This is a genomic window from Aeromonas sp. Y311-2 (assembly GCF_027706025.1).
GTDB lineage: Bacteria > Pseudomonadota > Gammaproteobacteria > Enterobacterales > Aeromonadaceae > Aeromonas > Aeromonas veronii.
Genome location: NZ_JAPDCL010000003.1, coordinates 55196 through 146757, shown reverse-complemented (window position 1 = coordinate 146757; position 91562 = coordinate 55196). Strand labels below are relative to the sequence as shown.

General features: G+C 60.1%; 82 protein-coding genes and 2 tRNA genes (1 of these 84 cut by a window edge). 36 read left to right on the top strand and 48 right to left on the bottom strand.

Translation table 11 applies throughout. From position 1 onward, the window contains the following. Positions 1-16 precede the first annotated feature (16 nt). A tRNA-Lys gene (locus OKC42_RS04400) sits at positions 17-92 on the top strand. Positions 93-108: 16 nt separating this feature from the next. Beyond that, a tRNA-Val gene (locus tag OKC42_RS04395) sits at positions 109-184 on the top strand. Between the two features lie 328 nt (positions 185-512). Here the strand turns inward: OKC42_RS04395 and OKC42_RS04390 are convergent. Then, positions 513-1826 carry a sodium-dependent transporter gene (locus OKC42_RS04390; RefSeq protein ID WP_058056587.1) on the bottom strand — a complete coding sequence of 438 codons (1314 nt, stop codon included), beginning with the start codon at positions 1824-1826 and terminating at the stop codon, positions 513-515. Positions 1827-2258: 432 nt separating this feature from the next. Here OKC42_RS04390 and OKC42_RS04385 point away from each other — a divergent pair, with 432 nt between their 5' ends. Then, positions 2259-2978: a substrate-binding periplasmic protein gene (locus OKC42_RS04385; protein WP_270819125.1), complete on the top strand. Its 720-nt coding sequence runs from the start codon at positions 2259-2261 to the stop codon at positions 2976-2978. Between the two features lie 3 nt (positions 2979-2981). Here the strand turns inward: OKC42_RS04385 and OKC42_RS04380 are convergent, their stop codons facing one another. Together OKC42_RS04380 and OKC42_RS04375 are read right to left on the bottom strand one after the other, a co-directional pair. Then, the gene (locus OKC42_RS04380) at positions 2982-4295 is read right to left on the bottom strand and encodes a sodium-dependent transporter (RefSeq protein ID WP_005335722.1); all 1314 of its coding nucleotides are present in this window, start codon (positions 4293-4295) and stop codon (positions 2982-2984) included. Between the two features lie 211 nt (positions 4296-4506). Beyond that, positions 4507-5346, bottom strand: a complete 840-nt coding sequence (locus OKC42_RS04375; protein ID WP_108612566.1) for an isopenicillin N synthase family dioxygenase — start codon at positions 5344-5346, stop codon at positions 4507-4509. A gap of 206 nt (positions 5347-5552) precedes the next feature. Here OKC42_RS04375 and OKC42_RS04370 point away from each other — a divergent pair, with 206 nt between their 5' ends. Beyond that, positions 5553-6116 carry a DUF2799 domain-containing protein gene (locus OKC42_RS04370; RefSeq protein ID WP_270819124.1) on the top strand — a complete coding sequence of 188 codons (564 nt, stop codon included), beginning with the start codon at positions 5553-5555 and terminating at the stop codon, positions 6114-6116. A gap of 51 nt (positions 6117-6167) precedes the next feature. On the opposite strand, the gene OKC42_RS04365 is transcribed toward OKC42_RS04370, so the two are convergent. Both OKC42_RS04365 and OKC42_RS04360 read right to left on the bottom strand, forming a co-directional pair. Next, positions 6168-6986 (bottom strand): Cof-type HAD-IIB family hydrolase, encoded by an 819-nt coding sequence (locus OKC42_RS04365; RefSeq protein WP_270819123.1) that lies wholly within the window; start codon positions 6984-6986, stop codon positions 6168-6170. A 110-nt stretch (positions 6987-7096) separates the two neighbouring features. After that, the gene (locus OKC42_RS04360; protein WP_129503287.1) at positions 7097-8326 is read right to left on the bottom strand and encodes an MFS transporter; all 1230 of its coding nucleotides are present in this window, start codon (positions 8324-8326) and stop codon (positions 7097-7099) included. A 106-nt stretch (positions 8327-8432) separates the two neighbouring features. On the opposite strand from OKC42_RS04360, the gene OKC42_RS04355 reads away from it, so the two are divergent. Both OKC42_RS04355 and OKC42_RS04350 read left to right on the top strand, forming a co-directional pair. Next, complete coding sequence (locus tag OKC42_RS04355) at positions 8433-9056, top strand: helix-turn-helix transcriptional regulator (protein ID WP_042052419.1); 624 nt, start codon at positions 8433-8435, stop codon at positions 9054-9056. Between the two features lie 311 nt (positions 9057-9367). After that, the gene (locus OKC42_RS04350) at positions 9368-9844 is read left to right on the top strand and encodes an Lrp/AsnC family transcriptional regulator (RefSeq protein WP_005304871.1); all 477 of its coding nucleotides are present in this window, start codon (positions 9368-9370) and stop codon (positions 9842-9844) included. A gap of 131 nt (positions 9845-9975) precedes the next feature. Here the strand turns inward: OKC42_RS04350 and OKC42_RS04345 are convergent, their stop codons facing one another. After that, the gene (locus tag OKC42_RS04345) at positions 9976-10293 is read right to left on the bottom strand and encodes a hypothetical protein (RefSeq protein ID WP_005343224.1); all 318 of its coding nucleotides are present in this window, start codon (positions 10291-10293) and stop codon (positions 9976-9978) included. A 145-nt stretch (positions 10294-10438) separates the two neighbouring features. Beyond that, positions 10439-10666: a hypothetical protein gene (locus OKC42_RS04340; protein ID WP_005335715.1), complete on the bottom strand. Its 228-nt coding sequence runs from the start codon at positions 10664-10666 to the stop codon at positions 10439-10441. 206 nt (positions 10667-10872) lie between these two features. Between OKC42_RS04340 and OKC42_RS04335 the strand changes: the two genes are divergently transcribed. Together OKC42_RS04335 and chrA are read left to right on the top strand one after the other, a co-directional pair. Beyond that, a complete protein-coding gene (locus OKC42_RS04335) occupies positions 10873-11328 on the top strand; it encodes a nucleotide triphosphate diphosphatase NUDT15 (protein WP_270819122.1) in 456 nt (151 codons plus the stop codon). Positions 11329-11401: 73 nt separating this feature from the next. Beyond that, entirely contained in the window at positions 11402-12553 is a 1152-nt protein-coding gene (gene chrA / locus OKC42_RS04330) for a chromate efflux transporter (protein ID WP_429090039.1), read from the top strand. Positions 12554-12627: 74 nt separating this feature from the next. On the opposite strand, the gene msrB is transcribed toward chrA, so the two are convergent. From msrB to malQ, 4 genes are all read right to left on the bottom strand, one after another. Further along, positions 12628-13014 (bottom strand): peptide-methionine (R)-S-oxide reductase MsrB, encoded by a 387-nt coding sequence (msrB, locus tag OKC42_RS04325; RefSeq protein ID WP_040068248.1) that lies wholly within the window; start codon positions 13012-13014, stop codon positions 12628-12630. A gap of 68 nt (positions 13015-13082) precedes the next feature. After that, positions 13083-15239 (bottom strand): glycogen debranching protein GlgX, encoded by a 2157-nt coding sequence (gene glgX, locus OKC42_RS04320; RefSeq protein WP_270819120.1) that lies wholly within the window; start codon positions 15237-15239, stop codon positions 13083-13085. Continuing rightward, positions 15239-17416 carry a 1,4-alpha-glucan branching protein GlgB gene (gene glgB / locus OKC42_RS04315; protein WP_136501690.1) on the bottom strand — a complete coding sequence of 726 codons (2178 nt, stop codon included), beginning with the start codon at positions 17414-17416 and terminating at the stop codon, positions 15239-15241. The genes glgX and glgB overlap by 1 nt, the downstream gene beginning before the upstream one ends. A gap of 82 nt (positions 17417-17498) precedes the next feature. Then, positions 17499-19688, bottom strand: a complete 2190-nt coding sequence (gene malQ / locus OKC42_RS04310) for a 4-alpha-glucanotransferase (protein WP_270819119.1) — start codon at positions 19686-19688, stop codon at positions 17499-17501. A gap of 348 nt (positions 19689-20036) precedes the next feature. Between malQ and gap the strand changes: the two genes are divergently transcribed. Both gap and OKC42_RS04300 read left to right on the top strand, forming a co-directional pair. Further along, the gene (gene gap, locus OKC42_RS04305; RefSeq protein ID WP_005335708.1) at positions 20037-21032 is read left to right on the top strand and encodes a type I glyceraldehyde-3-phosphate dehydrogenase; all 996 of its coding nucleotides are present in this window, start codon (positions 20037-20039) and stop codon (positions 21030-21032) included. Between the two features lie 86 nt (positions 21033-21118). Further along, complete coding sequence (locus OKC42_RS04300) at positions 21119-21985, top strand: D-hexose-6-phosphate mutarotase (RefSeq protein WP_270819118.1); 867 nt, start codon at positions 21119-21121, stop codon at positions 21983-21985. A gap of 70 nt (positions 21986-22055) precedes the next feature. Here OKC42_RS04300 and nadA read toward each other — a convergent pair whose 3' ends face one another. After that, positions 22056-23129: a quinolinate synthase NadA gene (gene nadA, locus OKC42_RS04295; RefSeq protein ID WP_005335706.1), complete on the bottom strand. Its 1074-nt coding sequence runs from the start codon at positions 23127-23129 to the stop codon at positions 22056-22058. 140 nt (positions 23130-23269) lie between these two features. On the opposite strand from nadA, the gene OKC42_RS04290 reads away from it, so the two are divergent. Next, entirely contained in the window at positions 23270-25375 is a 2106-nt protein-coding gene (locus OKC42_RS04290) for a methyl-accepting chemotaxis protein (protein ID WP_270819117.1), read from the top strand. Between the two features lie 69 nt (positions 25376-25444). On the opposite strand, the gene OKC42_RS04285 is transcribed toward OKC42_RS04290, so the two are convergent. Beyond that, positions 25445-25900, bottom strand: a complete 456-nt coding sequence (locus OKC42_RS04285; protein ID WP_270819116.1) for an NfeD family protein — start codon at positions 25898-25900, stop codon at positions 25445-25447. Then, positions 25897-26820, bottom strand: coding sequence for an SPFH domain-containing protein (locus tag OKC42_RS04280; protein ID WP_005335703.1), 924 nt, complete (start codon positions 26818-26820; stop codon positions 25897-25899). Before OKC42_RS04280 ends, OKC42_RS04285 begins: the two co-directional genes overlap by 4 nt. A 197-nt stretch (positions 26821-27017) precedes the next feature. Between OKC42_RS04280 and cysG the strand changes: the two genes are divergently transcribed. The 5 genes from cysG to cysC all read left to right on the top strand — a co-directional run bounded on the left by cysG (position 27018) and on the right by cysC (position 33357). After that, positions 27018-28454 (top strand): siroheme synthase CysG, encoded by a 1437-nt coding sequence (cysG, locus tag OKC42_RS04275; protein WP_270819115.1) that lies wholly within the window; start codon positions 27018-27020, stop codon positions 28452-28454. Positions 28455-28526: 72 nt separating this feature from the next. Beyond that, a complete protein-coding gene (gene cysD / locus OKC42_RS04270; RefSeq protein ID WP_332306667.1) occupies positions 28527-29459 on the top strand; it encodes a sulfate adenylyltransferase subunit CysD in 933 nt (310 codons plus the stop codon). Positions 29460-29471: 12 nt separating this feature from the next. Next, positions 29472-30899, top strand: coding sequence for a sulfate adenylyltransferase subunit CysN (cysN, locus tag OKC42_RS04265; RefSeq protein ID WP_139739797.1), 1428 nt, complete (start codon positions 29472-29474; stop codon positions 30897-30899). A gap of 4 nt (positions 30900-30903) precedes the next feature. Next, on the top strand, positions 30904-32628 hold the full coding sequence (locus OKC42_RS04260) for an SLC13 family permease (RefSeq protein WP_270819113.1): 1725 nt from the start codon (positions 30904-30906) through the stop codon (positions 32626-32628). Positions 32629-32766: 138 nt separating this feature from the next. Continuing rightward, a complete protein-coding gene (gene cysC / locus OKC42_RS04255; RefSeq protein ID WP_115544326.1) occupies positions 32767-33357 on the top strand; it encodes an adenylyl-sulfate kinase in 591 nt (196 codons plus the stop codon). 543 nt (positions 33358-33900) lie between these two features. On the opposite strand, the gene OKC42_RS04250 is transcribed toward cysC, so the two are convergent. The 11 genes from OKC42_RS04250 to OKC42_RS04200 all read right to left on the bottom strand — a co-directional run bounded on the left by OKC42_RS04250 (position 33901) and on the right by OKC42_RS04200 (position 45858). Next, positions 33901-35577, bottom strand: a complete 1677-nt coding sequence (locus tag OKC42_RS04250) for a UvrD-helicase domain-containing protein (RefSeq protein ID WP_270819112.1) — start codon at positions 35575-35577, stop codon at positions 33901-33903. Continuing rightward, positions 35574-37499 (bottom strand): ATP-dependent nuclease, encoded by a 1926-nt coding sequence (locus OKC42_RS04245; protein WP_270819111.1) that lies wholly within the window; start codon positions 37497-37499, stop codon positions 35574-35576. The genes OKC42_RS04250 and OKC42_RS04245 overlap by 4 nt, the downstream gene beginning before the upstream one ends. A 419-nt stretch (positions 37500-37918) precedes the next feature. Next, positions 37919-39556: a methyl-accepting chemotaxis protein gene (locus OKC42_RS04240; protein WP_270819110.1), complete on the bottom strand. Its 1638-nt coding sequence runs from the start codon at positions 39554-39556 to the stop codon at positions 37919-37921. 276 nt (positions 39557-39832) lie between these two features. Continuing rightward, positions 39833-40693 carry a TIGR03899 family protein gene (locus tag OKC42_RS04235; protein ID WP_005354697.1) on the bottom strand — a complete coding sequence of 287 codons (861 nt, stop codon included), beginning with the start codon at positions 40691-40693 and terminating at the stop codon, positions 39833-39835. A gap of 104 nt (positions 40694-40797) precedes the next feature. Next, positions 40798-41271, bottom strand: a complete 474-nt coding sequence (locus tag OKC42_RS04230) for a DUF3299 domain-containing protein (protein WP_026034852.1) — start codon at positions 41269-41271, stop codon at positions 40798-40800. 31 nt (positions 41272-41302) lie between these two features. Beyond that, a complete protein-coding gene (locus OKC42_RS04225) occupies positions 41303-42550 on the bottom strand; it encodes an ABC transporter permease (RefSeq protein ID WP_043821722.1) in 1248 nt (415 codons plus the stop codon). Continuing rightward, positions 42544-43233, bottom strand: a complete 690-nt coding sequence (locus tag OKC42_RS04220; protein WP_005335686.1) for an ABC transporter ATP-binding protein — start codon at positions 43231-43233, stop codon at positions 42544-42546. The genes OKC42_RS04225 and OKC42_RS04220 overlap by 7 nt, the downstream gene beginning before the upstream one ends. Positions 43234-43237: 4 nt before the next feature. After that, entirely contained in the window at positions 43238-43828 is a 591-nt protein-coding gene (locus OKC42_RS04215; protein ID WP_100652831.1) for a DUF2796 domain-containing protein, read from the bottom strand. A 32-nt stretch (positions 43829-43860) separates the two neighbouring features. Continuing rightward, positions 43861-44160 (bottom strand): hypothetical protein, encoded by a 300-nt coding sequence (locus OKC42_RS04210; RefSeq protein ID WP_270819109.1) that lies wholly within the window; start codon positions 44158-44160, stop codon positions 43861-43863. Between the two features lie 44 nt (positions 44161-44204). Then, positions 44205-44747 (bottom strand): YtfJ family protein, encoded by a 543-nt coding sequence (locus tag OKC42_RS04205; RefSeq protein ID WP_005335681.1) that lies wholly within the window; start codon positions 44745-44747, stop codon positions 44205-44207. Positions 44748-44967: 220 nt separating this feature from the next. Continuing rightward, entirely contained in the window at positions 44968-45858 is an 891-nt protein-coding gene (locus OKC42_RS04200) for a hypothetical protein (protein ID WP_005335678.1), read from the bottom strand. Between the two features lie 139 nt (positions 45859-45997). Between OKC42_RS04200 and OKC42_RS04195 the strand changes: the two genes are divergently transcribed. Further along, positions 45998-46345 (top strand): hypothetical protein, encoded by a 348-nt coding sequence (locus tag OKC42_RS04195; protein WP_270819108.1) that lies wholly within the window; start codon positions 45998-46000, stop codon positions 46343-46345. A gap of 28 nt (positions 46346-46373) precedes the next feature. On the opposite strand, the gene ppa is transcribed toward OKC42_RS04195, so the two are convergent. The 3 genes from ppa to OKC42_RS04180 all read right to left on the bottom strand — a co-directional run bounded on the left by ppa (position 46374) and on the right by OKC42_RS04180 (position 49692). Beyond that, a complete protein-coding gene (gene ppa, locus OKC42_RS04190) occupies positions 46374-46904 on the bottom strand; it encodes an inorganic diphosphatase (protein WP_005335667.1) in 531 nt (176 codons plus the stop codon). Between the two features lie 216 nt (positions 46905-47120). Then, on the bottom strand, positions 47121-48701 hold the full coding sequence (locus OKC42_RS04185) for a DUF3369 domain-containing protein (RefSeq protein WP_270819107.1): 1581 nt from the start codon (positions 48699-48701) through the stop codon (positions 47121-47123). 109 nt (positions 48702-48810) lie between these two features. Continuing rightward, positions 48811-49692 carry a LysR family transcriptional regulator gene (locus OKC42_RS04180; protein WP_021229560.1) on the bottom strand — a complete coding sequence of 294 codons (882 nt, stop codon included), beginning with the start codon at positions 49690-49692 and terminating at the stop codon, positions 48811-48813. A gap of 158 nt (positions 49693-49850) precedes the next feature. Here OKC42_RS04180 and OKC42_RS04175 point away from each other — a divergent pair, with 158 nt between their 5' ends. Together OKC42_RS04175 and OKC42_RS04170 are read left to right on the top strand one after the other, a co-directional pair. After that, positions 49851-50237 (top strand): DMT family transporter, encoded by a 387-nt coding sequence (locus tag OKC42_RS04175; protein ID WP_005335660.1) that lies wholly within the window; start codon positions 49851-49853, stop codon positions 50235-50237. Next, the gene (locus OKC42_RS04170) at positions 50234-50554 is read left to right on the top strand and encodes an SMR family transporter (RefSeq protein WP_005335659.1); all 321 of its coding nucleotides are present in this window, start codon (positions 50234-50236) and stop codon (positions 50552-50554) included. Before OKC42_RS04175 ends, OKC42_RS04170 begins: the two co-directional genes overlap by 4 nt. 77 nt (positions 50555-50631) lie before the next feature. Here the strand turns inward: OKC42_RS04170 and gloA2 are convergent, their stop codons facing one another. From gloA2 to hrpB, 3 genes are all read right to left on the bottom strand, one after another. Next, positions 50632-51033 carry an SMU1112c/YaeR family gloxylase I-like metalloprotein gene (gene gloA2 / locus OKC42_RS04165; RefSeq protein WP_005335657.1) on the bottom strand — a complete coding sequence of 134 codons (402 nt, stop codon included), beginning with the start codon at positions 51031-51033 and terminating at the stop codon, positions 50632-50634. Positions 51034-51091: 58 nt separating this feature from the next. Continuing rightward, on the bottom strand, positions 51092-53410 hold the full coding sequence (gene mrcB, locus OKC42_RS04160) for a penicillin-binding protein 1B (protein ID WP_100652841.1): 2319 nt from the start codon (positions 53408-53410) through the stop codon (positions 51092-51094). Between the two features lie 73 nt (positions 53411-53483). Continuing rightward, positions 53484-55931, bottom strand: coding sequence for an ATP-dependent helicase HrpB (hrpB, locus tag OKC42_RS04155; RefSeq protein ID WP_270819106.1), 2448 nt, complete (start codon positions 55929-55931; stop codon positions 53484-53486). A 178-nt stretch (positions 55932-56109) separates the two neighbouring features. Between hrpB and thpR the strand changes: the two genes are divergently transcribed. The 10 genes from thpR (at position 56110) to OKC42_RS04105 (ending at position 64879) form a co-directional block, all read left to right on the top strand. After that, positions 56110-56652 (top strand): RNA 2',3'-cyclic phosphodiesterase, encoded by a 543-nt coding sequence (gene thpR, locus OKC42_RS04150; protein ID WP_270819105.1) that lies wholly within the window; start codon positions 56110-56112, stop codon positions 56650-56652. Beyond that, a complete protein-coding gene (gene sfsA, locus OKC42_RS04145; RefSeq protein WP_270819104.1) occupies positions 56649-57392 on the top strand; it encodes a DNA/RNA nuclease SfsA in 744 nt (247 codons plus the stop codon). Before thpR ends, sfsA begins: the two co-directional genes overlap by 4 nt. 119 nt (positions 57393-57511) lie before the next feature. Then, positions 57512-57961, top strand: a complete 450-nt coding sequence (gene dksA, locus OKC42_RS04140; protein ID WP_005335644.1) for an RNA polymerase-binding protein DksA — start codon at positions 57512-57514, stop codon at positions 57959-57961. A 111-nt stretch (positions 57962-58072) separates the two neighbouring features. Next, the gene (gene gluQRS / locus OKC42_RS04135; RefSeq protein ID WP_270819103.1) at positions 58073-58981 is read left to right on the top strand and encodes a tRNA glutamyl-Q(34) synthetase GluQRS; all 909 of its coding nucleotides are present in this window, start codon (positions 58073-58075) and stop codon (positions 58979-58981) included. Between the two features lie 168 nt (positions 58982-59149). After that, positions 59150-60616 (top strand): polynucleotide adenylyltransferase PcnB, encoded by a 1467-nt coding sequence (gene pcnB / locus OKC42_RS04130; protein ID WP_005335642.1) that lies wholly within the window; start codon positions 59150-59152, stop codon positions 60614-60616. 11 nt (positions 60617-60627) lie between these two features. Beyond that, positions 60628-61137 (top strand): 2-amino-4-hydroxy-6-hydroxymethyldihydropteridine diphosphokinase, encoded by a 510-nt coding sequence (gene folK, locus OKC42_RS04125; protein ID WP_005354659.1) that lies wholly within the window; start codon positions 60628-60630, stop codon positions 61135-61137. Continuing rightward, complete coding sequence (gene panB / locus OKC42_RS04120) at positions 61134-61928, top strand: 3-methyl-2-oxobutanoate hydroxymethyltransferase (RefSeq protein WP_270819102.1); 795 nt, start codon at positions 61134-61136, stop codon at positions 61926-61928. The genes folK and panB overlap by 4 nt, the downstream gene beginning before the upstream one ends. A gap of 201 nt (positions 61929-62129) precedes the next feature. Continuing rightward, positions 62130-62987: a pantoate--beta-alanine ligase gene (gene panC / locus OKC42_RS04115; RefSeq protein WP_270819101.1), complete on the top strand. Its 858-nt coding sequence runs from the start codon at positions 62130-62132 to the stop codon at positions 62985-62987. A 24-nt stretch (positions 62988-63011) separates the two neighbouring features. Then, positions 63012-63362 carry a putative quinol monooxygenase gene (locus OKC42_RS04110; RefSeq protein ID WP_005354654.1) on the top strand — a complete coding sequence of 117 codons (351 nt, stop codon included), beginning with the start codon at positions 63012-63014 and terminating at the stop codon, positions 63360-63362. A 152-nt stretch (positions 63363-63514) separates the two neighbouring features. Beyond that, positions 63515-64879, top strand: a complete 1365-nt coding sequence (locus OKC42_RS04105) for a cation:dicarboxylate symporter family transporter (RefSeq protein ID WP_333563367.1) — start codon at positions 63515-63517, stop codon at positions 64877-64879. A gap of 83 nt (positions 64880-64962) precedes the next feature. Here OKC42_RS04105 and OKC42_RS04100 read toward each other — a convergent pair whose 3' ends face one another. From OKC42_RS04100 to hpt, 8 genes are all read right to left on the bottom strand, one after another. Beyond that, complete coding sequence (locus OKC42_RS04100; protein WP_058056622.1) at positions 64963-65490, bottom strand: rhodanese-like domain-containing protein; 528 nt, start codon at positions 65488-65490, stop codon at positions 64963-64965. 4 nt (positions 65491-65494) lie between these two features. Continuing rightward, entirely contained in the window at positions 65495-65932 is a 438-nt protein-coding gene (locus OKC42_RS04095) for a MauE/DoxX family redox-associated membrane protein (RefSeq protein WP_270819099.1), read from the bottom strand. Continuing rightward, positions 65929-66237, bottom strand: a complete 309-nt coding sequence (locus OKC42_RS04090) for a DUF3343 domain-containing protein (RefSeq protein ID WP_270819098.1) — start codon at positions 66235-66237, stop codon at positions 65929-65931. The genes OKC42_RS04095 and OKC42_RS04090 overlap by 4 nt, the downstream gene beginning before the upstream one ends. Continuing rightward, positions 66234-67016, bottom strand: a complete 783-nt coding sequence (locus tag OKC42_RS04085) for an acyl-CoA dehydratase activase (protein WP_159164277.1) — start codon at positions 67014-67016, stop codon at positions 66234-66236. Before OKC42_RS04085 ends, OKC42_RS04090 begins: the two co-directional genes overlap by 4 nt. A gap of 9 nt (positions 67017-67025) precedes the next feature. Beyond that, entirely contained in the window at positions 67026-68177 is a 1152-nt protein-coding gene (locus OKC42_RS04080) for a double-cubane-cluster-containing anaerobic reductase (protein WP_270819097.1), read from the bottom strand. A 226-nt stretch (positions 68178-68403) separates the two neighbouring features. Further along, entirely contained in the window at positions 68404-69177 is a 774-nt protein-coding gene (locus OKC42_RS04075) for an ABC transporter permease (protein ID WP_167574161.1), read from the bottom strand. Further along, positions 69174-70091, bottom strand: a complete 918-nt coding sequence (locus OKC42_RS04070) for an ABC transporter ATP-binding protein (RefSeq protein WP_043821689.1) — start codon at positions 70089-70091, stop codon at positions 69174-69176. Before OKC42_RS04070 ends, OKC42_RS04075 begins: the two co-directional genes overlap by 4 nt. Before the next feature lie 111 nt (positions 70092-70202). Continuing rightward, entirely contained in the window at positions 70203-70733 is a 531-nt protein-coding gene (hpt, locus tag OKC42_RS04065; RefSeq protein WP_005335618.1) for a hypoxanthine phosphoribosyltransferase, read from the bottom strand. 201 nt (positions 70734-70934) lie between these two features. Between hpt and OKC42_RS04060 the strand changes: the two genes are divergently transcribed. Beyond that, positions 70935-71549 (top strand): TetR/AcrR family transcriptional regulator, encoded by a 615-nt coding sequence (locus tag OKC42_RS04060; RefSeq protein WP_042052376.1) that lies wholly within the window; start codon positions 70935-70937, stop codon positions 71547-71549. Positions 71550-71621: 72 nt separating this feature from the next. Here the strand turns inward: OKC42_RS04060 and OKC42_RS04055 are convergent, their stop codons facing one another. Continuing rightward, positions 71622-72233 (bottom strand): flavin prenyltransferase UbiX, encoded by a 612-nt coding sequence (locus tag OKC42_RS04055; RefSeq protein ID WP_270819096.1) that lies wholly within the window; start codon positions 72231-72233, stop codon positions 71622-71624. Further along, the gene (mpl, locus tag OKC42_RS04050) at positions 72230-73600 is read right to left on the bottom strand and encodes a UDP-N-acetylmuramate:L-alanyl-gamma-D-glutamyl-meso-diaminopimelate ligase (protein ID WP_236297419.1); all 1371 of its coding nucleotides are present in this window, start codon (positions 73598-73600) and stop codon (positions 72230-72232) included. Before mpl ends, OKC42_RS04055 begins: the two co-directional genes overlap by 4 nt. Before the next feature lie 258 nt (positions 73601-73858). Between mpl and OKC42_RS04045 the strand changes: the two genes are divergently transcribed. Next, positions 73859-74560, top strand: coding sequence for a phosphatase PAP2 family protein (locus tag OKC42_RS04045; protein ID WP_270819095.1), 702 nt, complete (start codon positions 73859-73861; stop codon positions 74558-74560). Between the two features lie 69 nt (positions 74561-74629). Here OKC42_RS04045 and galE read toward each other — a convergent pair whose 3' ends face one another. The 7 genes from galE to barA form a co-directional block, all read right to left on the bottom strand. Then, the gene (galE, locus tag OKC42_RS04040) at positions 74630-75643 is read right to left on the bottom strand and encodes a UDP-glucose 4-epimerase GalE (protein WP_005335608.1); all 1014 of its coding nucleotides are present in this window, start codon (positions 75641-75643) and stop codon (positions 74630-74632) included. Positions 75644-75737: 94 nt separating this feature from the next. After that, a complete protein-coding gene (locus OKC42_RS04035) occupies positions 75738-76727 on the bottom strand; it encodes a hybrid-cluster NAD(P)-dependent oxidoreductase (RefSeq protein ID WP_270819094.1) in 990 nt (329 codons plus the stop codon). Positions 76728-76838: 111 nt separating this feature from the next. Further along, complete coding sequence (hcp, locus tag OKC42_RS04030; RefSeq protein ID WP_270819189.1) at positions 76839-78488, bottom strand: hydroxylamine reductase; 1650 nt, start codon at positions 78486-78488, stop codon at positions 76839-76841. A 288-nt stretch (positions 78489-78776) separates the two neighbouring features. After that, a complete protein-coding gene (locus OKC42_RS04025; RefSeq protein ID WP_005362843.1) occupies positions 78777-79244 on the bottom strand; it encodes a Dps family protein in 468 nt (155 codons plus the stop codon). Between the two features lie 155 nt (positions 79245-79399). Beyond that, entirely contained in the window at positions 79400-80287 is an 888-nt protein-coding gene (locus OKC42_RS04020) for an N-acetylmuramoyl-L-alanine amidase (RefSeq protein WP_270819093.1), read from the bottom strand. 34 nt (positions 80288-80321) lie between these two features. Next, positions 80322-80801 (bottom strand): DUF1456 family protein, encoded by a 480-nt coding sequence (locus tag OKC42_RS04015; RefSeq protein WP_005343323.1) that lies wholly within the window; start codon positions 80799-80801, stop codon positions 80322-80324. Positions 80802-80890: 89 nt separating this feature from the next. Further along, complete coding sequence (gene barA / locus OKC42_RS04010; RefSeq protein ID WP_270819092.1) at positions 80891-83608, bottom strand: two-component sensor histidine kinase BarA; 2718 nt, start codon at positions 83606-83608, stop codon at positions 80891-80893. Between the two features lie 153 nt (positions 83609-83761). Between barA and rlmD the strand changes: the two genes are divergently transcribed. From rlmD to eno, 5 genes are all read left to right on the top strand, one after another. Further along, positions 83762-85084, top strand: a complete 1323-nt coding sequence (rlmD, locus tag OKC42_RS04005) for a 23S rRNA (uracil(1939)-C(5))-methyltransferase RlmD (RefSeq protein ID WP_270819091.1) — start codon at positions 83762-83764, stop codon at positions 85082-85084. A gap of 311 nt (positions 85085-85395) precedes the next feature. After that, positions 85396-87609 (top strand): GTP diphosphokinase, encoded by a 2214-nt coding sequence (gene relA / locus OKC42_RS04000; RefSeq protein ID WP_005335588.1) that lies wholly within the window; start codon positions 85396-85398, stop codon positions 87607-87609. An 84-nt stretch (positions 87610-87693) separates the two neighbouring features. After that, complete coding sequence (gene mazG / locus OKC42_RS03995; RefSeq protein ID WP_270819090.1) at positions 87694-88491, top strand: nucleoside triphosphate pyrophosphohydrolase; 798 nt, start codon at positions 87694-87696, stop codon at positions 88489-88491. Between the two features lie 141 nt (positions 88492-88632). After that, complete coding sequence (pyrG, locus tag OKC42_RS03990; protein ID WP_005335584.1) at positions 88633-90270, top strand: glutamine hydrolyzing CTP synthase; 1638 nt, start codon at positions 88633-88635, stop codon at positions 90268-90270. 89 nt (positions 90271-90359) lie between these two features. Continuing rightward, positions 90360-91562: the 5' portion of a phosphopyruvate hydratase gene (gene eno / locus OKC42_RS03985; protein ID WP_005335583.1), read on the top strand. 99 nt of this gene lie beyond the right edge of the window; the window shows 1203 of its 1302 coding nt (coding positions 1-1203); its start codon is at positions 90360-90362; the stop codon falls past the right edge of the window.

The window sequence follows — 91562 nt, the reverse complement described above, 5'->3', positions numbered from 1 at the left end:
AAAAAATGATTTAGATGGGTCGTTAGCTCAGTCGGTAGAGCAGTTGACTTTTAATCAATTGGTCGCTGGTTCGAATCCAGCACGACCCACCATCATTTCAGAATCCCAGGTCGTTTAGCTCAGCTGGGAGAGCACCTCCCTTACAAGGAGGGGGTCACTGGTTCGATCCCAGTAACGACCACCATATTCGCAAGCGAGGCTGAGATATAAGCTTCAGTTGCAGATAAAGTCCCCACTCAGATGGGGATTTTTTTGCCCGCAATTCAGTACTTCAACTTCTTCTGTTGCCGGTGTGGCGAGCCGAACGCCACCTCTTATTGTGCCACTCTGCCACTCTGCCACTCTGCCACTCTGCCACTCTGTCATTTCGCACATCCTCTACTCTGCTTTGCCGAGATTGCCCGACTGCACTCCTGTCCATCGTGATGCTGCTTATATGAACGCTTGTAATAAAGTGAACGCCAGCAATAAAAAGGGCAGGCCAAGGCCTGCCCGCAAAGATGCGCAAGATGCTACATGATCCCGCGGATCAGGATCCCGCTGATCAGCAGCGGCGCTACCACGCGCCAGCACCAGAGCAGCGCCAGACGCAGGGCGGGTGACAGGCCCGCAGGCAATATGGCATCACCCAGGCGCCAGCCCAGCAGCAGGGTCAGTACCAGACCAAACAGCGGCATCATCAGGTTGGAGGTCAGATAGTCGAGCAGCTCGAAGATGGTCTTGCCAAACAGGGTCAGATCGCTCCATGGGCCGAACGACAGGCTCACCGGAATGCCGGAGGCCATGATAAGCAGGGTCAGTACCCGGCATGCGCCACGACGCGACCAACCCCACTCCTCGGTGGTGAAGCGCACCAGATGCTCCAGCATGGAAATGGAGGAGGAGAGCGCCGCCACCAGCAGCAGCAGGAAGAAGACCACCCCCAGCCCCTGACCGAACGGCAGATGACTAAACACGGCAGGCATGGTCATAAAGGTGAGCCCTGGGCCTGCGGTGGGATCGATGCCGGTGGAGGCCAGCGCCGGGAAGATCATCAAGCCCGCCAGCACCGAGATAAGGCTTGCCAGAGTGACCACCCAGACCCCGGAGCGCAGCACCCCTTCGCTATTGGGCAGGTAGGCGCCATAGGTAGTGTGTACCCCGAGCCCGATGGAGAGGGAGAAGAAGGCCAGCCCCAGCGCATCCAGCACGCTCTGGCCGGTCAGCATGGAGAAGTCTGGCAGCAGCAGCTGGCGCACACCCGCCATGGAGCCGGGCATGGAGAGGCCAACCCCCACCAGCAGCAACATCATGATGAAGAGCGCGGGCATCATCCAGCGCAGTGCCCGCTCCACCCCTTTCTGAATACCCCCCTGCACGAACCACCAGGTCAGGCCTGCGAAGATCAGATGGGTCAGCACCGGCCACCAGGGGTTGCTGACATAGCCGTTGAACAGGGCGGTGAGGGCGCTTCCTTCGCTCAGATTGAGCTTGCCAGCCATCGCCAGCGCGGCGTAACCCACGGTCCAGCCGCCCACCACGCTGTAGAAGCTGTAGATAAAGAAGCCGCAGGCGATCCCCATATACCCCATCCAGCGCCAGTTCGGCCCCACCAGTTTGCGGAAAGCGCCGAGCACCCCGCGCTGACTATGGCTGCCGAGCAGAGTTTCGCCGACCTGTACCGCTACCCCCAGGGTGAAGCTGAACAGCAGAAACACCAGCAGAAAGGCGCCACCGCCATTGGTGGCGGTCACATAGGGAAACTTCCAGATGGCACCAAGGCCAATCGCGGTGCCTGCTGCGGCCAGCACATGACCGAGACGGGAAGACCACTGAACCTGGCTCATACAACCTCCGGGTAACACGACATCGAAGCAATACTCCTCTGTAGCAATAAACGACAGACCATAAAAAAGGCCGCCTGAGGCGACCTTTGCAATGAACATTCAGAAAAACTGTGCGTGCAAGGTCACCTCTCTTGCGAGCTAAAAAATCGACCAAACAGCACGAGGATGGCAGACATGAGGTGGCAACCTGACCAATGAATGAGGGAACAGCCTAAACCATGGAAAGAATAATTGACACATAAAATCAAAAATTTTTTATGTGTGCCGCTGTCACCACTCTGGCTATACGTACAGCTCAATGGGGGAGAACCTCGCAGGGCCGTATCTTTTCTACCTTGCGGCTATTTACTGGGCGATAATCGACGTAGCTTCTTCTGGAACTAGTGACTGCTACATGGTGCTGACGGGAACAACGATGAGACAGGATGTCGTATGAGATGGATGATGTTGCCCTGGTTACTGATCAGCCTGAGTGTGTCGGCGCAGCCCGGATTAACCCTGCTGAGTCACGACTTACCCCCCTTTACCGAATACCGCGACGGCAAGCTCGACGGATTCGCCATTCGTTTGATTGATGAGGTGCAGGAGGAGCTTGGCACCCGCTATCCGGTGCGGATTTACCCGCTCAAGCGGGCGCTGGCGCTGGCACGGGTCGAGCCCGGTTATGGACTGTTCGTGGTACAGCGGCTCCCGGAGCGGGAGTCCCATTTCAAATGGGTTGGCCCGCTCTTTATCAATCGGGTCTTTATCTATCAGGCGCCGGATAGTCGCCACCCGCTGACCTCGCTGGCACAGCTGCGGGATCTGCCCAGAGTGGGGGTCGTGCTGGGTAATGCCGATGACGTGCGGCTGACCCATGAGGGCTACACCAATCTGGTGCGCTACAAGACAGTCGGGGAGGCGATAGAGCGGCTGATGCTGGGCAAGATCGATGCCTTGCCGATGGCGGAGCTGGTGATGGAAGCCACCCTCGACAAGATGGGGTTATCCCGGCGCAGCATCGTCAGCAGTGGAGTGCTGCTTCATCAGGCCGGTCTCTATATCGTCTTTTCCAAGGGAACGGATGATGCCGAGATCACCCGCTGGCAGCATGCCCTGGATGCCGTCAGAGCCGCCCAGGGGCGGGCCGATGAGCCCGCCCGCGACGAGTAACCGTCACACCAGACCGCGAATCAAGATCCCGCCGATCAGCAAGGGGGCAATCCAGCGCCAGCAGTTCATCAGCAGGTGATGCCAGTGGCTGGCAATCCCCTGCGGCAGTGCCTTGCGCCCCAGCTTCCAGCCCAGCAGCAGCGTCAGCATCAGGCCGAACAGCGGCATCATCAGGTTGGAGGTGACAAAGTCCAGCAGCTCGAAGATGGTTTTGCCAAACAGGGTGGCGTGTTGCAGCGGGCCAAACGACAGGCTGACCGGAACACCGCTAACCATGACGAATCCAGTGATGGCGCTGCAGGCCGTGCGGCGTGACCAACCCCAGGTCTCGCACAGGAAGCACTGCAAATGCTCCAGCAGGGAGATGGCCGAGGAGAGCGCGGCAAAGACCAGCAGGGCGAAGAAGATCACCTCAAGCACCTGACCGAAGGGCAGCAGCTGAAACACAGCCGGCATGGTCATAAAGGTGAGACCGGGGCCGGAGGCCGGGTCGATACCGGTCGATGCCAGCACCGGGAAGATCATCAGCCCCGCCAGCACTGCCACCATGCTGGCCAGCAGCACCACCCAGAGGCTTGAGCGACCAACCCCTTCGCTGGTCGGCAGATAGGCGCCGTAGGTGGTGTGGATGCCAAGACCGATGGAGAGGGAGAAGAAGGCCAGTCCCATGGCATCGAGCACGCCGGACATCCCCAGCTTGCTGAAGTCGGGCATCAGGAAGTGACGTACTCCCGCCATCGCATTGGGCAGGGTGAGGCCAAAGGCGACCAGCATCAGGATCATCAGGAACAGGGCCGGCATCATCCAGCGCAAGGTGCGCTCCACCCCTTTCTGAATGCCTCCTTGTACCACCATCCAGGTGAGGGCGGCAAACAGCAGGTGAGTGAGGATTGGCCAGACGTCGCCGCTGACATAGTCATTGAAGCGGGCGGTGAGGGCCGCCGCATCCCCATGGTTGAGCTGACCGGAGATGGCCATGCCGGTATAACCCAGGGTCCAGCCGCCCACCACGCTGTAGAAGCAGTAGATGAGCAGGGTAGAGATCACCCCCATTACCCCAACCCATCGCCACTGTTTGCCGAGCAGATCGGAGAAGGCTCCGACTACCCCGCGGCGACTCATGCTGCCGAGCAGGGTCTCCCCCATCAATACCGCCACCCCCAGGGTGAAGCTGAACAGCAGAAAGACCAGCAGGAAGGCGCCGCCGCCGTTGACGGCGGTGACATAGGGGAATTTCCAGATTGCGCCGATACCGACCGCGGAACCCGCTGCGGCGAGGATGTAGCCGAGTCGGGATGACCATTGGGACTGCTTCATAAGAACTCCAATCGAGCGCCCCTTGGCAGGGGCAGAATGGCGCTCATGTTACGGAGGTCACGGCGCAATCACTACGACGGTTATCAGGCATAAATGCGATTTATTGGCACGATTGGCTAATTTAATTCTGTTTTTTGCCCAATCCTGCCACCAAATAAAAACCGGAGCGAGATTGCTCCGGTTTGGTCTCTGACAACTGCTCGTCGGTGGACTAGATCACCCCCAGCTCCCGCAGCCGCTCCATCAGGTAGCTGTGGGCAGTATGGCGCTCGGAGAGCACCACATCCGGGCGCGGGTGGAGGAACAGCGGCAGGGAGATACGCGACTTGCTGGCACTGCCACCGGTCGGGTTGATGACGCGGTGAGTGGTGGAGGGGTAGTAGCCGCGGGAGGCCTCCTGCAGCATGTCGCCGATATTGATGATGAGGGTGCCAAAGTCACACGGTACGTCCATCCACTCGCCGTCGGAGCCCTTCACCTGCAGCCCCGGCTCGTTGGCGGCGGGCAGAATGGTGAGCAGGTTGATATCCTCGTGGGCGGCGGCGCGGATGGCACCCGGCTCCTCGGTGCCATCGAACGGCGGGTAGTGCAGCACCCGCAGCAGGGTCTTCTGGCTCTCTTCGATCATCGAGGAGAGAGGGCAGCTGTAGTGAGCGGCGATATCGGCCGGGGTGTACTGCTCGACCCAGCCCAGCAACTCGGCGGCCAGACCGTTGGCGAGGCGGTAGTACTCCATCGCCTGCTCCTTCAGCTCTTCCGGCATCTGGCCCCAGGGGTAGATGTGGAAGTACTCCTTGATGTCTTTCTGGCTATGGCCCTTGGCCACCTCGGAGACCGAGGGCGGGAAGTAGCCATCCTGGGTCTCGCGGTTGAACAGAAAATCCTGCTTCTGCTCGCTCATGAAGAAGCGATACCAGTTGTCGTAGATGGACTGCACCAGCTCTTTCGGGATGGGGTGGTTGGTCAGCACGCCAAAGCCGGTGGTTCGCAGGGATTCGGTGAAGCGTTGGGCCGCATCGGGTGAGCGGTAATCGACGGTCAGGACTTTCATTGTTTTTGTTGCGCGCCAGTTAAAAGATGGCGCAGTTTACCTTGCGCCTGATAACAAGGAAAGCGGGTTGGCCGCCCGTCTGGCACGGCGTTGAATAGTGACAAAAACATCAAATAAACCGCGCCAGACCGCACGGGAGCGCATCCCTTGTTATGGCCTTTTATCCTCTCTAGAATGCCGGTCACTATCTTTTCCGGAGTCTGTTCATGTCCCCCAAAATCCTGTTGCTGACCCTGCCGGTATTGCTGGCGGGATGCAGTGCCCTGTCAGAAGATGAGTGCCGCACCATGAGTTGGTACAACCTGGGTTATCAGGATGGAGCGGAGGGCAAAACCCGTCAGGCGACCCGCGATTACGTTTCGTCTTGCAGCGAATATGGCCTCAAAGTGGATGAAGCCGAGTGGAAACGGGGCTACGACAAGGGGCTGGAGCTCTACTGCATTCCCGAGCTGGCTTACAGCAAGGGCAAGGAGGGGCATGCCTATCTGGGGGTATGCCCCAATGATGCCAGCTTCCTCAAGCAGTATCAGCGTGGCTACGAAGAGTACAAACTGGCTGCCCGCCTGCGGGAGATCAGCGACGAGCTGGAGCGTACCGAACGGGATATCGATACGCTGGAGCGCAGCATCCGCAACGAAACCAACACGGAACAGCGTGACTATTACCGCGCCAAGCGCGATCGGGCCATTCGCCACTACGAATCTCTGCGCCGGGAGTATAACCGTCTGCGCTATCCGGATCGGGTGATCCAGTTCTCCTTCGGCGGTTAATCCCTCTCTGCATGGCCAGCCCGCGTGCTGGCCATGTTGCATCTTGTCAGGTCAGGGCATTACCCAGCGTTGCAACGCCAGTGCGATACCATCTTCGTTGTGGTCGGCCGTGACCCGATGGGCATGGCTCTGGATCTGCGGGGCCGCATTGCCCATGGCCACCGCCAGCCCCACCTGCTCGAACATGCTGATGTCGTTGTTGTTGTCCCCAAACGCCACCACCTGCTCCATCGCAATCCCTTCGCTGGCAGCCCACTGGGCCAGCCGGTTGCCCTTGCTGCAACCGGGCTGTACCAGCTCTACCGCATAGGGGGCCGCCCAGTCGCGGGTAAAGGGCATCTGCTCGACCACCTTGCCCATAAAGGTGTGCAGGCGTGCCGGATCCTGATTGAACAGCTCCAGCTTCCAGACCGGGTTGTCGAGCCAGCCTGCCAGCTCCTCGACCGGGTGGAGGGCGATCTTGAGGTGGTCCGGCTGATTGGCCGACCAGTGGCGGATGCGGGTGACATGCTCTTCACAGCCGAGGTAGCCAATGCCCTCGCTCAGGTGGAACAGGGCCCCCATTTGCTGCGCCTCGACCGCGGCCAGCAGCTCGGTAAGCGGGGCGGCCGCCAGCGGGTCGCCGCTGAGGATCCGGTTCTGCACCGGATCATAGAGATAGGCGCCATTGCTGCAGATGAGGGGGGTATCGAGGGCCAGCTCGTGGTGGAAGGGACGCGCCGTCATATAGTGGCGCCCCGTGACCAGCAGCACCTTGATGCCGTGGGCGCGGGCCTGCGCCAGGGCTGCCCGGGTGGCCGACGAGATCTTGTGATCCCGGGTCAGCAGGGTGCCATCCATATCGAGCGCGATGGCCTTGTACTCACTCATAGCTCCTCCAGCATCGAACAAATCTGCAAAGAGCTTTACCGTCCCAGACCCGGCGCCCCGATGCAAGTCTTGCCCGCGGCCGAAGCGCCGAACTGTGATCTCTTCGTGACTCAGGTGCAGCTGGCCAGCTGTTGACGACGGTCGGCACGGCGACGCAGCAGATAGAAACCGGCGGCACTGGCAAGGGAGCAGAGGGTGGCGAGATAGAAGGGCCACTCGGTACCGGCCAGCAGCACCAGACTGCCGAGCAGCACCGCCAGGATCTCGCTGCCCACGGCGAGGGCGCGGTAGATCCCCATCGCCTGCCCCTGTTGCTCCGGGTGACTGCGGTTGGAGATCGCCACCGAGGTGGCCAGCTCCCCCAGACTCATGCCGATGCCAGCGGGAACGAAGGTAAGCGCCAGTCCCCACCAGTGCACGGGCAGGATAAAGAGCAGCATGCCGCTCGCCATCACCAGATGGCCGACAATGCCGAGGGAGCTGCCGCGCCAGTGGCGGGAGATGCGAGAGCCGAGCCAGGAGCCCGCCATCATGGGCAGGCTCACCAGCACCGCTGCCTGCGCCAGCTGGGCCGGATCCCAGGCCAGCCTCTCCACCAGCCAGATATTGAAGTAGGTGAAATAGAGCTGCACGGCGCCATAGCTGATCAGGGTGAGCGCGAAGTAGGGCAGCAGGGCCGGTTGCAACAACAGCTGGCGGCTGGAGAGGGTCGCTGTCTGACGGGTGGCCGCCACCGGCGGACGATAGGGGATCAACCAGTACACCAGCAGCAGGTTGAGCAGGGTCATTCCTACCGCCAGCCAGGCGGCCAGACTGTAATCCCCCGAGATCACCGCGGCGTAGCCCCCGATCATCGGCCCCACGACCCAGCCCAGATTCATGCCGATGTTGATCCAGGCGAAGCTGCGCGCCTTGTGCTCCTTGCCGGCGAGATCCGCCGCCATCGCCTGCACGATGGCGATGTTGCCGTTGCACAGCCCCTCCACCACCCGGCTGAGCAGCAGCAGGGGGAGGGAGCGCCAGGCGATACCGAGTGCCATCAGGGCATAGCCTGCCAGCACCCCCGCCAGCGAGAGCAACAGCAGTGGCTTGCGGCTATAGCGGTCGGAGAGGCGACCGAGCCAGGGGCTGCCCACCAGCTGGAACAGGGGATAGAGCCCCATGATGACCCCCAACCACACCTTGCGGCTCCAGTCGGAGGCTTCCGGTGTCAGCATGCCGTGGGCCGGATCCAGCAGCAAAGGTGCCAACACCGGGGAGGGGAGACTGAAGCCTGCAACTGCCAGCGTGACCGTCATGACCAGCACCCAGAGGGGATTTTTGTGCTCGTGTTTCTCCATGCTGCACCCATTAAGTAAAGTTATTGGTTTATTTATGCTGGTTCATAGACGGGATTAAGTAAAGTGAATTGTTGATTTAATAAAGGGCGCTCCCCATAATGAGATCATGAACGCAAGCACCGACAAGATCCTGTTTCTGCTCAAGAGCCATGGCCCGCAGAGCGCCGCCGCGCTGGGGGAGCAGTTGCAGATGACCTCCATGGGCGCCCGCCAGCACCTGCTCACGCTGGAGCAGGAGGGGTGGGTCACATTCAGCGACGAGGCGCGCGGGCGCGGTCGTCCCGTGCGGCTGTGGCAGCTCACCGAGCAGGCCTGGCAGCGCTTCCCCGATAGCCATAGCGACCTGACCGTGCAACTGATCGACAACGTGCGCGAGCTGTTTGGCGAGGAGGGGATGGAGCGGCTGATCCAGCAGCGGGAGCAGCAGATGCTTGCTCGCTATCAGGAGGCGCTGGGGTCCCATGGCCTCTCTGGCCGGCTAGCGGCGCTCAAGGAGCTGCGTACTCGCGAGGGCTATATGGCGGAGATCCGCCGCGAAGAGGATGGCAGCTGGCTGCTGTGGGAGAGCCACTGTCCCATCTGTGCGGCGGCGCGCACCTGCCGCGGTTTCTGTCGCAGCGAGCTGGCGCTGTTTCGCCAGCTGCTGGCGCCGGCGACGGTGGAGCGGGAGCAATATCTGCTGGAGGGGGCGCATCGCTGCCTCTATCGCATCACGCCGCCCGCGCTCTGATTTCGTCAAACGCCCAAAAACAACAAAGCAGGCGCCGGGATGCCTGCTTTGTTGCCTTCGGGGAGGGGGTTCTCTCGTTCCAGCCCGTCGTTTCCCGATAAGGTAAGACGGCTGATGGGGCTCTTGACCCGGTAAGGTCCTTCACCGCAGAGACCCGGTCAGGTATCTGCTTTGCCACCGGAAGATGTAACCATAGTATCCCTCCCATGCCGGTGAGTGGTTGCAAAGTAACCACTTATTTCGGTTGTTTTTGCAATAGTTCACCCTTAATCTAGGAAAAGTGGATTAGTCATTGCAACGAGGAAGGGTAAATGCTGAAACTTGATCGCATAGACAGACATATTCTCGAGCTGATGCAGGAGAATGGCCGCATCAGCAATCTGGAACTGGCCGAGCTGGTCGGGCTCTCGCCGTCCCCCTGCTCCCGCCGGGTCAAGGCGCTGGAGGATGCCGGTCTCATCGACACCCACGTTACTCTGCTCAACGCCCGCCAGCTTGGCCTCACCCTCACCGCCTACATTCATATCTCCATGGACAGACACACGCCCGAGCGGTTCGAAAACTTCGATCGCGCCATCAGCGAACTGCCCGAAGTGCTGGAGTGTGACCTCATCACCGGCAATGATGCCGACTACCAACTCAAGGTGGTGGTGCGCGACATGGAGCACTACCAGCACTTCCTGTTGGACAAGCTGACCCATATTCCGGGGGTGACCGGGGTGCGCTCCAGCTTCGTGTTGCGCCGCATCAAGCACAAGACGGCGCTGCCGCTCAACCATCTGGGGTGAGCCCGCGCAAGCCGCTTATGTAAACAGAAAGAGGAGGCCAGTGGCCTCCTCTTTTGCTATTCGCTCTTGGTTATTCGGTCGTGGTTATCGGGTCTGGATTCGCTGTCGCGGTGACGGGGCGACTGCCGTGCTCAGACGCTGACCTGGCTGATATCTTCCACCTGCAGCAGCCAGCCGCTCTGCTCCTGCTGCGGTTCGCCGCTGACCCGCAGCCGCTCGCCGGTCGGCACCCACTGCCCCTCGGGCAGGGAGACCAGCAGGCTCTCGCTGCCGTTGTCGAACAGCCAGCGATCTTCGCCAAGCGATTCAATCAGATAACCTTCCATCTCCACTCTGGACTCGGCTTGCCAGGATGGCGCAACGGAATCACGGCTCTCGATGAAATCCCCCTGAACACCAAAACTGGCTAGCCCCCACAGAATGGAGAGCCCGACGATGGATGTTTGCATCTTGTCTCTCCTCTTTTGGAACTGTAGGGCCAGTATGGGAACAGAAAACTGAGCGCACCATGAACAAGGTGGCAAAGTGCTGGCGAGATCGCGAAAAAATCCGGCCAATTGGCCGGTAGTGTCATTTTATGGTGCCTGGATCACACTATTTGGCGGCTTCTTCTGCCATCCGTTCGGCTCTTGGCTTATTCGTCCACATGGCTACCCCGCGATGATCCCCACAGATCCCCTCTGCCACCACGGCGCGAACCCGGGTGCCATCTTTGCAAATGGCCTGCCAGGCGTCGGCATCATCGATGGCGAGCGAGTTGGGGGGCGGCGTGGTTTGGCAAGCCGTGAGCAGCAGGGCGCACAGGGGGAGCAATTTTTTCATGGCGGACTCCTCGGGGTAATGGGGGACCGAGAGGATTGGAATGGCCTCTCCATCCGAGCTTCACTCCCCAGCATCAGTGATAACCGGTTAAGGGGCAAGGGGAGGAGTCACCGACAGGCGCAGGTGCAGTGCAGCCGGGGCTTGCCCTGTGCCCTCCTTGGGCCTATGGTGAGGCCGTTTTACTGCCTTATTGAAGGAGCGTTTTCATGTCCACTCTCTATCCCCACGTCGGGGTTGGCGTCATCCTGACCAACGCCCATGGCCAGGTGCTGCTTGGCAAGCGCAAAGGGAGCCATGCTCCCTACTGGTCGATCCCGGGTGGTCATCTGGAGTTGGGGGAGAGCTTCGAGTCGGCGGCGATCCGCGAGGTGGCCGAGGAGACCGGACTTGAGATCCAGGGGCCCGAGGTGGTGGCGGTGACCAACAATCTGGAGACCTGGCGCGAGAGCGGGCTGCACTATATCTCGGTGACGCTGCATGCCCGGGCCGATGGCGAACCGCAACTGCTGGAGCCGGAGAAGTGCGAAGGCTGGGTCTGGTGCGATCCGCGCGAGTTGCCCGAGCCCCATTTCGACGCCAGCCGTCAGTCCATCGCTTGCTGGCTGGCGGGACGCTGCTATCTGCCGGGTGATGTGCCCATGGTGTCGGCCGAATCAGCCTGATTGTCATAAAACGATCATCGCGCTGTCATAATATCCACTCTCCATCGGGAGAAGAGGGATGAGGGAGAAGAGCGTGGGACAGGTATTTATTCAGTTTTTATGGCTGGGATGCGTCAGCTTTGGTGGTCCGGCCGCTCATATCGGCTATTTCCAGCGCACCTTCGTCCAGCGGCTCGGCTGGCTGACACAGGCCGAATTTGCCCGCTTGCTGGCGCTGTGCCAACTGCTGCCGGGGCCCGCCTCCAGCCAGCTGGGTTTCGCCATCGGTCGTCATCGCGCCGGTCTGGGCGGGGCGCTCTCAGCTTTTCTTGGCTTCACGCTGCCCTCATTTCTTCTGCTACTGGCGGCCGCGATCGGCATCGGCCAGCTGGGCAGCAATCTGTGGCTCGATGCGGCGTTGCACGGCCTCAAGCTGCTGGCGCTTATCGTGGTGGCCGATGCGGTGCTCACCATGAGTCGTCAGTTCTGTGCCACGGGAATGACCCAAGGGATTATGGTGGTGACCGCTGCTGCACTCTGGTGGCAGCCCGGTTTGCTGACTCAACTGTTGATGCTGGCGGGAGCTGCGTTGATCTGCGCCCGCAGCCAGCGCGGGGCGGGGAGTCACCCTGCCACCGCCGAGCTGCCTGCTGCCGCCAGCAGTCAGCCTCATTGGCCGACCCTGCTGCTGTTTGGCGTCCTTTTTATTGGTCTGCCGTTGCTCGGTAGCCCGCTTGGCCAGCTGGTTGCCGACTTCTATCGCGCCGGTAGTCTGGTGTTTGGCGGTGGCCATGTGGTGCTGCCGCTGCTGCAAGAGAGCGTGGGCCACACTCTCAACGAGCAGCAGTTTCTGACCGGTTACAGCCTGGCCCAGTTGGTGCCGGGCCCCATGTTTACCCTTGCCACCTATCTTGGCGCCCAGTTGCAGCCCGAGATGCCGCTGCTCGGAGCCTTGTCGGCGACCCTGGCGCTCTTTGCACCCGGTTTTCTGCTGCTCTGGGCGGTGGGCCCCTGCTGGCAACAGTGGCTGGCCCGTCCCCGTCTGGCGGGGGCCGTCACCGGCATCAATGCTGCCGTAGTGGGATTGCTGCTGGCGGCCCTCTATCAGCCGGTGTGGCAGAGTGCGGTGTTGGCGCCGACCGATCTGGCGCTGGCGGCCATCGGCTTTTATCTGCTGCGGGTGTTGAAGTTGCCGGTGCCGGCCATCGCGGCCCTGTTGGTTATGGCTGCTATCCTGCTGGCGTGAACGCGGTGAAATCCCGATAAAAAACGGCGCCTCCGTGATGGAGGCGCCGTTTTTTATTGCAATGGGTCAGCCGCTTAAGCGTCGGGATCGAAATCCAGACTCAGGCTGTTGACGCAGTAGCGCTGGCCGGTCTCGGTCGGTCCATCGGGGAAGACGTGACCGAGGTGAGAGCCGCACTGGCGGCAGGTGATCTCCACTCGCTTCATGCCGTGGCTGTTGTCTTCGGTGTACTCCACCGTCCCCTCGATGGCCTTGTCGAACGAGGGCCAGCCGCAGCCGGAATCAAACTTGGCTCCTGAGTGAAACAGCACGCTCTTGCAGCAGACACAGAGGTAGTCGCCGCTCTTGCGATTGTGGAGCAGGGCGCCGCTGTAGGGGCGCTCGGTGCCCTTCTCCCAGCAGACGTGAAACTGCTCGGCGGTCAGTTTGCTGCGCCACTGTTCCGGATTGTTACTGCTCATACCGACTCCTTGCCATCCATACCGGAGCCCAGCATAGCGGCTCCGTAAAGCTGACTCCAGCATGCTTCTTATGCTTTGCCTGTATCTGTGATCGAGGTGGCAACCATCTCCTCACCGGATGCAGGGAGAATTTCCTGCTGCGGTGGTTGGGCATCCTCCGCCGTGCTGGCCAGCGCCACCCGCTCCAGCAATTTGAGGGAGTGGGCCCGGCCGACTGCCACCTGCCGTTTGATGTCATCCGGCAGGAAGGGCAGCCCATCGTTGGTGGCGGTGTCGATGGTCTGGATCCACTCCAGCCCTTCCCCCGGCGGCGGCAGGCGGTACTGGATGTCGTAATCGCTGGCGTTGAACAGCACGTACCAGCGCTCACCGACACAGTTGATCATGCCGATATCCATGGCGAACGCCTGCCCCATGGGGGCGTGCCAATCCTGATCGGTGAGCTGGTGGCCGTCCGGGTGATACCAGTTGACCTGATGGCAGCTGGACGGTGCGCCATTCCAGCTGTCGTCGCTCAGCTGCAGGTTGGAGAAGACGCAGGACTCTGCCCGCAGTGCCATCATCTGCTGGGTGAAGGCGAACAGCCGCTCATCCTCCGGCCGCCACTGCCAGTTGACCCAGCTGATCTGGTTGTCCTGACAGTAGGCGTTGTTGTTGCCAAGCTGGCTGCGGCCCATCTCGTCCCCGGCAAGAAAGTGCGGTGTCCCTTGCGACAGCAGCAGGGTGGCAATCAGATTGCGCTTCTGCTGCTGGCGCAGGCTGTTGACCCGCGGATCCAGGGTCGGCCCCTCTACCCCGTGGTTATAGGAGAGGTTGTTGCCGTGACCGTCCCGATTGTCTTCACCATTGGCCTGATTGTGGCGCTGGTTGTAGGAGACCAGATCCTCCAGGGTGAAACCGTCGTGATAGCAGAGGTAGTTGACGCTGGTGTGGGGGGAGCGCCAGTTCTTCGGGAAGATATCCCGCGAGCCTACCAAGCGGGTGGCAAAGTCCCCCATCTTGCCCGCATCGCCACGCCAGAAGGCGCGCACAGTATCGCGGTAGCGGTCGTTGATCTCCTGCCACTGGCTCGGGAACTGACCCAGCCGGTAGCCAAAGGGGCCTATGTCCCAGGGTTCGGCGATGAGCTTGACCTGTGACAGCACTGGGTCGGCCATCACTGCCTTGAAGAAGGCGCCCATGGGCTCGAACTCCCCCGCTTCCCGCGCCAGCGTCACCGCCAGATCGAAACGGAAGCCATCCACCTGCATCTCGGTGACCCAGTAGCGCAAGGCATCGAGCACCAGCCGCAGGGTGTTGGGGTGATCCAGATTGACGCTGTTGCCACAGCCGGTCACGTTGGCGTGACGGGTGTAGTCGGGGCCGTGGGGGCCCGCTTCGAAGGCGTAGTAACCAGCGTTGTCAAAGCCCTTGAACGAGAGGGTGGGGCCGTCGAAGCCAGAGGCGGCAGTGTGGTTGTAGACCACATCCAGGATCACCTCGAGCCCGGCCCGGTGCAGCTCGCGCACCATGGTCTTGAACTCGGTCACCGCCTCGTCGGCTCGGGTGCTGTAACGCGGCTCCGGGGCGAAGAAGGCGATGGGGTTGTAGCCCCAGTAGTTGGTCAGTCCCAGCTGCTCCAGTCGCGGTTCCGACATGAAGGCGGCCACCGGCATCAGCTGCACCGAGGTGATGCCGAGACTCTTCATATGCTCGATAACCAGCGGGTGACAGATGCCAAGGTAGGTGCCCTGCAGCGCTTTGGGGATCCCCGGATGCTGCTTGGTAAAGCCCTTGACGTGGGTCTCGTAGATAATGGTGCGGGCCGGACTGATCCCGGGTTTGCCAACCCCTTGCCAGTCAAAACTGTCATCCACTACCACCGACTTGGCAATCATTTCTGCGCTGTCGCCCTGATAGAGGGCTTCATCCCAGTAGGTGGGACGACTGAGCGCCCTGGCGTAGGGGTCAATCAGCAGTTTTTGCGGATCGAACAGCATCCCCTCCTGCGGGGTGCCATAGACCCGATAGCCGTAGCGCTGACCGGCCTTTACGCCGCGCACGTAGCCAAAGCGATACTGGCCACGGCGGCCGGGCAACTCCAGTCGCATCAGCTCCTGCTCCTGCTCGTCGTACAGGCAGATCTCCACCTTGTCCGACTGGGGGGCCCAGACGCAGAAGTGGCAACCGTTCTCGTCAAGGCGGGCCCCCAGCGGGTGGCCCACCCCTTTTTCCATTACAAGCATCAAGACTCCTGTTTGATAAACAAGGTCGCCAGCGGCGGCAGATCCAGCACTATGCTGTGCGCCATCCCCTGCCAGGGGGTCGGCTCGGCAGCGAACACCAGACCTACATCATAGTTACTGCCCCAGTAATACTCGCTGTCGGTGTTGAGCACCACCCGATAGTGGCCCGCAGCTGGGACGCCGATCCGATATTCGAGACGGGGCACCGGGGTGAAGTTGCAAGCCACCACAATAGCCTGCTTGCCCTCTTTGTCCGCTCGCAGCCAGGCAAAGATGCTGTTGTCGGCATCGTTGTGATCCAGCCAGCGGAAGCCGGTCTGCTCATAATCGGCCTGATACAAGGCAGGCTCATGACGGTAGAGGTGATTGAGATCGTGGATCAGCCGTTGCTGACCGGCATGCTTGGGATATTGCAGCAGGTGCCACGGCAGCTGGGCGTCGTGGTTCCACTCGTTGCTCTGAGCGATTTCGGTGCCCATGAAATTGAGCTTCTTGCCCGGGTGGGCGTACATAAAGCCCATGTAGGCCCGCAGGTTGGCGGCTTGCTGCCACTCGTCGCCCGGCATCTTGTAGAGCATGGAGTGCTTGCCGTGCACCACCTCGTCGTGGGAGAGCGACAGGATGAAGTTCTCGTCATAGTGGTAAACCATGGAGAAGGTCATGTCGTTGTGGTGGTAGCGGCGATGGATCGGCTCTTTCTGCATATAGGTGAGGGTGTCGTGCATCCAACCCATGTTCCACTTGAAGCCAAAGCCGAGGCCGCCGAGGAAGGTGGGGCGGGAGACACCGGCAAAGGCGGTGGACTCTTCGGCTATGGTCATGGCGTGGGGATACTTGCCGTAGACCTCCTCGTTGGTCCACTTGAGCAGGCTGATCGCCTCGTAGTTGTGGTTGCCGCCATCGACGTTCGGTACCCACTCACCGGCGTTGCGGGAGTAGTCCAGATAGAGCATGGAGGCGACCGCATCCACCCGCAGGCCGTCGATGTGGAACTTGTCGAGCCAGAACAGGGCGCTCGCCACCAGGAACTGGCGCACGGTATCGCGGCCGAAGTCGTAGATGTAGGAGTTCCAGTCCGGGTGCCAGCCACGGCGCGGATCCTCGTACTCGTAGAGCGGGGTGCCATCGAAGCGGGCCAGGCCGTGGGCATCGGACGGGAAGTGGGCGGGTACCCAGTCCAGAATGATGCCGATGCCGGCCTGGTGGCACTGGTCGACGAAGTATTTGAAATCATCTGCGGTGCCGTAGCGGCTGGTGGGGGAGAACATGCCCACCGGCTGGTAGCCCCAGGAGCCGCTGAAGGGGTGCTCGGAGACCGGCAGCAGCTCGATGTGGGTGTACTCCATCTCCTTGACGTAGGCGACCAGCTCCACTGCCAGCTCGCGCCAGCTCAGGCTGTCGCCGTTGGGGTGGCGCTTCCAGGAGCCGACGTGCAGCTCATAGATGGATAGGGGTTGCTCACGCTTGTCGTTGTGCTGGCTGGCAATCCACTCGGCATCCTGCCACTGGTACTGGGCGTGGTCATAGACCACGGAGGCGAACGACGGATACTGCTCACTGTAGAAACCGACAGGGTCGCTCTTGTGGGGCAGCCGGTTGCCCATGGGGTCCTTGAGCTCGAACTTGTAGCGATCCCCGGCCTTGAGGCCCGGCACAAACAGCACCCAGTGACCGCACAGGCTGCGCTGCATCGGATGGCGGCGGCCATCCCAGAAGTTGAAATCACCGATGAGGCTCACGGCGGTGGCGCTCGGTGCATAGACCGCAAAACGCACCCCTTCCACCTGCTGGCCAAGATGCTCTACGGTGCGCAGCTGGGCGCCAAGGGTGTGGTAGAGGTTTTCCGGCTGGGCAGTCAGTTCGGCCAGGCCTGCCCAGGCGGCATCCTGAAACTGATAGGGGTCGATAACCTCGGTAGTGGCATCTTGGTAGCTGGCGATCAGCTGATAGGGGAAGGAGTTTTTGCGGCGGGTGAAAACAGTTTCAAAAAGACCCGATTCATCGGTGGGCGCCAGGGTGGCAACGACTTTGCCCGACTTGAGATCCTTGACGCGGACTTCGAGGGCATCAGGCAACCAGGCGGTCAGTTTGAGGCCGGGCCCATCCGGATTGGCCTGCAGGCCTAAGTGAGAGAAGGGATCGGAACAGCGGGCAGCAACCAAACGTTCAACGAGCATCGAGATTTCCTTTCATGACAGAGCATCCACTCCGGCCGAAGCCGGAGTGGATTTAGGTGAGAGCGCTGTGGGAGACAGCGTCTCAACGACTGGCCTCATCACGGGCTTGGCTCATCTTGCCAGCCAGTGCCTTGAGTGCCTCATTGGCAAAAATATCTTCCAGATCAGCGGAAAGCTTGCGGCGCCAGTTGGGGTATTCGTAACTGGTGCCCGGTACGTTGACCGGCTTGTCCATCTCCAGCCAATCTTCCAGCTGGGTACTGAACAGGGCGCAGCTGCCGCGGGACATGTGGATCTGCAGACCGTGGTTGAGTTCGGTGTTCATACCGACCCAGTTGACGTCATGACTGATGCTGTCAGAGATGACCTTGTGGGCATGCAGGCTGTCGAGGATCCGCTGTTTGGCCTGGTGACGATCAGCATACAGAGTCTTCAATACATCTTCATCCGGATACAGACCCAGTTGACGGCCGAGCGCCAGATCGTCGCAATGCCAGAAGCCCTTGAGGGTCGGCATGTCGTGGGTGGTCAGGGCCGACATCGCCTGCTCGGTGTAGTGCGCCGGGGAGATAAAGCCGCCATCTTCCTTGGAGCGCTCGAAGAAGAACACCTTGTAGGAGTGAACGCCGTTCTCTTTCAGGGTCACGTCGATCCCCTCCGGCACGGTGCCCAGATCCTCGCCGATCAGCAGGCACTGGTTGCGGTGGGATTCGAGGGCCAGAATGCCCAGCAGATCGTTGACCGGATAGTAGATGTAGGCGCCCTTGGCGGCGGATGCTCCGGGCGGTACCCACCACAGGCGCAGCAAGGCCATCACGTGGTCGATACGCAGTGCGCCACAGGAGCGCATGTTGGCACGGAACAAGTCCACCATCGGCTGATAGGCCGCTTCAAACAGCTTGTTCGGGTTCATCGGGGGCAGGCCCCAGTTCTGACCGAGCGGGCCGAGAATATCGGGCGGCGCACCGACCGAGGCTTTCGGGCAGTAGAGATCCTGGTTGGCCCAGATCTCGGTGGAGCCTTCGGATACGCCCACCGCCAGATCCCGGTAGATCCCCATCACCATGCCGGCAGCCTTGGCGCGGGCATCGGCTTGCGCCAGCTGCTCGTCGGCCAGGAACTGCAGATAGAGGTAGAAGTTGACATCTTGCGGGTGCTCAGCCATCCAGGCGGCAACGGCAGGGTTGTGGTAATCGCGCAGCTCCTGCGGCCATACCGGCCAGCCCCAGGCATTTTCGCCTTTGGCATAGAAGTGGGCCTGCAGGGCATCAAATGCTGCCTGCTGTTGCAGGCTGTCACCACCGGCGGCCACGAAGGCATCAAAGGCGGCCTGACGCTCGGCGCCAAGGCTGGCTTCGTCGAACACCTGACGCAGCATGCCGAGTTTGGTCTGGATCACGCCGGTGTAATCGACATTCTCTTTGGCGCGCAGATCGGCCAGATGTTGCTGGAAAGCAGGGCTTGCCACTTCCGCTTTCAGGCGATCGCTCTGCTGGAATTCGGGCACCGCTTCCACATTGATATAGGCCACGTTGAGCCAGCGACGGGAAGAGGGGCTGTAGGGACTGGCGCTCTCCGGATTGGCCGGATAGAGGGCGTGGATAGGATTGAGGCCGACGAAGTGGGCACCCCAGGCGGCCGCTTTCTCGACCAGCTGGCCCAGATCGCTGAAATCACCGATACCCCAGTTGTGGCGGCTGCGCAGGCAGTAGAGCTGCACGCTCGGACCCCATACCTTGCGGCCATCGGCAATTGGCGCCTGCTTGTAGCAGGCCTTGGGGGCAACGATGAAGCGCATGGTAGCCAGCGGCTCGTCATTGCCCTCTTCCAGCAACACCAGCTGGTGATAACCCAGCTCCGGGGCCATCTCCAGGGTGACGCGATAGGCCTGGCACTCCATCTCTTCAAACTCGGCCACGCCGACCAGCTCACCCTCGATGGGAGTAAATTGACCGGACAGCACAGCACCCTGCTCCTGCTGGAGCTGCCAGGTGAGGGCGTCGTTGACGAATTCGATGGGGAGGCGAACCTCAAGGGTAATGGCGTCGCCGGTGCGAACCACCATCACAGGATCCAGCGCCCGCAGCCAGTGCTGGCGATGCTCCTCTTCCAGCTGCTGCACCAGTGCGGCCTCGTCATCGACGCGGTAGCCCATGGCGCCCAGCATGGCGGCCTTGCTCTCTTCTGATACCTGGGCCGGGTGGCCCCAGGCATCGACATACTCGCTGGCGATACCTTTTGCGGCAGCCAGCTGTTCAATCAGGGTGGTCATAGTTTGAGAATTCCCGCTGTGGATTCTATCTATACTATTTTGTTTGATTTTTATGGGGTGGTACTTGAACAGTGGCTCTATGGGCCATGCTAAACCGCGCACATTTTTACATATCTCTGTGAATGGTTGTGTGACCGAGTAGGCACTATTGTTGATATCTGCGCGATGCCACGATCTGGCACTTTTTTCGTCAAAACGTGGTAATCAGTTACATAAACAGAAAATTAATTTCACAGTTTTTCATGATATAGCGCAATTTCAGACAGAATGTTGGTTGACTCACCGGAGAGTTCTAGTAAATTTACAAGCGGAATTTTCTTTGACTACTGAACAGTTAGGTAACTAAATATGACTATCAAAGTAGGTATTAACGGTTTTGGCCGTATCGGTCGTTTCGTATTCCGTCTGGCTTGCGAGCGTGCAGACATCGAAGTTGTTGGTATCAACGACCTGATCGATGTTGACTACATGGCTTACATGCTGAAGTACGATTCAACTCACGGTCGTTTCAACGGTACCGTTGAAGTTAAAGACGGCAACCTGGTTGTAAACGGCAAAACCGTACGTGTTACCGCTGAGCGTGACCCGGCCAACCTGAAGTGGGGCGAAATCGGTGTTGACGTTGTTGCTGAAGCTACCGGTCTGTTCCTGACCGACGAGACTGCTCGTAAGCACATCGCTGCTGGTGCCAAGAAAGTTGTTCTGACTGGCCCGTCCAAAGACGCTACCCCGATGTTCGTAATGGGTGTTAACGACTCTACCTACGCTGGCCAGGACATCGTTTCCAACGCTTCCTGCACCACCAACTGCCTGGCCCCGATCGCCAAGGTTCTGAACGATACCTTCGGTATCGAGTCTGGCCTGATGACCACCGTTCACGCTACCACTGCTACCCAGAAGACCGTTGATGGTCCGTCTGCCAAAGACTGGCGCGGTGGCCGCGGTGCGGCTCAGAACATCATCCCGTCCTCTACCGGTGCTGCCAAAGCTGTTGGCGTAGTTATTCCGGAACTGAAAGGCCTGCTGACCGGTATGGCTTTCCGTGTTCCGACTCCGGATGTGTCTGTTGTTGACCTGACCGTTAACCTGAAGAAAGCTGCCACCTACGCAGAAATCTGCGAAGCGATGAAAGCTGCTTCCGAAGGCGCTATGAAAGGCGTTCTGGGCTACACCGAAGACGAAGTTGTATCTACCGACTTCCTGGGTGAGCGTCAGACCTCCGTATTCGACGCCAAGGCTGGTATCCAGCTGAACGACAAATTCGTTAAAGTTGTATCCTGGTACGACAACGAAATGGGCTACTCCAGCAAAGTTCTGGACCTGATCGCTCACATCTCCAAGTAATTTGGGATGCGCAATCGCGTAGCTTGAAAAAGGCGGCCATTGGCCGCCTTTTTGTTTTTCGGTTTCCCCTGATGACAGGAGTCCACATGCAATCCATTCGTCCCCTGACAGCCAATTGCAAGCTTGCCAACAATGCGGCCGGTCTGCCGGTTCTCACCATCAACAACGACTATGCCAAGGCAGAAATCAGCCTGTTTGGCGCCCATGTGCTGAGCTATCAGCGTCATGGCGAGCCGGCCTCCATCTGGCTGAGCGACAAGGCGGTGCTGGATGGCAGCAAGCCTGTTCGCGGTGGTATCCCGATCTGCTGGCCCTGGTTTGGCCCGGCGCCCGCCCGCGTTGGTAGCGGCAAGCCCTCCCACGGTTTTGCCCGTACCACCCTCTGGATGCTGGACGGAGTCTCCGATCACGCTGATGGCACGCTTGTTCATCTTTCCCTGCGCGATAGCGACGCGACCCGTGCCCTGTGGGATCACCCCTTCGAACTGGAGCTGGATGTGCTGGTGGGCAAAGAGCTTTCGCTGGTGCTGACCACTCGCAACACCGGTAGCCAGCCGCTGACTTATAGCGGTGCGCTGCACACCTATTTGCAAATCAGTGCGCCGGAAGCGGTGAGCGTCACCGGCCTGGGCGAGCCCTATGCTGACAAGCTGACCGGACAGGATGCCAAGCAGCAGGGTGCATTGACCCTGAACGGGCCGCTGGATCGGGTCTACTGGCAGCCAGAGGCGCTGGTGAGCGTGCAGGATGGTGAGCGCGAGACCCGGGTTGTCAGTGGCAACCACGACAGCGTGGTGGTCTGGACCCCCTGGCTGGAAGGTGCTACCGCCATGGCCGACATGAGTGACGATGGCTATCGCACCATGCTCTGCGTCGAAGCGGCCATCGCCGGTGAGGCGGGTGTGACAGTTGCGCCGGATGAAGAGCACAGCCTCTCCACCGTAATCATCTGAGTTGGATTAGGTTCAGATAAATAAAGAGGGCTCCCGCGGGAGCCCTCTTTGCATCTCGTGACGGCGGCAATCAGGCGTTGCCCTGAGTCTTGAGCTTGAGTTCGGCGGCGAAATTGAGCATCCGGTCGAGGGGGATCAAGGCTTTGACCCGCAGATCTTCATCGACATGGATCTCGTGGCGCTCGGCACCGTCGGTGAGCGCTTCCTTGATCGCCACCAGACCGTTCATCGCCATCCAGGGGCAGTGGGCGCAGCTGCGGCAGGTAGCGCCATCGCCACCGGTCGGTGCTTCCACCATCTCTTTCTCCGGACAGGCCTGCTGCATCTTGTAGAAGATGCCCCGATCGGTCGCCACGATCAGCTTCTGCTGGGGCAGCTCCTTGGCTGCCTTGATCAGCTGGCTGGTGGATCCCACCGCATCGGCCAGCTCGATCACCGAGGCGGGGGATTCCGGATGAACCAGCACGGCGGCGTCCGGATTCTGCTCTTTCAGCTCGCGCAGGGCACGGGCCTTGAACTCGTCATGGACGATGCAGTGGCCCTGCCAGCGCAGCATCTGCGCCCCGGTCTTCTTCTCGATATAGGCGCCCAGATGGCGATCCGGGCCCCAGATGATCTTGTGACCCAGACTGTCGAGGTGTTCGACGATCTCGAGCGCGATGCTGGAGGTCACCACCCAGTCAGCCCGCGCTTTGACGGCGGCCGAGGTATTGGCATAGACCACTACGGTATGGTCGGGATTGGCATCGCAGAAGGCGGAGAACTGTTCGATGGGACAGCCCAGATCGAGGGAGCATTCGGCCTCCAGCGTCGGCATCAGCACCCGCTTGTGGGGGCTCAGGATCTTGGAGGTTTCCCCCATGAAACGTACCCCGGCGACGATCAGGGTTTGCGCCTCGTGATCGCGGCCAAAGCGGGCCATCTCCAGCGAGTCACCGACGAAACCGCCCGTGGCTTCGGCCAGCGCCTGGATCTCGGGATCCGTGTAGTAGTGGGCAACCAGTACCGCCTTGCGCTCCTTGAGCAGCGCCTTGATTTCTGTGGTCAAGGTCGTTCTCTGCTCGGCACTCAGGGGAAGAGGTTTGGCCGGAAAGGGGTAGTCCATCGCGACTACCGGCGGGACACTGCTCAGTGCATTGCTCATTGCGACTGTTCCATCAACGCTCGGGAAGGCAAAAATTATAACCAGAAGCCTGCCACAAACCCATCAACAAATCGGGTGAAGCGCAAGTGGGCGAATATACTCAAGTAATTCGTTGTTATTCTGCCATAAGGAGTTGTCGCATGAAGCAACGTTCCCTCAAGTTCAAGTTGTTGTGCCTTACCATGGGACTGTTTCTGCTGACCGGGCTGGCCATGACCCTGTTGCAATCGGCCTCGTTCAGTTCCCTTCGCAACATGGTGATGACCCAGACCAGCGATGCACTGGAAGAGGAGGTCTCCCGCAGCCTGCAGTATCAGGCAGAGCGCTATGCCATCCAGATTGCCTCGCTGATGCAGAACTCCTATCAGATCCCCCTGACCGTGACCGCCCAGATTGAAGCCGGGATGGCCAAACCGGAACTGCGCTTGTCGCGGCCCCAAGTGGAGTCTCTGCTCGGCAGCAGCCTGCAGCAGGCGAGCGGGATCAGCTCCATCTACGCCCAGTTTGAACCGGATGGCTACGATGGCGAGGATGGCAACTGGCTGGGCGGGGCCAGCCACTCGGTGGCAGGCAAGGGGAGTCTGGAGGTCTATTTCACCAAGGAGCAGGGAGGCGCCGTCGCCCAGCAAGCGGTGGACGCTGCTGCCAGCGAGGCCAAGTTTGATACCTCCCTCAACGAGTTTGGCATTCGCAACAGCGAGTGGTATCTCTGTGGTCGCGATACCCGCCAGCCCTGCCTGATGGAGCCCTACCTCTACGAAATCAGCCCGGGCAACAAGATGCTGATGACCAGTCTGACGGTGCCAGTGCTGCGTGACGGCAAGTTTGTCGGGCTGGCCGGAGTGGATATGAACCTGCCCATCTTCCAGCAACTGGCTGAAAACCTTGGCAAGAGCCTCTATGACAACAAGGCGGATGTGACCCTGGTCAGCAAGATGGGGCTGATTGTGGGCAGCAACCGCTATGCCGACAAGCTGGGCCGTCCACTCAAGGAGGTAGGCCAGACCCTGCCTGACGGTCAGCCGGTCAGCAGCGACAGTGACTTTATTCTTCATCAGCCCATCCGGGTTGAGGCAGCCAATACCCAGTGGTGGTTGATGATCAAGGTGCCCAAGGCGCTGGCGCTCGGCAAGGCGCACGCCATCAGCAATGAACTGGGCACCCTGCTGGTGGATGCGCAGCGGCAGCAGATCATCGCCATGGGCGGGATTACCCTGTTGGTGCTGGGCTTGCTGGTCTGGTTTATCCAGACCATCACAGCGCCACTTTCTCTTATCAGCCGCCATGTGGGCCATCTCTCCAGCAACGAGGGGGACCTGACCCAGCAGATGGAGATCGACACCCATCGGGAGCTGATCGATCTGGGGGCCCAGCTCAATGCCTTCCTCGGCAAGCTGCGGGGCATGGTGCAAATGAGCAAGGGGATCGGCCAGCAGGTCTACCAGCAGGCGCGGGAGATGAAACATACCGCCGACACCATGCGCAACAGTCTGGACGAGCAGAATCTGGAGCTGGAGAGCGTAGTGAGCGCTATGCATCAGATGAGCACCACGGCAGTCAGTGTGGCAGGTTATGCCGAACAAGCGGCGCAGGAGTCGGAAGCGGCGACCCACCATATCAATACCGCCCAGCAGACCCTCAGCAATGCCCGCAACGAGATCCATACTCTGGTCGGAGATATGCATGAGGCGGATAAAGCGGTGGCGCTGGTGGCCCAGCGCAGCACCAATATCAGCCGGATCCTCGATGTGATCCGCGCCATTGCCGAGCAGACCAACCTGCTGGCCCTCAACGCCGCCATCGAAGCGGCGCGGGCAGGGGACATGGGCCGTGGCTTTGCGGTGGTGGCGGACGAGGTGCGGGCGCTGGCGACCAAGACCCGTGAATCGACCGACGAGATCGGCCAGCTTATTGGTAGCCTGCAGACCGAAGTAAGCAGCAGTCAGCGTCTGATGAATACCGGTATCGAGCGCTCCACTACCACGGTGCAGGGCACCGAGCAGGCGTTCGAGGCGCTCAATCGGGTGGTGGCCCAGATCCAGCAGATCCACGACCACATCAGTCAGGTGGCCACCGCCGCCGAGCAGCAGAGTGCGGTGAGCGATACCATCAACCAGAACCTGATGCGGATTGGTGATACCGCCAACGTGATCGGGCAGGAGGCCAGCTCCAGCCATCAACTGAGCGAGGCGCTGGAGCAAGCGGCCACGGCGCTCGCCAGTCAGCTCGATCGGTTGCGTACCTGAGTGGCAGCCAGAGAGACAAAAGCCCGCGAGCGATCGCGGGCTGTTTTATGGCTCGATGGCAGAGCGGCGTCAGTTGCGGGGTTCAACCAGCAGGATGTGGGAGTCGGCCCCCACCACCCTGACCTTGCTGCCCGCAGGTAGCGAATCGTCGCAGCGCACTGTCCAGACCGTGTCGTCCAGATGTACCCGGCTGGTGCCTTGGGCGACATCATCCAGCAGGGTCAGCTCGCGGCCCATATAGCTCTGCATCCGCTCGTTGATGGTGCTGGCGGCATCCTGACCCGAGTTGTCACGCTGGTGCTGCCAGCGCCACCAGGCCCAGGTGGTGAGCAGGGATTGCACCGCAAACAGCAGCAACTGCGCCTGCCAGCCAAAGGGCCAGATCAGCAGCAGCAGGCCCACTTCCAGCGCGGCGATGCCGGTCCAGAGCAAAAAGCCCACCGAGCCGAGCACCTCGATGGCCAGCAGAATGAAGCCGAGCCCCAGCCAGTGCCAGTGGGTCAGCCCCTCTAACAGGGCTGTCATGACTTGCTGCCCTTGCCATCTTTGTTGAACAGCTCGGCCATACCAGCCACCGAGCCAATCAGGCTGCCTGCTTCCAGTGGCATCATGATGATCTTGCTGTTGGGGCCTTCACCGATGCGGGCGAGGGCCTCGGTATATTTCTGAGCCACGAAGTAGTTGATGGCCTGCAGGTCTCCTTCCGCAATTGCCTGGGAGACCATATGAGTCGCCTTGGCTTCTGCCTCGGCAGCACGCTCCCGCGCTTCGGCTGCGAGGAAGGCAGCCTGACGTTCACCTTCGGCTTTGAGGATCTGGGACTGTTTCTCCCCTTCCGCTTTCAGGATCTTGGACTGGCGCACCCCTTCGGCTTCCAGTACCTCGGCCCGCTTCTGGCGCTCGGCCTTCATCTGGGCGTTCATCGCCTCGACCAGTGCCAGCGGCGGGCGCACATCTTTAATCTCGATGCGGGTCACCTTGATACCCCAGGGGGCGGTGGCGGCATCCATGGTGCGCAGCAGCTTCTCGTTGATGGTGTCGCGCTGGGAGAGCATCTCGTCCAGCTCCATGGCGCCGAGCACGGTGCGCATATTGGTCATGGTGAGATTGCGGATGGCGCTGGTGAGATCGTTGACCTCATAACCCGCTTTGCGGGCATCCACTACCTGCACAAAGCTGATGGCGTCGATGGTGACGTTGGCGTTGTCGCGGGAGATCACCTCTTGTGCCGGGATGTCCAGCACCTGCTCCATCATGATGATCTTGTGGCCGACCCGATCCACGTAGGGGATCAACAGGTTGAGGCCCGGGGTCAGGGTGCGGGTGTAGCGGCCGAAGCGCTCCACCGTCCAGTTGTAGCCCTGGGGCACTATCTTGATGCCCGCACTCAGTGTGGCGAGCACCAGGAACACGAAAATCCCTAGCACAATCAATGATTCATTCATCATTTAGCTCCTTATGAAACACAGTCCCTAGCCTATGGTCTGGCGTCAGGTACCACAAGTGACTTTGTATGCCTTTGTCATGAATTGGCTTTGCTAATTACCAAAACGCATTAAAAAGCATTTTTTATTATTTTGAGGGATAAGCTGCCCTGCCTATAGTCGCCCCATATTAGTCGTGTTCCGAGGGATGGGCCGAAATGGATTATTTACCTATGTTTGCCAGGTTGGAAGGCCGCCCGGTACTGCTGGTGGGCGGGGGCGAGGTTGCCCTGCGCAAGGCGCGCCTGCTGCTGGCGGCCGGTGCCCGGCTGACCCTGGTCTCCCCGGTGCTTGAACCGGAATTTGCTGAATTCACCGGTCGTTTCACCCATCTGGCGGAGCGCTTCACCCCGGCCCATCTGGCAGGTCAGATCTTGGTGGTGGCAGCGACCGACAACCTCGAAGTCAACGCACTGGTTTATCAAAGTGCCAACCAGCTGGGTCTGTTCGTCAATGTGGTGGATGACCCCAAACGCTCCAGCTTTATCTTCCCCTCGATCATCGATCGCTCGCCGCTGATGGTGGCGGTTTCCAGCGGCGGCAAGGCGCCGGTGCTGGTGCGCCTGCTGCGCGAGCGGCTGGAGAGCCTGCTGCCGCGCCATCTCGGCGGACTGACCGAGCTCTCCGGCCGGGTGCGTGACAAGGCCAAGCGGGTGCTCTCCTCGATTTCCGATCGCCGCCGCTTCTGGGAGCGCGCCTTTGCCTCCAACACCCTCGCCAGCCTGATTGAGAAAGAGGATTGGCAAGGTGCCGAGCAGTGGCTGAGCGATGGTCTCGACCAGGCGAAAAGCGAAGTGGGCGAGGTGGTGCTGGTCGGCGCGGGCCCCGGTGATCCGGGCCTCTTGACCCTCAAGGCGCTGCAACAAATTCAACAGGCCGAAGTGGTGCTCTACGACCAGTTGGTCTCGCCTGAGATCCTCGATCTGGTGCGCCGCGATGCCACTCTGGTGTCGGTTGGCAAGAAGGCGGGCGCCCACAGCGTGCCGCAGGAGGAGACCAATCGCCTGCTGGTGGAATACGCCAAGGCGGGCAATCGGGTGGTGCGGCTGAAAGGGGGCGATCCCTTCATGTTTGGCCGGGGCGGCGAGGAGCTGGAAGTGCTGGCCGACGAAGGAATCCCCTTCTCGGTGGTGCCCGGCATCACGGCCGCCGCCGGTGCCACCGCCTATGCCGGCATTCCGCTCACTCACCGTGATTACGCCCAGAGCGCCGTCTTTATTACTGGCCACTGCCAAAAAGAGGGCAAGGAGCCCGACTGGCAGCAGCTCGCCGCTACCAGTCAGACTCTGGTCATCTACATGGGCCTAATGCGCTCCGAGCATATCCAGCAGCAGCTGGTGGATCACGGCCGCAGCACATCTACCCCCATCGCCATCATCGAGCGCGGCACCACATCCCGTCAGCGGGTGTTGACCGGCACGCTGGCGGATCTGGCTGAGCTGGCCAAACAGGCGGTGAGCCCGTCGCTTATCGTCATCGGCGAAGTGGTCGCCCTGCGCGATCGGCTGGCCTGGTTTGGAGAGCAGGGCGGCGAGCAGCAGCGCGCTAACCCGGATCTCGATGGCTGCGACCTCAAGCTGGTGCAGCTGGCCTGACCGAGAAAGAGATATTTGATGCGGCTGCCAGCGCGGCCGCGCACTGAACCACCCAGCGCCCCGAGCAGGCGCATAAGCAATGACCCGAGGACCAACATGGACCGTGAAAGATTGACGCACTTGCAGCAGCTGGAAGCCGAGAGCATCCATATCATCCGCGAGGTGGCTGCCGAATTTGAAAACCCGGTGATGATGTACTCCATCGGCAAGGACTCCTCCGTCATGCTGCACCTGGCCCGCAAGGCCTTCTATCCGGGCAAGATCCCGTTTCCCTTGCTCCACGTCGACACCGACTGGAAGTTTAAGGAGATGATCAAGTTCCGCGACGAGACCGCCAAGAAGTACGGGCTGGATCTCATCGTCCACAAGAACCCGGAGGGGCTCGCCATGGGCATCAACCCCTTCGTCCACGGCAGCGGCAAGCACACCGACATCATGAAGACCGAGGGGCTCAAGCAGGCGCTCAACAAATATGGCTTCGACGCCGCCTTCGGTGGCGCCCGTCGCGACGAGGAGAAGTCCCGCGCCAAGGAGCGGGTCTACTCCTTCCGTGACAAGTCCCACCGCTGGGATCCGAAGAACCAGCGTCCGGAGCTGTGGCGCGTCTACAACAGCCAGGTCAACAAGGGGGAGAGCATCCGGGTGTTCCCGCTCTCCAACTGGACCGAGCTGGATATCTGGCAATACATTTATCTGGAAAAGATCGACATAGTGCCGCTCTACTTCGCCGCTTACCGTCCGGTGGTGGAGCGTAACGGCATCAAGATCATGGTGGATGACGAGCGCATGCCGCTGACCGCCGAGGATGAGGTGAAGCAGGAGCTGGTGCGTTTCCGCACCCTCGGTTGCTACCCGCTGACCGGGGCCATCGAATCCGATGCCACCACCTTGCCGGAAATTATTGAAGAGATGCTGCTCACCACCTCGAGCGAGCGGCAAGGGCGGCTGATTGACCACGATCAGGCCGGCTCCATGGAGCAGAAGAAGCGTCAGGGATATTTCTAAGGAGTCGTCAGCATGAACAGCCATATTCAGACCGCCATCACCGAACAGGGCATCGAAGCCTATCTGCACGCCCAGCAGCACAAGAGTCTGCTGCGTTTTCTCACCTGCGGCAGCGTGGATGACGGCAAGAGCACCCTTATCGGTCGCCTGCTGCACGACTCCCAGCAGATTTATGAAGATCAGCTAAAAGCGCTGGAGTCCGACAGCCAGAAGCTCGGCACCACCGGCGAGAAGCTGGATCTGGCGCTGCTGGTAGACGGCCTGCAAGCGGAGCGCGAGCAGGGCATCACCATCGATGTGGCCTACCGCTATTTCTCCACCGCCAAGCGCAAATTTATCATCTCGGATACCCCGGGGCATGAGCAGTACACCCGCAACATGGCCACCGGCGCCTCCACCTGCGATCTGGCCATCATTCTGATCGATGCCCGCAAAGGCGTGCTGGATCAGACCCGCCGCCACAGCTTTATTGCGAGCCTGCTCGGCATCAAGCAGTTCGTGGTGGCGGTCAACAAGATGGATCTGGTGGAGTTCAGTCAGGAGGTGTTCGAGCGCATCAGTGCCGATTACCGCGAGTTCGCCAAGAAGCTAAGCGTCGACACCATCCATATCGTGCCGGTCTCGGCGCTGGACGGTGACAACGTGGTCAACCAGAGCGACAAGCTGGCTTGGTACGAAGGCGAAACCCTGCTGGCTCTGCTGGAGTCGGCAGAAGTTGAGCGCGAGCTGGAGCGTCATCCGGTGCGCCTGCCGGTGCAGTATGTGAACCGCCCCAACCTCGATTTTCGCGGCTTCGCGGGCACGTTGGCCTCCGGCATTCTGCGGGTGGGCGACCGGCTTGCGGTGCTGCCGTCGGGCAAGGAGAGTACCGTGACCCGCATCGTCACCTTCGACGGCGATCTGGAGTACGCCCTGCCGGGTCAGGCCATCACAGTCACCTTTGCTGACGAGATCGACATCAGCCGCGGCGACCTGTTGGTGGATGCAGCCAAGCGGCCGCAAGTGACCCAGAATGTGCTGGCCCATATCGTCTGGATGGGGGAGGAGTCCCTGCAACCGGGCCGGGTCTACGACGTCAAACTGGCCACCAAGAAGAGTCGCGGTCAGGTGGAGGCCATCCGCCACCGTATCGAGATCAACAAGCTCGACGAGCTGCCTGCGAGCGAGCTCAAGCTCAACGAGATCGGCCTGTGCGAGCTGAGCCTCACCGACCCGGTGGCGTTCGACCCGTATCAGGAGATCCGTGATACCGGCAGCTTTATCCTGATCGACCGGCTGACCAACGTCACCGTCGGCGCGGGCATGATAGTGGAAGGCTTGGCTGCGAAAGTGGCAAAAGGGCACTACAGCGAGTTCGAAATCGAGCTCAACGCGCTGGTGCGCAAGCACTTCCCGCACTGGCAAGCTCTTGCCATCGGTAACGACACAAGCAAGGAGTAAGCCCATGACCTGGCAACAATTCCTGGTGCTGGGTCTGCTGGCTGCTCTCGTGGCCCTGCTGATCCAGGGCAAACTCCGCCCGGCGCTGCTCTTCTCGGGCGCCGTGCTCATCACTTACCTGAGCGGGCTGGCGGATATCAATGCCGTGGTGGCGGGCTACACCAACAGTGCCCTGCTGACGCTGGTGCTGTTGCTGCTGGTGTCGCTGGCGGTGGAGAAGACCCGCATCATGAGCTGGTTCGCCAATCTGGTGGGCACGGGTTCATTCAACAAGGTGCTGGTGAAGGTGTGGTTCTCCACCGCCTTCCTGTCGGCCTTCGTCAACAACACCGCCGTGGTGGCCTCCATGCTGGGAGCGGTCAAACGCAACCCCAACCATGCGCCGTCACGGCTGCTGCTGCCCATGTGCTTCGCGGCCACCTTTGGCGGGGTGCTGACCCTGATCGGCACCTCCACCAACCTGATCGTCAACAGCTTCCTCATCAAGATGGGGGCGCCGCCGCTCGGCATGTTCGACTTCTTTATGGTGGGAGCGGGCACCCTGCTGACCGGTCTGGTGGCCGTGCTGCTGTTTGCCCGTCACCTGCCGGAGCAGGATACCGAGATGAGCCGCGAATCCGGCTACTTTCTCGAAGCCAAGGTGGGCACCGGTTCACCGCTGGCGGGGCGCAGCGTCAAGGAGAACGGCCTGCGCAGCCTGAAAAGCCTCTATCTGGCGGAAATCATTCGCGGCGATCAGGTGATCTGCCCGGTGCAGCCGGAACACGAGTTGCACGAAGGGGACGTGCTGCTCTTTTGCGGAGACGTGGAGAGCGTTGGCGTATTGCAGGAGATGAAGGGGCTGGATCTCTACGGCCAGCACCGCCTCAACGGCCAGCATCTGGTGGAGGTGATCGTCAGCCACAGCTCGCGGCTGGTGGGTCAGACCATCAAGGATGCCGAATTCCGTACCCACTTCGATGCGGTGGTGCTGGCGGTGCGCCGCGGCGAAACCCAGCTTACCGGTGGCCTCGGCCAGATTGAGCTGCATGCCGGTGATACCCTGCTGCTGGCCCCCGGCCCCCAGTTTGCCCGCAACAAGTCGTTGGGGCGGGAGTTTGTGGTGGTGAGCGGGCTGGAAGCCTCCACCCGTCTCGATGGCAAGCGCAGCGCCGCCGTGGTGCTGGGTTTTCTCGGGGTGCTGGCACTGTCGGTGTTTGATCTGGTGCCGCTGTTCAAGGGGCTGCTGTTGATGCTGGTGGTGCTGCTGCTCACCCGCATTCTGACCCTGGACGAGATCCGCCGCCGCTTTCCGCTGGATATTTGGCTGGTGGTGGGTGGGGCGCTCGCCATCGCCGATCAGCTGGAAAAGAGCGGGCTAGCCAAGCTTATCGCCGACTGGCTGATGGGGGAGTTCAACGGTGCCAGCCCCATCATCGCCTTTATCGGTATCTATCTGTTTACCCTGGTGCTGACCGAGCTGATGAGCAACAACGCCGCTGCGGCGCTGGCCTTCCCCATGGGTTACCAGCTGGCGCTCAGCATGGATGTCTCGACCATGCCGTTTATTCTGGCAGTGCTGTTCGGGGCCAGCTCCAGCTTTATCCTGCCCTACGGCTACCAGACCAACCTGATGGTCTATGCCGCGGGCAACTACAAGATGCCGGACTACCTCAAGCTGGCCCTGCCGGTCTCGCTGGCCTATAGCCTCGGGGTGATTGTGATGGTGCCCCTGCTGTTTCCGTTTTAAGGCGTGAGCGCCAATCAAGGCGTGTTGGGTGAGCAATACCATGGCACCAGCACGTTGTCGGCTGATAGTCCGAGGCGGCTCCCCGTGGTGCCGGACAGTTTAAGTTTTGAGGCGTAAGCGCCAAGCAAGGAGTGTGGGATGAGCAATATCGTGTGGCACAAGCATGCCGTGGACAAACAGAGCCGGGCCGAGCTTAAAGGGCAAAAACCGCTGGTGATCTGGTTTACCGGGCTGTCGGGGGCGGGCAAATCGACCCTGGCGGGGGCGCTGGAGCAGGCGCTGGCGGCACAAGGCAAGCACACCTATCTGCTGGATGGGGACAATGTGCGCCACGGCCTCTGTGGCGATCTCGGTTTCGATGATGCCGCGCGGCAGGAGAATATCCGCCGGGTCGGCGAGGTGGCAAAACTGATGGTGGATGCGGGCCTGATCGTGCTCACCGCCTTTATCTCGCCGTTCCGTGCCGAGCGGGCGCTGGTGCGCAGCCTCTTGGGCGAAGGGGAGTTTGTCGAGGTGTTTGTCGATGCGCCGCTCGCCGTCTGCGAAGAGCGTGACCCCAAGGGGCTCTACAAAAAAGCGCGGGCAGGGGAGATCCGCAACTTTACCGGTATCGACTCCGCCTACGAGGCGCCGGAGCAGCCGGAAATCCATCTGCTTAACGCCGGCAAGCCGGTCGCCGCGCTGGTGGATGAGCTGCTGACCGCCCTGCGGCAGGGGAACTACCTGTAGCTGTTGAGTTGCGCCGTTTTACACAGAGAGCAAGATTGTTATCCCGGCAACCGAGTAATCATCCGGGCAGCAAGCTGTAAGCAGCAAATTAAGTAGCAAATTGAGCGCAGGTGCGGGTGCGCAAGGGCACAGGCCATCTTTGCCCGCCTCGCCTGCGAGTCATTGGATCGGAAGAACCTATAACAAGCGCCCGGCGGCCGTTAAGTTGGCCACCACAGGCGCTGATGGGCTGGCGGCCGCTACTATAAGCAAAAGTTGGGTCATTATCAGAAAACCCATAAATCCAGCTTATAGTGGCACAGACGAGCCTTGAGCCATCTCAAGGCTGCCGATATAAACCCCACAAGGGGAACTCCCGATTTTTGCTTATGCCGTGGCGGGATTATTCGCGATTGTCCGAATACACTTCGCTATTCGAACCTACGGGTTCCGTCGAACGCTTTGATATGTAGGGTGTAATAAGCGCAGCGCATTGCACCGCAAACCTAATTGTCGGGCTATTACGCGGCAACCAATATGGCGGGTATGACGACTCTATTTTGCTTATTGTTCTTGTTTCACAAGCGGTATGGCATAGCCGAAATATTCAGTTTGAGGTGTGCGATGCACATCCCAGCGCTTCGTATGTCCAGCTGGGCGCTCTCGCTGATCTGCGTGAGTAAGGACTAGACGTTTTTTTGCACGTGAAACTCCGACAAAAAAAGCACAGCGATTTTCATCCTGATTTCCAAAGAAGATCTCGTTTTCGACGGCCATGATGATGACCGAATCAAACTCAAGGCCCTTGCTCTTATGGATGGTTAGTATTCGTACGGCTTGATCGTCTGAGAAGCGCTTAAGGGCTTGGGGCAAGTCAGGCTCCAGCGTTAGCAATTCTTCAATTTTGGTCTTGGTATCACGGATTACTTCACTTAGTCGGTCACGAGACTCGTAGTCAGTGGAAAGCGACATTAGTGTTTCAATACTGATTTGCTTCAGGAATATCTGAACAAATTCCCACCAGCCAGAGAAAGGGGGATCAACCAGCTCGGCAAGGGCAATTTCTTTTCGTTGCTGCTTGATGAGCCGATCAAGGTCTTTGCGCGCGTTTGATGGAATCTCTTCATTTGCAAACGGGATTAGCTGGTTCATGAGCCTAATCCATGCTTTGGGCTCGCGCTGACCATAGAGGCAGGAAAGATAGTCCACGATTAAACGTGCTGCAGGTTCGACCGTGATATCTTGCATCTGCTGCTCGTTGCGGAAGGGGATGCTACGAGCCTCCAGTGCCGCCATCAGGTGATCGGCGTAAAGGTCGAGCTGATTACGAATCAGGACCGCAATTTCTGCAGGTGGCAACAGTTCTGTCTTTATCCAGCCAGCAATCAAATCTGCGATGTAGTCAGCTTCTTGACGACTGTTTTCGAAGCGCCACGCGAATACCTCCCCTTCGTCGCCTGCAAGCTGCTCATCAGGCATGACAGAAGATGGATCCAGCTTGCGAATGATCTCGTTCTGCAAACGTAGCAAACGTGGTTTAGAGCGGAAGTTGCGGTACATATTGAGCGGAGTTGCTGCAAAATCAGCAACGAAGTTCTGAAATATACCTTCCAGAGCTCCTGCCCAGCCCATGATCTTTTGCTTGGTGTCGCCCACGGCGGTCAGGCGAATGTTCGTACCTTGAAAGGCGAGCTTGAGGAGTTCGTATTGAAGGTTTGTACAGTCCTGGAATTCGTCGAGGAAGACATCGCTGTAGGTTTGACGGATGGCATGTCGTGCGACAGGGGACTTTCTTAGAATCTCAATTGCCCACGGCACCAGATCGGAAAACGTGACCAACGTCCGTGATGGGCCAAGTTTCCGATCTGCAATTTGGTATCCAGCATCCAACGCATACTCACCAGTTAGCACAGGACGGAAACGATCGATGATGCGCTTGGCGAATGCGTGAAAGGTATAGCTGTCAAACCGCGTAGCAAGTTCTGAACCACAGCGTCGCTTAACCCGTTCTTTCAGGTTACTGCTGGCATCGACCTTGAACGAAATGGCCAGAATCCGTTTGGGATAGCGGCAGGTACCTGTGCGCAATAGAAAATCTGCTCGTTGTGCAAGCATTTCCGTCTTTCCCGCCCCCGGGCCTGCGGTAAGAGCAAGGCTGCGGACTTGCTCCTTGGCTGCAATCAGGGCGTTGGGCTCAAGTGTCAGCCCATCTGAAGGCTCCCAAGTCTCGACCGTTATCATTCCGGCAGATCCGCGAGTTTGGTGATGACGGCATCTGCCAATCTGCTAAGGGATGCGGGCATGTTTGTCAGTAGTTCTGCATCAGTCAGCTGAGCCAATGCATCAATATGGGCTGCGGGTTTGCTACCAAGCTTGAAGCGCTGATGGTAGGTGTTAAATAGCTTCTGCTCATCTTCGCTGTACTGGCTTGCATCGTGGTGACTGTTACCCAAAACAGCTTTGATCGTGGATGCCTCTGGATCTTCCTTAACTACGCCATACGCATCTGGGTAAGCAAGTAACATGGCGAAATCGAGATCCATAGGAGCCGAGAAAAATACACCTCGACTCTCCAGCTCAAGAAATACGTCTTTCGTGCTTCCATCAAAATAGTGATGTGTTCGGACTGGTGTGTCGGCTGTATCCCATTTCGGCAGAGGAAAAGCGGCAGGAAGTATTTTTGCCGGTTCAAACTTAAAGAGTTGATCATTTACGTACTTGATCCGCCCCCAACCAGCAGCATAGCGAGATACATCGAGATCTAATAATGTCAAATATGGAATTTGCAGTGTGGAAAGTAGGCGCCAAAAGTGATTGACGTGACGTCCCCCCAAGGGGGCTATTGAAACCGCAGATTCATCAACAGGCGATCCCTTCGCTTTAAGAAGCCGTGGTAATACGATTTCTTCACTATCACCCTCTCCAAGAACGACAAGTCGCGAGAAATAGACCTCGGGAAAGGCTTGTACTGCCTCACGCACAAACTTGTGCGCTTCATCAGCAGTGTCTGGCAGTTGGATATGCGTGACTCGTGATGTTCGCTCTTCGGTCAACCTCAGATAGCGGATACGTTCCGGAGCAACGCGCCGCAGCATGGATGGTGCGTGGGTGGCGATTAGCGCTTGTGCGTCACCTTGTCCGGTCATTTCATTGAGGGCATTGACGATCCGCCCAAGGTAGTGCGGCGAGAGACTGTTTTCTGGCTCTTCGAGTGCAACCACAGTAAAGACGGGGGGGCGCAGCTTGTCTGGATCGAATGAAGTATCTTCAGCCGCCAGTACCGCACGGCCAATCGCCTGCGAAGAGTGTACCAGTGACAGATACAGCATCGACTTCTGGCCGTCGCTAAGTCGTGAGAAATCTACCAACTGCTCTCCATGGCCAGGAGTGAAAGACACCGACATGTGCCGCAACAAGGCTTCGATCTCGGACGCAACAAAAGTTAGCTTGGGGTCGGCAAAGAATCTCCCTTTGTGTAAAGCGCCCCATGCATTTCCCAAACTTGCGCTGAACGCATTGATTGATGGATTGCCCGCCAAGCTGTCACTGATTTGGTCGGTCAGTCCCTTAATGACTGTTCGCTCTGCATCCCAATTCACCGCACGTAGCATGCGCCCCAGTAATGCATTCGCTCCGTAGGCAATTTGATCGGCGGGATCACGGCGTGCGGGGAGGTAGTGGATATGGATATGGTTACGTTCCGCTCGGGGTACTTGGGTGGTGGTAAGTGGTGAGCCATCTGGATTGATGTCCAACACATAGACCATGTTTTCCTCTATATCCCCATCCAGCCCCATGGTTGCGTTAAGGCGAAAACGAACGCGTGGTGTGCCATCGATCTCGTCGAGGCGCATATGGCCGAAATGAGGTGCAACCGTGCTGTTGTCTCCGTCATCTTTTAGTTCAGGGAATACAAAATCGGCCTCGATCCATAACTGGCGCTCCGCCGGAGGTACTTCTTCGTTCAATGGGACATGAAAGTCTGAGCGCAGTATTCGACGCAGTGATGGATCAAAGGCAAACAACCGGCACAAGGCCTGTAGTGCAGCTGTTTTGCCGGAGCCATTAGGCCCAATGAGGTAAGTCATCTCCTCCAATGGAATTTCGGTGGGTGCTGCCCCGAAAGATTGGAAGCTCGATAGGCGGAGGGTTTGCAGCTTCATTGGTAATCCTAAGTCTTAGAACCAAGAGAATGAGGATCATCACCATATTGAGTGATTCTTAGCAGGTCGCCGATTACACATCTAACTCGGAGGTCAAAGTGCTAGCCCGTGAATTGGCTGCATTTTACCTGTGCTTTAGTGCAGGCTTTGCTTATGGTTAACCTCAACGAGAGGCCGCCAAGCGGCTATGTTACCGAACGGTGCTGGGGTGAAAAGCGCAAGCGGGCGGTTTTCTGAGCAAGATCAATAAATTAATAAATAACGGACGGCGATATAACCGCTCAACAGTGTTGGCCATCAGAGCTGGGGAAAATCGGACGGTGAAAGCGAGAGTGTCGCCAGCTTGCTGGCGGGCATTAAAAAACCCTATGGGCCCAAAGGCCCATAGGGTTTTTCTGCGGTGATTGTTTGGGTAGTGGTTATCTGGCTTGGCGAACCGGCACGGCGCGGGTGGTGGCCACTTCGTAGCGGCTCTGGCTTGTCGGAGCCCCCTTCTGGAACTGGCGTACCAGCCGGTCGAGATCGCTTAACTGGTTTACCAGCTGGGTGATGCCGTGCACGGCGTGCTGGCTGCCGACGCTGGAGTCATCGGCCAGGGTCTTGATGCTGAGCACGTTGCGGTTGATCTCGGCGGTAACGTGGAACTGCTCTTGCACCGCCTGGGCAATCTGGCCGCTGCCGGAGGCCACCTGCTGCAGCATATCGTTGATCTGCTGGAGAATGGTGCCGGTCGCCGAGGCTTTTTGCTGGCAGCTTTCGGAGAGTTGGCAGCCCTTCTCCATCGCCTGTTCTGCATCCCCGGCGCTGGTTTGCAGCTCGGTGATCATCTTCTGGATCTCGCTGGTCGAGGATTGGGTCTTGATGGCGAGCGTGCGGATCTCGTCAGCCACTACCGAGAAGCCGCGACCCGCTTCGCCAGCCCGGGCCGCTTCGATGGCGGCATTGAGGGCCAGCAGGTTGGTCTGGTTGGCGATGTTGTTGATCACATCGAGGATGCCGTCGATATCGCGGCAGTGGCCAACCAGCGCACTGATCACGCTCTTGGAGGTGGTCAGCTCGCTGTTCATGCCCGCCACGGCGGCCACGGTTTCGGCCACGCTGTGGTTGCCGCTCTTGAACAGGTCGGCGGTCTCGTCCAGCAGGCTGGAGGATTCGCTGGAGCTCTGTGAAACCTCGCGAATGGATTCCGACATCTCGGTCACGGCGGTCGCTACCTGATTGGTCTCGGCCTGCTGCTGTTGCAGGTTGTCGGTGATGGATTCGGCGTTGCGCAGATCCCCCTCGGCGGCCTGCAGGATCTTGCTGCAAGTCTGCTGGGTACGGGCCAGCACGGCGTTGAACTCGGCCTGATTCATCACCATCGAGAGTTCGATGGCGGCGATGTTGTCCACCTTGTTGGTGTAGAGCAGCTGCATCAGCGGATTGTCAAAGCGGCTGCGGGCCATCTTGTTGAGCTTGCCGAGGCGGCGGGAGAGGGCATTCAGGGTGATGGCCGCTATCGCCAGCGGCAGGGCGACCAGCGCCAGTTGCCAGTTCATGTCGTGGTTGTAGCCCAGCGCAAACATGGCGAGCAGGCTCAGCAGCAGGCAGAGGTTGATGGCCAGGGTATGGGAGAAGGTGGGCAGCTTGAGCGCCAGCGGCAGCTTGTTGTTGCGAAGGTCGGCATAGACCTTCTCGGCCCGCTGTTTGATCTCCTCGCTCGGGGCGGTGCGCACTGACTGATACTCCACCACCCGGCCGCTGGCATCCTTGATGGGGGTGACAAAGGCGCTGACCCAGTAGTGATCGCCACTCTTGCAGCGGTTTTTCACCGGTCCCATCCAGCTCTTGCCTTCGCGGATATGGTTCCACAGATCGGCAAAGGCCTGTTTCGGCATGTCCGGGTGGCGCACCAGATTGTGGTGTTCCCCCACCAGCTCGTCGAGCGAGAAGCCTGCAATCTCGCAGAACTCATCGTTGGCGTAGGTGATGCGGCTCTCCAGATCCGTGGTGGAAATCAGGCTCTGGTGGTCTGGATAGAGACGTTCTCTTTGGGTAACCGGTTGATTGATTCTCATGGCCTTGCTCCCGAGCTGTGATGGTTAAATTTTGATCTGCATCAAGACATGTGCAAAGGGCGGGCCAGCTGGCAAAAGCTAATGATTGATGTGTTATTAGTGCCGTTTTGGCAGGAAAAGAACGTTGCTGTTTGCAATATGCAACGGAGCTGACGGGGTGTGCCTCTGCGGCATCTGCAATTTGCAACCTATTCTCGACAAGCCCACAAGCTTGGAGCCAGCAGCTGGATGCGAAGGAACCACGAACCGACGGGGCATCCGCTGCCCCGCCAGAGATCAGGGGAGAGGGTCGGGAGCGGGTGAGGAGGGGGGGCTGACGAGCTGCATCACTTCAATCTGGATACCCTGCACCAGCACGGTTTTCAGATCCTGCAGGTACTCCTCCAGCGGCGACTCTTGCAGCAGCTGGGCGAGCTCGTTGCCCACCGGGGTGAGGCGGTAGTAGAGCAGGGTGATGTTGTTCTGCTTGCACTGCAGCCGCCAGCGCTGGTTGCCGAATTCCAGCTCGACCCCATCGGCGGGCAGCGGGCCGGACTCCAGCTCCGCGCGATGCAGCAGCCCGAGCTCGAACAGTTGCAGCAGGGCGTTGTAGGGCAGTCGGTATTTGCCAAGGCCAAGGCGCGTTGCCTTGGCGCGGCTCAGCAGAGTGGCCCCCTTGTGCAGCCCCAGCAGCAGTCGCTGCTCGTCGCTGCCGGTGTAGTGGCAAGTCAGTGAGCAGATACGTTGGAACAGCTGGGCCTCGCGCTGGGTCATCTCTTTGAGGGTGGCGAGCGCCCGAATGGAGAAGCGGCCCGGGGTGGCTACTTCCAGCGCGAAGATCCGCCCCCACAGCTGCTGCATCGGCACCATGCTGATATCTTCCGCCAGTTGCAGGAAGCGGGTCAGCCAGTCGCTGTCCATCTCGCCGCCAGCCGCGGTCTCTTCGCAGTGGCGGGAGGCCATCACCATGATGGCTTCCAGATTGCGCTGGCGGGCGGCCTGATCCGCCAGATGGCGAAAGGTGGCGCGCTGTTCGAAGGTGCTGTCGGTATTGCGGGTGAGCATGCCGTCGATGCCGCGACTGCGGGCCAGACGCAGGGTCTGCTCCTGGCTGCTCAGGATCGAACTCTCTTTTTTCGGGGGGGGGAGGTCTGCCATGCTGACTCCATTCGCACAGGTTCTGGAGCTGAATGTTACTCCAACCGGGATGCCAAGATAACAAAGCGGCCTCCGTGGAGGCCGCTTTTTTTGCAACGGGAGGATTACTCCTCGTAGACGCTCACCTCGACCGCTTCCATCGAGTAGGAGGCGGTGGCCATCTCGTGGCTGGAGCTGACCGTGCGCATCTTGCCCTTCACCCAGATGGCATCCCACAGGTCATCCACCGGCGCCCCCTTGGGGTAGCTCACATAGATCACCTGATTGGTGGGGGGCGGCGGCACATGGATGCAGGCGCCGAAGTAGGGCACCAGCAGGAAGGCGGTGATCTTCTTGGCATCCCCTTCCAGCGGCACCACGAAGCCCGGAATGCGCACATCCTGGTTGTCCAGCTTCTTGTTTACCCCGCCCACCGGTTGCGGCACCGACATGGGATCTTCGTGATTGACCTGGGGCGGTGGCAGCAGTTTTTCCCCTTCCGGGATAAGCACATCCCAGTCGATGGTCTTGTAATCGGCGGCCAGGGCGGGCAGCACCAGCAGGCTGGCGAGCAGCGCCACAATTTTCCACTTCATCATCTGTCCTTCTGTTTCTATTTTGGGCGTCTCGCTAGACGCGAATGCTCATACCATCGCTCAGGCTGTAGCGGTAAGCGCGGGCGGCAGGGAGCAGGCCAATCACCATGCCTGCCAGCCATACTACCCCCAGCAACTGCCACTCGTAGGTGCTCGGCAGCCCCAGACTCAGTTGCAGGCCATAGTGGCTGAGCAGCCAGGGCGAGGCAAGCCCCTGCCCCAGATAGAGCACGGCGACCCCGAGAGCGATGCCGACCGTGGTCAGCGCCATCGCTTCCAGCGCCAGCAGCAGGAACAGGTGGGCAGGGCCCGCGCCGAGGGATCGCAAAATAGCGAGCTCTCGGCGTCGCTCGTTAAGCCCTGCCAGCAGGGTAGTCAGCATGCCGATCAGGCCCGCTACCACCACGAAACCGGCGATGACCGACAGCGCGGTTTCCGCCACGCTCATCAGGCTCCACAGCTCCTGCAGGGCGGCCCCCGGCAGGATCGCCATCAGCGGCTCTTTGGGATAGGTGTTGACGCTGCGTTGCAGCTGGAACGCCAGGATCCGGTTGCTCAATCCCACCATAAAGGCGGTGATGGTTTTCGGGGTGAGATCCTGCGCCAGCGCCTGCTCCGGTGTCACGTTCTTGCTGTGGCGGCCGGTGTCCCAGCCAAGATGGATCGCCTCTATCCCCGCCAGCGGCACATGGATGGTGCGATCGATGGGCGTGCCGGTCGGCGCCAGAATACCCACCACCTTGAACGGCAGATTGTCGTGCTGGCTGAACGAGGTGTTGCCAGCGCCGTGGGCGATGACGATGGATTGGTCGAGGTGATAGCCGAGCTTCTCGGCCACCTGGGCGCCGAGTACCGCTTCAAACGGCGTGTCGAACGGCCGACCTTCCCGCAGTTGCAGCGACTGTTGCTGACCGTACTTCAGGTGAGTGAAGTAGTCACCATTGGTGCCGAGCACCCGAAATCCCTTGTGGGAGTCACCAAGCGAAAGCGGGATGGTCCAGGCGACGCCCGGTTTCTGCTTGATAGCCTGATAGGAGTCCCACCCCACATTGTTGGTGGGGTTGCCGATGCGAAACACCGAGTAGAGCAGCAGGTTCACCTGACCGGAGCGGGCGCCGACGATGAGATCGGTCCCCGAGACGGTGTTGGAGAAGCTTTCACGGGCCTGGGTGCGCACCCGCTCCACCCCGAGCAGCAGGGTGACGCTGATGGCGACGGCCAGCAGGGTGAGCCCGGCGGTAAGGCGGCGGGCCCAGAGACTTTGCAGGGCTAGCTTTAGCATGATGCCCTCCGGTTGAGCTGTTGCAGGTTTTCGACCCGCGGGAACAGGGGTTCGAGATAAGGGTCGTGGCTGACGAAGATGAGGGTCGAGCCCTGCTTGTCGCACTCCTCGAACAACAGCTTGATAAAGGCGGCCCGGTTGTCGGTGTCGAGGGCCGAGGTGGGCTCGTCGGCGATCACCAGTGGCGGCGAGCCGATCAGCGCCCGTGCGGCAGCCACCCGCTGCTGCTGGCCAATGCTGAGGGCATGGACGGGGCGATGCAGCGCGTCGTCCGGCAGTTGCAGCTCCGCCAGCAGACGGCGCGCCTCCTGCTCCGGACTCCCTTGCAGGCGAGCCCGTTTAGCGGGCGAAAAGGTGAGGGCAGCGGTCACGTTGTCCTGCACCGAGAGAAAGGGCAGCAGATTGAACTGCTGGAAGATATAACCCAGATTGGCCGCCCGGAAGTGGTCACGGGCACGGCCAGAGAGCCGGGCCAATGGTTGGCCCAGCACCTCTAGGGTGCCGTGGTTGGCGGTCTGGATCCCGGCCAGCAACCCGAGCAGGGTCGACTTGCCAGAGCCCGACGGGCCCTTGATAAAGACCCGCTCACCCTCGCGGATGGTGAGGGCGGGCAGATCGAGTACAGCGTCGCCACCTGGCCAGGCAAAGGCCAGATCGCGGATCTCAACCACGGCTTTTTTCATGGCGTTACCAGCTCAGCTTGTTGGCGGACGGGGTCAGCTCGCCAGCGGTCTGGCCGGTAGGCAGAATGCCCTGCACGCTCAGCTTCTCAAGGCTCGGATAGACGCTGAACAGGGTCGCCTCAAGGCCGGTCAGTTTGGCCGGGGTGGCGCAGGTGTAGGTGTACATGGCGCCCATATCGGCGTGACCCGCTTCGTCATGATCATGGTGGTCTTCATGTTTGTCGCTGGCAGCCTTGTCATGGTCATGGTCATGGTCATGGTCGTGATCATGCTCTTCTTTGGCGGCTTGCAGCTCCTGCTGGGTCAGTTTGCAGCCTGCGGCCGGGTCGAAGCGGAACAGGGCGTCAGGCTGCTGGAGGCGGGCGACCGCCTTGGCGTATTGCGCCTTCTCTTCATCGCTCTTGGCCGCGTGCTCGAAGCCCACCAGATCGGCAGCAGGGGCCTGCAGCTCGATCATCAGCTGGTCGCCATCGACCACCAGATTGAGGTGGCCGTGGCCATGCTCGTGGGCGCCATGGCTGTGGCTCTCGTGTTCGTCGTGATTTGCGTGTGCGCCAAAGGCCGCAGCGGCCAGCAACAGAGTAACTGCTTTCATCTTTAATCCTTTTTTCAAAACAAATGGCAAAATTAAACAAAGGGATAGATAAAAACAGAGGCGGGCGGCGCACGGATGGCATAGCTGTGAAGCGTGGCGGTATCTGCCGAGCGTGGCATGATTGCAACTGCGGGCAGAACAGAGGTCGAACCGGGGAAACAATAGGGGGTAGCCGTGATGACCTGCTTGCCATCCAGATGGAGGGCACAGACCAGGCAGTGATGGTCGTCGTGGCCGGGCAGGACGGATTCAAACTGGTGCCGGGCAAGGGCAGGCTGCAGCCATAACCAGCCCAGCAGCAAGATCCAGATTTTCAGCTTGATACGACCCATAGACCCTTATGGAAAGGGCGCCATCAGCGCCCTTTCTCTCTGACTTAGAGATGGGACTTGATGAGCCCCATCACGGTAGCAATGTTGTTGGCATCGAGCTGGCCATCTTTGGCAAACAGCACCTTGCCCTCTTTATCCAGCAGGATGATCGCCGAGCTTTCCGGCGTCAGATCCCAAGCGTTGCGCGCCATGCCCTTGGCATCCAGCACCATGGCGGACCATGGGAACTCTTTCTTGCTGTCCTCGGCACTGCTCTTCACGAAGCCAGAGGTGCCCCAGATGGCGTCATTGCTGTTGATGACGGTAACGGTCTGGTACTTGTCTTGCGGCAACTTGGCGGCCTTGATCGCCTCGATCATCGGGGCGTTCAGCTCCTTGGCACTGGAGCGACCGGCAATATGCTGGATCAGGAACACCTTGCCGGTGAGCGAGGTGCTCTGCCACGGCTGGTAGCCGATCTCCTTGCCATTCAGTACCAGCTCACCCTTGTCGCTGACATTGACCAGCGGCACCGGGTTGCCATCCTTGAAGTTGTGAGCAAAGACCAGAGATGGCAGCAGCGCCAAAGTAAGTACGAGATGTTTCATCCTGATGACACTCCATTTGTTATGTTATAACGAGTTTCGGATTGTGGGAATGGGCGAGCTTCATCCTAAACTGATCGGATCTGTTTAAAAAGTGTTAAATAAGATCGCAATTCAGAAGCGTCGGCGCCCCGCCAGTCAGGTGGTTGGCTGGCAAGGGCGGCTAGGATGGCATGACATCGATAAAAATCAATGAATTGGCTGCTGGTCTGAGCTGTCTGCGTCAGTAGAGCGACTCGCTGATGAGGGGGATCTTGGCCATGGTCATCTGCTGGGCCAGCAGGGACGAGCCGGTCAGCAGCACATGGCGCTGATTGTTGATCACCACCACATCACCGGGTACGCCACTGTCTGCCGTAATGGCCAGCCAGGCAGGGGAGACGCTGCCAATGCTGATATCCGGGTAGATGATGCTGAGCACATATTGCGGGGCCAGCTCCGCCAGCAGGCTGGCCATCAGCAGCGCCTTCTCATCGCTGTCGGCCTTGTTATCCTGCAACGCCTGCAGCGGCGGCGCGAAGTGATCCAACTGCTCCGGCTGGGTGGGGATGGCGTTTAGCCACTCCTGCAGCAGGCTGACGCTGGTGGCGAGATCCTTGGCGGCAAACTGCTGCGCCAACGGCTTGAGATGCCCCTTGAAGTGGTAGAAGAGCTGGGAGTAATCGGGTCGCACGCAAGGCAGCTTGCGATTGGCAGGATGGACGCAGGGGATCACCCTCATCTGGTAAAAGGCATCCTCCTGATACTGCTGGTAGGCTTGCCAGAACAGCAGCGACTCCATGCTGTCGTCCCGCAGGGTGAAGGCCTGCTCCAGATTGCGAAATTTGGTAGCGGTCTCGGGGCTGCTCTGATTGATCAGGTTGATGCTGTTGTAGAGCCGCGGGCTGATGTAGGCGTAAAGGGTCTCCAGCGGATTGGTGAGAGAGGCCTTCAGCAGGCTCATCTCGTGGCGACTGGCGGCCATCACCTGATCGTCGGTGGTCAGCTGGAAGTGCTTGCGCTGGCCATCGGTGGATTGCCACTGCCAGCTCATGTTGATCTCGCTGGCGTTGCTTGTAGCACCAAGAGTGGTGCAGAGAGTGAGGCTGAGCAACAGCGCGGGGGTCAGCTTCATGGTGGTGCTTCCTGCTGTGGACGATAATTAACAACTAGGTGAGCCGGCACCACTTTGGTGATGTTTCGTTTTGTGATCTGGATAACAAATTGATGTGACTTTTAATTTAATTGTGAAATTAAGTCACTCTGGAGGGGTTATGAAGCCTTGGATCATAGTGCTGTCTGGGCTGCTCAGCCTGCCAGCCATGGCGGATCAGGTGATCGTCAACAAGGGGATGTCCATTGCGGATACCTTTGCCCTGCGTGATCAGCTGGCACGCGAGCACGAATGGCAGGAGTGGCTGCGCTACCAGCAGGCCATCAAGTGGCTGGAGGTGTTGCCGGTCAACTGCGAGCTGATGAGCCAGCCTGGCGGCGGCTATCGCTGTGGCGGTGATTACTATCGTCCCTACCAGAAAGATGGTCATGAAATATACATTCAGGGCAATCCTGCCGGAGATGCGGCCGGTCAGCTGCCGCAAACACCAACAAAAAAGGCGCCATAAGGCGCCTTTTTTACAAGCGAAGTGACGCTTACTTGGCAGCGTAACGCTCGGCAGAGGTCTTGATCTCGGCTTCGGCAGCGGCCTTGTCGCCCCAACCTTCCACCTTGACCCATTTGCCCGCTTCCAGCTCTTTGTAGCGCTCGAAGAAGTGCTGGATCTGGGCTTTCAGTAGTTCCGGCAGATCGTTCACATCCTGGATGTGGTCGTACTGCTTGGTCAGCTTGGAGTGCGGTACAGCAACGATCTTGGCATCTTCGCCAGATTCGTCAGTCATCTTCAGCACGCCAACCGGGCGGCAGCGAATGACGGAACCGGCCAGCAGCGGGTAGGGGGTCGGAACCAGTACGTCGACGGGGTCACCATCCAGAGAGAGGGTCGCGTTCACGTAGCCGTAGTTGCACGGATAGAACATCGGGGTAGACATGAAGCGATCGACGAAAATAGCACCGCTGTCCTTGTCGACTTCGTATTTGATCGGGTCGGCATTCTGCGGGATTTCGATGATGACATAGATATCGTCGGGCAGGCTCTTGCCGGCCGGTACCAGGTTCAGGCTCATGATAATTCCTTCGTTGTTAGTATCAGGTTTGCAGGCCGATATTATAGCGATGTGATGTTAAATGACCATATTTCAGCGGCTATCGCTAACAAAGAAGGGGGATGTTTCCGCTTTGCGGCGCTTTGATGTGTGCGGGATGCAACAAAACGGCTGTTTTGATGCCCTGCCGCTGACCTTGGTCACCGGCAGGGCATGTGGAGTTGCGAGCAAAGGGGGTCAGAGCGAGTAGGGGAGTCTCGACTCATTGACCAGTCGCGACAGGGCTGTCACTACATGAGGGTCAAACTGGGTGCCGGAGCGGGACTGGATATACTCCATGGTCTGCGTCAGCGTCCAGGGCTCCTTGTAGGGGCGCTTGCTGAGCAGGGCATCGAATACATCGACTACCGCCACAATCCTCGCCGACAGGGGTATCTGCTGACCAGACAGCTGCTGCGGATAGCCCTTGCCATCGAAGTGCTCGTGGTGGCCCCGGGCGATTTCGGCGCCGAGAGATAGGTAGCTGGTTCCCTCCACCATTTCGCCCGCCTTGTGCAGGATATTGGCGCCGATACCGGCGTGCTGCTCCATGATGGCCCGCTCTTCCGGGTCGAAACGACCGGGCTTGTGCAGGATATGATCCGGGGTGCCCACCTTGCCCACATCGTGCAGGATGGAAGCCATACCGATCATTTCGACAAACTCCGGGGTCAGCTGCTCGGGATAGGCCGCCATCTGCTTCAATTCGGCCACTATGGCATCCGAGAGTTTCTGCACCCGCAAGACATGCTCGCCGGTATCGGAGTCGCGAAACTCCGCCAGCGCCGCCAGCGCCACCACGGTGGCCTCCTGGGCGCGCAGCAACTGGTTGTAGAGATAGAGGTTGTCGTAGGCCGCCGAGATGCGCTGGCAGAAGACATCCAGCAGGTCGCACTCGAGGGGATCGAGGGGCTGGGTCGGGGTAAAACTCAGCACGAACTCGCGACCATTTTGGGCGGCGATATAGAGTGAATCCTGAGGGTGTTCAAAGCGGTTGCTGCGCGCCGCCAGTGCCTTCAGGACCGAGTCATTGAGGGTGGGAAAGTCGATGATCTTGCCATCATCCAGCAGGGTCTCGTAGTCGCCGGTGGCGGCGAGGATCTCCAGCCCCTGTTCGCCGGGACGGCGCTCGGCGCAGATAGCCCCTTCGGTGCCCACATCGAGAATGGCGCTGATCTGTTTCAGCACGCCGGAGGCAAACTCCTTGAGTGAATGAAGATGGTAGAGATCGCCCGCCCCTTCGAGAATTTTGCCGAGCCCCTGACGGCTTTTGTCGATGGCACTGAGAGTTTCGTATGAGCGCAGGGATGCAATGACGGTGGTATAGAGCTTTTGTACCGTCAGTTCGGTCTTGGTCTTGTAGTCGTTGATGTCGTAATCGAGGATCACCCGCTGCTCGGGGGCTTGGCCGGGTTGGCCGGTACGCAGCACGATCCGCACCAGCGAGTTGTGCATTTCGTTGCGGATCCGGTGCACCAGCCGCAGACCTGCATCTTCGGTCTCCATCACCACATCGAGCAGGATCAGTGCAATCCTGGGATTGGCCTCCAGCATACGGCCAGCTTCGGCGCCGCTGTAGGCATTGAGCAGCTCCAGCGGACGGGATTTGTAATGAATGTTGGAGAGGGCTAGGCGGGTGGCATGATGGATATCCGGCTCATCATCCACGATCAGCACTTGCCATGGGTTGAGTGCCTTGGGGACCACGACCTCCTCATCATCGAGTTCGATGATGTCGTCGTCCAGCAAGATATCGTCCTTGTCTTGGGCACTGCTCATATCGGTTACGCCTCCGGCGCTCAATGAGTATGTGAACAGTATGCACGATCACATCCGCTCGGATCATCAGGATAAGTAGATATCGTGAGCTGGCTCCGCCTCTTTATCGCTACTCGAAAGGTTCCAGATACCCCTGGATCGACTTCTTCAACCAGGCCAACACCTTGCCGTGATAGGCATTTTCCGCCAGATAGACACCATAATCACGCCACTGCAGGCTGAACTTGTGTTTCAGGGTCAGCAGGGAGCCTTGTCGCAGCTGGCTCTGGATCAGTGGCGAGGGGAGCACCGCCCAGCCCAGTCCGTCCAGCACCGCATTGCGCATCAACTCGAAGCTGGAGAGGCCGATATGCTGGCCTCCCACAGGTAGCAGGCTTTTTACCGAAAATTCATCTACATACGAGAGGGTGACCTGGGTGTGATCGGTCAGATCCTGCTGTTTGACCCGCTTCAGTCCGGCCAGCGGATGGCTGGGTGCCACCACCATCAGGGTGCGGATCGGGTTGAGCACGTCGATATTGAGGCCGCTGCGCTCCTGATCCTCGGTTATAAGGCCAAAGGCGGCATCGACGAATCCCTCTTCCACCAGCGCCGGCAGTTCGGGCGGAGAGGCAAGCACCAGCGAGATACTGGTGCCGGGAAACTGATTGTGCAGGCTGGCCAGCATCTCGCGCCACACCGGCTCGGGAATCGCGTCATCACGGGCAACCCGCAGCGCCACTTCGGCCCCCGAGGCGTAATGTTTGCACTTCTGCTGCAGGCTGTTGGCTGCCTGCAGCAGGCGGGTGCAATCATCAAGCACCAGCTCGCCTATTTCGGTCAGCCGACTCTGATTGGCACCTCGTTCAAAAAGTTCGACGCCAAGCTCAACTTCCAGCGCTGCGATGGAGGTGCTGACGGCGCTGCGGCTTTTGCCGAGGCGACGGGCAGTGTTGGCAATAGAGCCACTATTGGCGGACTCTACAAAGAGTTCTATCTGATATAGCTTCATGTTTTACAGGCGATGGCGGAGTTTTTCACTATCACCTTAGCGTGTCGAACCAAGGCAAGGCAAAGCTGTGGCGTCGGAATAATCGACGCTGAGCGATTGTCGCGAGTTGCTTCTCCCCGTTTACCATCTCTCCCGTCGAAGCAACAAAGGCATCTTATATGTTATTAAGTCGCATGTTTCTGGCCCGGCTGTTTTTGACCGGTGCCATCGTGACCGAGGTCGCCGGTACCTCCAGCATGGCCATGATCCCCGAGCAGGGAGCTGGCTGGATGAATTACATCCCGATGTGGTTGTTGATCGGTTTCTCGTACTGGTTGCTGGCGAAAGCCGCCAAAACAATCTCCATTGGTATTGCGTTTGCGCTCTGGGAGGGGCTCGGGATCACCTTGATCACCATAGTGTCGGTCATGTTCCTTGGTTACGATGTGACCGTTCAGGAGCTGATTGGCCTTGCTCTCGCGATAGTGGGGATTGTTATGGTGACCATGGGGGAGACCCATGATGAGCCCGCAGACAAGTCAGTAGAAGCGGAGGCCACAGCATGAGTCCGTTTGTGATTGTACTGGGTGCCGCACTGATCGATATCGGCGCCAACATGGCTATCAACCGCTCCAAGGGTTTTCGTTACAAGGGGTGGGGCTTCCTGGGGATCATGCTGGTACTCGGCGCCTTTACCCTGCTCTCGGAAGCGGTAAGTGGCGGCCAGATTGACCTGGCTGTTGCCTACGCAACCTGGGGGGCTATCGGCATCGTCGGTACGGCGCTGGGCGGTTTGCTCTTCTTCGGTGAGCGGCTCAAGCCCATCGGCTGGGCTGGCATGATGGTGATGGCGCTGGCTGTCGTTATGCTGACTACCGCCTGATAATCTGAAGCAATAACAAAAGCCGCCCGGTTTCGCCGGGCGGCTTTTGTTTGGCTGATTGCTTGGTCGATGTAGGCTCAGCGCGGCGCTTCGTAGAGCTCCAGCGGCAGGCCGTCGGGGTCGGCGAAGAAGGTAAAGCGCTTGCCGGTCAGCTCGTCCACCCGTACCGGCTCTACCTCGACCCGATGGGCCAGCAGATGGGCGATGACCCGGTCAAGATCGCTGACCCGAAAGGCGAGATGACGCAGGCCGCACGCCTCGGGGCGGGAGGGACGTTCGGGAGGCGAGGGGAAGCTGAACAGCTCCAGCTGGCTGCCGTCCGGCAGGGCCAGATCCAGTTTCCACGACTGGCGCGCTTCGCGCAGGGTCTCGGCGATGATGGGCAGCCCCAGCACCTCGTGGTAGAAGTGGCGCGAGCGTGGGTAATCGCTGGCGATGATGGCCACATGGTGGATGGAGTCAAACAGCGGAAAGGTCATGGTGTTTCCTTGTCAGCAGCATAGTGAACGGGCAGCCTGCGCTGCCCGTGTCGTTGATCTAGTTGAAGAAACCGCCGAACCAGTCATCCAGCGCACTGCGTGGCGTCGCACTGCTGGCGCAACCGGCCGGGGAGCCCATGGTGGAGGCTTTGGCCGGCACCTGCAGGCTGCCCGGGCAGTCGCTGGCGACGCGGGTGCCGCTGGCGCGGGAGAAGTTGGCCCAGGTGACCCCTTCCGGCATCTTCAGTCCCAGACTGTTGACGCCGCGCTGGCTCATGTAGCCGCTAAAGAGCTGCAGGGCTCCGCTGGCACCGGTCAAACCTGCCGGGGTGTTGTCGTCGCGACCGACCCAGATACTGACCAGTTCGTTGTTGTCCATCCCGGCAAACCAGGAGTCGCGCAGCTCGTTGGTAGTGCCGGTCTTGGCCGCCATGGTGGCGCCGGGGAACTTGGCACTGAGGGCGCGGGCCGTACCCTGACTCACCGTCTTGGTCATGGCGAACAGGGTCAGCCAGCTTGCCTGCTGGTCGGTGACCCGCTTGGCGGTCTGATCATGCTGATAGAGCAGGCTGCCATCACCGTTGACTACGGCGCGAATGGCCGACAGCGGCTGGGTCAGCCCCTGATTGGCGATGGGCAGATACATCTGGTTCACCTCCAGCGGGGAGAGGGCCACCGCCCCCAGCACCAGCGACGGATAGGGCTGGATCTCCTGCTGGACTCCCAGCTTGTGCAGGGTGTCGACAACCTTCTCCAGCCCCACCTGCAGACCCAGATTGACGGTCGGCACGTTGAGTGAGCTGGCCAGCGCATCCATCAGCGGCACGCTCTGGCGGAATTTGCGATCGTAGTTTTGCGGTGTCCAGACCTGACCATCCTGACCGCGAATGCGGATCGGCTGATCTTTGAGCGGGGTCGCCAGGGTCAGGCCGTTGGAGAGACCGGTCAGGTAGACCGCCGGTTTCACCAGCGAGCCGATCTGGCGGCGGGCATCCAGCGCCCGGTTGAACCCGGCGTAGCGGGGATCGCGGCCACCCACCAGCGCCACTACTTCGCCCTTGTGCCAGTCGGAGACCACCATGGCCGCCTCCAGCTTCTTCTTGCCGCGCAGCTTCTCGATATCGGCGAGGCCCGATTCGACCGCCCGCTCGGCCGCATGCTGGGCGATGGGGTCGAGGCTGGTGAAGATCTTGAGGCCGGACTGCTTGAGCAGATCTGCGCCGAAGCGGCTCTGGATCTCCCGCTTGAGCAGTCCCATAAAGGCCGGGGTGCGGCCATAGCTCATCTGGCCACGGGCGATGATGCCGAGGGGCTGGCGGCTGGCCAGCTCATATTCGGCCTGGGTCAGGCTGCCGTGATCCATCAGCAGCTTCAGCACCAGATCGCGGCGGGTCTTGGCCCGCTCCGGGAAGCGCCATGGGTCGTAATAGGAGGGGCCTTTCACCAGACCGACCAGCAGGGCGACCTGATCGATATCCAGCTCGTTGACCGGAATGCCGAAGTAGAAGTAGGAGGCGAGGCCGAAACCATAGACCCCTTGCGAGAAGTTCTGCCCCAGATAGACCTCGTTGAGGTAGGACTCCAGGATCTCGTCCTTGCTGTAGCGATAGTCGATCAGCACCGCCATATAGGCTTCCTGCAGTTTTCGCCACAGGCTGCGTTCACGGGTCAGGAAGAAGTTTTTGGCCAGCTGCTGGGTCAGGGTACTGCCCCCCTGCACGGTGCGACCCGCGATCAGGTTGGCGAACATGGCGCGCATGATGGCCACCGGCGAGACACCGCCATGCTGGTAGAAGTCGCGATCTTCGGTGGTGAGTAGGGTCACCAGCAGGCTGTCGGGCACTTCGGCGATACGCACCAGCAGGCGATCTTCCCGATCTTCGGTATTGAGGCGATCGAGCAGCACCGGGTCCATCTGGGCGTAACCGAGCTGACGCTGGTTCTCCAGCGACTGGATCCCCTCAAGGCGCGGGCCGTTGAAGGTGAGGCGCAGGCCGCGGGCTCCGTCGGCGCCGTCATAGAACTCGAACGGGCGGCGAATAAGCTCGATGCGGTTGCCGTTGATGGTGTATTCACCCGGCGTGTGAGGCTGGCGCACCTGCTTGTAGCTCAGCATGTTGAGCTCGCGCAACATCTGGTCCCGCGACAGGCGCTGGCTGGGGTAGAGCTCCAGCGGACGGCTGTAGACCATCACCGGCAGCTGCCACTTCTCGCCATCGAAGCGCTCGCGCACCTTGGTATCGAGGTAGATGCCAAACACCACCATAAAGGCCGCCACCACCAGGGAGAGCTTGAAGCCAAGCCAGAACAGCTTGCGCCAGATGGTGCGTTTGGGCGCTGCCTTCTTGGGGGCACGCTTGCGTCGTTGGGTTGCCATAAATCCTCTTTGCTTTCCTTTCTACTTGTTATGTCGCATTCGCGAACGTCCGAGCGGGATTAACCCGTCGAACCTAGATGCCCATCTTCTTCTTGGTGACCTTGGTCGGCATCGCTTCCAGCGGATTATCCGGCCAGTAGTGGCGGGGATAGCGCCCCTTCATCTCTTTCTTCACCTGTTCATAGGATCCTGCCCAGAAAGCGGCCAGATCGGCGGTGATCTGCAGCGGTCGCTGGGCGGGGGAGAGCAACTCCACCACCAGCGGTACCCGGCCATCGGCCACGCAGGGGGTCGAGCCTTGCCCGAACATCTCCTGAATGCGCACCGGGATCACCGGTGCCTGCCCTGGCTGATAGCGGATCCGTACCCGGCTGCCGGTCGGTGCCGCAAAGTGGCTCGGCAGCGCCTCGTCCAGCCGTTTGGGCAACGGCCAGGGCAGGGATTGGCGCAGGATGTCGCTCATATTGAGCCTCTTCAGCTGCTCCAGCCGGGTCATACCGCTCACCGCTGGCAGCAGCCACTGTTCCAGCGTGGCCAGCAGGCTCTCGTCATCCATGGCTGGCCACCCCTCATCGGGCAGCCAGTCGCGGGCGCAGCACAGGCGGGCCAGCAGCCCTTCGCTGCTCTCGTCCCAAGGCAGTACATGCAGCCCCTTGCGGCGAATGCCTTGCAGCAGGCAGCGCCCTTTCTGCTCGTCAGAGAGTTCGGTCAGGGGTCGCTGGCTCAGCACCAGCTCGCCGATCACCTGCTGGCGCTCGGCGCGCACCCGCTCTTCCCGCTCATCCCAGTCGAACCACTGCCGTTCGCTCACCAGTTCCGGCAGCAGGCGTACCAGCTCGTCAAGATCGACCGGTTCGGCGATAAAAATGCGGCTACCGCGATCGTTCTGACCCATCTCGATGGCGATAAGGGCGGCTTGTCCCTGACAGGGATGACCTTCTACCAGATCGCAGCTCACCCCACCACTGAGTTGATAGCGACTGCCGCTGCGCAGCTTGCCGATGCGATCCGGCCAGGCGAGGGCGCAGAGTAGCCCCAGCCACTGACCCTGCGCACTGGCAGGGCGCACGCCAAGCCGTTCAAACCAGCGGGCCGCGCTCTGGCGCAGGGCACTTTGACGGCGGTGGAACAGCACAGAGAGGCGCTCCGATCCTCGCAGATCTTCTTCCTGCAACGCCACCAGATAAGCTGCATCGGCGACAATCCCTGTCAGACCCTCGGACTCCAGCTCGCGGGCGCGCAGCAGCATGCGGGCGAGGCGAGGGTGAGTACCGAAGGCGGCCATGGCGCGGCCAGCGGGAGTGAGTTGTTGCTCACCCTCCGGCTTCATGGCGCCAAGGGCCACCAGCAACCGCTGGGCGCTGGCCACCGCGGCGGCGGGGGGCATGTCCAGCAGCGGCAGATCTTCCACTTTTGCCCCCCACTGGGCGGCATCCAGCAGCAGGCCGGTCAGCTCCTGAGTGAGAATGTCTGGCGGGCTCTGTTCAGCGAGTCGCTCTTGCACCTCGCTGCTCCAGAGCCGGTAGCAGACACCGGGGCCGAGACGGCCAGCACGGCCTGCCCGCTGGGTGGCGGAGGATTTGGCTATCTGGCGGGTCTCCAGTCGGGTGACGCCGCTTTTCAGATCAAAGGAGGCCCGTCGTTCCAGCCCGCTGTCGATCACCACCGAAATCCCCTCAATAGTGAGGGAGGTCTCCGCCACATTGGTGGTGAGCACCAGCTTACGGCGGCCGGCAGGCGCCGGTTCGATGGCCGCCTGCTGCGCCGCCATATCGAGGCGACCGTAGAGGGGGGCGAGGGTCACGTCGTCCGGCAGTTTGTCTGCCAGCCATTGCGCCAGCCGCTCGATCTCACCCTGTCCCGGCAGAAAGACCAGCAGGCTGCCATCTTGCTCGGCCAGCGCTTCGAGCACCACGGCGCCGACCTGCGGCTCCAGCCACTGCTGGCGATTGGCGGGGCGGTAGTGGTAATCGATCGGGAAACCACGCCCCTCGGAGCGAACCACTGGGGCATCCGGCAGCAAGGTCTCGAGTGCCATGCCATCCAGGGTTGCGGACATCACCAGGAGCTTGAGGTCATCGCGCAATCCCTGCTGGCTCTCGATGGCGAAGGCCAGCGCGGTATCGGCGTGCAGGCTGCGTTCATGGAACTCATCGAAGATCACCAGCGAGACGCCAGTCAGCTCCGGGTCTTGCTGTAACATCCGGGTCAGCACCCCTTCGGTGACGATCTCGAGCCGGGTCGCTGCGCTGGTGCGGCTCTCGCCACGCACCCGCAGGCCGATGCGCTCGCCCACCTTCTCCCCCAGCTGACGGGCCAGAAACGTGGCGATATTGCGCGCAGCCAGGCGCCTTGGTTCCAGCATGATGATGCGGCCGGGCAGCCGGTTCTGACGTACCAGCTCCAGCGGCAGCAGGGTCGATTTGCCCGCGCCGGGTGGCGCCTGCAGGATCACGCTGGTGTGGCTGTCGAGGGCGGCAAAGAGTTCGGGCAATACCGAAACGATGGGGAGCTGGGACAAAGCGATGAGCACCTTCTGTAGCAACCGGTAAAACGGCGCCTATTCTGCCACAGCCACCCGCGCCACCGTGAGTGGATGTGCGGATATAGCCACTCGGGCGGGAGGCTGGCGAGACATGGCCGGATGGCTGCCATAGAATGGGCTCATCCAATGAGCGTGAAAAAGGCATTATCACCACATGGCCAAACTCTTCTTTGCCCTGCCCGTCAAGGAGCTCGCCCCCGAGCTCATCGCCTGGCGCGATCAGCTGCCCTGGCCCGGTCAGCCGGTGCCGCAAGCCAACCTCCACCTGACCCTCGCCTTTCTGGGGGAGGCTGACGAGTTGACCACCCGCCGCCTGATCGCCGCCGTAGAGCGTCAGCACTGTCCGCCGCTCTCCATCAGGCTGGATGAGACCGGCTGGTTCAGCCGGGCCAAGGCTGCCTGGATTGGCCCGAAAGAGTGGCCCAATGAGCTGACCGTGCTGGCGAAGGCGCTGCGCCGCCACGGCGAGAAGCTGCGCCTTGGCAATGGCGAGCAGGGTTATCGCCCCCATGTCACCCTGTCACGCAAGGCGAGTGAGGCTCCGGCCATCCTGCCAGCCCTAAATTTTCTGCTGCAGGCTGACGAGTTCTGCCTCTATCAATCCGTCTCGACCCCGGACGGGGTGCGCTACGAGCCGCTTGCCTGCTGGCCGCTACGTGCCCGGGTAAAAGAAGACGCGCGGAGGGCTAACCCGTGATCTTTGATCCCCCCCTGCAATCGGGCCAGATGGTGGCCCGCTACAAGCGCTTTCTGACCGATGTGCAACTCGATAACGGCGAGGTCATTACCATCCACTGCGCCAACACTGGTGCCATGACCGGTTGTGCCGATCCGGGTACCCGGGTCTGGTACTCCACTTCCGATAACCCCAAGCGCAAGCTGCCCAACAGCTGGGAGATCGCAGAGAGCCCGGCGGGCCACTTTATCTGCGTCAACACGGCGCGCGCCAACCAGATCGCCCGGGAGTTGATCGAGCAGGAGGCTATCGCTCCGCTGGCGGGGTACAGCCGGTTGCGCACCGAGGTGAAGTATGGCGAAGAGAACAGTCGCATCGATCTGTTGCTGGAAGATGACGAGAAGGGAAATTGTTACATCGAGGTAAAATCGGTCACCCTGCTCGACGAACGTGAAGGTCCGGGTATGGGCTACTTCCCCGATGCGGTCACCGCCCGTGGTGCCAAGCATTTACGCGAGTTGATGGCGATGAAAGCGGCAGGCCACAGGGCCGTGCTGCTCTTTATGGTGTTGCACTCCGGAATAAGCCGGATGCGCCCTGCAGCCCATATAGATCCGCACTATAGTCTGCTAATTGAGCAGGCAATCGCGGCGGGGGTTGAAATTTTATGCTATCGGCCCCATGTTGGGGTGCAAGGCATGGTGGCTCAAGGGTTTATCCCGTTTGAATCTGGTCACCTGTTACCCGAGGGGAGTGCATAAATATTGGAGTGGGTAACATTATTGGTACGGCTCGTTTGCTTACCCGTTACCCTTCTGCTATAGATGTCGCCCTCAATTTATGGATGGCACGGGTAGCGTGCTGAATTAGGAGACAGGGCATGCCAACAGGCGAAAACAGGAAATCTCTGGGCCCCCTGGCCATTGCGGGTGTCGCGCCTTACCAGGAAAAGCCGGGTGAGGAGTACATGAATGACCAACAAAAGGCGCATTTTCGCAAGATCCTGGGTGCCTGGCGCAACCAACTGATGCAGGAAGTTGATCGTACCGTCGACCATATGAAAGACGAGGCTGCCAACTTCCCGGATCCCGTGGATCGTGCCGCGCAAGAAGAAGAGTTCGCTCTTGAACTGCGTACCCGCGACCGTGAACGCAAGCTGATCAAGAAGATCGAGAAGACCTTGCAGCTGCTTGAAGACGATGATTTCGGTTACTGCGAACACTGCGGTATCGAGATCGGTATCCGTCGTCTGGAAGCCCGTCCGACTGCCGACCTCTGTGTCGATTGCAAGACGCTGGCCGAGATCAAGGAAAAACAGATGGCCGGTTGATCCCGACCCTCTGGTATATGAAAAAGGGAGCTCGCGGGCTCCCTTTTTTATTGAGCTTTTGGCGGTCGCGCCCCAGAATGCAGCCTCAATGAATCGCTTACCCGAACAGTCATGCCAGTGAATCCCCCGTCCTCACTCTTTGCACGTCCCTATGTCGGCCGCTTTGCCCCCTCACCCTCAGGCCCGCTTCATTTCGGTTCGCTGATCGCCGCCCTCGGCAGCTTTTTGCAGGCCAGAGCGCAGCAGGGACGCTGGCTGGTGCGCATCGAGGATATCGATCCGCCGCGGGAGATGGCGGGGGCTGCGGCCCTGATCCTCAAGACCCTTGAGGCATATGGCCTCGAGTGGGATGGGGAGGTGATGTTCCAGAGCGTGCGCCACGGCCGTTATGACGAGGTCATCGACCAGCTCTATCGGGCGGGGGACCTCTACTGGTGCCGCTGCACCCGGCGCGAAATCATGGCCGCGGGCGGTCTCTACAGCGGCCACTGCCGCACCCTCGGGCTTGCGGCCGAAGGTTGCGCCGCCCGGCTGCGCCAGCACCATCCGGTCTACCACTTCGACGATCGTTTGCAGGGCCATATCGCGGTCCCGGCGGCGCTCGCCGAGGAGGATTTTATTATCCGTCGCCGCGACGGGCTCTACGCCTACAACCTGGCGGTGGTGGTGGATGATATGGACAGCGGTATCACCGAGATAGTGCGCGGCGCCGATCTGCTGGAGCCCACGGTGCGCCAGATTGCCCTTTATCAGACCCTGGGGGCTCCGGTGCCCGACTGGGTGCACCTGCCGCTGGCGGTGCTGGCAGATGGCAACAAGCTCTCCAAGCAGAACCATGCGCCGGCACTGGCGCTTGATGAGGTGCGACCGGCTCTGTGGCAGGCACTGCACTTCCTCGGCCAGTGCCCGCCGCCCGAGCTGATGGCAAGCCGGATCGACGAGATCATCCGGTGGGGCATCGCCAACTGGCTGCTCGAACGGGTGCCCGCCAGCGAGAAGATCCCACTCGCGGATTGCTGAGTCGACCAGGTGATTTTTGTTTGATTGAGCGTAAATTGCCGCTGTTGATTGTGATTTTACCGGGATGATCCGTTTCAAACGGGATCAATTGTCAGCACGGTTTTTCATTTGGTTAGGCGTGAGCTATGATAGGCCGCTATTTTTTGGCCTCCCGTCAATTTAGAAGTCATGAAGAGGTGTACCATTTTTTCCCAGATCGCAAACTTTTGCCGCAAGGTGCTCGGCAAGGAAGACGGCGAGCAGTCGGTGGAATCCCCCATTCCAGCCCGTGTCGCCGGTCAACGTCGTACCTTAAGCCGTGATCAGCACCCTATTTCGCGCAAAGAGATCAGCGAGAATGCACTCAAGGTGCTCTATCGCCTGAACAAAGGGGGCTATGAGGCCTACCTGGTCGGCGGCGGAGTCCGGGATCTGCTGCTCGGGAAGACGCCCAAGGATTTCGACATCGCAACCGATGCGACGCCGGAGCAGATCAAGGCGCTGTTCAGCAACTGCCGCCTGATTGGCCGTCGTTTCCGCCTGGCCCACATTGTCTTTGGTCGTGACGTGATCGAAGTGGCCACCTTCCGGGGTCACCACCATCAGGTCAATACCAGCAAACATGTGTCGGCCCAGTCTGATGAAGGCATGCTGCTGCGCGACAACGTCTACGGCACCATCGAAGAGGATGCCGAGCGCCGCGACTTTACCGTCAACGCCCTCTACTACAGCGCCAAAGATTTCACCCTGCACGATTTCGAAGGGGGTCTGGAAGATCTGGCCGAGCGCAAGCTTGAGCTGATCGGCGATCCCGAGACCCGTTATCGTGAAGATCCGGTGCGCATGCTGCGCGCCGTGCGCTTTGCCGCCAAGCTGGATATGACCATCAGCCCGCGTACCGCCGCCCCCATCAAGGAGCTGGCGCCACTGCTGCAAGACATACCGGCTGCCCGCCTGTTTGAGGAGACCCTCAAGCTGTTCCTGGCTGGCGACGGTCTGGCGACCTACAAGCTGCTGCGCGAGTATGGTCTGTTCCAGCAGCTCTTCCCGCAAGTGGCGGCGCTGTTTACCCCGCACGGCAACTCGCCCTACGAGCAGTTTATCGAGCAGGCACTGATCGATACTGACACTCGCGTTCGTGAAGATAAACGCGTCACTCCTGCCTTCCTCTATGCCACCCTGCTGTGGGGCTGCGTCGAGGCTCGTGGTCGGGTGCTGGAGAACGAGAGCGGCCTGCCCTGGTATGACGCCTTCATGCTGGCGATCAACGAGGTGCTGGACAATCAGGTGCGGATCATCGCCGTTCCCCGCCGTTTCACCACCGATGTCCGCGACATCTGGGCACTGCAACAGCGGTTGACCCGCCGTCAGGGCAAGCACCCCGAGCGCGCCATGGAGCATCCCAAGTTCCGCGCGGCGTTTGACTTCCTGTTGCTGCGCAACCGGGTCGAGCGCGGTCTCGGCGAGCTGGCCAGCTGGTGGGAGCGCTATGTTGCCTCCAATCCGGATGTGCGCCCGCAACTGCAGCGTGAAGCGACCCGTCGCCCGGCTAGCGGTGAGCGCGGCGAGGCCCGTAGCCACGATGGCGAGAAGCGCAGCAGCAACAGCCGTAACCGCCGTCGCCCCCGTCGCCGCAAACCGAAAGTGGCCGAGTGACAACAGACGTGATGACCGAGGTCTTCATCGCCATTGGTTCCAACCTGTCTGATCCGCTGGGTCAGGCTCGTCGCGCCGTTGCTGCCTTGGCAAGGTTGCCGGAATCTGTGCTGGTGGAGGCCTCGTCGTTTTACAGCAGCCGCCCCATGGGGCCTGCTGACCAGCCGGACTACGTCAATGCCGTGGCCCGGCTCAATACCCGGCTCGCGCCCCTTGCGCTGCTGGATCAATTACAAAAAATCGAGCTGGAACAGGGACGTGTGCGCAAAGATGAGCGGTGGGGGCCGAGAACTCTGGATCTCGATCTGCTGCTCTATGGGGATCAGGTGATCAACCATGAGCGCCTGATCGTACCCCACTACGGCATGAAGGAGCGGGAGTTCGTGCTGCTGCCCCTTGCCGAAATTGCGCCTGCTCTGGTGCTGCCCTGCGGCACCCCGCTCGCCCGACTGGTTGCCCGCTGCCCGCACAATGATTTGGCCATCATTGCCCCGCGTGCAGACGTACAGGAGCCTCTATGAGCAAGATCACCACCGCCAGCCTGCTGAAGATGAAGCTGGATGGTCAAAAGTTCACCGCCATCACCGCCTATGATGCCACCTTTGCCAAGCTGTTCGACGACGAGGGGGCCCACGTGCTGCTCATCGGCGATTCGCTGGGCATGGTGCTGCAAGGGGGTCAGGATACCCTGGCGGTCAACATGGATGAGATGGTCTATCACACCCGCTGTGTGGCGCGCGGTGCCAGCAATGCGCTGATCATCGCCGACATGCCGTTCATGAGCTACGCCACCCCCGAGCAGACTTACCAGAACGCCGCCCGCCTGATGGCGGCCGGTGCCCGCATGGTGAAGATGGAAGGGGGCGACTGGCTGTGTGACTCCATCCGCCACCTTACCCGCAACGGGGTGCCGGTGTGCGGTCACCTCGGCCTCACTCCGCAATCCGTTCATGTCTTTGGTGGCTTCAAGGTGCAGGGGCGTGACGAGTTTCAGGCCCAGGAGATCTACCGTCAGGCCCTCGAACTGCAGGCGGCCGGTATCCAGCTGCTGGTACTCGAATGTGTGCCCACTGCGCTGGCCGAGCGCATCACCAAGGCGCTTCGCATCCCGGTGATCGGCATTGGTGCCGGCCCCGCGACCGATGGTCAGATTTTGGTGATGCACGATGCCTTTGGCGTCACCTCCGGCTATGTGCCCAAGTTCACCAAGAACTTCCTGGCCGAGACCGGCGATGTGCGTGCCGCCATCCGCCTCTATGTCCAGCAGGTGAGCGAGGGGAGCTTCCCCGGCCCGGAGCACTGCTTCAACTGATCCTGGCGGTTGCATGATGGGGGCTGCGGCCCCCGTCTCTGCTTCTCAGCCTCGCGCAGTTAATCCGTATAGCTAATCCGTATCTTATTGATTCATCTAAAGGTGAACTGCTGATAGCCATGTTCGTGCACCATCCCGCCCGAGCGCTATCTGTGGATGCAACCCGTCTCTCTTTTTGATTTATCGGAAGGTGAACTGCTGATGTTGGTCGTAAATAATCCAGTTGTTCTGCGTGAGCAGATCAGCCAATGGCGCCGTGAAGGGCGTGCCATCGCATTCGTGCCCACCATGGGTAACCTGCATCAGGGCCACCTGACGCTGGTGAAAGAGGCGCACAGCCACGCCGAGAAGGTGGTGGTCAGCATCTTCGTCAACCCGATGCAGTTCGATAAGGCCGAGGATCTTGCCAACTATCCGCGCTCTCTGGAGCAGGATTGCGCTGCGCTGGAAGCGGCCGGTGTCGATATGGTGTTCACCCCGACCCCGGAGATCATGTATCCGCAGGGGCTGGCGAGCCAGACCTTCGTCGAGGTGCCGGGTCTCTCCAATCTGCTGGAGGGGGCGCTGCGCCCGGGTCACTTCCGTGGTGTCAGTACCGTCGTCACCAAGCTGTTCAATCTGGTACAGCCGGATGTGGCCTGCTTTGGCCAGAAGGATTACCAGCAGTTGGCGCTTATTCGAAAGATGGTGGCCGACATGGCGATGCCCATCGAGATCGTCGGCGTGCCCACCGTGCGGGCCGAAGACGGGCTGGCGCTCTCTTCGCGTAACGGCTACCTGACAGCTGCCGAGCGGGCCATCGCCCCCGAGCTGGCGCGCACCATGAACTGGATCGCCGAGCAGATCGAAGCGGGTGACCACCACCTGCCCTCCTTGGTGGCGCAGGCCAGCCAGCGTCTCGACAACGCCGGTTTTCGTACCGATGCCATCGACATCGTCGATGCCGCCACCCTCGAATCCGCCACAGACGAGAGCGCGCAGCTGGTGATCCTGATGGCTGCCTATCTGGGCAAGGCCCGCCTTATCGACAATCAAGTGGTCACGCTGCAGCAAGCCTGAGCCCGCCACAACCAGGAGGACCCCATGTCCAAGAAGGTTTACTGCATTGCCCAATTCCTGCCCAAACCCGGTCAGGAGCAGGCCCTGTTTCAGGTGCTGCAGGCGCTCGAGCCCAATACCCTGCGTGAGGATGGCTGCTTGCAATATCGGGTGACCCGCCACATCGCCAGCCCCTTTGCCGAGGGGGAGAGTTTCCCCATCGTGTTCAACGAGATTTGGCAAGATATGGCGGCCTTTGAAGCCCACTGCCAGCGCGCCGAAATCAAGGCGTTCTTCGAGCGTTACTGCCTGGCGGAAGATGGTTTGGCCGCGAAGTGGAATGTCTGCGTCTATAGCGACGAACCCGAACAGTACGACGCCCCCGTAAAGAAGTAATTCTCCCGATTGCCAGCGGACGCCCCCTCGGGCGTCCGCTGCTTTTTGACGCCTGCACTCTCCTGCATTCCGGCGTTTTGTTCTGCGGCCTTGCCCGCATCTCCCTTCGTTTCTATCCACTTTCGGCCTGATGGCCGCTACAGGTATTCATGATGTTTGTCCTGATTGCATCGCTTGTTTTCTGTCTGCTCTGTTTTGCCCTGACCCGGCTGCCCGCTTCGGTGCCGCTCTCGCGCCAGGTGCTTGCGGGTCTGCTGCTTGGCACCCTGTTCGGGCTGGCTCTGCAACTGGGGTGGGGGGCCGATGATGCCGGCGTCCAGCAGACCCTGGAATGGGTCAATATCATCGGCGGCGGCTATGTCAGCCTGCTCAAGGTGGTGATGATGCCGCTGGTGTTCACCTCCATCCTCTCCGCCATCAACAAGCTGGAGCAGGCCCAGTCTCTCGGCAAGATCAGCGCCGTGCTGATCGGCTCCATGCTGACGCTGGTGATGATCGCCGGTGTGGTGGGGATGACCATCACCCACCTGAGCGGTCTCACCGCAGCCGGGCTGTTGAGCCACGGTAGCGACAGCGCCGCCCTGCAACAGAGCATGAGCACCATCGACGGTGCCCAGACCCTGCCGGCCCTGCTGCTCTCGCTGGTGCCCACCAACTTTGCCGCCGATATGGCGGGTAGTCGCAGCCTCTCGGTGATCGGCGTGGTGATCTTTAGCGTGCTGGCGGGGGTTGCCCTGCTGCAGTTGAAGGCGGAGCATCCGCAGGCGGGTGCTCGCGCCGCCGTGGCCATCGACACCTTGCAACTGTGGGTGATGAAGATGGTGCGGGTGGTGATTGCGCTGACTCCCTATGGTGTGATGGCGCTGATCGCCCGGGTGGTGGCTCACTATCCGCTGAGCGAGATCCTCAGCCTGCTCGGCTTTATCCTGGTCTGCTACGTCGCCATTCTGGCGATGTTTGCGGTACACATGGTGATCCTGCTGCTGATCGGTCAGAACCCGCTGTACTACCTGCGGGAAGTGTGGGGCGTGCTCACCTTCGCCTTTATCTCCCGCAGCAGCGCCGCCTCCATTCCGCTCAGCATCGAGACCCAGCAGCGCCTTGGGGTGCCCTCCAGCATCGCCAACTTTGCCGCCTCGTTCGGTGCCAACCTCGGCCAGAACGGCTGCGCTGGCATCTATCCAGCCATGATGGTGGCGATGATTGCCCCCATGCTCGGCATCAACCCGTTTGATCCCCTGTTCCTGCTGACTCTGTTGCCGGTGATTGCACTGGGCTCCATCGGGGTGGCCGGCGTCGGCGGTGGCGGCACCTTCGCCGCGCTGATCGTGCTCTCCACCCTCAACTTCCCCATCGCGCTGGTGGGGGTGATGATCGCCATCGAGCCACTGGTGGATATGGGCCGAACCGCCCTCAACGTCAACGGCTCCATCATGGCGGCCATGATCACCAAACGGTTGCTGGGCAAGCAGCCGCTGGCCAACGTGGAGACGGTGCAGACGCAGGCCGCCAGTTAACTCCGAGTGTTGCCCAATATGAAAGAAGCCCGCAGTTGCGGGCTTCTTTCATATCGGCTGTGTTGCCTTGTGGGCAGACGCGGTTACTCGGCAGAGACGGGGTAACCGGCTCCTTTCCAGGCGAAGATGCCGCCCGGCACCCGATAGACCTGTTGATAGCCCTGAGTCACCGCCCAGGCGGCGGCGTTGTGGCTGCGACCGCACTTGACGAAGCCGCAGTAGATCACCACAGGACGGGACTTGTCTTCACCCAGCAGCGCCTGGAACTGCTCCGCCGTGCCGCTCCCCTCGACGATCTCGCTCCAGTTGTCACCGGCCTTGGCCTCCTTCACGAAGACAAAGTTCTTGGCGCCCGGGATGTGCTCTTTCTTGTAGGAGTCCTCATAGGGCATGGTGTCTATGATCACCAGCTCCTCGCCCTTGTCCATCCGGGTTTTCAGCTCGGCCACGGTCAGCAGCTGATAGCCCCCCTGCTGCGCCTCCTGTGCCAGCTGCACCGCCGATTGCTCAAGCTTCACCTCCTGCTCGAACTGGTTATCGCCACAGCCCGCGAGGGCAAAGCTGGCGGCGATCAGCGAGGCCAGCAGGGTGCGGGATCGCAATGTCATCATGTCACTACTCCTTTAGAACGGGAAAAACGGGGCGGGAAGTTCGCAGCAGGGCGCCCGCAAGCGTCAGTAGCAGCAGATCCCGCACAATGGCCTCCGGCAATGAGCTGAGGTCAGCCCTGCCCAGACAGCCGCAAGAGATGTCGAGCCCGATGGCTACGCCATAGCCCAACACCGGAATAAACAGGGCGAGCAGCCCGATCACCAGCCACAGTCCCCAGCGCCGGTTGGCGATGACCGCAAGCCCTGCGAAGAGCTCAAGGGCAATCAGCCCCCAAGCGGCGAACGGGATCAGCGGCGGCCAGATCAGGCCAAAGGCGCCGATCTGCTCGATGAACAGGGCGGGGGATACCAGCTTGAACCCGGCGGAGGCTAGGAAAAATCCCCCGAGTGCCAGATTGGCCAGCATGCGCAGATAAACAGCCACGGGATAGCTCTTTATCATCCATGACTCCGACTGCCAACCACTGGAGTTTGCTTCGCCATGTCCGGGCTATCGGCCGGATAGCGGGCCAGCTCGTGATAGTCGCCGTCCGCTTCGCAGCGAAAGACGGCGGCGGTTTCACCGTTCTGACACCACTGTTGCCACTCGTCTGGCGGGCAGTGGAGGCGAATGGCGAGGCCACAGCCGTCGCTGAGCAGGCGCGGCACATCGCAGACCCGAAACGACTGACCGTGCTGCTCCAGCCGCTTGCGCATCCTGACCGTGCCGAGGGTAGAGTGGAACAGGTAGAGAAACTCCTGATTCATGATTTGCCTCCTGTGCTGGCGCGCGCGCCGAACAGGGCAGCCCCCAGCGCACCGGCAAACTGGGCATCCGGGTGGGTGGCCACTTCGCAGCCCAACCCTTCGGCCAGATAGTGGCGGAAGGTGGCGCAGTGGCTGACGCCGCCGGTAAAGAGTACGCTCGGTCGGGCGCCGAGGCGGCCGATAAAGTTGGCACTGCGCCGGGCCATGGAGCGGACGATACCGGCCAGGATTGACTCGGCCGGAATGCCCGCCGAGCGCAGGCTGATCGCCTCCGATTCGGCAAACACGGTACACATGCTGCTGATGTCGTGGGGCTCGGCCCCTTGCAGCAGTTCGTCAAGCTGCTCGACCCGAGCTCCCAGAGTGCGGGTGATCACCTCGAGAAAGCGACCGGTGCCGGCGGCGCACTTGTCGTTCATCAGAAAATCGGTGAGGTTGCCGTCGCTATCGAGCTGGATCACCTTGCTGTCCTGCCCGCCGATATCGATGACGGTGTGTACCGACGGGCAGAGCAGGCGAGCCCCCAGTCCATGGCAGGAGATCTCGGTAACCCGGCGATCGGCGAACGACGCCAGATCGCGGCCATAGCCGGTCAGGGTCAGGTGGGGGCGCTCTGGCAAATCGGCCGAGAGCTCCTCCCAGCCTTGCTCGATGGCAGCCAGCGGACGAAAGGGGGTCGGCACCAGAAAACGGCGGACGATACGCCCGCCATCCCGGCTGTCGAACAGGATCCCCTTGGTCGCGGTGGAGCCCGAGTCAATCCCGATGGAGAGTGACACTGCGCCTCCTTACAGCATCTCGATAAAGGCGGCCAGCCGGGTGGCCAGTTGTCCCTTGTCGGCGCTGGAGTAGTCGGTCTCGACTGCCATGAAGGGGATACCGTGGCGTTCGCGCACATGGCGCTTGATGGCGAGCGACTCCACCGCATAGGTGTGGCAAGCCTGCAGGATCACATCGATCACTCCGTCCGCCTGATACTCCTCCACCATCTGGCTCAGCAGATTCATGCGTTGGTGGTTGGGGGAGATGCAGGAGCAGCCGATGGCCAGATACTTGTCGGTCAGCGCATCGAACGGGTCGCCCTCTTCGCTGACGCACTGCTCGGTTGCCTTGGCGCCGGTGCAGTTCTCGTAACCCACCACCCAGCCGCCGTGCTCCTCGATAAGGCGCACTACCTTGTCGGCCGCGCCGCCGATGGGGCAGCCGGTGATGAGGATGCGCGGGCGGGCATCGAGTCGCTTGCCCTCGGCATACTCTACCTTGATGCGGCGGGTCATCTCCTGCAGCTCGCTGATGAGCTGCTCCTTGTCGAAGCGGAAGGTGGCACCATAGACCACCTTGAGCAGGTCGGTACCGCTGAGTGCCGGCGGATTGAGCTGGCCCAGCCGGTAGAAATCGGCCAGCGCGCGGCGCTCGCGGTTTTTCAGCATGATGGCGTCTCGCAATGCCTGCTCGCTGATGGGCTTGCCGAACTGCTGCTCCAGCAACTCCTTGAAGCGGACGATTTCGCTGCGCCACAGGTTGCGGGAGGCTTCGTCATCGGCGCGGTTGGGCAACTGCATCACATGCACCGGTTTGAACTCTGCCATGTACTCGTACATCTTCTTCTTGCCGTCGCAGGTGGTTTCCCCCACCACCAGATCGGAGAAGTAGAAGTAGGGGCACTTGTCGGTCTTGCCAAAACCGTAGCTGCTCTTGATGAGCGGGCAGAGGTTGCGGGGCAGATCTTTCTCGGCCTCCTCGATGGTCTCGTCGCTGGTGGAGCAGAGCGATACCACCACGGCGCCGGCGGCTATGGCCACCTCCTGCGGCATAAAGGTACAGTAGGTACCGACCAGGGGGATCTGTCGCTCCTTGAGTGCCATTACAGCCAGAAAGCCCTGACGACGGGCATCTGAAAAGCTATCGAATATGGCTGGCAACTCGGTGATAAGTGACATAGGCGATCCTGCCCTGATGAGAGAAATGAAGAGACGGACGAGCCATCCGCGACGGCACATCCAACCGCGAGAATTATACCTTTGGGGGTAATTCGAAAATTGCGGTGGATCACAAGGTGTCAGGTAAATCCTTAATGACAGGCAGGTTATTGAGAAGGGGGCTGGCAGGTTGAAGGGGCTACAGGGGGAATAAACAACGGGCACCGCGAGGTGCCCGTTTTGGTCATCAGTGGCGCAGGCCAGTGCCGCGGGAGATAAGCCACCAGGCGATACCGTAGAGGGCCACGATAAAGCCGATGATGATGAGGTAGGCGGTGCCGAGTGGCACGTCGGAGATACCGAGGAAGCCGTAACGGAACGCGTTCACCATGTAGATGATGGGGTTCACCTGGGAGACACTCTGCCAGAAGGGGGGCAGCAGGCTGATGGAGTAGAACACCCCGCCCAGATAGGTGAGCGGCGTCAGCACGAAGGTGGGGATGATGCTGATGTCGTCGAAGGTCTTGGCAAACACCGCGTTGATGAGGCCACCCAGCGAGAAGAGGATGGCGGTCAGTAGCACGGTCACGCAGACGCTGAACAGGTGGTGGATCTGCAGCGGCACGAAGAACAGCGACACCAGGGTGACGATAAGGCCGACACAGAGGCCGCGTGCCACGCCTCCGCCCACGTAACCTGCGATGATGACGTAGTTGGGCACCGGCGCCACCAGCATCTCCTCGATATTGCGCTGGAACTTGGCGCTGAAGAAGGAGGAGGCGACGTTGGAGTAGGAGTTGGTGATCACCGACATCATGATGAGGCCGGGCACGATGAACTCCATGTAGGTGAAACCGCCCATGTCACCGATGCGCGAACCGATCAGGTTGCCGAAGATGACGAAGTAGAGGCTCATGGTGATGGCCGGTGGCACCAGGGTCTGGATCCAGATCCGGGTAAAGCGGCTCACCTCCTTGGCCAGAATGCTCTTGAAGGCGATGTAGTAGATGGCCAGATTCATGCTTTTCTCCCCTCTTCGACCAGATTGACGAACAGCTCTTCCAGCCGGTTGGCTTTGTTTCGCATGCTCACGACCTGCACCTGCTGGTTCGACAACTGCTCGAACAGGCTGTTGAGTGACTGGCTCTTGTCGAGATCCACCTCGAGAGTACGTTCATCCGGCATGCGGCCGTTGAACTCTGGTACCTCAGGTACGGCAGAACCTGGCGCAAGGTCGAGCAGGAAGGTCTCGCGACCCAGCTTGCCCAGCAGATTCTTCATGCTGGTGTTCTCGATCAGACGACCCTTGTCGATGATGCCGATGTTGCGGCAGAGCATCTCCGCCTCTTCCAGATAGTGGGTGGTGAGGATAATGGTGACGCCCTGCTCGTTGAGATCCTTGAGGAAACTCCACATGGAGCGGCGGATCTCGATATCGACCCCGGCGGTCGGTTCATCGAGGATCAGCAGCTTGGGCTCGTGCATCAGGGCGCGGGCGATCATCAGGCGACGCTTCATGCCGCCGGAGAGAGTGCGGGCAGGCATGTCGCGCTTCTCCCACAGATCGAGCTGGCGCAGGTACTTCTCGGCGCGGATCTTGGCTTCCGCCTTGGGTACGCCGTAGAAACCGGCCTGATGGGTGACAATCTGGATCACCTTCTCGAACTGGCTGAAGTTGAACTCCTGCGGCACCAGCCCGAGCTGAGCCTTGGCCTGTTCCAGATCGCTGTCGATGTCGTAGCCAAACACCTTTACCTTGCCGGCGCTCTTGTTCACCAGCGAGCTGATGACGCCGATGGTGGTGGACTTGCCCGCGCCGTTCGGGCCGAGCAGGGCGAAGAAATCCCCCTGCCTGACGGTAAGATCGATGCCTTTAAGGGCTTCGACGCCCCCCTGATAGGTCTTTTTCAGGCCGCTGATTTCCAGTGCGTTCATTGCAACCTCTGTGATGGTTGAATCCGGCTCGATACAGAAAAGGCGGCCAAGGCCGCCTGCACAGAGTAAAGGGCGCAAGGCCGCTTCACCCGTGATATTCCTGAACCTGGCTTACTCCTGGGGTACCACTTTGCCGATAAACGGCAGGTTGCGGTACTTCTGGGCGTAGTCGATGCCACAGCCGACCACGAATTCGTCCGGAATGGCGAAGCCAATCCAGTCGACCGGCACCTGCACTTCGCGGCGGGAGGGTTTGTCCAGCAGGGTGCAGATGGCTAAGGATTTCGGCTCGCGCAGGGAGAGGATCTCGCGCACCTTGTTGAGGGTGTAACCGGTGTCGATGATGTCTTCCACGATCACCACATCCTTGCCCTTGATGTCATCGTCCAGGTCTTTGAGGATGCGGACGTCACGGGTGCTGTGCATACCGGAGCCGTAGCTGGAGGCGGTCATGAAGTCCAGGGTGATGGGCAGCTGGCACTGGCGGCAGAGGTCGGCCAGGAAGATGCAGGAACCGCGCAGCAGCGCAATCATCACGACTTCGTCAGAACCCTGATAGCGGGCGGTGATCTCTTCACCCAATTTGGCGATCCGGGCGGCTACTTCAGCCTCGGAGATCATCACCTCGACGGTGTGTTTCATCACTTACTCCCATAAGGCCAAAGGGGATTTGGCCGTTCATGAATATCAAAACCGATGATTCTACCACTCATGTTGAAGGGTGCTAGAGATACGTGGTGCTTTTATCGGCTTATTTTAATTGATAGAGTTAGCAGGCACTCAGGCATGATTAGTTAAAATACTATAAACACCATAATCAATAACTATTAGATGATAAAAACTATGGAACCACGCGCAGAAATAAGACGTCGTACCCGGCTGTCGCCGGAAGCTCGTCGCTCCCAATTGATGGAATGTGCCATCGAGGTGTTCTCCCGTCGCGGCATTGGCCGTGCAGGTCACGCCGAGATAGCCGAACAGGCCAAGGTCTCTGTGGCCACCGTCTTCAACTATTTCAACACCCGCGAGGAGTTGGTAGATGAGGTGCTGGCCGAGATCGAACGCTTTGTGAACCAAATGCTGTCGCAGGCATACGGTGACCAGGGCTCCATTTTCGACAAGATCCAGCGTCATGTACGCCTCTCTGTCGATGCCGCCTACGATCAACCGGATTATGCCGGTATCTGGCTGGAGTGGAGCTCATCGGTTCGGGAAGAGGTATGGCCCCGCTATACCCGGCTGCTCGATCACTGCCTTGAGCTGATCGCCAGCGAGCTGCAAACCGCCATGGATGCAGGGGAGATCACCAGCGTGCTGTCAGCACAGGATCTGGCCCGCTCTCTGACCGGTTTTGGCTATGTGATGATGCAGATGATCAATCAACCTCAGCGTCCGGTGCGCCAAGAGGTGACTGATTTCCTGTTCAAGTACGTGACGGCGCCAATTCAGGCTCGCTAACACGGCTTAACGAAAAAACGGCGTCACTCATTGAGTGGCGCCGTTTTTTTATGGCCGAATGTGGCGGTCACCTCAATGGTGGCCATAGCCCCAGCGGTGGGTCAGCTTATGCTCGACACCGAGATGATCGAGGATGCGGGCGACCATAAAGTCCACCAGATCGGCGATGCTTTTCGGCTCATGATAGAAACCGGGGGCTGCGGGCATGATGGTCACCCCGAGCCGTGCCAGTTTCAGCATGTTCTCCAGATGGATCGCCGAGAAGGGGGTTTCGCGGGGCACCAGGATCAGTTGGCCGCGCTCCTTGATCACCACATCCGCTGCCCGCTCCAGCAGGTTGTCCGAGGTGCCGTTGGCAATGGCCGAGACGGTGCCCATTGAGCAGGGGCAGACCACCATCTGTTTGGGCGCGGCCGAACCGGAGGCCACCGGCGAGAACCACTCCTCCTTGCCGCAGGCGACAATCTGCCCCTCCTTGGCGCCATATTGGCGACAAAGATAGGCAGAGAGCTCTTTCGGCGAGCTGGGCCAATCCTGTTGCTGCTCGGTCTTGAGTACCACACGAGCCGCCGATGAGGCGAGCAGGTAGACCCGATAGTCCGCCTGCACCAGACACTGGAGCAGGCGCAGGGCGTAGGGGGCGCCGGAGGCGCCGGTCAGCGCCAGGGTGATCGCTTTGTTCATAGTTCGCCGTGGTAATCCTTGAGGCGGGCGATCAGCTTGTCATGAATGCCACCGAAGCCGCCGTTGCTCATGATCAGAATATGGTCGCCATCGCGGCTCTCGGCCACCAGCCGGTTGATCAGGGTCTCCAGATCGTTGAATACCTTGGCGGGTCGGGTCATATGGGCCGTCACCTCGCCGAGATCCCAGCCGATGTTGGGTGGCTGGAAGAAGAACACTTCATCGGCGCCAGTGAAGCAGCCAGCCAGCTCCTCCTTGTGAACCCCCAGCTTCATGGTGTTGGAGCGTGGCTCCAGCACCGCCAGAATACGGGCCTCGCCCACCTTGGCGCGCAGACCGCCGAGGGTGGTCTCGATGGCGGTGGGGTGGTGGGCAAAGTCGTCATAGACGCTGATGCCCGCTACCTCACCCTTGAGCTCCATCCGCCGCTTGGGAGATTTGAACTGGCAGAGGGCGGCGATGCCATGCTCCACCATCACGCCAGCATGGCGTGCGGCGGCAATGGCCATCAGGCCATTGTTGACGTTGTGCTCGCCGATGCACTCCCAGTGCACCTCGCCCTGTTTTTCACCATCCAGCCACACCTCGAAGGCGGAGCCGTCATCGGCCAGCTTGACCGCCTTCCACTTGGCGTCGTCCTGACCTACCAGCTCCACTTCGCTCCAGCAGCCCATCTTGCGCACGGCGGTGAGGTTGTCATCGGCTTGCGGGAACAGCACCCGGCCGTTGCTCGGCACGGTGCGCATCAGGTGGTGGAACTGGCGCTGGATCGCGGCGAGATCCGGGAAGATGTCCGCATGGTCGAACTCCAGATTGTTCATCACCAGAGTGCGCGGATGGTAGTGGACGAACTTGGAACGCTTGTCGAAGAAGGCGCAGTCATACTCGTCCGCTTCAATGACAAAGAAGGGGGCGGAGCCGAGACGGGCGGAGACCGGGAAGTTGCCCGGCACGCCGCCAATAAGGAAACCGGGTTCCAGTTTGGCGTACTCCAGCACCCAGGCCAGCATGCTGGCGGTGGTGGTCTTGCCGTGGGTGCCAGCAACGGCCAACACCCAGCGATCCTGCAGCACGTGCTCCAGCAGCCACTGGGGGCCGGAGATGTAGGGCAGATTGCGGTCCAGCACATATTCAACACAGGGGTTGCCGCGGCTCATGGCGTTGCCAATCACCACCAGATCCGGCGCCGGATCGAGTTGGGAGGGGTCATAGCCTTCGGTCAGTTCGATGCCCTGTTGCTCGAGCTGGGTACTCATGGGGGGATAGACATTGGCATCCGAACCGGTCACCCGGTAACCAAGCTGTTTTGCCAACACCGCCAGACCACCCATAAAGGTGCCGCAGATCCCGAGAATGTGAATATGCATACCGCTTCCTTTCGCAGTAAAGGGAAGTGCGCATTCTAGGGGGTGTTGCGGTGGTGGCACAAGCCGCACTCATGGTGAGAGGCCCACAGATGCAGCACCGGAGGCAGAAATCTTGGCGCTGTTGGGATATGCGAGATTGGAATGGGCTGGCAGGCTTTATTTGAGACTTTATATTGTGTCGCACTTTCTTACAATTCTTCGGTTTTGTGACGCACTCTACAGTTTTACGATATTGCCCTTTTCCAAAGGAGAGTCCCCATGGGCAAGTTCCTGCTTTGCTATCTGGTCGGTGGTCTGGTGGCCATCAGTTGGGCTGCGTTGCCCGATCATGGTCCCTGGGATCAGTGGGACCTCGCGATTTGTCATACCGTTAACGGCTGGCTCGGGCAGTCGGCTCTGTGGGCCGATCTGGTGGCTATCACCAATAACCGGCTGTTCGATCTGGCGGTGCTGGCCTGTATGGGGCTGATCCTGGCCCGCTGCTTCTTCGCCCGGGATTTGGCGGGTCGTCGCCAGCTGGTGGCGATGGGCATAGTGATGCTGCTGAGTGCTCTGGTGATCAACCAGCTTGGTCACCGATTGCCGGTGGAGCGACCCAGCCCGACCCTGATGGTGGCTGATGCGCTGCGGGTGACCCAGATCAGCGGTATTCCGACCAAGGACTCTTCCGGTGACAGCTTCCCCGGCGATCACGCTCTGTTCCTGATGGTCTTCGCCGGTTTTGCCCTGCGCTATCTGCCGCGCTGGGCGGGAGTCACCGCATTGCTGATGGTGCCGATCTTTTCCACGCCGCGCATTCTGGCTGGTGCCCACTGGTTTACCGATGTCTATGTCGGCGCGCTGGGGCTGGCGACCCTCTGTCTGCCCTGGTTGCTGCTGACTCCGCTGGCGGATCGGCTGATAGACCGCATTGCCCCCCGATTGGCCAGATTGCCACTGCTGCGCAGTCAGACCCACTGATTGAGCGTCGCAAAATAAAACGCCCCGACATGAAAATGTCGGGGCGTTTTGTTATCCACCCGCGAGAGATCAGCCTTGATAGCCGTTCGGGTTGTTGCTTTGCCAGCGCCAGGTATCGACCATCATCTGCTCCAGACCGCGCTCTGCCTGCCAGCCCAGCTCGGCACGGGCCAGCGTCGGCTCTGCCCAGCACTCGGCGATGTCGCCCGGGCGACGGGGTTTGATCTGGTAGGGAATGGGTCGGCCGCTGGCCGCTTCAAACGCCTTGACCATCTCCAGTACCGAGTAGCCCTGACCTGTGCCAAGGTTGTAGGTGAAGACACCTGTGTCGCTCTTGATGCGCGCCAGTGCTTTCAGGTGGCCGATGGCGAGATCCACCACATGGATGTAGTCACGCACGCCAGTGCCATCCGGGGTCGGGTAGTCGTTGCCAAATACCCCCAGCTCCTTGAGCTTGCCGACACCCACCTGGCTGATATAGGGCAGCAGGTTGTTGGGGATGCCGTTGGGATCTTCACCAATCAGGCCGCTCTCGTGGGCGCCGACCGGGTTGAAGTAACGCAGCAGTACGATAGCCCAGCGGGGGTCGGATTTGGCGAGATCGCGCAGGATCTCCTCCACCATCAGCTTGGAGCGACCATAGGGGTTGGTGGCGCTGGTGGGGAAATCTTCCCGCAGCGGTACCGAGGCGGGATCGCCATAGACGGTGGCCGAGGAGCTGAATACCAGCCGGAAAACCCCGGCCTTGGCCATCTCTTCGCACAGCACCAGAGTGCCGCTGATGTTGTTCTGGTAGTAGGTGAGCGGGATCTGGCTCGACTCTCCGACCGCCTTGAGGCCAGCGAAGTGGATGACCGATTCGATCTGGTGGTTGGCAAACAGCTGCTGCAGGCAGGCTCTGTCCAGCACATCCCCTTCGACGAAGGTTACCGGCTTGCCGGTGATCTGCTCGACCCGCTTGAGTGACTCCGGTGAGGAGTTGGAGAGGTTGTCGAGTACCACGACCTGCTGCCCCGCGCCGAGCAGCTCAACCAGGGTATGGGAGCCGATATAGCCGGCGCCCCCTGTGACCAGTATTGTCATTTTTTATCCCGTGTTCTGGTGAAACTGGGGCAGAGTCTACCCGTCCTGCCCGCTCGGGAAAAGGTTGAGATACCAATGAAGCCCTTTGTGTATCTCAATAATCGAGACTGATATCCCCTTTCGCTGTGCAGGAGCAGGCCAGAGCCACGCCGCTCTCCAGGTCCTGCGCACTCAGGGTCATCACGCTCTGGCGCTCGATGTCACCTGTGGTGGTGCAACGACAGCTGCCACATACTCCGGCGCGACAAGCGGCCATTATGGTTTCGCCCGCTGCTTCCAGCGCCGCCAGCAGGGTCTGACCCGGCAGGATTTTCACTTTCTTGCCGCTCTTTTTCAGGGTCAGCCAGAAGTGGTCGCTGGTGGTCTTGATGGGCTCTGCGGGAGGAAGACCAAAGGACTCCTGATGCAGCTGCTCCGGCGGCAATCCCAGCTCCGTCAGCATGGTCCTGACCGCCGCCATATAGGGGGCCGGGCCACAGAGATAGACATGACGATCGCGCAGATCCGGGGCCAGTTCGGCCAGCATGGCGGGGGTGAGTCGGCCAATCCAGGGGTGATCTGCTGGGGCATCTTCCAGAATCAGGGCATGACGCACACCGGCATGGGCCGCGGTCAGGGTCGCCAGCTCGTCTGCGAAGATCACATCCTTCGACGAACGGGCGCTATGGATAAAGCGAATATCGGCATCCGGCCGTTTGGCTAGCTCATCCCGCAACATGGACCACATGGGGGTGATGCCGGAACCGGCACTGAGCAGCAGTGGCCGTTCGCAAGGCAAGGCGGTCAGGTTGAAATCGCCAAAGGGACCATCGGCTCGGATCTCGTCGCCCACTTGCAGGGTCTGGTGCAGATGGCGAGAGACCCGTCCCACATCCTTGATAGTCACTTGCCAGCATGCATCCTGCGGGCTGGAGGAGAGGGTATAGGCGCGGCACTCCGGCTGGCCGTCGATCTCGGTATGCAGGGTGATGCACTGGCCAGCCAGCACGGGAGGGAGGCTGCCAGAAAGCGGCGCCAGCTGCCAGCTCACGACGTCGTGGGTGTTCTGTTGGCGGCCAATGCAGGTGAGCGTGAGAGAGGTCATCACAAGGCTCCTTAGGTTTGAAACAGTTCGAAAAACGTCTGGTGAAAAAGCCGGATCCAGAAAAAAGGCGAGCCGGGCGGCTCGCCAAACGCTTACAACATGAGATGCCGATCAGGCCGCCAGGATCTCGGCCAAGTCAGCCTCGGCCGTGGTGGTCCCTTTCAGACCGAACTGCTCCTCCAGCACCTTGAGCAGGGCCGGGGTGAGGAAGGCGGGGGCGGTCGGCCCGGTACGAATGTCCTTCACCCCGAGGGAGAGCAGGGTGAGCAGAATGACGATGGCTTTTTGCTCGAACCAGGAGAGCACCAGCGTCAGCGGCAGATCGTTGACCCCGCACTCGAACGCCTCGGAGAGTGCCAGCGCCAACTGGATGGCGGAGTAGGCATCGTTGCACTGACCCACGTCCAGCAGACGCGGAATGCCGCCGATGTCGCCAAAGTCGAGCTTGTTGAACTTGTATTTGCCGCAGCCCAGGGTGAGCAGCAGGCTGTCGCGCGGCGTCGCCTTGGCAAACTCGGTGAAGTAGGCGCGCTCGGCCTTGTCGCCGTCACAGCCACCCACCAGGAAGAAGTGGCTGATCTCCCCGGCCTTGACCTTCTCGATCACCGCGGGTGCTGCCTGCATCAGTGCGTTGCGGGCAAAGCCGATGGTGATGAAGTGCTCGAGCTCGGTGTGCTTGAAGCCTTCCAGCGCTTGTGCCTTGGCGATCACGGCGGAGAAATCATCCCCCTCCAGATGGGTTACGCCCGGCCAGCCGACGATGGAGCGGGTAAAGATGCGATCCGAGTAGTTGCCCACATTCGGGTCGATGATGCAGTTGGAGGTCATCACTACGGCGCCCGGGAAGTTGGCAAACTCCTTCTGCTGGTTTTGCCAGGCGGAGCCGTAGTTGCCCACCAGATGGGGGTACTGCTTGAAGAAGGGGTAGGCCAGCGCGGGCAGCATCTCGCCGTGGGTGTAGACATGAATGCCGGTTCCTTTGGTCTGCTCCAGAATGAGTTTGAGATCCACCATGTCGTGGCCGGAGACCAGAATGCACTTGCCGGGGATCGGGGTGACTCTGACCCGGGTCGGTTCCGGGTGGCCGAAGGCGCTGGTTTCACCCAGATCCAGCATCTCCATGATTTTGAAGTTGAGCTGACCGATCTCCATGGCGCAGCTGAACAGCCGACCCATTTCGCTCGGGTCTGTGCTGAGCCAGCTCATGATGCGGTGGAATTCGGCGGCCACCTCGTCACTCTGCTGATCCAGCACCCGGGCGTGCTCCATATAGGCAGCGGCGCCCTTGAGGCCGTAAAGACAGAGCAGACGCAGCCCCATGATGTCTTCGTTCACCTCGCTCTTGCCCCGATTGGGGGCGGCTGGTGCGGCATGGGCAAGTTGTTCCAGCAGTTCGGCACCGGGTTCGAAGTAAGCGGACTGTGGCAAGTCGTTGACCTGCACCGCCATGGCGGTCAGACGATCGGCCAGCTGCTGGCGATAGGCGAGGGCCTGATTGACGTAGGCCACGATGCGATTCGAGTCGAAGTTGACGTTGGTGAGGGTGGCGAAGAAGGCCTTGGGCACGAAAGCATCGATCTCGCGGTCGATGATGCCCTGCTCGCGGGCGGCCAGCGCCCAGGCGCTGAGCCCCTGCAGGGTATAGATCAGCACATCCTGCAGATCCGAGGTTTCCGCCGTCTTGCCGCACATACCTTGTGCGTAGGCACAGCCGTTGCCTGCCGGGGTACGAATTGTCTGTTCACATTGCACACAAAACATCATGCCTCTCCTAATTGGACATTTCAGTTGTCTGTTTTGTGGCGATTCTATTCCTCTCGCGAAAAACTTAATAGGCATTCAATTTGCCAATTAAGTTTCCCTTGATGCAGATCAAAAACAAAAAAGCCGCCCAAACAGGGCGGCAAGCGGGTGGATAAAAGGAGAGACAACTCAGGTTTGCAACAGAACATAACAATCAGATGGATTGGGCCGTGGTCTGGTCAGGAGCTTTCGGCCCGGTACTTACTCAAGCCAGCATACGTACGCTGTAGCTGGCTTGGTTCACTATCAGGCCAGATAAGCGCGCAGCATCCAGACCAGTTTTTCCTGCTGCTGCACATAGTCGGAGAGGATGGAGGCTGTGCCCTCATCACCGGCTTCGGCGGCCTGGCCCAGAATTCGGCGCTGGGCGACCAGCAGTTCGCGGAAGCTATCCAGCAGGGATTCGACACAGGCGCGGCCATCGTGCAGCCCTTTTTGCTCCGGGATGGCAGAGACTTTCAGGTAGTCGCTGAAGCTGTGCATGGGAACGCCATCCAGGGTCAGGATCCGCTCGGCCAGCGCATCGACTTTCAGCAGCAGGTCGTTGTAAATCTCTTCAAATTTCAGGTGCAGTTCGAAGAACTGGTTGCCACGGATATTCCAGTGAAAGCCGCGCACGTTCATGTAGAGGATCTGGTAGCTGGCCAGCAATTTGTTCAACTCGGCTGCCAGGGCTTGTGATTGAGCAGTATCAAGACCAATCGGGCTTTTCATCATTCACCTCCAGATTTGGAAATCGGTTTTAAATTCTCTTTCGGAACGCAGTCAGAGTAACGCCTTGCAAAATGCAGGGACAATTGCTTGTGCCTAACTGTTTGATAGCTAACGGCTATCAAACAGTACGCAGCAACGGGGGCAATGGATGAGGATTAGGGGAAGTATTTTTCCAGCAGCGCCATCAGGATGGCCTGACACTCGCGGTCCGGTTTGCTATCGACCTTGCTGGCGCGAAAGTGGAGTTGAAAGGCGCCCATGACGGCGCGGCTCTGCTCATCCCACTGGCCGCTCCGGGGCAGGCCATAGCCATAGCGGGCCAGCTGTTGTTGCCACATGGCCGCATCCCAGTCGGGCAAGGGGCTGGCCAGTAACTCGGCTACCCGACCTTCATCTGGCCAGGCGCCGACTCCGTACGTCAGATAGAGCTGGCGCCAGGGGAAGTGGGGGCCGGGATCCTGCTTGCGCTCGGGGGCGACATCGCTGTGGCCCAGCACCTGGGTCGGTGGAATCTGGTAGCGGGCGACCAGCTCCCGGCTGAGGGCGCCGACGGCAGCAATCTGCTGCGGGGTATAGGGTTGCCAGCGCCGCGCATCGGGGGCCAGCGGCTCATCTTCTGCTGGATAGCCGAGGTTGACGATCTCGATGCCAAGGGAGCTGGCATTGAGCCCGGCATATTGGTGCCAGCGGCTGCGCCCTGCATGCCAGGCGCGCGCGTTGTCCGGCACCAGCTGATAGACGGTGAGCGGGGTCTCGTGGCTATCGCGGGGGATCAGGTAGTGGGCGCTCACCTTGTGCTCCGGCTCGGTCAGCAGGCGCAGGGAGTTGGCATCGTCTTCATCGGTGTAGTGAAGGATCAGAAAGGCGATCCGCTCGTTCTGGTTGGCGCTCTGATAGCGGGTAGAGAGCTGGTATTCGGACGGAGTACAACCACCCAGCAGCAGAACCAGTGGCAGAAAGAAGAGGGGAAGAAGACAGCGCCAGCGCCATCCCCCTGCCGCAGCCAGGCTGCTGAACGTGGGAGGAGTGAGTCGCTGGCACATGTCGAAGGTCCGGTCTGGTCAGTCGCGCTGCTGGTCAGCCGCGGTATTTGGCCGTGAGACCGATCAGGAAGTTGCGCAGGATCTGATCCCCGCAATCCTGATAGTGCTTGTGATCCTTGGAGCGGAACAGGGCACTGAGCTCGGACTTGGAGAGGTTGAAGTCGGCGAGTTTGAGGGTGCCGAGCATATCCTCTTCCTTGAAGTTGAGACCGATGCGCAGCTTGCGCAGGATCATGTTGTTGTTGATCCGGTTTGGGATCACCTGGGGCGGTGCATCTTCGCGCACGCCGCGGCGGGCGATGATGAAGCCGTCGAGGAACTGGCTCAGGGCCGAGTCGGGACAGGCGACATAGCCTGCCTCTTGCTCTTCACCTTCCGCCGCCTCTTTCATCAACCAGCTGTGCAGCTGGGCGTGAGTGACCGTCAGGTTGCCCTTGGCAAACATCTCGACCATCTGGTCGTTGCTGATGGTGAGGGCGTAGCGCAGACGGCGCAGAATATCGTTGTTGGTCATGCTGACTCCTGTGTAAACGGCGCAACTTTACCATCTGGCGGCCCTCGCGTCAGAAAAAGCGGGGGCCGATACAGTTCAGGTCAAGCTCATCAAGCCTTGCCGAGATAGCGGGGCGCCTCCTGGCGCACCAGTTCCAGCGCATCTTGCAGCTCCAGCAGCTCGGGTTCCAGCTCGCTCACCGGCACGCCGTCACGCAGCTGTTGTTCAAGCTGGGAGAGCAGCCGTTGCAGCCCCGGCACCCCGGAATAGGCACAGCCACCGTTGAGGCGATGGAGCTGGGCCAGCACCTCGCTATCTTCAATTTCGCCAGCCAGCACGCTATCCAGCACCGGCTCGACCTCGTCAAAACTGGCCAGCAGCATGGTCAGCATCTCTCTGGCGAGATGCTCTTTCCCCGCCGCTTGCCGCACCGCCAGTGCCCAGTCGATCTGTTGGGCACCATTATTCTGGTGGCGGCGATGGGCAAAGTCGGTGATGAGCTGGGCCAGCATGCTCTCGTCGATGGGCTTGGCCAGATAGTCGTCCATCCCCTGCCGGATCAGCCGCTCCCGTTCGCCGGGAATGGCGTGGGCGGTCACCGCCACGATCGGGGTGGTGGTGTTGAGGGACTGGTTGCGGATCGCCTGGGTGGCGCTGATGCCATCCATGATCGGCATCTGGATATCCATGAAGATGATGTCGAACGGCTGGCTCTGGGCCTGCTTGACCGCTTCCTTGCCGTTTTTGCACACCACCACCTGACTCACCATCTCCTTGAGCATGGCGGCGATCAGCTTGAGGTTGGCGGCGTTGTCATCCACCGCCAGCACCTTGATTGGCTGCAACTGGCGCGGCGCAGGCTGGGCGGGCAGCTTCTGGCGGCTCGATTCCGGCGAGAGCAGGGCGTGCAGCAGCTTGCGGTGGTTGACCGGTTTGGAGAGACAGTGCTGGGCGCCATGGGCCAGCATCGCTTCATAGAGCGCCGGCTCGTGGCTGCTGAGCAGTACTATGGTGTTCTGCTGCTGGCCGTTCAGTTTGTCGAGACGGCCGAGCACCTGCTGCGGCGTATGCAGGGTGCTGCTGCCGATGATCACCATCTCCTGCTCGCTCATCTCGGGCCAGGGATCATCGCTGGTCAGTGGGTGCACGTCGAGGTGCCACTCCGCCAGCAGGGCGAGCAGGGAGGCTTGCGCGAAGGGATCCGGTTCCAGCAGCCAGAGCCGTTTGCCACGGATCCGATCCAGTGGCAATTGATCGGTCTGGGGCAGGGGGGAGACCTCTACATCCAGACTGAAGGAGAAGATGGAGCCCTTGCCGAGCTCCGATTCAAAGCGGATCTGGCCGCCCATCTGCTGCACCAGCTTCTGGGTGATAACGAGGCCCAGGCCCGTGCCGCCATAACGGCGGGAGATGGATGAGTCGGCCTGATTGAAGGCCTGGAACAGCTGATGTTGCTGCTCTTGGGAGATGCCGATGCCGGTATCGCGGATCTGGACGTTGAGCCTCACCTTGTGGTTGCCACTGCCGGTCTGCTCGATATGGACATCCACGTTGCCCTGTTCGGTGAATTTGATGGCGTTGCCGGTGAGGTTGGTCAGCACCTGTTGCAGACGCATGGGGTCGCCGGTGAGGTAATCCGGCACATCGGCATCCACCCGCAGGGAAAGCTCCAGCTGCTTGTCGTGGGCGCTGGGGCCGAGCAGGTGCATGGTTTCGTTGAGGGTGTCGCGCAGGCTGAACGGGATATGCTCCAGCTGCAGCTTGCCCGCTTCCAGCTTAGAGAAGTCGAGGATGTCGTTGATGATGCCAAGCAGGTTGCGCGCCGACTTCTCGATGGTCTGCATGTAGTCGGTCTGGCTCGGGGTCAGGCTGGTTTTCAGCAGCTGGCGGGTAAAACCGATGACCCCGTTGAGCGGGGTACGCAATTCGTGGGACATGTTGGCCAGAAACTCCGACTTGACCCGCGCCGCCTCCTGCGCCCGTTTCTTGGCCATGTCGAGTTCGACGTTCTGGATCTCGATCTGCTCCAGCGTTTCGCGCAAGTCAGAGGTGGCCTGATCGATATTCTGCTGCATCTCTTCGTGATATTCGGAGAGCGCCTTGGCCATGGCGTTGATGCCGTTTTTCAGCATATCCAGCTCGCCGGTGAGCTGGCCGCTGACCCGGGTATCGAGCCGCCCCTCCCTGATTTTGTGCACCGCCTGCACCATGTTGGTGATGGGCTGGGTCACGCTCTTGACCAGCCGGAAGCCAAACAGGGTACTGAAGGCGACCCCGATGAGCACCATGATCACCGCAAAGAAGGTGTCGCGGTACTGCAGCAGCATGGCCCTGTCGGTCGCCATCTGCATCGAGATGTAGCCGATCATCGGCGGCTCCACATCGCTGGGCAGCGGGAAGCCATCGAGGCTGGTTTCAGCCTGGATCGGGGTGCGCAAAATGATGTCGTCCCCCTGAAACGTCACGCTGGTCAGATCCGGAATGGGCTCGCCATCGGGCAGTCTGAGTCGGGTGAAATCCCGGTGGTAGTTCGAGGTGACGAACAGCTGGTTGTCCTGGGTGAAGACAGCGATGGACTTGATGAAGGGGGAGTTCTTGCGATGGGTCAGGCCAATGAGCCGCTTGAGGGATTCGCGACTGTGCTGGGTCATCCCGTATTCACTGGCGATCGCCAGCGGTTCTATGATGTTGATCCCCTGATCAATGAGGTTGTTTTCCAGCTGCTGGTAGCGGTGGAAGGTGAAGTAACCGGCCATCAGGCCACCGATGATCAGGGTGGGCAGGATGGTGAAGGCGAGAACGCGTGCTCTCAGGCCATATTTGGTCATACGAACAGGCCACCAGTGAACAGGGTTGGCGATAGGGTTGATGGCAATACACGGGCTCTGTGGCCGTATTTGGTCATACTATTATTCTTGTGGGACAATACCCGGCAGCAGATTCCACAATCATGACATAGCCACCTATAGGCACCAAGTTTTATGGCCCAGTTTTTCAAGCCCCAAAAGAAGTCCACCCAGCTCCAACGCATTGAATTTACGATAGACACCCTCGATCACCACTGCGTCGGTATCGGTCGCCATCAGGGCAAGGCGATCTTCGTCGAAGGGACGCTGCCCGGCGAGACCGTCAAGGCACGCATCACCGAAGAGAAAAAACAGTATGGTCACGCCGCCTTGCAACAGGTGGTGACCCCGGCGGCCAATCGTATCGCCCCCTTTTGCAACCACTATCGCGAGTGCGGCGGTTGCAGTGCCCAGCACATGTCGGTTGCCGATCAGCAAGCCGCCAAGGCGGCGGGACTGGTCAGCCTGTTCGAGCGGTTGGGCAACATCAAGGCGCCGGCGCTGGAGCCGGTACTGACCGGTGAAGATCGTGCCTACCGCCGGGTCTGTCGTCTGGCCATCAAATTTGACAAGAACGGTCGCTGCACCCGGGTCGGTTTCCGCCGTCGCAACAGCAACGATCTGGTGGAGATCGACAGTTGCCCTGTGCTGGCCGAGCCGCTCTCTGCGCTGATTGTCCCGCTGCGTGAGTGCCTCAATCGCCTCAAGAGCCAGCGCGAGCTGGGCCATGCGGAGTTTATTCAGGCCGAGCAGGGGATCATGATGCTGCTGCGCCACACCGGCCGTCCCAATGAGGCGGATCGCGCCCTGCTGGTGGAGTTTGCCAAAGCGCAGGGGATCGACCTCTACCTGCAGGCGGCTGATGATCGCATCGAAGCGCTGCAGCAACATTTTTCCCCATCCTACTCGCTGGATGGCCTGTCTCTTGCATTTGCTCCGGGTGACTTCATTCAGGTCAACGGCCCCATCAACCAGAGCATGGTTGAGCAGGCGCTGACATGGCTCGGGGCGAGCAAGGATGACAAGGTGCTCGATCTCTTCTGCGGCATCGGCAACTTCACCCTGCCGCTGGCCCGTCAGGCTCGCGAAGTGGTGGGTGTGGAAGGTGAACTGGCCATGGTGCAGCGGGCCGAAGAGAACGCCCGTCGCAACGGCATCAGCAATGCCCGTTTCTACAAGGCCGACCTGAGCGATGACATCGTCGGCATGTCCTGGGCGCGGGAAGGGTTCGATCTGGTGCTGCTGGATCCGGCGCGCCCCGGCGCGCTGGAAGTGATGGGACACGTCGTGAAACTTTCACCCAAGCGGGTGGTCTACGTCTCCTGTAACCCAGTCACCCTGGCGCGGGACAGTCAGGTGCTGGTGAAAGGGGGTTACCGTCTGGTGCGCCTCGGCATGCTCGACATGTTCCCTCACACCGGTCATCTGGAGTCCATGGCACTGTTTGAACGGGAGTAAATGACTCATCAGTTAGGCGATGCCGGATAGGTCATCCGGCATGTTTGTTACTGTTTGAGCAGATGTGTATATGAAGTAATCCTGTTCATCGGTACGGCGATGCGGATATGTAATCTGGCATGTCTGCGGCTGTTTGAGCTGGTGTGATTGGGGTAATCTAGACCCTCGTCGTTCGGCAGGGCCTGTTGGCGCGCTCTATTGTCTTTCTGGACAATATGCCTTGAAAAGTGCGCTGGATATCCCCATTTGAGGCAATCTCATGAGGGGAGAAAGTGACAGCTTTCGGCCCGATAATTTAAAGGATTGATACCATGGTTGCGGTTCGCGATATTCATTTGAAAGACAACTTCACCCTGGAAGAGTGGGTTAGCTCGCTCTCCTTGAGTGACAGTGAAAAGGATCAGCTGCGAACCGTCTACCAGTATTGTCTGACGCTCGGTGACGAGGCGCTGACCAGCAAGCTGCTGGTGCGCGGCATCGAAATGGTGGGCATCCTGCAGATGCTCAGCATGGATATCGGTACCCTCAAAGCGGCCATCATCTACCCCTTCGTCGAAGCCGGTCTCATCAGCCAGGAGCGGATGGACGAGGACTTCGGTTCCAAGATCGCCAAGCTGGTGGAAGGGGTGCTGGAGATGGAGGCCATCCGCTCCCTGCAGACTCTCCATCGCAGCGAAACCTCGCCGGAGCAGGTCGACAACGTGCGTCGCATGTTGCTCGCCATGGTCGAGGATGTGCGCGCCGTGGTGATCAAGCTGGCGGAGCGGATCGCCTGCCTGCGGGAAGCGAAGACGGCAGATGAAGAGACCCGGGTGCTGATGGCCCAGGAGATCACCAACATTTATGCGCCGCTCGCCAACCGTCTGGGCATCGGCCAGCTCAAGTGGGAGCTGGAAGATCTCGCCTTCCGTTACCTGCACCCGGATACCTACAAACAGATCGCCAAGCAGCTCGACGAGAAGCGGCTCGACCGCGAGCGCTACATCCGCGAGTTTGTGCAATCCCTGCGTAATGGCTTGAAAGAGGCGGGAGTTGACGCCGAGGTGTACGGTCGGCCGAAACATATCTACAGCATCTGGCGCAAGATGCAGAAGAAGCACCTCGAATTCAACGAGTTGTTCGACGTGCGCGCGGTGCGGGTAGTGACCAAGCGGCTGCAGGATTGCTATGCGGCGCTCGGTATCGTGCACACCCAGTTCCACCACATTCCTCGCGAGTTTGACGACTATGTCGCCAACCCCAAACCCAACGGCTATCAGTCGATCCACACCGTAGTGGTGGGGCCGGAGGGCAAGACGGTCGAGATCCAGATCCGTACCGACCAGATGCATCAGGATGCCGAGCTCGGCGTCGCGGCGCACTGGCGCTACAAGGAAGGGGCGCAGGCTGGCGGCAAGGCCAACACCTTCGAAGACAAGATCGAGTGGCTGCGCAAGCTGCTCGCCTGGCAGGAGGATCTCTCCGAGAGCGGCTCCCTGCTCGAAGACCTGCGCAGTCAGGTGTTCGAGGACAGAGTTTATGTCTTCACCCCGAAGGGGGATGTCATCGACTTGCCGGCGGGCGCCACCCCGCTCGACTTTGCCTATCACGTCCACAGCATGATCGGTCACCGCTGCATCGGCGCCAAGATTGACGGCCGCATCGTGCCGTTCACCTACGCGCTGCAGACCGGCGATCAGGTGGAGGTGATCACCCAGAAAGAGCCGAATCCGAGCCGCGACTGGATGAACCCCAACGCCGGCTTCCTGCGCTCCAGCCGGGCGCGGGCCAAGGTGGCGACCTGGTTCAGAAAACTGGATCGGGACAAGAATATCGTGGCCGGTCGCGAGCTGTTCGAGAAGGAGCTGGATCGCCACAACCTCAGCATGTCCAAGATCGACAAGGGCAACATGCTGCGCCGCTTCAATCTGGAGAGCACCGACGATCTGCTGGCCGGTATCGGCAGCGGTGATATCCGCATCAACCAGGTGCTCAACTATCTCGACACCTGCTACAACAAGCCGACGGCGGAAGAGGAAGATCGCCGCCTGCTGGAGAAGCTGGAGCAGAAGGCCAATGCGCCGATGCGCCACAAGCCCAAGGATCACATAGTGGTGGAAGGGGTCGGCAACCTGATGACCCATATCGCCCGCTGCTGCCAACCCATTCCGGGGGACTCCATTCAGGGCTTTATCACAATGGGCCGTGGTGTTTCGATCCACCGGGAAGATTGCGAGCAGCTCAAGGAGCTGTCACGTCGCAACCCGGAGCGGCTGATCGATGCGGTGTGGGGGGAGAACTACTCCGGCGGCTATGGCCTCACCATCCGGATCATCTCCAACGATCGCTCCGGCCTGCTGCGCGATATCACGACCGTGCTGGCCAACGAGAAGATCAATGTGATGGGGGTGCGCTCGCGCTCCAACGTGCGCGAGCAAACCGCCGAGATCGACATGGAGCTGGAGATTTACAACATCAACGCCTTCAACCGGGCGTTGGCCAAGCTCAGTCAGCTCAATGACGTAATTAGCGCCAAGCGCCTCTGATTGTCATCAAGAACCAACTTGTGACCGACCGCCAGGTCGGTCACTGTTTTGCCCCTGCGGTACGAATCAACAAGCGAATATCCCATGTCCCAACGTTACGACCTCTCCCAACTGCTCGAAATCATGGCTCGTCTGCGCGATCCGCAAAACGGCTGCCCCTGGGATCTGAAACAGAGCTTCCAGAGCATAGTGCCGCACACCCTGGAAGAGGCCTACGAGGTGGCCGATGCCATCGAGACCGAAGATTGGCAGGGGCTGAAAGGGGAGCTGGGTGACCTGCTGTTTCAGGTGGTGTTTTACGCCCAGCTGGGTAAAGAGCGGGGCTTGTTCGACTTTGCCGATATCGTCGATACGGTGAGCGAAAAGCTCATTCGCCGTCACCCCCACGTTTTTTCCGATGCAGATCTCTCCAACGAGCAGGCGGTAAAAGCGAACTGGGAGGCGGAAAAAGCCAAAGAACGAGCGGCCCTCGACAAAGAGAGCGTGCTGGACGATATCCCGCAGGTGCTGCCTGCTCTGACTCGCGCCGCCAAAATTCAGAAACGCTGCGCCACTGTCGGTTTTGACTGGAAGACGCTGGGGCCTGTGGTGGACAAGATCCACGAGGAGATCGACGAGGTGATGGAAGAGGCATTGATGGCCGATGTGGACGAGGCGCGGGTGAGCGACGAGCTCGGCGACCTGCTGTTTGCCACCGTCAATCTGGTGCGTCATCTGGGCAAGGATCCGGAGCAGGTACTGCGAGGTGCCAACGCCAAGTTCGAACGTCGTTTTCGTCAGGTTGAGCAGATAATCGCCGCAGAAGGCTTGAAAATGACCGATTGCACCCTCGAAAAGCTCGATGCCGCCTGGGATAAGGCGAAGGAAACCGAGCAAAGTTGATTTGGCGCAAGATGGGGGGGCGGTGAGCCTGATAGATTTTTGCTCATTGTTTGGGAGAGGGGTTTTTGGTATACTGTTTCCCCGTCCTGCTTCATCCCCGAAGCACCCCTTAAAATTCCCTAAACTTCTTTCAGGTTCAGCATGACGACCAAATATATTTTTGTTACTGGTGGCGTTGTTTCATCCCTCGGCAAAGGCATTGCCGCAGCTTCTCTGGCAGCCATTCTGGAAGCCCGTGGTCTGGATGTGACCATCATGAAACTGGACCCGTACATCAACGTGGATCCGGGCACCATGAGCCCGACCCAGCATGGTGAAGTGTTCGTAACCGAGGACGGGGCCGAAACCGATCTGGATTTGGGCCACTACGAGCGTTTCATCCGCACCAAGATGACCCGTCGCAACAACTTTACCACCGGCCGCATCTACGCCGACGTACTGCGTAAAGAGCGTCGTGGTGACTATCTGGGCGCCACCATTCAGGTTATCCCGCACATCACCAACGCCATCAAAGAGCGGGTGATTGCCGGTGCCGAAGGCCATCAGGTTGCCATCGTCGAAGTGGGCGGTACCGTAGGTGACATCGAGTCCCTGCCGTTCCTCGAAGCCATTCGTCAGCTGGCTGCCGAAGTGGGCCGCAACAATGCCATGTTCATGCACCTGACGCTGGTTCCTTACCTGGCTGCTGCCGGTGAAGTGAAGACCAAGCCGACCCAGCACTCCGTCAAAGAGCTGCTCTCCATCGGTATCCAGCCGGATGTGCTGATCTGCCGCTCCGACCGTGCCATTCCGGCCAACGAGCGCGCCAAGATCGCCCTGTTCTGCAACGTGCCCGAGCGCGCCGTCATCTCCATGAAAGACGTCGACTCCATCTACAAAATCCCGGCACTGCTCAAGTCCCAGAATCTGGACTCCTACTTCACCGAGCGTTTCGGTCTGGAGTGCAAAGAGGCTGATTTGTCCGAGTGGGAACAGGTTATCTACGAAGAGGCCAACCCGACTGGTGAAGTAACCATCGGTATGGTCGGCAAGTACGTCTCCCTGCCGGACGCTTACAAGTCCGTCAACGAGGCGCTCAAGCACGGTGGTCTCAAGACCCGTCACTCAGTCAACATCAAGTACATCGACTCTCAGGATATCGAGACCCGTGGCGCCGAGCTGCTGGAAGGTCTGGATGCGATCCTGGTGCCGGGTGGCTTCGGTGAGCGCGGTGTGGAAGGCAAAATCCTGGCTGCCCAGTATGCCCGCGAGAACAAGATCCCCTACCTGGGTATCTGCCTTGGTATGCAGGTTGCCATGATCGAATTCGCTCGCAACGTAGCGGGTATGGAAGGGGCTCACTCCTCCGAGTTCAAGAAAGATTGCGCGTACCCGGTCGTCGGTCTCATCACCGAGTGGGTGGATGAAGAGGGCAACGTCGAGACCCGTACCGAGAAGTCTGATCTGGGCGGTACCATGCGTCTGGGTTCCCAGCTCTGCCACCTGGTCGAAGATTCCAAAGTGCGTCAGATGTACGGCAGCCCGACCATTTACGAGCGTCACCGTCACCGTTACGAAGTAAACAACAAGCTGCTGCCGCAGATTGAAGCGGCAGGTCTGAAAGTGACCGGTCTCTCCGCCGACAAGAAGTTGGTGGAAATCATCGAGATCCCGGATCACCCCTGGTTCGTGGCTGCGCAGTTCCACCCGGAGTTCACCTCTACTCCTCGTGATGGCCACGCTCTGTTCGCCGGTTTTGTGAAGGCGGCAGGCGAGTATCAGAAGCGTAATTTGAAGTAATTGAAAATAAATGCGGTTGGGGCACTGTGCCACAGCCGCTTTTTTTGGCATATTTTTGTTGTTTTTTTACGAAACCTGAGGAAATACACATGTCCAAGATCGTTAAAGTGATCGGTCGTGAAATCATCGACTCCCGTGGTAACCCGACCGTTGAGGCCGAAGTTCACCTGGAAGGTGGTTTTGTTGGTATGGCAGCCGCTCCGTCTGGCGCGTCCACCGGTTCCCGCGAAGCGCTGGAACTGCGTGACGGCGACAAGAGCCGTTTCCTGGGTAAAGGCGTGCTGAAAGCCATCGAAGCCGTAAACGGCCCGATCGCTCAAGCTCTGCTGGGTAAAGATGCCAAGGACCAGGCCACTGTCGACCAGATCATGATCGACCTCGACGGTACCGAGAACAAATCCAAGTTCGGCGCCAACGCCATCCTGGCTGTTTCCCTGGCTAACGCCAAAGCTGCCGCTGCTGCCAAAGGCATGCCGCTGTACGCCCACATCGCCGAGCTGAACGGCACCCCGGGTGTTTACTCCATGCCGCTGCCGATGATGAACATCATCAACGGTGGTGAGCACGCCGACAACAACGTCGACATCCAGGAGTTCATGATCCAGCCGGTTGGCGCCAAGACCCTGAAAGAAGCCGTTCGTATGGGCGCAGAAGTGTTCCACAACCTGGCCAAAGTGCTGAAGTCCAAGGGCTACAACACTGCAGTTGGTGACGAAGGTGGTTTCGCTCCGAACCTGAAATCCAACGCCGAAGCGCTGGAAGTTATCGCTGAAGCCGTTGCCGCTGCCGGTTACAAACTGGGCACCGACATCACCCTGGCTATGGACTGCGCTGCTTCCGAGTTCTACGACGCAGAGAAGAAAGAGTACAACCTGAAAGGCGAAGGCCGTGTCTTCACCTCCAACGGTTTCTCCGACTTCCTGGCTGACCTGACCACCAAGTTCCCGATCGTCTCCATCGAAGATGGCCTGGACGAATCTGACTGGGAAGGTTTCGCCTACCAGACTGCTGAACTGGGCAAGAAAATCCAGATCGTTGGTGACGACCTGTTCGTAACCAACACCAAGATCCTGAAGCGCGGTATCGACAACGGCATCGCCAACTCCATCCTGATCAAGTTCAACCAGATCGGTTCCCTGACCGAAACTCTGGCTGCCATCAAGATGGCCAAAGACGCTGGCTACACTGCCGTCATCTCCCACCGCTCCGGTGAGACCGAAGACGCTACCATCGCCGACCTGGCTGTTGGTACCGCTGCTGGCCAGATCAAGACCGGTTCCATGAGCCGTTCT

Coding starts and splice junctions, on each gene's coding strand:
- OKC42_RS04390 (WP_058056587.1), bottom strand. CDS start 1,826: ATGAGCCAGGTTCAGTGGTCTTCCCGTCTCGGTCATGTGCTGGCCGCA.
- OKC42_RS04385 (WP_270819125.1), top strand. CDS start 2,259: ATGAGATGGATGATGTTGCCCTGGTTACTGATCAGCCTGAGTGTGTCG.
- OKC42_RS04380 (WP_005335722.1), bottom strand. CDS start 4,295: ATGAAGCAGTCCCAATGGTCATCCCGACTCGGCTACATCCTCGCCGCA.
- OKC42_RS04375 (WP_108612566.1), bottom strand. CDS start 5,346: ATGAAAGTCCTGACCGTCGATTACCGCTCACCCGATGCGGCCCAACGC.
- OKC42_RS04370 (WP_270819124.1), top strand. CDS start 5,553: ATGTCCCCCAAAATCCTGTTGCTGACCCTGCCGGTATTGCTGGCGGGA.
- OKC42_RS04365 (WP_270819123.1), bottom strand. CDS start 6,986: ATGAGTGAGTACAAGGCCATCGCGCTCGATATGGATGGCACCCTGCTG.
- OKC42_RS04360 (WP_129503287.1), bottom strand. CDS start 8,326: ATGGAGAAACACGAGCACAAAAATCCCCTCTGGGTGCTGGTCATGACG.
- OKC42_RS04355 (WP_042052419.1), top strand. CDS start 8,433: ATGAACGCAAGCACCGACAAGATCCTGTTTCTGCTCAAGAGCCATGGC.
- OKC42_RS04350 (WP_005304871.1), top strand. CDS start 9,368: ATGCTGAAACTTGATCGCATAGACAGACATATTCTCGAGCTGATGCAG.
- OKC42_RS04345 (WP_005343224.1), bottom strand. CDS start 10,293: ATGCAAACATCCATCGTCGGGCTCTCCATTCTGTGGGGGCTAGCCAGT.
- OKC42_RS04340 (WP_005335715.1), bottom strand. CDS start 10,666: ATGAAAAAATTGCTCCCCCTGTGCGCCCTGCTGCTCACGGCTTGCCAA.
- OKC42_RS04335 (WP_270819122.1), top strand. CDS start 10,873: ATGTCCACTCTCTATCCCCACGTCGGGGTTGGCGTCATCCTGACCAAC.
- msrB (WP_040068248.1), bottom strand. CDS start 13,014: ATGAGCAGTAACAATCCGGAACAGTGGCGCAGCAAACTGACCGCCGAG.
- glgX (WP_270819120.1), bottom strand. CDS start 15,239: ATGCTTGTAATGGAAAAAGGGGTGGGCCACCCGCTGGGGGCCCGCCTT.
- glgB (WP_136501690.1), bottom strand. CDS start 17,416: ATGCTCGTTGAACGTTTGGTTGCTGCCCGCTGTTCCGATCCCTTCTCT.
- malQ (WP_270819119.1), bottom strand. CDS start 19,688: ATGACCACCCTGATTGAACAGCTGGCTGCCGCAAAAGGTATCGCCAGC.
- gap (WP_005335708.1), top strand. CDS start 20,037: ATGACTATCAAAGTAGGTATTAACGGTTTTGGCCGTATCGGTCGTTTC.
- OKC42_RS04300 (WP_270819118.1), top strand. CDS start 21,119: ATGCAATCCATTCGTCCCCTGACAGCCAATTGCAAGCTTGCCAACAAT.
- nadA (WP_005335706.1), bottom strand. CDS start 23,129: ATGAGCAATGCACTGAGCAGTGTCCCGCCGGTAGTCGCGATGGACTAC.
- OKC42_RS04290 (WP_270819117.1), top strand. CDS start 23,270: ATGAAGCAACGTTCCCTCAAGTTCAAGTTGTTGTGCCTTACCATGGGA.
- OKC42_RS04285 (WP_270819116.1), bottom strand. CDS start 25,900: ATGACAGCCCTGTTAGAGGGGCTGACCCACTGGCACTGGCTGGGGCTC.
- OKC42_RS04280 (WP_005335703.1), bottom strand. CDS start 26,820: ATGAATGAATCATTGATTGTGCTAGGGATTTTCGTGTTCCTGGTGCTC.
- cysG (WP_270819115.1), top strand. CDS start 27,018: ATGGATTATTTACCTATGTTTGCCAGGTTGGAAGGCCGCCCGGTACTG.
- cysN (WP_139739797.1), top strand. CDS start 29,472: ATGAACAGCCATATTCAGACCGCCATCACCGAACAGGGCATCGAAGCC.
- OKC42_RS04260 (WP_270819113.1), top strand. CDS start 30,904: ATGACCTGGCAACAATTCCTGGTGCTGGGTCTGCTGGCTGCTCTCGTG.
- cysC (WP_115544326.1), top strand. CDS start 32,767: ATGAGCAATATCGTGTGGCACAAGCATGCCGTGGACAAACAGAGCCGG.
- OKC42_RS04250 (WP_270819112.1), bottom strand. CDS start 35,577: ATGATAACGGTCGAGACTTGGGAGCCTTCAGATGGGCTGACACTTGAG.
- OKC42_RS04245 (WP_270819111.1), bottom strand. CDS start 37,499: ATGAAGCTGCAAACCCTCCGCCTATCGAGCTTCCAATCTTTCGGGGCA.
- OKC42_RS04240 (WP_270819110.1), bottom strand. CDS start 39,556: ATGAGAATCAATCAACCGGTTACCCAAAGAGAACGTCTCTATCCAGAC.
- OKC42_RS04235 (WP_005354697.1), bottom strand. CDS start 40,693: ATGGCAGACCTCCCCCCCCCGAAAAAAGAGAGTTCGATCCTGAGCAGC.
- OKC42_RS04230 (WP_026034852.1), bottom strand. CDS start 41,271: ATGATGAAGTGGAAAATTGTGGCGCTGCTCGCCAGCCTGCTGGTGCTG.
- OKC42_RS04225 (WP_043821722.1), bottom strand. CDS start 42,550: ATGCTAAAGCTAGCCCTGCAAAGTCTCTGGGCCCGCCGCCTTACCGCC.
- OKC42_RS04220 (WP_005335686.1), bottom strand. CDS start 43,233: ATGAAAAAAGCCGTGGTTGAGATCCGCGATCTGGCCTTTGCCTGGCCA.
- OKC42_RS04215 (WP_100652831.1), bottom strand. CDS start 43,828: ATGAAAGCAGTTACTCTGTTGCTGGCCGCTGCGGCCTTTGGCGCACAC.
- OKC42_RS04210 (WP_270819109.1), bottom strand. CDS start 44,160: ATGGGTCGTATCAAGCTGAAAATCTGGATCTTGCTGCTGGGCTGGTTA.
- OKC42_RS04205 (WP_005335681.1), bottom strand. CDS start 44,747: ATGAAACATCTCGTACTTACTTTGGCGCTGCTGCCATCTCTGGTCTTT.
- OKC42_RS04200 (WP_005335678.1), bottom strand. CDS start 45,858: ATGAAGCTGACCCCCGCGCTGTTGCTCAGCCTCACTCTCTGCACCACT.
- OKC42_RS04195 (WP_270819108.1), top strand. CDS start 45,998: ATGAAGCCTTGGATCATAGTGCTGTCTGGGCTGCTCAGCCTGCCAGCC.
- ppa (WP_005335667.1), bottom strand. CDS start 46,904: ATGAGCCTGAACCTGGTACCGGCCGGCAAGAGCCTGCCCGACGATATC.
- OKC42_RS04185 (WP_270819107.1), bottom strand. CDS start 48,701: ATGAGCAGTGCCCAAGACAAGGACGATATCTTGCTGGACGACGACATC.
- OKC42_RS04180 (WP_021229560.1), bottom strand. CDS start 49,692: ATGAAGCTATATCAGATAGAACTCTTTGTAGAGTCCGCCAATAGTGGC.
- OKC42_RS04175 (WP_005335660.1), top strand. CDS start 49,851: ATGTTATTAAGTCGCATGTTTCTGGCCCGGCTGTTTTTGACCGGTGCC.
- OKC42_RS04170 (WP_005335659.1), top strand. CDS start 50,234: ATGAGTCCGTTTGTGATTGTACTGGGTGCCGCACTGATCGATATCGGC.
- gloA2 (WP_005335657.1), bottom strand. CDS start 51,033: ATGACCTTTCCGCTGTTTGACTCCATCCACCATGTGGCCATCATCGCC.
- mrcB (WP_100652841.1), bottom strand. CDS start 53,410: ATGGCAACCCAACGACGCAAGCGTGCCCCCAAGAAGGCAGCGCCCAAA.
- thpR (WP_270819105.1), top strand. CDS start 56,110: ATGGCCAAACTCTTCTTTGCCCTGCCCGTCAAGGAGCTCGCCCCCGAG.
- dksA (WP_005335644.1), top strand. CDS start 57,512: ATGCCAACAGGCGAAAACAGGAAATCTCTGGGCCCCCTGGCCATTGCG.
- gluQRS (WP_270819103.1), top strand. CDS start 58,073: ATGCCAGTGAATCCCCCGTCCTCACTCTTTGCACGTCCCTATGTCGGC.
- pcnB (WP_005335642.1), top strand. CDS start 59,150: ATGAAGAGGTGTACCATTTTTTCCCAGATCGCAAACTTTTGCCGCAAG.
- folK (WP_005354659.1), top strand. CDS start 60,628: ATGACCGAGGTCTTCATCGCCATTGGTTCCAACCTGTCTGATCCGCTG.
- panB (WP_270819102.1), top strand. CDS start 61,134: ATGAGCAAGATCACCACCGCCAGCCTGCTGAAGATGAAGCTGGATGGT.
- panC (WP_270819101.1), top strand. CDS start 62,130: ATGTTGGTCGTAAATAATCCAGTTGTTCTGCGTGAGCAGATCAGCCAA.
- OKC42_RS04110 (WP_005354654.1), top strand. CDS start 63,012: ATGTCCAAGAAGGTTTACTGCATTGCCCAATTCCTGCCCAAACCCGGT.
- OKC42_RS04105 (WP_333563367.1), top strand. CDS start 63,515: ATGTTTGTCCTGATTGCATCGCTTGTTTTCTGTCTGCTCTGTTTTGCC.
- OKC42_RS04100 (WP_058056622.1), bottom strand. CDS start 65,490: ATGATGACATTGCGATCCCGCACCCTGCTGGCCTCGCTGATCGCCGCC.
- OKC42_RS04095 (WP_270819099.1), bottom strand. CDS start 65,932: ATGATAAAGAGCTATCCCGTGGCTGTTTATCTGCGCATGCTGGCCAAT.
- OKC42_RS04090 (WP_270819098.1), bottom strand. CDS start 66,237: ATGAATCAGGAGTTTCTCTACCTGTTCCACTCTACCCTCGGCACGGTC.
- OKC42_RS04080 (WP_270819097.1), bottom strand. CDS start 68,177: ATGTCACTTATCACCGAGTTGCCAGCCATATTCGATAGCTTTTCAGAT.
- OKC42_RS04075 (WP_167574161.1), bottom strand. CDS start 69,177: ATGAATCTGGCCATCTACTACATCGCCTTCAAGAGCATTCTGGCCAAG.
- OKC42_RS04070 (WP_043821689.1), bottom strand. CDS start 70,091: ATGAACGCACTGGAAATCAGCGGCCTGAAAAAGACCTATCAGGGGGGC.
- hpt (WP_005335618.1), bottom strand. CDS start 70,733: ATGAAACACACCGTCGAGGTGATGATCTCCGAGGCTGAAGTAGCCGCC.
- OKC42_RS04060 (WP_042052376.1), top strand. CDS start 70,935: ATGGAACCACGCGCAGAAATAAGACGTCGTACCCGGCTGTCGCCGGAA.
- OKC42_RS04055 (WP_270819096.1), bottom strand. CDS start 72,233: ATGAACAAAGCGATCACCCTGGCGCTGACCGGCGCCTCCGGCGCCCCC.
- mpl (WP_236297419.1), bottom strand. CDS start 73,600: ATGCATATTCACATTCTCGGGATCTGCGGCACCTTTATGGGTGGTCTG.
- OKC42_RS04045 (WP_270819095.1), top strand. CDS start 73,859: ATGGGCAAGTTCCTGCTTTGCTATCTGGTCGGTGGTCTGGTGGCCATC.
- galE (WP_005335608.1), bottom strand. CDS start 75,643: ATGACAATACTGGTCACAGGGGGCGCCGGCTATATCGGCTCCCATACC.
- OKC42_RS04035 (WP_270819094.1), bottom strand. CDS start 76,727: ATGACCTCTCTCACGCTCACCTGCATTGGCCGCCAACAGAACACCCAC.
- hcp (WP_270819189.1), bottom strand. CDS start 78,488: ATGTTTTGTGTGCAATGTGAACAGACAATTCGTACCCCGGCAGGCAAC.
- OKC42_RS04025 (WP_005362843.1), bottom strand. CDS start 79,244: ATGAAAAGCCCGATTGGTCTTGATACTGCTCAATCACAAGCCCTGGCA.
- OKC42_RS04020 (WP_270819093.1), bottom strand. CDS start 80,287: ATGTGCCAGCGACTCACTCCTCCCACGTTCAGCAGCCTGGCTGCGGCA.
- OKC42_RS04015 (WP_005343323.1), bottom strand. CDS start 80,801: ATGACCAACAACGATATTCTGCGCCGTCTGCGCTACGCCCTCACCATC.
- barA (WP_270819092.1), bottom strand. CDS start 83,608: ATGACCAAATATGGCCTGAGAGCACGCGTTCTCGCCTTCACCATCCTG.
- rlmD (WP_270819091.1), top strand. CDS start 83,762: ATGGCCCAGTTTTTCAAGCCCCAAAAGAAGTCCACCCAGCTCCAACGC.
- relA (WP_005335588.1), top strand. CDS start 85,396: ATGGTTGCGGTTCGCGATATTCATTTGAAAGACAACTTCACCCTGGAA.
- mazG (WP_270819090.1), top strand. CDS start 87,694: ATGTCCCAACGTTACGACCTCTCCCAACTGCTCGAAATCATGGCTCGT.
- pyrG (WP_005335584.1), top strand. CDS start 88,633: ATGACGACCAAATATATTTTTGTTACTGGTGGCGTTGTTTCATCCCTC.